The 115,343-nt window shown below is 65.8% G+C and carries 101 protein-coding genes and 1 riboswitch (2 of these 102 cut by a window edge); of the genes, 47 read left to right on the top strand and 54 right to left on the bottom strand.

Translation table 11 applies throughout. The features are described 5' to 3' along the window. The 3 genes from boxC to QW863_RS11995 form a co-directional block, all read right to left on the bottom strand. Positions 1-604, bottom strand: the start of a protein-coding gene (gene boxC / locus QW863_RS12005) for a 2,3-epoxybenzoyl-CoA dihydrolase (RefSeq protein WP_315717134.1). It extends 1,085 nt beyond the left edge of the window; the window shows 604 of its 1,689 coding nt (coding positions 1-604); the start codon lies at positions 602-604; its stop codon lies off the left edge, out of view. Between the two features lie 95 nt (positions 605-699). Beyond that, positions 700-1,503 carry an alpha/beta hydrolase gene (locus QW863_RS12000; RefSeq protein WP_315717133.1) on the bottom strand — a complete coding sequence of 268 codons (804 nt, stop codon included), beginning with the start codon at positions 1,501-1,503 and terminating at the stop codon, positions 700-702. A 136-nt stretch (positions 1,504-1,639) separates the two neighbouring features. Then, on the bottom strand, positions 1,640-3,178 hold the full coding sequence (locus tag QW863_RS11995; RefSeq protein WP_315717132.1) for a benzoate-CoA ligase family protein: 1,539 nt from the start codon (positions 3,176-3,178) through the stop codon (positions 1,640-1,642). Positions 3,179-3,287: 109 nt separating this feature from the next. Here QW863_RS11995 and QW863_RS11990 point away from each other — a divergent pair, with 109 nt between their 5' ends. The 3 genes from QW863_RS11990 (at position 3,288) to QW863_RS11980 (ending at position 4,952) form a co-directional block, all read left to right on the top strand. Continuing rightward, positions 3,288-4,208: a helix-turn-helix transcriptional regulator gene (locus QW863_RS11990; protein ID WP_315717131.1), complete on the top strand. Its 921-nt coding sequence runs from the start codon at positions 3,288-3,290 to the stop codon at positions 4,206-4,208. A 132-nt stretch (positions 4,209-4,340) separates the two neighbouring features. After that, positions 4,341-4,694 carry a PilZ domain-containing protein gene (locus tag QW863_RS11985; protein ID WP_315717130.1) on the top strand — a complete coding sequence of 118 codons (354 nt, stop codon included), beginning with the start codon at positions 4,341-4,343 and terminating at the stop codon, positions 4,692-4,694. Positions 4,695-4,697: 3 nt separating this feature from the next. Further along, positions 4,698-4,952: a hypothetical protein gene (locus tag QW863_RS11980; protein ID WP_315717129.1), complete on the top strand. Its 255-nt coding sequence runs from the start codon at positions 4,698-4,700 to the stop codon at positions 4,950-4,952. 12 nt (positions 4,953-4,964) lie between these two features. On the opposite strand, the gene QW863_RS11975 is transcribed toward QW863_RS11980, so the two are convergent. From QW863_RS11975 to QW863_RS11955, 5 genes are all read right to left on the bottom strand, one after another. After that, the gene (locus QW863_RS11975; RefSeq protein WP_315717174.1) at positions 4,965-5,333 is read right to left on the bottom strand and encodes a hypothetical protein; all 369 of its coding nucleotides are present in this window, start codon (positions 5,331-5,333) and stop codon (positions 4,965-4,967) included. 134 nt (positions 5,334-5,467) lie between these two features. Continuing rightward, complete coding sequence (locus tag QW863_RS11970) at positions 5,468-6,673, bottom strand: agmatinase family protein (protein ID WP_315717128.1); 1,206 nt, start codon at positions 6,671-6,673, stop codon at positions 5,468-5,470. Positions 6,674-6,714: 41 nt separating this feature from the next. Then, positions 6,715-7,488, bottom strand: a complete 774-nt coding sequence (locus tag QW863_RS11965) for an ABC transporter ATP-binding protein (protein ID WP_315717127.1) — start codon at positions 7,486-7,488, stop codon at positions 6,715-6,717. After that, the gene (locus QW863_RS11960; protein WP_315717126.1) at positions 7,488-8,309 is read right to left on the bottom strand and encodes an ABC transporter permease; all 822 of its coding nucleotides are present in this window, start codon (positions 8,307-8,309) and stop codon (positions 7,488-7,490) included. Before QW863_RS11960 ends, QW863_RS11965 begins: the two co-directional genes overlap by 1 nt. Before the next feature lie 150 nt (positions 8,310-8,459). After that, complete coding sequence (locus tag QW863_RS11955; RefSeq protein WP_315717125.1) at positions 8,460-9,530, bottom strand: putative urea ABC transporter substrate-binding protein; 1,071 nt, start codon at positions 9,528-9,530, stop codon at positions 8,460-8,462. Between the two features lie 74 nt (positions 9,531-9,604). Beyond that, positions 9,605-9,706, bottom strand: a riboswitch (guanidine-I (ykkC/yxkD leader). A 221-nt stretch (positions 9,707-9,927) separates the two neighbouring features. Here QW863_RS11955 and QW863_RS11950 point away from each other — a divergent pair. Further along, positions 9,928-10,263: a hypothetical protein gene (locus QW863_RS11950; protein ID WP_315717124.1), complete on the top strand. Its 336-nt coding sequence runs from the start codon at positions 9,928-9,930 to the stop codon at positions 10,261-10,263. Between the two features lie 342 nt (positions 10,264-10,605). Here QW863_RS11950 and QW863_RS11945 read toward each other — a convergent pair whose 3' ends face one another. From QW863_RS11945 to QW863_RS11910, 8 genes are all read right to left on the bottom strand, one after another. Further along, complete coding sequence (locus QW863_RS11945) at positions 10,606-11,310, bottom strand: ABC transporter ATP-binding protein (RefSeq protein WP_315717173.1); 705 nt, start codon at positions 11,308-11,310, stop codon at positions 10,606-10,608. Positions 11,311-11,326: 16 nt separating this feature from the next. Then, positions 11,327-12,097 carry an ABC transporter ATP-binding protein gene (locus QW863_RS11940; RefSeq protein ID WP_315717123.1) on the bottom strand — a complete coding sequence of 257 codons (771 nt, stop codon included), beginning with the start codon at positions 12,095-12,097 and terminating at the stop codon, positions 11,327-11,329. Then, a complete protein-coding gene (locus QW863_RS11935) occupies positions 12,090-13,037 on the bottom strand; it encodes a branched-chain amino acid ABC transporter permease (protein ID WP_315717122.1) in 948 nt (315 codons plus the stop codon). Before QW863_RS11935 ends, QW863_RS11940 begins: the two co-directional genes overlap by 8 nt. After that, positions 13,034-13,951 carry a branched-chain amino acid ABC transporter permease gene (locus QW863_RS11930; protein ID WP_315717121.1) on the bottom strand — a complete coding sequence of 306 codons (918 nt, stop codon included), beginning with the start codon at positions 13,949-13,951 and terminating at the stop codon, positions 13,034-13,036. Before QW863_RS11930 ends, QW863_RS11935 begins: the two co-directional genes overlap by 4 nt. Before the next feature lie 145 nt (positions 13,952-14,096). Beyond that, positions 14,097-15,266 (bottom strand): ABC transporter substrate-binding protein, encoded by a 1,170-nt coding sequence (locus tag QW863_RS11925; RefSeq protein ID WP_315717120.1) that lies wholly within the window; start codon positions 15,264-15,266, stop codon positions 14,097-14,099. 418 nt (positions 15,267-15,684) lie between these two features. Beyond that, positions 15,685-16,905 carry an ABC transporter substrate-binding protein gene (locus tag QW863_RS11920; RefSeq protein WP_315717119.1) on the bottom strand — a complete coding sequence of 407 codons (1,221 nt, stop codon included), beginning with the start codon at positions 16,903-16,905 and terminating at the stop codon, positions 15,685-15,687. A gap of 70 nt (positions 16,906-16,975) precedes the next feature. Further along, positions 16,976-17,299 carry a 2Fe-2S iron-sulfur cluster-binding protein gene (locus tag QW863_RS11915; protein ID WP_315717118.1) on the bottom strand — a complete coding sequence of 108 codons (324 nt, stop codon included), beginning with the start codon at positions 17,297-17,299 and terminating at the stop codon, positions 16,976-16,978. Positions 17,300-17,307: 8 nt separating this feature from the next. Continuing rightward, a complete protein-coding gene (locus tag QW863_RS11910; RefSeq protein ID WP_315717117.1) occupies positions 17,308-18,531 on the bottom strand; it encodes a cytochrome P450 in 1,224 nt (407 codons plus the stop codon). Positions 18,532-18,608: 77 nt separating this feature from the next. Between QW863_RS11910 and QW863_RS11905 the strand changes: the two genes are divergently transcribed. The 3 genes from QW863_RS11905 to atzF all read left to right on the top strand — a co-directional run bounded on the left by QW863_RS11905 (position 18,609) and on the right by atzF (position 22,039). After that, positions 18,609-19,115 carry a MarR family winged helix-turn-helix transcriptional regulator gene (locus QW863_RS11905; protein WP_315717116.1) on the top strand — a complete coding sequence of 169 codons (507 nt, stop codon included), beginning with the start codon at positions 18,609-18,611 and terminating at the stop codon, positions 19,113-19,115. Between the two features lie 349 nt (positions 19,116-19,464). Then, on the top strand, positions 19,465-20,004 hold the full coding sequence (locus tag QW863_RS11900; RefSeq protein ID WP_409977918.1) for a DUF805 domain-containing protein: 540 nt from the start codon (positions 19,465-19,467) through the stop codon (positions 20,002-20,004). Between the two features lie 247 nt (positions 20,005-20,251). Then, positions 20,252-22,039: an allophanate hydrolase gene (atzF, locus tag QW863_RS11895; protein WP_315717112.1), complete on the top strand. Its 1,788-nt coding sequence runs from the start codon at positions 20,252-20,254 to the stop codon at positions 22,037-22,039. A gap of 111 nt (positions 22,040-22,150) precedes the next feature. On the opposite strand, the gene QW863_RS11890 is transcribed toward atzF, so the two are convergent. The 10 genes from QW863_RS11890 to ugpB form a co-directional block, all read right to left on the bottom strand. Continuing rightward, positions 22,151-22,882, bottom strand: coding sequence for a GntR family transcriptional regulator (locus QW863_RS11890; protein WP_315717111.1), 732 nt, complete (start codon positions 22,880-22,882; stop codon positions 22,151-22,153). A gap of 2 nt (positions 22,883-22,884) precedes the next feature. Beyond that, positions 22,885-23,277 (bottom strand): oxalurate catabolism protein HpxZ, encoded by a 393-nt coding sequence (gene hpxZ / locus QW863_RS11885; protein ID WP_315717110.1) that lies wholly within the window; start codon positions 23,275-23,277, stop codon positions 22,885-22,887. Continuing rightward, on the bottom strand, positions 23,258-24,658 hold the full coding sequence (locus QW863_RS11880; protein WP_315717109.1) for an AtzE family amidohydrolase: 1,401 nt from the start codon (positions 24,656-24,658) through the stop codon (positions 23,258-23,260). Before QW863_RS11880 ends, hpxZ begins: the two co-directional genes overlap by 20 nt. 10 nt (positions 24,659-24,668) lie before the next feature. After that, positions 24,669-24,848, bottom strand: coding sequence for a DUF4089 domain-containing protein (locus tag QW863_RS11875; RefSeq protein ID WP_315717108.1), 180 nt, complete (start codon positions 24,846-24,848; stop codon positions 24,669-24,671). A 26-nt stretch (positions 24,849-24,874) separates the two neighbouring features. Further along, positions 24,875-26,689, bottom strand: coding sequence for an ABC transporter ATP-binding protein (locus tag QW863_RS11870; RefSeq protein ID WP_315717107.1), 1,815 nt, complete (start codon positions 26,687-26,689; stop codon positions 24,875-24,877). Positions 26,690-26,866: 177 nt separating this feature from the next. Continuing rightward, on the bottom strand, positions 26,867-27,769 hold the full coding sequence (locus tag QW863_RS11865; RefSeq protein ID WP_315717106.1) for an ABC transporter permease: 903 nt from the start codon (positions 27,767-27,769) through the stop codon (positions 26,867-26,869). Next, complete coding sequence (locus QW863_RS11860; RefSeq protein ID WP_315717105.1) at positions 27,766-28,779, bottom strand: ABC transporter permease; 1,014 nt, start codon at positions 28,777-28,779, stop codon at positions 27,766-27,768. The genes QW863_RS11865 and QW863_RS11860 overlap by 4 nt, the downstream gene beginning before the upstream one ends. Before the next feature lie 195 nt (positions 28,780-28,974). Beyond that, positions 28,975-30,597, bottom strand: a complete 1,623-nt coding sequence (locus QW863_RS11855) for an ABC transporter substrate-binding protein (RefSeq protein ID WP_315717104.1) — start codon at positions 30,595-30,597, stop codon at positions 28,975-28,977. Positions 30,598-30,820: 223 nt separating this feature from the next. Next, a complete protein-coding gene (locus QW863_RS11850; RefSeq protein ID WP_315717103.1) occupies positions 30,821-31,771 on the bottom strand; it encodes an aminoglycoside 3'-phosphotransferase/choline kinase family protein in 951 nt (316 codons plus the stop codon). Between the two features lie 2 nt (positions 31,772-31,773). After that, on the bottom strand, positions 31,774-33,099 hold the full coding sequence (gene ugpB / locus QW863_RS11845; RefSeq protein WP_315717102.1) for a sn-glycerol-3-phosphate ABC transporter substrate-binding protein UgpB: 1,326 nt from the start codon (positions 33,097-33,099) through the stop codon (positions 31,774-31,776). Positions 33,100-33,619: 520 nt separating this feature from the next. Between ugpB and QW863_RS11840 the strand changes: the two genes are divergently transcribed. From QW863_RS11840 to QW863_RS11795, 10 genes are all read left to right on the top strand, one after another. Then, positions 33,620-35,605: an ATP-binding protein gene (locus QW863_RS11840; RefSeq protein ID WP_409977917.1), complete on the top strand. Its 1,986-nt coding sequence runs from the start codon at positions 33,620-33,622 to the stop codon at positions 35,603-35,605. Then, positions 35,575-37,320 carry a DUF3369 domain-containing protein gene (locus QW863_RS11835; protein ID WP_315717101.1) on the top strand — a complete coding sequence of 582 codons (1,746 nt, stop codon included), beginning with the start codon at positions 35,575-35,577 and terminating at the stop codon, positions 37,318-37,320. Before QW863_RS11840 ends, QW863_RS11835 begins: the two co-directional genes overlap by 31 nt. Further along, positions 37,317-38,060 (top strand): response regulator, encoded by a 744-nt coding sequence (locus QW863_RS11830; protein WP_315717100.1) that lies wholly within the window; start codon positions 37,317-37,319, stop codon positions 38,058-38,060. Before QW863_RS11835 ends, QW863_RS11830 begins: the two co-directional genes overlap by 4 nt. Before the next feature lie 231 nt (positions 38,061-38,291). Further along, positions 38,292-38,903 (top strand): sigma-70 family RNA polymerase sigma factor, encoded by a 612-nt coding sequence (locus QW863_RS11825; protein ID WP_315717099.1) that lies wholly within the window; start codon positions 38,292-38,294, stop codon positions 38,901-38,903. Between the two features lie 368 nt (positions 38,904-39,271). Next, positions 39,272-40,678, top strand: coding sequence for a cytochrome ubiquinol oxidase subunit I (locus QW863_RS11820; protein WP_315717098.1), 1,407 nt, complete (start codon positions 39,272-39,274; stop codon positions 40,676-40,678). After that, positions 40,675-41,685, top strand: a complete 1,011-nt coding sequence (gene cydB, locus QW863_RS11815; RefSeq protein ID WP_315717097.1) for a cytochrome d ubiquinol oxidase subunit II — start codon at positions 40,675-40,677, stop codon at positions 41,683-41,685. Before QW863_RS11820 ends, cydB begins: the two co-directional genes overlap by 4 nt. Continuing rightward, positions 41,685-41,810 carry a DUF2474 family protein gene (locus QW863_RS11810; RefSeq protein ID WP_315717096.1) on the top strand — a complete coding sequence of 42 codons (126 nt, stop codon included), beginning with the start codon at positions 41,685-41,687 and terminating at the stop codon, positions 41,808-41,810. The genes cydB and QW863_RS11810 overlap by 1 nt, the downstream gene beginning before the upstream one ends. 111 nt (positions 41,811-41,921) lie before the next feature. Continuing rightward, a complete protein-coding gene (locus tag QW863_RS11805; RefSeq protein WP_315717095.1) occupies positions 41,922-42,515 on the top strand; it encodes a L,D-transpeptidase in 594 nt (197 codons plus the stop codon). 66 nt (positions 42,516-42,581) lie between these two features. Continuing rightward, a complete protein-coding gene (locus QW863_RS11800) occupies positions 42,582-43,619 on the top strand; it encodes an amino acid ABC transporter substrate-binding protein (RefSeq protein WP_315767758.1) in 1,038 nt (345 codons plus the stop codon). Between the two features lie 1,064 nt (positions 43,620-44,683). Then, on the top strand, positions 44,684-45,139 hold the full coding sequence (locus QW863_RS11795; RefSeq protein WP_315717171.1) for a fasciclin domain-containing protein: 456 nt from the start codon (positions 44,684-44,686) through the stop codon (positions 45,137-45,139). Between the two features lie 217 nt (positions 45,140-45,356). Here QW863_RS11795 and QW863_RS11790 read toward each other — a convergent pair whose 3' ends face one another. Both QW863_RS11790 and QW863_RS11785 read right to left on the bottom strand, forming a co-directional pair. After that, positions 45,357-46,496: an acyl-CoA dehydrogenase family protein gene (locus QW863_RS11790; RefSeq protein ID WP_315717092.1), complete on the bottom strand. Its 1,140-nt coding sequence runs from the start codon at positions 46,494-46,496 to the stop codon at positions 45,357-45,359. Positions 46,497-46,648: 152 nt separating this feature from the next. Beyond that, positions 46,649-47,833 carry an acyl-CoA dehydrogenase family protein gene (locus tag QW863_RS11785; protein ID WP_315717091.1) on the bottom strand — a complete coding sequence of 395 codons (1,185 nt, stop codon included), beginning with the start codon at positions 47,831-47,833 and terminating at the stop codon, positions 46,649-46,651. 153 nt (positions 47,834-47,986) lie between these two features. On the opposite strand from QW863_RS11785, the gene QW863_RS11780 reads away from it, so the two are divergent. Beyond that, the gene (locus QW863_RS11780) at positions 47,987-48,532 is read left to right on the top strand and encodes a carboxymuconolactone decarboxylase family protein (protein ID WP_315717090.1); all 546 of its coding nucleotides are present in this window, start codon (positions 47,987-47,989) and stop codon (positions 48,530-48,532) included. Between the two features lie 306 nt (positions 48,533-48,838). On the opposite strand, the gene QW863_RS11775 is transcribed toward QW863_RS11780, so the two are convergent. Next, positions 48,839-50,056, bottom strand: a complete 1,218-nt coding sequence (locus QW863_RS11775) for an MFS transporter (RefSeq protein ID WP_315717089.1) — start codon at positions 50,054-50,056, stop codon at positions 48,839-48,841. Between the two features lie 210 nt (positions 50,057-50,266). Here QW863_RS11775 and QW863_RS11770 point away from each other — a divergent pair, with 210 nt between their 5' ends. After that, a complete protein-coding gene (locus QW863_RS11770) occupies positions 50,267-52,333 on the top strand; it encodes a prolyl oligopeptidase family serine peptidase (RefSeq protein ID WP_315717088.1) in 2,067 nt (688 codons plus the stop codon). Between the two features lie 120 nt (positions 52,334-52,453). Here the strand turns inward: QW863_RS11770 and QW863_RS11765 are convergent, their stop codons facing one another. Beyond that, on the bottom strand, positions 52,454-53,131 hold the full coding sequence (locus QW863_RS11765) for a DUF938 domain-containing protein (RefSeq protein ID WP_315717087.1): 678 nt from the start codon (positions 53,129-53,131) through the stop codon (positions 52,454-52,456). Between the two features lie 189 nt (positions 53,132-53,320). On the opposite strand from QW863_RS11765, the gene soxX reads away from it, so the two are divergent. From soxX to QW863_RS11720, 9 genes are all read left to right on the top strand, one after another. After that, positions 53,321-53,614, top strand: a complete 294-nt coding sequence (soxX, locus tag QW863_RS11760; RefSeq protein WP_315717170.1) for a sulfur oxidation c-type cytochrome SoxX — start codon at positions 53,321-53,323, stop codon at positions 53,612-53,614. A gap of 18 nt (positions 53,615-53,632) precedes the next feature. Continuing rightward, positions 53,633-54,127: a thiosulfate oxidation carrier protein SoxY gene (soxY, locus tag QW863_RS11755; RefSeq protein WP_315717085.1), complete on the top strand. Its 495-nt coding sequence runs from the start codon at positions 53,633-53,635 to the stop codon at positions 54,125-54,127. A gap of 15 nt (positions 54,128-54,142) precedes the next feature. Then, entirely contained in the window at positions 54,143-54,454 is a 312-nt protein-coding gene (gene soxZ / locus QW863_RS11750; RefSeq protein ID WP_315717084.1) for a thiosulfate oxidation carrier complex protein SoxZ, read from the top strand. After that, on the top strand, positions 54,451-55,299 hold the full coding sequence (gene soxA, locus QW863_RS11745; RefSeq protein ID WP_315717083.1) for a sulfur oxidation c-type cytochrome SoxA: 849 nt from the start codon (positions 54,451-54,453) through the stop codon (positions 55,297-55,299). The genes soxZ and soxA overlap by 4 nt, the downstream gene beginning before the upstream one ends. 23 nt (positions 55,300-55,322) lie before the next feature. Further along, the gene (locus QW863_RS11740) at positions 55,323-55,625 is read left to right on the top strand and encodes a hypothetical protein (protein ID WP_409977916.1); all 303 of its coding nucleotides are present in this window, start codon (positions 55,323-55,325) and stop codon (positions 55,623-55,625) included. Positions 55,626-55,762: 137 nt separating this feature from the next. Then, positions 55,763-57,511 carry a thiosulfohydrolase SoxB gene (gene soxB, locus QW863_RS11735; RefSeq protein WP_315717081.1) on the top strand — a complete coding sequence of 583 codons (1,749 nt, stop codon included), beginning with the start codon at positions 55,763-55,765 and terminating at the stop codon, positions 57,509-57,511. Between the two features lie 105 nt (positions 57,512-57,616). Next, complete coding sequence (locus tag QW863_RS11730) at positions 57,617-58,654, top strand: MBL fold metallo-hydrolase (protein WP_315717080.1); 1,038 nt, start codon at positions 57,617-57,619, stop codon at positions 58,652-58,654. A gap of 462 nt (positions 58,655-59,116) precedes the next feature. Further along, positions 59,117-60,334: an MFS transporter gene (locus tag QW863_RS11725; protein ID WP_315717079.1), complete on the top strand. Its 1,218-nt coding sequence runs from the start codon at positions 59,117-59,119 to the stop codon at positions 60,332-60,334. A gap of 206 nt (positions 60,335-60,540) precedes the next feature. After that, on the top strand, positions 60,541-62,256 hold the full coding sequence (locus QW863_RS11720) for an N-acyl-D-amino-acid deacylase family protein (protein WP_315717078.1): 1,716 nt from the start codon (positions 60,541-60,543) through the stop codon (positions 62,254-62,256). Positions 62,257-62,260: 4 nt separating this feature from the next. Here QW863_RS11720 and QW863_RS11715 read toward each other — a convergent pair whose 3' ends face one another. Next, entirely contained in the window at positions 62,261-63,136 is an 876-nt protein-coding gene (locus QW863_RS11715) for a tetratricopeptide repeat protein (protein WP_315717077.1), read from the bottom strand. A gap of 60 nt (positions 63,137-63,196) precedes the next feature. After that, positions 63,197-64,501 (bottom strand): MFS transporter, encoded by a 1,305-nt coding sequence (locus QW863_RS11710; RefSeq protein ID WP_315717076.1) that lies wholly within the window; start codon positions 64,499-64,501, stop codon positions 63,197-63,199. Positions 64,502-64,757: 256 nt separating this feature from the next. Here QW863_RS11710 and QW863_RS11705 point away from each other — a divergent pair, with 256 nt between their 5' ends. Genes QW863_RS11705 through QW863_RS11690 form a run of 4 tightly spaced genes read left to right on the top strand, consistent with a single transcriptional unit; the run spans position 64,758 to position 69,367 of the window. Beyond that, a complete protein-coding gene (locus QW863_RS11705; protein ID WP_315717075.1) occupies positions 64,758-65,417 on the top strand; it encodes an ABC transporter ATP-binding protein in 660 nt (219 codons plus the stop codon). Beyond that, a complete protein-coding gene (locus QW863_RS11700) occupies positions 65,414-67,876 on the top strand; it encodes an ABC transporter permease (protein ID WP_315717074.1) in 2,463 nt (820 codons plus the stop codon). The genes QW863_RS11705 and QW863_RS11700 overlap by 4 nt, the downstream gene beginning before the upstream one ends. Further along, positions 67,866-68,948: a lipocalin-like domain-containing protein gene (locus QW863_RS11695; protein WP_315717073.1), complete on the top strand. Its 1,083-nt coding sequence runs from the start codon at positions 67,866-67,868 to the stop codon at positions 68,946-68,948. Before QW863_RS11700 ends, QW863_RS11695 begins: the two co-directional genes overlap by 11 nt. A gap of 26 nt (positions 68,949-68,974) precedes the next feature. Beyond that, positions 68,975-69,367, top strand: a complete 393-nt coding sequence (locus tag QW863_RS11690; protein WP_315717072.1) for an MAPEG family protein — start codon at positions 68,975-68,977, stop codon at positions 69,365-69,367. A 59-nt stretch (positions 69,368-69,426) separates the two neighbouring features. Here the strand turns inward: QW863_RS11690 and QW863_RS11685 are convergent, their stop codons facing one another. Next, positions 69,427-70,614, bottom strand: a complete 1,188-nt coding sequence (locus tag QW863_RS11685; RefSeq protein WP_315717071.1) for an ABC transporter substrate-binding protein — start codon at positions 70,612-70,614, stop codon at positions 69,427-69,429. A 323-nt stretch (positions 70,615-70,937) separates the two neighbouring features. Between QW863_RS11685 and QW863_RS11680 the strand changes: the two genes are divergently transcribed. From QW863_RS11680 to QW863_RS11660, 5 genes are all read left to right on the top strand, one after another. Continuing rightward, on the top strand, positions 70,938-72,500 hold the full coding sequence (locus QW863_RS11680) for an AMP-binding protein (RefSeq protein ID WP_315767754.1): 1,563 nt from the start codon (positions 70,938-70,940) through the stop codon (positions 72,498-72,500). 91 nt (positions 72,501-72,591) lie between these two features. Continuing rightward, a complete protein-coding gene (locus QW863_RS11675) occupies positions 72,592-73,341 on the top strand; it encodes a CBS domain-containing protein (protein WP_315751155.1) in 750 nt (249 codons plus the stop codon). A 12-nt stretch (positions 73,342-73,353) separates the two neighbouring features. Next, positions 73,354-73,659: a cytochrome c gene (locus QW863_RS11670; protein WP_315717067.1), complete on the top strand. Its 306-nt coding sequence runs from the start codon at positions 73,354-73,356 to the stop codon at positions 73,657-73,659. A 329-nt stretch (positions 73,660-73,988) separates the two neighbouring features. Beyond that, entirely contained in the window at positions 73,989-75,371 is a 1,383-nt protein-coding gene (locus tag QW863_RS11665) for a PAS domain S-box protein (protein WP_315767752.1), read from the top strand. Further along, positions 75,358-75,720 (top strand): response regulator, encoded by a 363-nt coding sequence (locus QW863_RS11660; RefSeq protein WP_315717065.1) that lies wholly within the window; start codon positions 75,358-75,360, stop codon positions 75,718-75,720. Before QW863_RS11665 ends, QW863_RS11660 begins: the two co-directional genes overlap by 14 nt. A 227-nt stretch (positions 75,721-75,947) precedes the next feature. On the opposite strand, the gene QW863_RS11655 is transcribed toward QW863_RS11660, so the two are convergent. From QW863_RS11655 to QW863_RS11640, 4 genes are all read right to left on the bottom strand, one after another. Next, entirely contained in the window at positions 75,948-77,903 is a 1,956-nt protein-coding gene (locus QW863_RS11655) for an acetyl-CoA carboxylase biotin carboxylase subunit (protein ID WP_315767770.1), read from the bottom strand. Positions 77,904-77,920: 17 nt separating this feature from the next. Next, positions 77,921-79,537, bottom strand: a complete 1,617-nt coding sequence (locus tag QW863_RS11650) for an acyl-CoA carboxylase subunit beta (RefSeq protein ID WP_315767750.1) — start codon at positions 79,535-79,537, stop codon at positions 77,921-77,923. Between the two features lie 140 nt (positions 79,538-79,677). Beyond that, positions 79,678-81,273 (bottom strand): AMP-binding protein, encoded by a 1,596-nt coding sequence (locus QW863_RS11645; protein WP_315767748.1) that lies wholly within the window; start codon positions 81,271-81,273, stop codon positions 79,678-79,680. Between the two features lie 120 nt (positions 81,274-81,393). Continuing rightward, on the bottom strand, positions 81,394-82,260 hold the full coding sequence (locus QW863_RS11640; protein ID WP_315767746.1) for a 3-keto-5-aminohexanoate cleavage protein: 867 nt from the start codon (positions 82,258-82,260) through the stop codon (positions 81,394-81,396). A gap of 186 nt (positions 82,261-82,446) precedes the next feature. Between QW863_RS11640 and QW863_RS11635 the strand changes: the two genes are divergently transcribed. Next, a complete protein-coding gene (locus QW863_RS11635; protein ID WP_315767744.1) occupies positions 82,447-85,029 on the top strand; it encodes a cation-translocating P-type ATPase in 2,583 nt (860 codons plus the stop codon). On the opposite strand, the gene QW863_RS11630 is transcribed toward QW863_RS11635, so the two are convergent. The 4 genes from QW863_RS11630 to QW863_RS11615 form a co-directional block, all read right to left on the bottom strand. Further along, positions 84,999-85,790, bottom strand: coding sequence for a helix-turn-helix domain-containing protein (locus QW863_RS11630; protein WP_315717060.1), 792 nt, complete (start codon positions 85,788-85,790; stop codon positions 84,999-85,001). The genes QW863_RS11635 and QW863_RS11630 overlap by 31 nt on opposite strands. A 177-nt stretch (positions 85,791-85,967) precedes the next feature. Further along, positions 85,968-86,624 carry a glutathione S-transferase family protein gene (locus QW863_RS11625; RefSeq protein WP_315717059.1) on the bottom strand — a complete coding sequence of 219 codons (657 nt, stop codon included), beginning with the start codon at positions 86,622-86,624 and terminating at the stop codon, positions 85,968-85,970. After that, the gene (locus tag QW863_RS11620) at positions 86,624-87,793 is read right to left on the bottom strand and encodes an acyl-CoA dehydrogenase family protein (RefSeq protein ID WP_315717058.1); all 1,170 of its coding nucleotides are present in this window, start codon (positions 87,791-87,793) and stop codon (positions 86,624-86,626) included. The genes QW863_RS11625 and QW863_RS11620 overlap by 1 nt, the downstream gene beginning before the upstream one ends. 217 nt (positions 87,794-88,010) lie before the next feature. Then, positions 88,011-89,150, bottom strand: a complete 1,140-nt coding sequence (locus QW863_RS11615) for an acyl-CoA dehydrogenase family protein (RefSeq protein WP_315717057.1) — start codon at positions 89,148-89,150, stop codon at positions 88,011-88,013. A gap of 269 nt (positions 89,151-89,419) precedes the next feature. On the opposite strand from QW863_RS11615, the gene QW863_RS11610 reads away from it, so the two are divergent. Further along, positions 89,420-90,652: an ABC transporter substrate-binding protein gene (locus QW863_RS11610; RefSeq protein WP_315717056.1), complete on the top strand. Its 1,233-nt coding sequence runs from the start codon at positions 89,420-89,422 to the stop codon at positions 90,650-90,652. 1,153 nt (positions 90,653-91,805) lie between these two features. On the opposite strand, the gene QW863_RS11605 is transcribed toward QW863_RS11610, so the two are convergent. Next, the gene (locus QW863_RS11605) at positions 91,806-92,579 is read right to left on the bottom strand and encodes a helix-turn-helix transcriptional regulator (protein WP_315717055.1); all 774 of its coding nucleotides are present in this window, start codon (positions 92,577-92,579) and stop codon (positions 91,806-91,808) included. Between the two features lie 200 nt (positions 92,580-92,779). On the opposite strand from QW863_RS11605, the gene QW863_RS11600 reads away from it, so the two are divergent. From QW863_RS11600 to QW863_RS11585, 4 genes are all read left to right on the top strand, one after another. Next, positions 92,780-95,047, top strand: coding sequence for a marine proteobacterial sortase target protein (locus QW863_RS11600; protein ID WP_315717054.1), 2,268 nt, complete (start codon positions 92,780-92,782; stop codon positions 95,045-95,047). Positions 95,048-95,147: 100 nt separating this feature from the next. Beyond that, complete coding sequence (locus QW863_RS11595; protein WP_315717053.1) at positions 95,148-95,717, top strand: class GN sortase; 570 nt, start codon at positions 95,148-95,150, stop codon at positions 95,715-95,717. 113 nt (positions 95,718-95,830) lie between these two features. Continuing rightward, the gene (locus tag QW863_RS11590) at positions 95,831-96,547 is read left to right on the top strand and encodes a DUF1614 domain-containing protein (protein ID WP_315717052.1); all 717 of its coding nucleotides are present in this window, start codon (positions 95,831-95,833) and stop codon (positions 96,545-96,547) included. 56 nt (positions 96,548-96,603) lie between these two features. Next, positions 96,604-97,428, top strand: a complete 825-nt coding sequence (locus QW863_RS11585) for an MlaD family protein (protein ID WP_315717051.1) — start codon at positions 96,604-96,606, stop codon at positions 97,426-97,428. 29 nt (positions 97,429-97,457) lie between these two features. On the opposite strand, the gene QW863_RS11580 is transcribed toward QW863_RS11585, so the two are convergent. The 7 genes from QW863_RS11580 to urtA all read right to left on the bottom strand — a co-directional run bounded on the left by QW863_RS11580 (position 97,458) and on the right by urtA (position 104,431). Further along, positions 97,458-97,799, bottom strand: coding sequence for a zinc ribbon domain-containing protein (locus QW863_RS11580; RefSeq protein WP_315717050.1), 342 nt, complete (start codon positions 97,797-97,799; stop codon positions 97,458-97,460). A 96-nt stretch (positions 97,800-97,895) separates the two neighbouring features. Beyond that, positions 97,896-99,125 carry a formamidase gene (gene fmdA, locus QW863_RS11575; protein ID WP_315717049.1) on the bottom strand — a complete coding sequence of 410 codons (1,230 nt, stop codon included), beginning with the start codon at positions 99,123-99,125 and terminating at the stop codon, positions 97,896-97,898. A 36-nt stretch (positions 99,126-99,161) separates the two neighbouring features. Continuing rightward, entirely contained in the window at positions 99,162-99,851 is a 690-nt protein-coding gene (urtE, locus tag QW863_RS11570) for an urea ABC transporter ATP-binding subunit UrtE (RefSeq protein ID WP_315717048.1), read from the bottom strand. 204 nt (positions 99,852-100,055) lie between these two features. Then, on the bottom strand, positions 100,056-100,811 hold the full coding sequence (gene urtD / locus QW863_RS11565; protein ID WP_315717047.1) for an urea ABC transporter ATP-binding protein UrtD: 756 nt from the start codon (positions 100,809-100,811) through the stop codon (positions 100,056-100,058). A 10-nt stretch (positions 100,812-100,821) separates the two neighbouring features. Then, positions 100,822-101,961: an urea ABC transporter permease subunit UrtC gene (gene urtC / locus QW863_RS11560; protein ID WP_315717046.1), complete on the bottom strand. Its 1,140-nt coding sequence runs from the start codon at positions 101,959-101,961 to the stop codon at positions 100,822-100,824. 39 nt (positions 101,962-102,000) lie between these two features. Beyond that, entirely contained in the window at positions 102,001-102,927 is a 927-nt protein-coding gene (gene urtB / locus QW863_RS11555) for an urea ABC transporter permease subunit UrtB (RefSeq protein WP_315717045.1), read from the bottom strand. A 241-nt stretch (positions 102,928-103,168) separates the two neighbouring features. After that, positions 103,169-104,431 (bottom strand): urea ABC transporter substrate-binding protein, encoded by a 1,263-nt coding sequence (urtA, locus tag QW863_RS11550; protein WP_315717044.1) that lies wholly within the window; start codon positions 104,429-104,431, stop codon positions 103,169-103,171. A gap of 185 nt (positions 104,432-104,616) precedes the next feature. Between urtA and QW863_RS11545 the strand changes: the two genes are divergently transcribed. Continuing rightward, positions 104,617-107,991 carry an ATP-binding protein gene (locus tag QW863_RS11545; RefSeq protein ID WP_315717043.1) on the top strand — a complete coding sequence of 1,125 codons (3,375 nt, stop codon included), beginning with the start codon at positions 104,617-104,619 and terminating at the stop codon, positions 107,989-107,991. After that, positions 107,981-108,898, top strand: coding sequence for a response regulator transcription factor (locus QW863_RS11540; RefSeq protein ID WP_315717168.1), 918 nt, complete (start codon positions 107,981-107,983; stop codon positions 108,896-108,898). Before QW863_RS11545 ends, QW863_RS11540 begins: the two co-directional genes overlap by 11 nt. A gap of 244 nt (positions 108,899-109,142) precedes the next feature. On the opposite strand, the gene QW863_RS11535 is transcribed toward QW863_RS11540, so the two are convergent. Both QW863_RS11535 and QW863_RS11530 read right to left on the bottom strand, forming a co-directional pair. Then, positions 109,143-110,645, bottom strand: coding sequence for an NAD(P)/FAD-dependent oxidoreductase (locus tag QW863_RS11535; protein WP_315717042.1), 1,503 nt, complete (start codon positions 110,643-110,645; stop codon positions 109,143-109,145). Between the two features lie 110 nt (positions 110,646-110,755). After that, positions 110,756-111,526: a S1 family peptidase gene (locus QW863_RS11530; protein WP_409977915.1), complete on the bottom strand. Its 771-nt coding sequence runs from the start codon at positions 111,524-111,526 to the stop codon at positions 110,756-110,758. A gap of 91 nt (positions 111,527-111,617) precedes the next feature. Between QW863_RS11530 and QW863_RS11525 the strand changes: the two genes are divergently transcribed. Continuing rightward, entirely contained in the window at positions 111,618-112,253 is a 636-nt protein-coding gene (locus QW863_RS11525; protein ID WP_315717040.1) for an HAD-IA family hydrolase, read from the top strand. Positions 112,254-112,342: 89 nt separating this feature from the next. Here QW863_RS11525 and mtnA read toward each other — a convergent pair whose 3' ends face one another. The 3 genes from mtnA to QW863_RS11510 form a co-directional block, all read right to left on the bottom strand. Next, the gene (gene mtnA, locus QW863_RS11520; RefSeq protein ID WP_315717039.1) at positions 112,343-113,449 is read right to left on the bottom strand and encodes an S-methyl-5-thioribose-1-phosphate isomerase; all 1,107 of its coding nucleotides are present in this window, start codon (positions 113,447-113,449) and stop codon (positions 112,343-112,345) included. 12 nt (positions 113,450-113,461) lie between these two features. Beyond that, complete coding sequence (locus QW863_RS11515) at positions 113,462-114,337, bottom strand: S-methyl-5'-thioadenosine phosphorylase (RefSeq protein ID WP_315717038.1); 876 nt, start codon at positions 114,335-114,337, stop codon at positions 113,462-113,464. Between the two features lie 90 nt (positions 114,338-114,427). Further along, positions 114,428-114,700, bottom strand: coding sequence for a phosphopantetheine-binding protein (locus QW863_RS11510; RefSeq protein ID WP_315717167.1), 273 nt, complete (start codon positions 114,698-114,700; stop codon positions 114,428-114,430). Between the two features lie 417 nt (positions 114,701-115,117). Here QW863_RS11510 and QW863_RS11505 point away from each other — a divergent pair, with 417 nt between their 5' ends. Then, positions 115,118-115,343, top strand: partial view of an acyl-CoA dehydrogenase family protein gene (locus tag QW863_RS11505; protein ID WP_409977914.1) — the beginning only. 926 nt of this gene lie beyond the right edge of the window; only the first 226 of its 1,152 coding nucleotides appear in the window; the start codon lies at positions 115,118-115,120; its stop codon lies off the right edge, out of view.

Here is a 115,343-nt window from a genome sequence, read left to right as displayed (position 1 = left end):
ACGCGTCCGCACGGTCGCGGCGCACCTTGCGCTTGTCGACGACGCGCGTCAGGCCGCCGGTGCCGGGCAGCACCGCGAGCAGAGGCACCTCCGGCAGCGACACCGAGGAGGAGCCGTCGTCGGCGAGGATGATGTGATCGGTGGCGAGCGCGAGCTCATAGCCACCGCCGGCCGCGGTACCGTTCACCACGGTGATGAAGCGCTGGCCGGAATTCTCGGATGAATCCTCGAAGCCATTGCGGGTCTCGTTGGTGAACTTGCAGAAGTTCACCTTGTGGGCGTGGGTCGCGCCTGCAAGCATGCGGATGTTGGCGCCGGCGCAGAACACGCGCGGCTTGGCCGAGCGCAGCACCACGACCTTCACTTGCGGGTGCTCGAAACGCAGCCGCTGCACGGCATCGGCGAGCTCGATGTCGACGCCGAGATCATAGGAATTGAGCTTGAGCTGGTAGCCCTCGAACAGGCCGCCATTCTCGTCGACGTCCATGGCGAGCGTCGCCACCTCGCCGTCGATCGAGAGCTTCCAATGTTTGTAGCGGGAGGGATCGGTCTGAAAATCGATGAACGTCTTGCCTCCCGCGAGCACGCGGTCTTCCCCGGCCATGTGTCACCCTTCGTTGGAGTGCTTATCGTTGAGATGCACAATAATTCATGTTATGGCTGGCGTCTACGACAAAAAGCCGAAACATGCACTTTGTTTCATGTTCGTGATGCCGGGGCCGGCAAGGTCGCGGCCGCGAACTCGGCAATGACCCGCAAGGTGGCGTCCGGCGCCTCGCGATGCGGGGAATGGCCGGTGTTGGGCAGCATCGTCACTTCGACCGGGCAGTAGCACTCCTCCTGGATGATCTCGACCTGGCGGATGGTGCCGTACTGGTCGTCGACGCCCTGGATCACGGCCACGGGAACGCGGATGTAGGCGAGGTCGCCGGTGATATCCCAGGCCCGGAATGCCGGATCGAGCCAGGCGTCGTTCCAGCCGTAAAACGCGTTGTCGACGTCCTTGTGCCAGCGCGACAGCTTGGTGCGCAGCTCCGTGGTTTCGTAAGTGGTCTTGATCGCGGCGATCGACGACACAGAGATGTCCTCAACGACCACATGCGGCGCGATCAGCACGATGCCGTCGAGGCGATGGTCGGCGTGGCTGCCCCCGTAGATCGCCGCGATCGACGCACCATCGGAATGGCCGACGAGAAGACCGCGCTGAAAGCCGATTTGATCGAGCAGCTTCGGCAGCACATCGCGCGCCTCGCGCTGCATGTAGTCGAGCGGCCGCGGCAGAGACACCGGGCTGGAGGCGCCGTAGCCCGCGCGCGAATAGACGAACACGGAAACGCCGGTGGCTTGCTGGAGCTTGTCGGGAAAGTCGCCCCACAACCCGACCGAGCCGAGCCCTTCATGCAGCAGCACGATGCACGGAGCGTCAGAGGGCTGCGGACCGATCAGGCGATATTCGAGATCGGCGGAATCGATGGTGAGGAAGCCGTTCGATGAAAGCTGCACGGGCCACTCTCTCCTTCGTCATGCCCGGGCTTGACCCGGGCATCCACGTCTTTCTTGTCGAGGCGGAATGGATGGCCAGGTCAAGCCCGGCCATGACGACAACCAAGAGCAGGACCACTCCGAGAGTGGGGGCCAACTACTGACCCGCTCCCTCACGCAGCTTGAAGCGCTGGATCTTGCCGGTCGCGGTTTTCGGCAAGGACTCCACCACCTCGATCCAGCGCGGATATTTCCACGGGCCGATCTTCTGCTTGACGTGTTCCTTCAGTGCCTCGTGCAGGGTCGAGCGATCGACGCTCGGGCGCAGCACGACATAGGCCTTCGGCTTCAACAGCCCCTCCGGATCGGCTTCCGGCACCACGGCAGCCTCGAGCACCGAGGGATGCGTGATCAGCGCGCTCTCGACCTCGAACGGCGACACCCAGATGCCAGAGACCTTGAACATGTCGTCGGAGCGGCCGCAGAAGGTGTAGCGCCCGTCAGCGTCGCGGACATATTTGTCGCCGGTGCGCGTCCAATAGCCCTCGAACGTCGAGCGGGTCTTGTGGCGCTGATTCCAGTAGCCCTCGCCGGCGGACGGTGCATGCACCAGCATCTCGCCGACCTCGCCGTCCGGCACGTCCTGGCCGGCCTCGTTGACAAGACGAACCTGATAGCCCGGCACGGGGCGCCCCGATGAGCCGTATTTGATGTCCCCGGGCACGTTGGACAGGAAGATGTGCAGCAGCTCGGTCGAGCCGACACCATCGAGAATGTCGACGCCGAACCGCGCCTTCCAGGCATTGCCGACCGATTCCGGCAGCGCCTCGCCGGCCGAGGTGCAGATGCGCAGAGCGCTGCCGGCCTTCTCATGGCGCAGCGACTCATCGTGCAGCATCGCGGCGAACAAGGTCGGCACGCCGTAGAAGATGGTCGGATTGTAGCGGTTGAGGAGCTTGAACATCAGCGCCGGCGTCGGGCGCTCGGAGTTGAGGATCGTGGTTGCGCCGACCGACAGCGGGAAGGTCAGCGCATTGCCGAGGCCATAGGCGAAGAACAGCTTTGCGGCTGACAGACAGACATCGCTCTCGCGGATGCCGAGCACTTGGCTGGCATAGGTCTCGGCCGTCGCGGCGAGATTGCCGTGCAGATGGCGCACGCCCTTGGGCATGCCGGTCGAACCGGATGAATACAGCCAAAACGCAGGCTCATCCTCGTGGGTCGCGACCGTGTCGAACTGATCGCTCTCGCGCGCGAGCTCCTCGGTGAGCAGCTTGTGGCCGAAGGCATTGGCGCCGGACACGACGACGCAATCGAGATCCGGCATCCGGCCGACAATGTCCTTCACCACCGGATACAGCGCCTCGGACACGAACAGCACGCGGGCGCGGCAGTCGGCGAGCACATACGCGTATTGGTCAGAGGTCAGCAGCGTGTTGAGCGGCACCGGGACGACGCCCGCGCGCATGGCGCCAAGAAACACCGCGGGGAAATCCACCGTATCGAGCATGATCATCGCCACGCGCTCCTCGCGGCGGACGCCAAGGCGGCGCAGCATGTTGGCGACGCGGCAGGTCTGCTGTTGCAGACCGCGATAGGTCAGCTCCGAGACCGTGTCCGTGTAGGCGAGCTTGTCGCCGCGCCCCGCCTCGACATTGCGGTCAAGCAGCCACGATACCGCATTGTACGACTTCACGGCATTCTCCCCGGATTTTTGAATTATAATTCATACAAGGCCACCAACATCGCTTGCTGTCAATCCTCCCCGGCATTATGTTTCCTACTCAAAAGAGTGCCTCAGGGATATGACGCCACACAGCGATGCCCCGCGCGACGACGGCCAGTCCGCGGCCGAGACCGATTTCCTCGACCAGCTGGGCCAGCGGGTGCGGCGGATGCGCGGCCTCGCCGGCATGTCGCGCAAGGTGCTGGCCGAGGTCTCCGGGATTTCCGAGCGCTACATCGCCCAGCTCGAGAGCGGCAAGGGCAATGTCTCGATCGTGCTGCTGCGCCGCATCGCCAACGCGATCAACGCGCCGCTCGACGACATCATCCCCGGCGGCGAGCCATCGCCGGACTGGCCGGTCATTCGCGATCTCCTGAAGAAGGCGAGCCCGAGCCAGATCGCCGAGGTCAAGGAGCTGCTTGCCGGGGGCGCATCGGCGCCGCTGCGGCGTTCGTTCTCAGGCATTGCGCTGATCGGCCTGCGCGGTGCCGGCAAATCGACGCTCGGCAAGATGCTGGCGGAGCGGATCGGCTGGAGCTTCGTCGAGCTGAACAAGGAGATCGAGCGGCAGAACGGGCTTTCGGTTGCCGAGATCATCGCGCTCTACGGCCAGGAAGGCTTTCGCCGCATGGAGCAGGCCGCCCTGGTGCAACTGCTCGCGCGCAAGGAGCCGATGGTGCTGGCGACCGGCGGCGGCATCGTCTCCGAGCCGGTCACCTTCGACCTGATCCTGACCTCGTTCTACACGATCTGGCTCAAGGCGGAGCCGGAGGAGCACATGGGGCGCGTGCGTAAGCAGGGCGACCTCCGCCCGATGGCCGACGACCGCTCGGCGATGGCCGAGCTGCGCAACATCCTGGCGAGCCGCGAGCCGCTGTACGCGAGGGCCAATGCGGTGGTCGATACGGCGGGACTGTCGGTCGAAGCGGCGGCCGCACGGCTGGGCGAAGCCGTGAAGCCGGTGCTGACTGGCGACGCCCGGATGTTCGCGCGGGCGTGAGACGTCGTGCGACTTCGATCGCGCCGCAAGCGTCCGGTACGCATTAACCACCACCCACATTTCAATACCGGCGAGACTCGCCACACACCCTCCGATTGATTAATCAATCGTTAAGTCACTGGAGGACGTGGGATGCAAAATCGTCGTCGCGAGGCTCGCCAGCGCGTCTACTATGGCGGCGTGCTGACCTTCAATTCAGGCTGCTCGACGCTGGCCTGCGTCGTGCGCAATTTCAACCACCGCGGCGTCAAGGTCGAGCTCGAGGGCAGCGTGCTGCTGCCGGACCGCGTCGAGATCAGCATCGAACGGCGCGGATGGTCACGACCGGCGCAGATGGTGTGGCGCGACGGCGCGGGCGCCGGCCTCGCCTTCCTTCACGACGATGGCGAGGTGATCGATCTCGAAACGGCGCGCGCCTTGCGCCTGCAGGAGCGCGCCAACAGGCAGCTCAAATCGCGCCTCGAGCAATTGCTCTCGGGGCACTGAGCAATGTCCGAATCCTCGCAAGAGCACGACGACTGGCTGATCGCCTCCGATGCGCCGCCGCCGGTCGCGGCGCGCGCCGCCGAGCGCCCGCGATCGCGCTGGCTCCGGCGCGTCACGCTGCTGCTCGCCGCCCAATATGTCATCGTGCTGGTGATCGGCGTCGCGGCGGCCTCGACCGTGCGCGCATTCGTGCTGCCGGAAGTCACCGGTCGCTTCGAGGCGCTTGCAGCGGCGCTCAAGCGAACGCCGCTGCCTTGAGTTCTGAGCTGGTCACTCGATCTCCCGCAGCTCCGCATAGGTCAGCGGCTTGAGGCTGGCGCCATCGAAATAGACGAAGCGCAGGCGGCGGCGGCGGGAGATGAAGTTCGACGGCAGCGGATCGTAGCGGAAGGTGACGCCACCGAGATGCGGCGTCAGGCTGCCGACGTCCGTCAGCGCGTCGATCTCGACGCGCAGCAGCTTGAGGCTCGTGCCGTCGCGCAGGATCTCGAACGGGACCCGCGCCAGCCGCAGGAAGCTGGTCGGATCCGGCGCGGCGATGAAGCCGTCGACGAAGGCGGCTTCGACCTTGTCGAGATCCGGCTCGACCACCGCGGCAGGCTTGGCGCCCTCAGGCTGATGCGGCGTCTGCCATTGCACCGGCGAACGGTGGCCGTGCGGATGGTTGTGGCCGGGGCCATGCGTCGGATGGTCGTGATGATGGTCGTGGCCATGATCGTGGTGATGATCATGATGATGGCCGTGATGGTGGTGATGATGACGCATCGCGGACCTCAGTAGCTGACCGGCTTGTTGATGATATGCTTGTGGCTGCCAAGCTTGCCGTGGGCGACCATCGAGCCGAGCGCCTCGACGACGACGCGGACGCCGATCAGCGCGGTAATGTCGGAGGTGTCGTAGGGCGGCGAGACCTCGACCACTTCGAGCCCGCACAGGCCCTCGGCGGCGACGAGACCCAACAGCTTGAGCGCCTCGCGCGGCAGGAAGCCGCCGGGCTCCGGCCAGCCGGTGCCGGGCACGAAGCCGCAATCGATGGAGTCGACGTCGAACGAGATGTAGACCGCGTCGGCATCCTTCCAGGCCAGCTCGAGCGCGATCTCGGCGGTCTTCTCAAGGCCGATCTTCTCGATGTCGGCGATGGTCAGCACGTTGGTGTTGCGCTTGCGCGCGACCTCGACGCCCTCGCGCGGCACCTGCCAGCCGCCGATGCCGAGCTGCACCAGATTGGTCGGCGACACGTTCGGCAGGTTGGTCGCCCAATACCATGGCGTGGTGTGCATGCGCTCGTCGAGATCCTTCTCCTGGATGTCGATGTGGCGGTCGAAATGGATGATGCCGATCCTCTTGTCGGTACACTCAGCGATGCCGCGCACGCACGGAAAGCCGATCGAGTGATCGCCGCCGAGCATGATCGGCAGCGCGCCGGACGAGAACACATGCGCGACGCCGCGGCTGATCTGGTCAAAGCTCTTTTCCAGATTGGCGGGAATCGTGAAGACGTCGCCGGCATCGCACAAGGTCATCTGCTCGCGCAGGTCGACGCCCAGCTCGTAGTTGTAGGGCGTGTAGAGCGCGGAGATGCGGCGGATGCCCTGCGGCCCGAAGCGGGTGCCGGGCCGATAGGTGGTGCCGGAATCGAAGGGGATGCCGATCACCGCAGCGTCGTATTTGCCGACGTCGCGGACGTTCTCGACATACGGCGCCTTCATGAAGGTGTTGATGCCGGCGAAATGCGGCAGCTCGCCGCGGGCGAAGGTCGGGATGTCGCGGTCCGTCAGCGTGTCGGCGCCGGGCAGGCCCATGTCGAGCGCCCATTGTCGCTCCTTGCGCCAGCCGTTGGTCGGCAGCTTGCCCTCGGCCTCCAGCGCCTGCCAGCCTTGCGTGGCCATCTTGTCGAAGTCCGGATGGTGACGGCGCATGCACCGGCGCTGCGAGTGCAATCCGGCGCGGCGCGACCGGCGCATGAATGGGAATGACATGGGAGACTCTCCTTCGTTTCTTTCGACGTTTCTTGAACTGACTATTGCGTCGCCTGCAGGCTGGCGCGGATGAATCCGAGCACGGGCACGGCGCTGTCGCGGGTGAGATCGAGATCGTAGGTGATGCGCGCGCCGAACCGCTCCGGCGCCTGCGGATCCTTGCGCGGACGGTCGAGCGCGATCAGCCGCGTTGCGAGCCCGAACGCCTCCTTGATGTCGTGGGTGACCATCACGATGGTCATGTTGTGCTGGCGCCACAGCGGCTTGATCAGCGCATGCATCTGGGCGCGGGTGCCGGGATCGAGCGCGCCGAAGGGCTCATCGAGCAGCAGCACGCGCGGCTGCTTCGCCAGGGCCTGCGCGATAGCCAGGCGCTGCTGCATGCCGCCGGACAACGCGCTTGGGTATTTGTCGCGATGCTCGGCCAGGCCGACGGCCTCGATCAGCGCGAGGCTCTTCTCCATCGCCGCCTTGCGCGCCGATCCGAACAGCCGCGCCGTGAACGGGCTGCCGGCAAGCTCGTAGCCGAGCAGCACATTGCCGAGCACGGTCAGATGCGGGAACACCGAGTAGCGCTGGAACACGATGCCGCGGTCCGGTCCGGGCTCGGCCGGAAACGGCCGGCCGTCGAGCAGCACCGCGCCCTGGCTCGGCCTCTCCTGGCCGAGGACCAGGCGCAGGAAGGTGCTCTTGCCTGCGCCGGACGGGCCGACGATCGACAGGAACGTGCCGGAGGCGATCTCGAGATTGATGCGCTCGAGCACGACCTGGTTGCCGTATTCGACCCAGACGTTGCGGAAGGAGAGCGTGCTCATCAGCGGCTCCCTCGCGCATATGCCCACGGAAAGGCGTGCCGTCCGAACCAGACCAGCGCGTAGTCGAGGATGTAGGCAAGCAACGTGATCCAGACGACGTAGGGCAGGATCACATCCATCGAGAGATAGCGGCGGACCAGGAAGATGCGGTAGCCGAGTCCGACATCGGAGGCGATCGCCTCGGCCGAGATCAGGAACAGGAAGGCGGGCCCGATCATGAGCCGCAGCCCCTGGATCAGGCGTGGCATGATTTGCGGCAGCACCACCCGGATCGCGACCTGCCAGGTCGAGGCGCCCAGGGTCTGCGCCTTGATCAGCTGCTCGCGCGGCATGTTCTGCACCTCGAGCGAGAGGTCGCGCACCAGGGTCGGCGTGACGCCGATGATGATCAGCACCACCTTGGACAGCTCACCGAGGCCGAACACGATGAACAGAACCGGCAGCACCGCCATCGGCGGGATCATCGACAGAACCGCAATCAGCGTGCCGAAGCCGGCGCCGGCCACCGGCAGCAATCCGATGGCGAGTCCGAGCACGAGACCGATGGCGGCGGAAATGCCGAGGCCGAGCGCGAGGCGCTGCAGGCTCGCCGACGTGTCGGACCACAGCACGTAGTCGCCGGAGCGGCGATCCGGCTCGGTCGCGAGCCGCTTGGAGGTCGCGACCATCTCGGAGACCGGCGGCAGCAGCTTGTCGTCGGGATTGTCCGCGCGCCGCTGCGCCGATCCGACCACGTAGATCAGCGCGATCAGCAGGAACGGCAACAGGGCCAGCAACAGCCGGCTGCCCCGGTTCGGAACGACGTTCATGGCACGCGGCATCAACAGGCTCCCTCAATCCTCATGGTGAGGGGCGCGTCAGCGCCGTCTCGAACCATGAGGCCCCGATGTGGGCCTCATCCTTCGAGATGCTTGCGCTCGCGCAAGCTCTTCAGGATGAGGGGTGGCACCGGCGGCGGTCCAGGAAGCGGATCAGAGCTTCCCTTCGGCCGCCATCTTCATGAAGGTCGGATCGAAGCGCAGCTTGACATTGCTGGCCGCGCCCAGCGCCTTCGTCGGCGTGGAGATGCCGACCGCGTCCTTCGACTTCACGTTCTCGCCGAGCAGGTTGTGATCGAAGCAGAAGGTGCGCACGAGATCCATGATCTTGGGCAATTCCGGTCCGGTCACGAAGGCGAGCGCGTCCTTCGGCTCGTAGTACATGAACGTCGTCTTGAGCTGGGTCTCGAAGCCGGCGAGATCGGTGCCCGACAGCTTGGCCATCGCCTCGCGCGCGGCCTTGCCCTTCTCGCTCTGGTCCTTCATCAGCGCGATGGTCTCGTACCAGATGCCGACCAGCGCCTTGCCGAGCTCCGGATTGTCCTTGAGCGTCGCGCTGTTGACGACCAGGAGATCCTCGATCTCGCCTGGGATCTTGCTGGAATCGAACACCAGCGTTGCCCCCGGCTCGGCCTTCACCTCCAGCAGTTGCGGATTCCAGGTGACCACGGCCGTCGTGTCCGGCGACTTCGCGGCGGCGACGATGTCGGCGTCCGAGGTGTTGACGGTCTTGATGTTCTTCTCGGACAGTTTCGCGGTCTCGAGGCCGCGCGCCAGCAGATAGTGCGACACCGAGAGCTCGACGAGGTTGACCTTCTGGCCCTTGATGTCGGCCATGGTCTTGCCCTTCTTCAGCACGACACCGTCATTGCCGTTGGAGTAGTCGCCCATGATGATGGCCGACGTGTCGACGCCGCCGGCAGCGGGGATGGTCAGCGCATCCATGTTGGTGACGGTGACGCCGTCGAACTTGCCGGCGGTGTACTGGTTGATCGACTCGACGTAGTCGTTGATCTGCGTGATCTTGATCGAGATGCCGTATTTGTCCGCCCACTTCTTGACGATGCCGGACTCGGCCGCATAGGGCCACGGCATCCAGCCGACATAGATCGTCCAGGCGATGTTGAATTCCTTCTTCTTCTCAGCTGACGCGGATGACAGCGATGCGGTCGCCAGCGTCGATGCAGCGAGCAGTGCAACAAACAGATTTCGCGCTTTTCCCATGTCCAGTCCCTCATCGGTTTTCTGACCGCGGACTGGCATGAAGAACCTCGTGCCTGCCAAGCGCGGCCACTGAGGTCTCCCGGGTTTTTATCCCGCCGTGCACCAGGGCTCTCCCCTGGCGGCTGCTCTCGGACCAGCATTCTCGATGGAGAACCGGAACCCTAGCTGCCAACTCTGAGCAACGAGGGGAGCAATCCGCGTGCCAGGGAAAAATGCTTGCGATTCAACGGAACCAGCGGCACGCTGTGCTCAAAAATTCGGCACACAGAATTCTTCTTGGGCGAGGTGGCGCGTCAGCCGACGCCGGCCATGCAACGACAGCATGAACCGTCCGGTGCACGGGGGGCGACATCATCAGGCAGGCCCGTCAGTCGCAGTGGCTTGGAGTCTCGTTGATATGATCAGGTCTTCCGGGATCGCATTGGCAACCATTCTGGCTCTCAGCCTCGCCGCCGAGGCAGCCTTCGCGCAGAGCGCGCCCGCTCCCGATGCGCCGGCGCAACCTGCTCCCGCCGCGAGCCCCACCCCGACAGCCACTCCGGCACCAGCCGCCTCGGCCGAGAAACCTGGCGACGCCAAGCCGGCCAGCGAGGCGGCCGCGCCGAAGAAGAAGCGGACGAGGACCAGCACGCGCAAGGAAGTCGAGGACTCCCTGCGCAGCGGCACGGTGCCGTCGCGCTATCGCAGCCGGGTGCCGAAGGAGTACCAGAAGTACATCCCGTTCCGTCGCTGAGGTCTAGAGTGGCGGTGTCATTTTCACGATGACTCCGACGATCAGCATGAAGGCGAGACACAGCCCCGTCTCAAGGTCGGAATGAACAGACCAGAAGCCGCGCAGGCCGGCCACGGCTTTCTGCGGTGATTCGATTCGGATACGAGGTGCACGCATTTGTTCAACCTCTGATAAAAGGAAAAACAAACTACTACCCTGGAAAAATAGTCCCGTCCAAGCCGCGCCTCAATGCGAAAAATCAGCGCATGTCGGGGCAGCTAGCAAAATCTACGCCCGACGCCCGACGCGATCTTGATTTGAGTCAATCCGCTTCCACGTCGGAATAGCCGGCAGCGCGCCGCCTCAAATACCCAGATAGCGGTGCTGCAGCTCCGGCTCGGCCATCAGTTGCTCCGACGTGCCATGCCACACGGTGCGGCCACGCTCGATGATGTAGTGGCGGTCGCAGATGCGGGTCAGATGCTCGACGTTCTTGTCGATCACCAGGATCGACTGCCCGCGCGATTTCAGCAGCGACAGGCAGTTCCAGATCTCCTCTCGGATCAACGGCGCCAGACCCTCGGTCGCCTCGTCGAGAATGAGGAGTTTCGGGTTGGTCATCAGCGCCCGGCCGATCGCCAGCATCTGCTGCTCGCCGCCGGAGAGCTGGTTGCCCATGTTGCTGCCGCGTTCGGCGAGCCGCGGAAACAAGGCGTGGATCTTGTCGAGCGTCCAGGGATCGGACGCGCCGAGCCGGTTGGCCGAGGCCGCCAGGAGATTCTCGGTGACGGTCAGATTCGGAAAGATCTGCCGTCCCTCCGGCACCAGGCCGATGCCGAGCTGAGCGATCCTGTAGGACGGCAGCTTTCGTGTCTCCTGACCGCTGAAGCGGATCAGGCCGGCGCGCGCCTGGGTCAGACCCATGATCGAGCGGATCGTGGTGGTCTTGCCCATGCCGTTGCGGCCCATCAGCGAGACCATCTCGCCGGGACGGATCGCCAACGACAGGCCGAACAAGACCTGGCTCAGGCCGTAACAGGTCTCGATGCCGTCGACCTCGAGCAGCATGGCGCTTGTCTCCAGATCAACCATGGCCGACCACCACATGCTGATCGCCGAGATAGGCGCGCTTGACCTCCTCGTTCTGCCGGATCTCGTCCGGTCTGCCCGAGGCGATGATGCGGCCATAGACGAGGACCGAGATGCGGTCGGCGAGCGCGAACACCGCCTCCATGTCGTGCTCGACCAGCACGATCGACACTTCCTTGCGCAGCTCGTTCAGCAGCTTCACCATGCGCTGCGACTCGGTCACCCCCAGGCCGGCCATCGGCTCGTCGAGCAGCAGCAGTTGCGGCTTGGTCGCGAGCGCGACGGCGAGCTCCAGCTCGCGCTGCTCGCCATGGCTGAGCTTCGACACCAGCACGTCGGCGCGATGGCCGAGACCGACGCGCTCCAGCGCGGCCTGCGCGGCGGCACGCAGCGGCTTGTCCTTGCGCGCGGCGGCGAAGAAACGGAACGAGTGCTTGCCGTCATGGGCTTGCGCCGCAAGCGCGACATTGTCGGCTGCGGTGAAGTCGGTCAGCAGCGAGGTGATCTGGAACGAACGTGCCAGCCCCAGCGCGCTGCGCTTATAGGCGGGGAAATGCGAGATGTCGCGGCCCCCTAGGAAAATGCGACCCGCATGCGGCGCCAGGTGGCCGGTGAGCTGGCTGATCAGCGTGGTCTTACCGGCGCCGTTCGGCCCGATGATGGCGTGGATCTCGCCCTTGGCAACGTCGAGACAGACGTGATCAGTCGCGACGATGCCGCCGAACCGGCGCACGAGATTGTCGACGCGAAGCAGAGGTTCAGCCACGGTTCAACCTCCCGAGCATGCCCATGATGCCGCCGCGGCCGAACAGCACGATCAGGAGCAGCAGCGGCCCCATGATCAATGCCCAATATTCGGTGATCTGCGACAGCACCTCTTCCAGCACCAGGAACACGACCGAGCCGACGACCGGCCCCATCAGGGTGCCCATGCCGCCGAGGATGACCATCACCATGAGGTCGCCGGAGCGGGTCCAGTACATCACGGCAGGGCTGACGAAATCGGTGTTGTTGGCAAGCAGCGCGCCGGACAGGCCACAGAGCATGCCGGCGATGACGAAGCACGCCAGCTTGTAGCGCTTCGAGGGGAAGCCGATCGCCTGCATGCGCTGCTCGTTGGAGCGCAGGCCCTGCAGCACGAGGCCGAAGCGCGAATTGACGATCCGCCAGATCAGCACCACGACGGCAAGCAGGCAGAACAGGCAGAGATAATAGAACTGCACGCGGTTGCCGAGATTGATCAGGCCGCCGAAATCGCTGCGCTTGTAGACGGTGAGCCCGTCATCCCCGCCGTAACGGGCGAGGCCGGACGCGACGTAGTAGGCCATCTGCGCAAAGGCCAGCGTGATCATGATGAAATAGACGCCGCGGGTACGCAAGGAGAGCGCGCCGATGACCAGCGCATAGAGCGCCGAAACCGCGATGGCGGCCGCGAACTGGGCATAGCCGGAGCCGATGCCCTCCTGCGCCAGGATGCCGACGGCGTAGCCGCCGATGCCGAGATAGGCGGCATGGCCGAAGCTCATCATGCCGCCATAGCCCATGATCAGGTTGAGGCTGACGGCCGCCAGCGCCAGGATCACGATGCGGGTGAACAGCGTGAGGATGAAGATGTTGCCGGAGAGGTTCGAATAGACCGGCAGCAGCACCAGGCCGGCCAGGACGATGATGGCCACGATGGTCGAAACGTTGAGCGAGGATTTCATCTGCGGTTGGCCGGAAACAGACCTTCAGGCCGCGCCACCAGCACGATCGCCATCAGGAGGTAGATCAGCATCGACGACATCGCCGGCGCCGCAGTGGAAGCTGCTGCCGAGTTCAGCACCTGGCGCAGCAGATTGGGCAGGAAGGCGCGGCCCATGGTATCGATCAGGCCGATCATGATCGCCGCGATAAAGGCGCCGCGGATCGAACCAATGCCGCCGATCACGATGACGACGAAGGCGAGGATCAGGATGTTCTCGCCCATGCCGATCTGCACCGTGAGGATCGGCGCCTGCATCAGCCCGGCCAGGCCGGCGAGCGCGGCGCCGAGGCCGAACACCAGCGTATAGAGCAGCTTGATGTTGATGCCGAGCGCACCGATCATCTCGCGGTTGGAGGCGCCGGCCCGGATCAGCATGCCGATCCGCGTCCGCATCACGCCGAGATAGAGCAGCAGCGCCACCAGCAGCGCCACGACGATGATCGCGAGCCGATAGGCGGGATATTGGATGCCGGGCAGGATCGTGACCGGGAAGGCGAGCCAGGACGGCAGCGGCAGCGCCAGTCCCGCCGGGCCCCAGATCAGCCGGACCGCCTCGTTGAAGAACAGGATCAGACCGAACGTCGCGAGCACGTGGTCGAGATGGTCGCGCCCATAGAGATGGCGCAGTGCCGTGAATTCGAGCACGATGCCGAGCAGAAGCGTGGCTCCCAGTGCCACGACGGCGCCGAGCACGAAGCTGCCGGTCCAGGCTACGAAGGTCGCCGCGAAATAGGCGCCCATCATGTAGAGCGAGCCGTGGGCCAGGTTCACGAAGTCCATGATGCCGAACACCAGCGTCAGGCCGGCGGCCAGCAGGAACAGCAGCAGTCCAAACTGCAGCCCGTTCAGGAATTGTTCGACGACGAGAAGCATGCCCCTCACTTCACGCTCAAAAAGACGGCGGCAGAACCCGTTCCAGGCGCTGCCGCCATGTCCGTCCCGATCTTAGGCCGGAGATGTTTTAAGCTTCAAGCAAATTCCAGGCCTGTTTCGTCCTCTGGCTCGGAATTCTTTTCGCTCACTTCATCGGGCACTTGTCGTGGAAGCGGTCCTGGTCGTTCTCGACGATGGTGGCGACCGTCTTCAGCGAGAGCTGGCCCTCGGTGTCCTTGACCACGTCCTGCAGGTAGAAGTTCTGGATCGGGATGTGATTGTTGCCGAACTTGAAGGAGCCGCGCAGCGACTTGAAGTTGGCCTTCTCCATCTCGGCCTTCATCGCGTCCTTCTTGGACGTGTCGCCCTTGACCGCAACCACGGCGCTGTTGATCAGCTGGGCCGCGTCGTAGGCCTGGGCGCCGTAATAGGTCGGACGCAGGCCGGTGTATTTCTTGCGGTAGTCGGCCACGAACTTCTTGTTCTGCTCGTTGGGCAGGTCGTTGACCCATTCCTGGGCGCCGGGCACGCCGATCGCATTGTCCTTCTGCAGCGGCAGCGACAATTCGTCGACGGTGAAGGCGGTGTAGAGCGGCATCTTCTCCTTGAGGCCGGCCTGCGAATATTGATTGAGGAATTGCACGCCGGCCGCGCCGGGATAGAACACGAAGATCGATTCGGCGCCCGAGGCGCGCGCCTTGGAGAGCTCGGCGGAGAAGTCGAGCTGGCTCGGCCATACCGTATATTCCTCGCCGACGACCTGGCCCTTGAAGGTGCTCTTCACGCCGGCCAGCATGTCCTTGCCGGCCGCATAGTTCGGCCCGATCAGGAACACCGACTTGACGCCCTTCTGGTTCATGTAGAGGCCCATCGCGGCGGGCGTCTGGTCGTTCTGCCAGGAGGTCGAGAACACGTAGGGCGAGCACAATTCGCCGGCGAGCTGCGACGGGCCGGCATTGGCCGAGATCAGGAAGGTCTGGGAATCCACCGCGGTCTTGAGCGAGGCCAGCAGCACGTTCGACCAGATGTAGCCGACGATGAAATCGACCTTGTCGGACTGCACCAGCTTCTCGGTCTTCTGCTTGCCGACGTCAGGCTTCTGCTGGTCGTCCTCGTAGATCACCTCGACCGGCTTGCCGTCGATCTTGCGGCCGAGATGGTCGAGCGCGAGCTCGAACGAGTTGCGCATGTCGTTGCCGATCACGGCGGTCGGACCGCTGAACGTCGAGACGAAGCCGATCTTGATGGTGTCGCCGGCAAAGGCGGTGCTCGAAAACAGCAGCGCTGCGGCGCTCGCCAGCCAGAAGCTCTTCATGGTCTTCCCTCCCCTCAAACAAATCGTTCTTATCGTTGTTTTGTCGCCGCCACGCAGCAGCACGACCAGCGGCGGCGTTTCGCCGCAGCATTCGTCGCGCGGTGCTGATCCTACGCGCCATCGATCCATGCACCATAATTCCCGGAAACGGGCAAAGGCAAGAACTATAGTGCGTGTTAAGGATACTGCAGCACAGCAGACGGCAGGGTCGGGAAGAAGGTCATGAGAGGAAGTCGCCTTCCCCGCGCCGTCATGGCCGGCCTGTCCCGGCCATCCACGCGGCTCGATAGTCGCCGCTCGACGTGGATGCCCGGGACAAGCCCGGGCATGACGGAGCAACTGAAGAGCAGCGGCTCTCGCGGCATCTACTTCTAGATGTCACTCGTGGATATCACTTGCTCGCTACCCCACGAACGCATCACTTCACCAGCGCACACCCGCCATCGGCGATCGGGCGGAACGCCTGCTCGGCCGGAATCGTCGAGACCAGACGATAGTAGTCGTACGGATATTTCGACTCCTCCGGCTTCTTCACCTCGAACAGATACATCGGGTGCACCACGCGGCCGTCGGCCCGGATCGTCACATCGCCGAATAGTTTGTCCTTGCCCTTCACCGTCTTCATCTGCGGCACGACGTCCTTGGCATCATCGCTGCCGGTGGCGGCGACCGCGTTGAGATAGGCAAGCGTCGAGGCATAGACGCCGGCCTGGTTGCCGCTCGGCATCTTGCCGTTCATGCCGGGGCGCGCTGCGAAGCGCTTGGCGAAGGCGCGGGTATCGTCGTCCATGTCCCAGTAGAACGCTTCGAGCAGTTGCAAGCCCTGCGCCGCCTTCAAGCCCATGCCGTGGATATCGTTGATGAACAGCAGGAACGCGACCAGCGACTGGCCGCCCTGCTGGATGCCGAACTCGGACGCCTGCTTGACCGCATTGATGGTGTCGCCGCCGGCATTCGCCAGGCCGATCACCTTGGCCTTCGAGCCCTGCGCCTGAAGCAGGAACGAGGCGAAGTCCGTCGTGCCGAGCGGATGCTTCGCCGAGCCCAGCACCTTGCCGCCGTGCTTCTCGATGTAGTTGGTGGCCTCCGCCTCGATGCCCTGGCCGAGCGCATAGTTGACCGTGATGAAGTACCAGTCCTTGCCGCCGCGGCCCATCATCGCAGCCGCCGTGGTGTTGCCGGTCGCCCAGGCGTCGTTGACCCACTGGATGGTGTTCGGCGAGCAGGCCTTGCCGGTGAGATCGGAGCTCGCGGTCGACGACGCCAGGAACGTCATCCGGCTGTTGCGCAAGAGCTCGTTGACGGTGAGGCCCACGGCCGAGTTGGGCACGTCGACGACGGCATCGACCTTGTCGACATCGAGCCATTTGCGCGTGATCGCCGAGCCGACATCGGCCTTGTTCTGGTGATCGGCATAGACGATCTCGACCTTGATGCCTTTACCGCCGCCGTTGAAATCCTCCGCCGCCATGCGCGCGGCCTCGACCGAGCCCATGCCGTTGGTGTCCTGGAAGATGCCGGAGATGTCGTTGAGCACGCCGACGCGTACGACATTGTCCGAGATCTCGCCGGCCCGCGCCGCGCCTGCAAGGCAGACTATTGCGACCAGCGCCAGCGCGCACGAATTCAGCTGCTTCATGATGTCCTTCCCCGTGTGTTGCTTGTTTGATTGTTGTCGTTGCGGCTGGAGGTCGTCTCCAGTTGCGAAATCAGCTCTGCCGATCCGGAATGCGCACCACCAGTCCGGCCAGCGCCGGCTGCACCTTGATCTGACAGGACAGCCGGCTGTTCGGCCGCCGTTCGGCTGCGGTGCCGTCCAGCAGCGCATCCTCATCGTCGGACACGGGATCGAGCTTCCCGGTCCAGGCGTCGTCGACATAGACGTGGCAGGTGGCGCAGACGGCGTTTCCGCCGCATTCGGCGACGATGCCGTCGATGCCGTGGGTCAGCGCCGCCAGCATGACGCTGGCGCCGTCCTCGGCCTCCACGCTTTCGCTGCGGTTGTCGGGATGGATGAAGGTGATCGTGGTCATGGTATAGCTCAGGCTGGAGTAAAGGTGACCGGCAGGCTCTCCAGCCCGCGCAGCGTGTTGTTGTAGCGGCGCTTCGGCTCGCCGCTCATCGTGACGCTCCCGACCTTGCGGGCGAGCGCCGTCAGCACCGCCTCGCCTTCGAGCCGCGCGACGAGCTGGCCGACGCACATGTGGATGCCCGAGCCGAAGCCGACATGGCCGGATACTTTTCGGGTGATGTCGTAGCTGTCCGGCTGCTCCCAGCGGCGCGGGTCGCGATTGGCGCTACCTAAGAACATCAGCACCTTCTCGCCCTCGGGAATCGTGACGCCGCCGAGTTCGACGTCACGCGTGGTGGTTCGGAAGAAGGTCTGCACCGGGCTTTCGAACCGCACGGCCTCCTCGAACGCGTTGCGCGCCAGCGACGGATCGGCGCGCAGCCGCGCCCATTGATCGGGGAAGCGCGCCAGGCAATACACCGCGGCGCCGATGCCGTAGACGGTGGTGTCGAGGCCGGCCGACAGCAGCGAGCGCACCAGCAACGGCGCCTCGGCCGGCGTGATCTCGCCGCTGTCGCTGAAGGCGTGGATGCAGGAACCGAAGCCGCCGGGCGTGAGATTGTCGCGCTGGCACTGCTCCGTGACATAGGCCTGGTGTGGCGCCGAGCGCTCGATCGCCTGCTGGCGCAGCTCATTCGGCGGACCGAACGCGTTGAACACCAGGCTCGCATAGGGAATGAGATGCTCGCGCCCCTCCGGCTTCAGCCCGAGCGCATCGGGAAACACCGACAGCGGATAGGCCTCGGCGAGATCGGGGATGGCATCGAACGAGCCCCGGCCTACAAGCTCGTCGATCTTGGCCTCGGCCGCCACCATGAAGCCGTCGCGCAGCCGCTTCATGACGGCGGGCGACAGCACCTTGCTCAGCACGGCGCGGGTGCGCGTATGCGCCGGCGGATCCGCCTCGAGGATCAGGCTCGGCGGCCGCCACGGCTTCTCCTTGGCGAAGTCGCTCAAGCCCACGCCGCGGCTGGAGCAGAACGTCTGGGGATCGTTGAGGACGGCATAGACCTCGGCGTAGCGGGCGACGCCGTAGACGTTCCATGCGTCCAGATGGATGACGGGGCCGGCCTCGCGCATCTCCTGATGCGCTGGATAGGGATCGTCGAAGAATTCATATGAGAACGGGTCGATGGCGAGGTGCGGGATGACCGGCGCCACGCCGGCAGCGGGGGAAAGACCTGTTGGGTTCATGCGGAGCTCCCGAAGTTTGGCCTTGTCATGCGGCTTTTCGTATCCGTATGAGTGGCGATGCATGGACGCTGGGGATCATGAGCGAGAAATCCGGGACGCCGCGCAAGGCGCAGCCGCGCGAAGCTGAGGGGCACGGCCTCACGCTCGATCTCGACCGCTATGTGCCGGCCTTCATCACCTTCATCGCCAACAAGCTGTCGAACAGCGCCACCGCGTTCTATCAGCGCAATTTCGGCGTCAACGTCACCGAATGGCGGATCATGTCGCTGCTGGCGATCGAGCCGGGCATCCCGGCCTCGCGCATCTGCAGCGTGATCGGCTTCGACAAGGGGCCGGTCAGCCGCACCCTGGCGCTGATGAAGAGCCGCGGCCTGATCGCGATCCGCAACGACCCGGAGGACGGCCGCAGCCATTCGATTTCGTTGACGGCCAAGGGCCGCGCGACCCACGACAAGGTCATCGTCGCCGCGCTGGAACGCGAGCGGCGTCTGCTCGCCTGTCTCGACAAGGATGAGCGGGAAGTCCTGATCACCCTGCTGCGCCGAATCCACGACAATCTCGACGCCGTCACGGGCGCGAGCTGAGCCACTCAGGCACGAGCCGCCGAACGGCTGACCCGTCCGCTGCGGCAATCTGTTGGCGCGCGCGCAAGCGGCCGCGCCTGCGGCGAGCAGGCTGCGCATGACGTTCCCGTCCCTTCTTCGAGACGCGGATCATCCCGCGCCTCCGTTGCTGATCGGGTCGATCGTTCCACAGATTAGTTGCTTTAGCAACGATATATTTTCGAATGCATGAGATCCCGCAGCGCGAAAGCGCCGCCGCACTCGGTCCTTCAAATTCTAACTACCGGCGAAGGCGCGCGGCAATTTCGCCCTGATATGCCGTGTCGGCTGCGCTCCCGATTGCGGCGCGGCCTGCGGGGAGAGGCGGATGTTGGGGTTCATTTTCGGTTTCAATGCGCGTCTCGGCCGTCTGCAATATTTTCTCGCCTCGCTCGGTCTTGCGCTGGTTTCGGTGGTCCTGATCGTGGTTGTGGCCGTCGGTCTTGCCGCCCTCGCCCCGCAGACGTCGGAGCTGACGGTGAGCCTGCCGATCGTGGTGCTGATCGGTCTGTGCCTGGTGGCGAACCTGATGCTGCAGGCGATGCGCTTTCGCGACATCGGCTGGGACCCGGTCTGTGTGATCCCGGCCTGGATCGCCGTCATGGTGCTGGACTACGTGATCGCCGGCCGATTTCCCGAATACGCGGCGACATCATCGCACCACGGCACGTGGGTGGGCGCCCTGGTCAATCTCGGCCTCAGCGTTGCGCTGCTGTTCTTCCCCAGCGGGGCTGACGACGCGCCATCGTCGGGAGCCACGGTGACCCGCCCGACGTCTGCATCGTTCCGGACAGCCCGTGGCGCCAGCTCGGCCACCGAGGCACGACTTGCGCGCATCACGGGCGGGGATGCCGATCGGCGCGGGTACTAGGCGGCTGCGGCGCCCGGCCTGCTCACCAATTAGGCAAATCGCCTTCGGCAACCACATCCGACCGCCCGACGGCCTGTCGGATGGCACAGCAACCCACTGACTCTCAAGATTTTTCCTTATCAGGCCCGCATCCTCGCCGTGTACACAATGGCACATGGCTTGCTACGTTCGCAGCCGGATTGGGCGAAGCGGAGCGCAAGGAAATGGCAGGCCAGAGTTTGGGCTCGGACGAGACGCGGAGCGCCGCGTGACCGAGACCATTGCCGAGATCGTCGCCGCCCATCGCGCCGGCCTGACAACGCCAAGCGACACGATCGCGCGCTGCTACGCCGGGATCCGCGCGCACAACGACCCCGCCATCTTCATCAGCCTGCGCGGCGAGAAGGACGCGCTCGCGGAGGCCGAAACCCTCGCCGACCGGGACAGATCGCTGCCGCTCTACGGCGTGCCCGTCGCGGTGAAGGACAATATCGACGTGGCGGGCCTGCCGACCACCGCCGCCTGCCCCGCCTTCGCCTACACGCCATCTCGCGATTCCACCGCGGTGGCGCGGCTGCGCGCGGCCGGCGCGATCATCATCGGCAAGACCAATCTCGACCAGTTCGCCACCGGCCTCGTCGGCGTGCGCTCGCCCTACGGCATTCCGAAAAATCCGGTGCGCGCCGATCTCGTTCCGGGCGGATCGAGCTCGGGCTCGGCGGTCGCCGTCTCCGCGGGTCTCGTGCCGCTCGCACTCGGGACGGATACTGCGGGCTCCGGCCGCGTGCCGGCAATGCTCAACAACATCGTCGGCCTGAAGCCGAGCCTCGGCATGATCTCGACGTCCGGCCTGGTGCCGGCCTGCCGCACGCTCGACTGCATTTCGGTGTTCTCGCTGACGGTCGACGACGCCGTCGCGGCGCTCTCGGTGCTGGCGGCGCCGGATCCGCTCGATCCGTTCTCGCGCGACCGGCCGCTTGGGGCCGTGACGGCATTTCCCGAGGGCGTGAAGCTCGGCATTCCCCGCCCCGGGCAGTTGATCTTCTTCGGCGACAAGGCGGCGGACGCCGCCTATGGCGCTGCCGCCGCGCGCTTCGTCAAGCTTGGCGCCGAGCTGGTCGAGTTCGACCTCGAGCCGTTCTACGAGACCGCGCGGCTGCTCTATGAAGGCCCCTGGGTCGCCGAGCGCTATCTCGTGATCCGCGATCTGCTCGCCTCCGATCCCGATGCGATCCACCCCGTGACGCGCGAGATCACCATCGGCGGCGCGCGCGGCAGCGCGGCCGACACCTTTGCCGCGCTTTATCGTCTGCAGGCGCTGCGCAAGGTGGCCGAGCGTACCTTCGCCGATATCGACGCGCTGGTGCTGCCGACGGCGCCGACCGCCTACACCACCGCGGATGTGCTCGCCAATCCGATCGAGCTCAACAGCCGGCTCGGCACCTACACCAACTTCGTCAACCTGCTCGATCTCTGCGGGCTTGCGGTGCCGGCTGCGATGCGCAGCGACGGCGTCCCGTTCGGCATCACCCTACTGGCGCCAGCCGGCCGCGATGCGGCGCTCGCCAGTCTCGGGCGCGCCTTCCATGCCGACACGGCGCTGCCGGTCGGCGCCAAGCCGGTCCCGCTGCCGCCGCTCGCTCCCGTGTCTCCGGCACTGCATGGCGACGAGATCGCCGTCGTCGTCGTCGGCGCGCATCTCTCAGGGATGGCATTGAACCACGAGCTGACGAGCCTCGGCGGACGTATGCTCGAGGCGACGACCACCGCGCCTGACTACAAGCTCTACGCGCTGTCGACCACGCCGCCCAAGCCCGGCATGCTGCGGATCGACGACGGCCAGGGCACGGCAATGGCCGTCGAGCTCTGGGCGCTGTCGGCCGCGAGCTTCGGCAAATTCGTCAACCTCATCCCGCCGCCATTGTCGATCGGCACCATCCGGCTCGCCAACGGCCGCAGCGCCAAGGGCTTCCTTGTCGAGCCTGCCGCCCTCGATGGCGCGCGCGACATCTCGGAGTTCGGCGGCTGGCGCGCGTATATGGCGCAGAAAAGCTGATCGCCTCGCGACTTCGTCACTGCGAGCGCAGCGAAGCAATCCCAGAGCTGCGGTCAGGCCTCTGGATTGCTGCGCGGGCAATGACGGCAACCCGGAAGACGGCGAGCTTAGCTATACCGACACCGCGTAGATCTCGTATTCGCCGCGCACCAGCTCGATGTGCGCCTTCATGGCACTCGCCGCGCCGGCCTTGTCGCCGCGCAGGATGGCCACGACGACGCGGTCGTGCTCGGCATGCGACTTGGCGAGGCGGCCGAGATTGCGGAACTGGGCGCGGCGGAACGGCTGCACGCGCACCCGCGTCGCCAAGGTGATCTCGGCGATGTAGGCATTGTGCGCGCCGGCATAGATCGCGTTGTGGAAGCGCTCGTTCACCTCGTGGAAGCGCTCGGGGTTGCCGGCGTGGCTGAGATTGCGCAGCTCCTCGTGGATGGCTTCCAGCCGCTGCCGCTCGACCGGCGTCATGCGCTGCGCCGCGAGACCAGCGCACAGGCCCTCGAGCTCGGCCATCGCCTCGAACATGCCGGTGAGACGGTCGGCCGACGGCCGCGCCACGACAGCGCCGCGATGTGCACGCGCCTCGATCAGCCCGGAAGTCGCCAATTGACGCAGCGCTTCGCGCACCGGCGTGCGCGAGACGTTGAAGCGCTTGGCGATCTCGGTCTCGTCCAGCGGCGCGCCCGGCGCCAGCGCGCCGCGCACGATCTCATCGGCCAGCTGCAGGCGCAGCTCCTCGGCGCGCGTGATTTTCGCGACGGCAGGCGGCGCGCGGTCGATGCGCTTGATCTCCGAGTCGCGGGCGGACCGCTGGCGCGTTCGCGGCGGTAGATCGTCCAGGCTCATCCTTAGCCGCCCTTTGCTTCATCGATGATGCTGACATGGGCAGCAACGATTCTCCAGCCTTCAGGAAACCGGACCCAGGTCTGCATCTGGCGTCCGACCTTGCCGGGCGCGGTGTCGCGATAGAACAGCGTCGAGGCGACCGCGGCGTCACGGCCGTAAGTGGTGATCACGGTGCGCGCGGTCCGCCGCATCAGTCCAGCCGGCGAGCGCGCGGCGCGAAATGCAGCGATCTCGCCGTAGCCATAGAGGTTCTCGCCGATGCCGTAGCGCAGCGTACGGGAGTCCTGCTTGAACAGCTCGTCGAGCACGGCAACGTCGTTGCCGACCAGCGCCTGTTCGTAGCGCTGGAACTGCGCGGTGACTTCCGCGACGACGTCAGGCAGATCGACTTCCATTCTCCAGAACTCCTCGCGGGGCCGGCGCAGCGGCGACGCCAAGCTGTTGCAAGGCGTGGGCCACACGCAATGCGACATGTTCGCACCAGGGCGCCGCGATGATCTGCACGCCGATGGGCATCGGCGCGAGCGGAATCGGGACGGCGACGACGGGAAGCCCGATGAACGAGATCGGCTGGGTATGAATGCCGATATTGGCACGCACCGGCAGCTCGACGCCGTCGAGCACGAAGGTCGCCTGCCCGAGCTTGGGTGCAACGCAGGGCGTTGCGGGCGCGATCAGCACGTCGACGGACTTGAACAGCTCCAGCACCCGGGCGCGGTACCAGCGGCGAAACTTCTGCGCGCGGTCGACCATCGGTGCCGGAATCATCGCCCCCGCAATCAGCCGATCGCGCACCGCCGGATCGAAATCCTGCGGCTGCTTGCGCAAGCGGTCGAGATGCAGCGAGGCGCCTTCGGTCGTGCTGATGACATAGGCCGCGGCGCGAGCACGCGCGGCTTCGGGCACCTCGACGACGTCGGTCGCCTTGAGCGCGGTCGCCACGCGGCTGACCGCCTCGGCGGCCTCCGGAAACAGGTTCTTCTGAAAGTGGCCGCCGGCAATGGCGATGCGCAGGCCATCGAGCCCTTGCGACAGCGAAGCTGAGACCGGCTCCGGCGCACGCGTGGTGCACGCGGCATCGTCGGCATCGGGCCCCTGCATCACGTCGTAGGCAAGCGCGAGATCCTCGACCGAGCGTGCGAACGGACCGAGATGATCCAGGCTCATGACGAACGGAAACGAGCGCGCCCGCGACAGCCGGCCATAGGTCGGCTTGAGGCCGAAGATGCCGCAGAACGACGACGGCACACGGATCGAGCCGTTGGTGTCGGAGCCCAGCGCGATCGGCACTAGGCCGCCGCCGACGGCGCTGCCCGAGCCGCCCGACGAGCCGCCGCTCATCCGCGTCGGATCATGCGGATTGCGCGACGGGCCGTCGTGCACGTTCTCGCCGGTGAAGTCGTAGGCGTATTCGCCCATGTTGAGCGCACCGACGAGGACGGCGCCGGCCGCCTCCATGCGCTCGATCAGCGTCGCGTCGCGCGTCGCGGGCGCTCGATCACGGTTGATCTTGGAGCCGGCGCGGGTCGACAGCCCCGCGACGTCGAACAGGTTCTTCACCGCGAACGGCACGCCGGCGAGCGGACCGACGGGCTTGCCCGCCGCGATGTCGGCATCCACCGCACGCGCCTTCGCACGCGCCCGCTCGGCGGTCACATCCGTGAACGAGTTGAGCACGCCATCGCGGGCCACGATCCGCGCCAGCGCGGCGTCGGTAGCCTCGACGGCCGAGAGCTTGCCGGTGGCGACCGCGGCGGCGACGGCGCTCGCGGTCATCTCGGGAGAACTAAGCGGTGAAGACACTGGCAGGCTCGGCTTCATCAGGCAGGGAGAATTCGTCGACCAGCTTCGCCATCTTCAGCGAGACCTCGAGATTGGCGCGGATGGCCGGGCGCCACGCGTCCTCGATCGGCAAAGCCAATGCACGCCCGACGGCGTCGATGTAATCGTCCAATGGCTCCGCCATCAGCTTTTCTCCTCAAGCTTTCACGCTCAATGCGCCGGCAATGGCGGGTGCGGAATCGCCGTCAGCAACTCCCGCGTATAGTCATCCTGCGGATGACCTAGCACACGTTCGGAGGTGCCTTCCTCGACGATTCGACCCGACCGCATCACGATCACACGATCGCACAACAGCCGCACGACATTCAAATCATGGGAGACGAACAGATAGCTCATACCTAACTGCCGCTTGAGGTCCTGCAGCAGATTGAGCACGACCGCCTGCACGGAGACGTCGAGCGCCGCCGTGGGCTCGTCGAGGATGACGAGCTTCGGGTGCAGTGCGATCGCGCGCGCGATGCCGACGCGCGCCTTCTGGCCGCCCGACAATTGGTGCGGAAAACGGTCGAGCAGATTGAGCGGCAGGCCGACCATGGTGGCGAGCTCCTCGCAGCGCGCACGAAGCGCGTCGCGGCCCTTGATGTCGCCGAGCTGCAGGATCGGGTCGGCGATGGCACGCGCCGCGGTGAAGCGCGGATTGAGGCTGTCGGTCGGATCCTGGAACACCATCTGGATGCGGCTGCGCAGCGGAAGCCGGGCAAAGGCCTGCGGCAGGATGTTGCCGATCTCCTCGCCATCGAAGCTGATGCGCCCCGAGGTCTGGTCGAGCAGCCGCATCACCATCATCGACGTCGTCGACTTGCCGCAGCCGGATTCGCCGACCAGGCCAACGCTCTCGCCATGACCGACCGTGAAGCTGATGCCGTCGACGGCGCGGAACATCTCCGGCTCGACCGCCGGCCTCCGTCCGAACAGTTTCGACAATGTCGCCGAGGCGCCCTGGCGCGGATATTCCTTGACCAGCTTGTCGACGAGGAGAAGCGGCTTGGCGCTGCTCGCACTCCGCTCGCCCTCCGCACTCCGCTCGTCACCCCCGGGCTTGACCCGGGGGTCCATCACCTGGAGCGACTCTTGCGAAGATGGATGGATGGCCGGGTCAAGCCCGGCCATGACGGAGGCTGTGTGTGGTGGGGCTGCCACATCCTCCTCCGGCAGCAGATCGCGCAAGGACACGCCGAGGCGCGGCGTCGCGCGCATCAGCTTGCGTGTATAGGGATGCTGCGGGTTGGCGAAGATGTCGGCGGCCCTGGCGGTCTCGACCACCCGGCCCTTCTCCATCACCACGACGCGATCGCAATAGGCAGCGGCGAGACCCAGATCATGCGTGATCAGGATCGTCGACATGCCCCGGCTCTTGGTCAGCTCGACGACGAGGTCCATCACCGCCTTCTGCGTGGTGACGTCGAGACCGGTGGTCGGCTCGTCGGCGATCAGGAGCTGCGGGTTGCAGGCCAGCGCCAGCGCGATGACGACGCGCTGGCACATGCCGCCGGACAATTCGAACGGATAGGCGTGGTAGCGCTCGCGCGGGCGGGCGATCTTGACCTGCTCGAGCGCGGCGATCGCCTTCTCGGCGCGATCGGTCGCGGCCGCCTGGACGTGCTGCTTCAGCACATCCTCGATCTGCTGGCCCACTTTCCGGATCGGATTGAGGGCCGCGCGCGGGTTCTGGAAGATCATCGAGATCTCGCGGCCGCGCAGATCGCGCATCGCGCTTTCCTCGGCCGCCCTGACGTCCACGCCGGAGAACATCACCGATCCCTCGGCGATGCGCCCGGCGCGGTCGAGGATGCGCATCACCGCATAGGACGTCACCGACTTGCCCGAGCCGGATTCGCCGACGATCGCGAGCGTCTCGCCCTTGGCGACGGAGATATCGATATGCTGCACCGCCTTGACGATACCGCGGCGGGTGGAGAATTCGACCGTGAGATCGCGGACGTCGAGCAGCGGCTGGGCGGTCATCCGTGGCTCCGCTTGTTACGACCGTCATGCGCGGGCTTGACCCGCCTGCGGGGCCGAAGCCCCTTCGGCGCGGCGAAGGCCCGCGCATCCATCACACTGACGAAGGTGTTCTTGAAGGGATGGATTGCCGGGTCAAGCCCGGCAATGACGGAGTCTCTTTGTTGTGCGCTCATCGCCTTACGTCCTGCGCTGCGGGTCGACGATGTCGCGCAGGCCATCGCCGAGCAGGTTGAAGCAGAACACCGCGATCATCAGCGCGAGACCCGGGAACAGCGCGATCCACCATTCGCCCGACACCATGAAGGAGGCTCCCTCGGCGACCATGATGCCCCATTCCGCCGTCGGCGGCCGCACGCCGAGGCCGATGAACGACAGGCCTGCGGCATTGAGGATGGCGTAGCCCATGGTCAGCGACATCTGCACGATCATGATCGGCATGATGTTCGGCAGGATGTGGCCGAGCAGGATGCGCAGCTCGCTGTTGCCCGACAGCCGTGCCGCCTGCACGAAGCCGGCGTTGCGGCGGACATTGGCCTCGGCGCGTGCCACGCGCGCATAGAGCGGGAAATTCACGATCGCGGTGGCGATAATGATGTTCTGCACGGTGTTGCCGAGCGCGGCGACGATGCCCATCGCCAGTACGAACAGCGGGAACGCCATGATCGTGTCGGCGATGCGGCCGACGATGCGATCGGTCCAGCCGCCGAAGAAGCCGGCGGCGACGCCGGCGAGACCGCCCAGGAAGAACACCAGCGCGACCGAGGCGATCGCGATGAAGGTGTCGAGCCGGGTCGCGACCACAACGCGGCTGAAGATGTCGCGGCCGAGCTGATCGGTGCCGAACCAATGCGCCGCCGACGGCGGCTTTAGCGCGGACGCGGTGTCGCTGGCCAGCGGATCATAGGGCACGATCCACGGGCCGAAGATGGCTGCAAACAGGATCACGACCAGGAGGCCGAAGGCGAAGCCCGTCACCTTGTTCTCGGCCAGGACATAGCGCGTGTGGCCGATCAGGGCTGTCAGTCCCGACGTCCGCGAGGGAACGGCGGCAGGCTCGACGGTCGGCGCGACAGTGCTCATCCTTCCAGCCTCACGCGGGGATCGATGACGCCATAGAGAATGTCGATGACGAGGTTGAGGACGACGTACATGATCGCCATCGTCAGCACGAAGCCCTGCACCGGCGCGAAGTCGGAGGCGATCAGCGCCTCGACCGCATAGGAGCCGATGCCGGGCCAGGCGAACACCTTCTCCACCAGCACGTTGGCGCCGAGCAGGAAGGAGAACACCATCGATAGCGTGGTGATGACCGGCAGCATGGCGTTGCGGAACGCATAGGTCACGGTGACAGTCGCGGGCGACAGGCCCGAGGCGCGCGCCGTGCGGACGAATTCCGACGACAGCACCGACAGCATCGAGGCCCGCGTCATGCGCGCGATCGGAGCCAGCGAGAAGATCGCCAGCGTCGCGGCGGGCAGGATCAACTGGCTCAGCGCCGAGCGGAACGCCTCGCCGTCACGCGCGATCAGCGTATCGATGAGGTAGAAGCCGGTCACGGGGTTCGGCGCGCTATAAAACACGTCGAGCCGGCCGAGCGGCGCCGGTGACCAGCCGAGCCGGAAGTAGAACACATACACCAGCACCACCCCGGTGAAGAACACCGGCAGCGAGACGCCCGCGGTCGTGACGATACGGCAGGTATGGTCGATCCACGACCCCGGCCGCGTCGCCGCGAGCACACCGAGCGGCAGCGCGATCGCGACGGATACCAACAGACCGAGCAAGGTCAGCTCGGCCGAGGCCGGCAGGCGGTTGCGAATCTCGCTGGCGACCGGCTGGCCTGTGGTCAGCGAACTGCCGAGATCGCCATGGGCGAGATCGACGGTGTAGCGGAAGAACTGCTCGACCAGCGGCTTGTCGAAGCCGAGCTTCTTGCGGATCTGCTCCACCGCCTCCTTGGTGGCGGCGGGGCCGGCAAAATACGCCGCGGGATCGCCGGGCAAGGCGCGCGTGAGCAGGAAGGTGACGATCACGACGCCGATCAGCGACGGGATCGCGAACGCGAGGCGCTTGGCGATGAGGCTCAGCATGAGCAGCCCCCTGCCCGAATTGGCCCAGACCTGTCCGCGCGGCGCACTCGGCTCCCTCCCCCCTTGTGGGGGAGGGCTGGGGAGGGGGGTGGACCCAGACGGCAGTGGGTGTGGCTACCCCCCTCCCTGCCCCTCCCCCACAAGGGGGGAGGGAATGAGAGAGCTCGGCCCATATTACATCCCCCCATCACTGTCTCACCCCTTCACCAGAGCCCGATAGTCGAGCCTACGGTGGAACCAGTACTGATAGCCGGAGATGTTCTTCTGCATCGCGACGTTGACGAACGGCTGATACAGCGGAATGCGTGGCACCTCGGCGAAGGCGAGATCGACGAAGCCCTTCACGTCGGCATCGTACGTCGCCTTGTCCCCGGCCGCGGCGGCGTCACGCGCGCCGTTGATGAGCTTGTCCATCTCGGGCGACTTGTAGCTCATCGTGTTGAACACGGAATTGTTGCCGTGATAGCACCAGTAGAAGAAGTATTCGGGGTAATCGAGCCAGCCCGAGAAGATGTTGGTGAAGAGCGGCATCTCCTTCTTGTTCAGCTCGGTGCGCCAGTTGGCGCCGGGCACCTTGTTGATGGTGGTCTTGATGCCGAGCTGGGCGAGGCTCTCCTGCAACAACACGCACAAGGGCTCGTTGACCTGTGCGAAATTGAGGTCGAAGGAGATCGTGGTTTCGAAGCCGTTGGGGTAGCCGGCTTCCGCCAGCAGCGCTTTTGCCTTCTCCATGTCGGTGAAGTACTTGGTCGGCTGCGGCCACGCCACCTCGGTCGCCTTATCCGCCGGCGCGCCGAACATCGGATTGGCAAGGCCGAACATCACGGCATCGATGATCTTCTGATAGGGCATTGCATAGGCGAGCGCCTGCCGGACCTTGGGATTGTCGAACGGCGGCTTGGTCACGTTCATGCCGATATACTGGATGCCGTTCGAGATCGGCAGCGAGATCACGGTATGCTTGCCGTTCGACTTCATCTCCTGGAAGTCCTTGTTCGGCAGCTCATAGGAGATGTCGGCATCCCCGCGCTCGAGCAGCGCGCGCCGGTTGCCGGCCTGCGGCACCATGCGCCAGATCACACGCTTGATCTTCGGCAGCGGACCGCACACCCAGTCGTCGTTGCGCTCCATGATCACTTCGGTACCGGCGGTCCACTTCGTCACCTTGTAGGCGCCGGAACCCGCGGTCTGCTGCTTGGTATATTCGAGCCCCCATGGGTCTTTGTCGGTCGCGTTCTTCTTCACGAGCTCCGAGTTGACCACGCAGGGTACAATGACGGCGAGATCGGGGATCGTCAGGCGGTCCTTCTTCAGAAAGTCGACGCGCACGGTGTGGTCATCGACGATGACGAACTGCTCGGTCTTGGTCAGCGAGCCGGCGCTCATCTGGAAGGTCGGGAAGCCACCGACGCTGACGGCGCGATCGAGCGACCACTTCACGTCCTTGGCCGTGACCGGCGTGCCGTCGTGGAATTTGGCGTTCTTGCGCAGCTTGAAGGTGGCGGACATGTCGCCGATGGTCATGTCCTCGGCGAGTTCGGGCTTGAACTTGTCGCGGTCGTAGTACGGCACCCCGCCCGGGCCGATCTTCATCTCGTGGCTGATCAGGCGGTCATAGCAGTTCCAGGACACCTCGTAGCCCGGCACGTTGGTGCCGACGCCGTGGATGTCGAGGTTGTTGGGACCGCCTTCGGACACGATCAGCAGCGTCTCGGACCGCGCGTCGGCCTTGGCGGAAGACATGATGGCCGGCGCCATTGGCAGCGCGGCTCCCGCAGCCAGACCGGACACGGATTTCAGAAAATCGCGACGCTTCATCAAATGCTCCCGAGGATAACGACTGTCGGGAACAGTGGTCGCAAGCTTTGTGCCAAGCCCGGCTGAAAACTAAGCTATTGAAATATCGAGGGGTCTTCACCGAGCGGCACAGCTCAGCGCCCCCAATTGCATACAAAGCTGCATATTTGCTGAGTTTATAATCACCTCAGCTAGCCTGCGACAGATTTACGCAACACCTGTTGGACCGCCGCCCCGGTTGGGATCACTCCGGCCAGATCAGCGCCTGCAGCTCGTCGAAGTCGCGGACCTTGGCCGGCCAATCCGGAATGCAGATGTGGCGGAGCGGATCGCTGTACTGGTGCAGCAACAGCAGGACCAGCAGCCGTCGCTTCAGCTGCCGATCGATGTCCTCCAGCGCAAATCCGTAGCCGTCGAACAAGGCACGCACGCGCCCGGGATGACCCGCTGCCATGAAGGCGCTCGGCCCGAGCAGATCATACTCGCCAAAACCGGTCATGACGTCGCCGAAGTCGAACAGCCCGCTCAGCTGCCAGCCATCACCGCTGCGCGTGACGAGTAAGTTCTCCGGAATGTATTCACCGGTCAGGATGACCGGCGGCGGACCCTGCGGCAGCAGTGCTGCGGCCTCGCGCAGGAGATCGTCCAGCCCGGCGAGAAGCGTCGGCGGCAAGCCGAGCCGCTGATGGCGTGCATGACATCCGGCCATCTGCATCCGCAAAAAATCCGACCAGCGCGGACCGAGCGCCAGCAGCTCGCCAGGCGGGACCCGCTGCACGGCGGCGATCAGACGACCGACCTGCCTGAGCAAGAGCTGCTTGTCCCGCTCCGGGAGTTGCCGCCACACATCCGAAGCAGGCATGCCGCCGAGCCTGGTCATGATCAGATAGCACCAGCCGTCGCGCTCCCCTTCGTGTCGCAGGTCGGGGGTACGGACGTCGCCGACGCCACCGGCGAGCACGCGCAAGGCCGCCCGCTCGGACTGAAACTTGCCGCGATGAAACGGCGGGAAGACCTTCAGGATCAGTCCGTCGTTCAGCGCGAGGACCAGATTGGTGCCCGCCGCGAACGGAACCAGCCGCGCGTCGTCGTAGCCATGGCCGCGCGCAATATCGCGTGCAGCCGGCAGCCAGCGCGTCACGTCGGCACGGAGGCGCCGGAGCTGCGCGCCATCGGCGACCGGTGGCAACGTCATTTTCAGCGATCCGGGCTCGCGCGCTCGAACTGGCGCAGCAGACGATTGCCGCGGTCGACGGCGGCATCGAGCGCCGCCTGCGCCGGTTTGCGGCCGCTGAAGGCCTGCTCCATCTCGTCCTCGATGGCATCACGGATCAGCACGAACGAGCCGAGCCGCAGTCCGCGCGAATTCTCCGTGGGCGGGTTGAGCGTCACCTGCTCGATCGAGATCGCGGCTCCTGGATTGCGGTCGTAGAAGCCCTGCGCGCGCGTCAGATCGAAGGCCGCCTGGGTGATCGGCAAATAGCCCGTATTCTGGTGCCAAGCGGCCTGAACATCGGGCCGCGACAGATAGGCGAAGAACTTGGCCACGCCCTTGTACTCGGCCGCGGGACGGTCGCGGAGCACCCACAACGTCGCGCCGCCGATGATCGAATTCTGCGGCGCGGCCGCAACGTCAGGCCAGTACGGCATCATGCCGTAGCCGACCTCGAACTTCGAATTCGCCTTGATGTCGGCGCGCGTTGCCGAGGAGCCGATGAAGATGCCGCACTCGCCCTTCTGGAAACGCGGCTCGGCAGCCTGACCGCGGCCGCCATAGTCGAAGACCTTGCTCTTCTGCCATTCCGCGAGCTGGGCGATGTGCCGCGTGACCTGCGGATTGTTGAACGTCAGCACGGCGTCCAGTCCGGCAAAGCCGTTGGCTCGCGTGGCGATCGGCAGATTGTGGAAGGCCGAGAAATTCTCCACGTTGATCCAGGCCGGCCACGACGTCGTGAAGCCGCAGGCGACACCGTTGTCGCGCAGCCGCCGGGCAGCCTTGCCGAGCTCGGACCAGGTCTTCGGCGCCACGCCCGGATCGAGCCCGGCCGCGCGAAACTGATCCTTGTTGTAGTAGAGGATGGGCGTGGAGGCGTTGAACGGAAACGACAGCATGTTGCCGTCGGCGTCGGCATAGGTGCCGGCGATCGCGGGCAGATAGGCCGACGGCGAAAAGCTCTCCTGCTCGTCGCGCATCAACTCGTAAACGGGATAGATCGCGCCCTTGGCCGCCGTCATCGTCGCGGTCGCGATCTCATTGACCTGCACGATCGCCGGCTGGCTGCGCGAGCGGAACGCGAAGATGGCCGCCGTCACGGTCTCCGTATAGCTGCCCTTGTAGCTCGGCACGATGCGGTAGTCGGACTGCGACGCGTTGAAGTCGGCCGCCAGCCTGTCGACCTGCCTGCCGAGCTCGCCCGACATCGCATGCCACCACACGATCTCGGTCGCGGCCTTGGCCGTGCTTGCGCCAACAACCGTCCAGAGCAGGATTGCAAACGAAACAGAACGCAGAAGGACCGTCACCAGGAGGCAACTCCAATTCGATGAATGAATAGGCTCGGGCTGAGATCGCAATCGGACCGAAAAATCAGGTCCAGCAACCCAAGGCTGCAACAAACTATCAGCAAACCATTGACGTGTATCGCTTTGACGTCAGAATGGCCTTATAGCACCTGTTCGGGAGTGCATTGAACCTTTTCATGTCCGGGCCGACCTCATCATCAGGGGGAAAAGTGTTGCCTGTGTACCGCGCCCATCTTTCGTCGATCTCGAGAGTGGACGTCACGCCGGTGCTGATGCGCGCTGAGGCGGGCGCGCGGTACCGCTCGTCCCTTTCACGCCCATCATGCTCGGCGGCGCGACTGGCTGCGCCGCAGCATACAGGCCCGGCTGCGCGCGGCAGAGCGGACGCAGGCAGGCTCCGCACGCCCGGCCCGAGGTAGCGATCGTGGCGCGATCCGAGCAGCGGAAATCCGTCGCGCGGCCGCTCGGTCTGGCGGTCCTGGGGCGGGCACGGATCGTTCGCGCGCTGCGGGCGGTTCCGATCCGCTGGCGCATCCTCTCGATCGCCGCGCTCAACTCGGCTGTCGTGATCGTGCTGGCGGCGCTGATCTGGAACGGCGCGACGGTGCTGGGCACGGCCTGGGACGACGTTCGCCAGGTCCGGGAATCCGACAAGGTGCTGGCCCTGCTCGAAAGCGAGACGAGCCGGCTGCAGAACCTCATTCATCGCTACATCAATCAGCCGAGCCCGGAGCTGTTCGCCGAGATCCTGCTGCTGCGCGAGGCCGTGCTCGGGACGCTGACGACGCGCGCCTCGACCGACCCGATGCTGTCGGGGTCGGTCGAGGAGCTGGAGCGCGTCACCGTGCGTTTCCTGGACGGCTTCGGCGAGCTGCGAAGTCTGCAGGCGACGATCTCCAAGACCTATGAGGAAGAGGTTCTCGGCCCCGCCCGCGACATCGCCGGGCTCTATTCGGTGATCGAAGGCGCGACCGGCCATCGCGACGCGCAGATCTGGCCCTCGCTCGGCAAGTCGCGCGAGGCCTTCACCGCCATGCTGGTCGCGGCCAATTCCTACTACCTGTCGCTCGCGCCCGCCTCCGCCGAGGACGCGCGCCGCAACACGGAGACGATCGAGAAGACCATTCCGGTGATGTCGAGCCTTGCGGACAATGATCTGCAGCGGCTGGCGCTGCAGCGGCTGTCGGCCCGGACCGCGGCGCTGCGCGCGGGATTCTCCAAGCTCACCGATCAGCTCACCAACCGCACCGAACTGCTGCGCAACACCATCGATGCGAGCCAGGCCGAAACCATCGGCGCCATCGACGGCCTGTCGGTGAAGATGCGCCAGCACGAGCAGAAGGCGCAGGCGACGTTCGATCGGACGTTGAAGGACATCTCCCGCCGCGTCCTCTCGATCGCGGTGATCTTCCTGGGAGTCATCCTGTCCGCAGGCGTGCTGATCGCCTTGTCGATCCGGCTGCCGCTGCAGCAGATCATGGCCTCGATGCGCGCAATCATGCTGGGCGACTACGACCGCGAGGTCCAGGGCACCGAGGCGCGCGACGAGGTCGGCGCGATGGCCCGCGCCGTCGAGACCTTCCGCGAGAACGCGATCGCCAAGCGCAAGACCGAGGACGAGTTGCGCACCGCGAAGGAAAAGGCCGAGAGCGCGCTGCTCGAGCTCAATGCCGCGCAACGGAATCTCATCGATGCCGAGCGGCTGGCGGCGCTGGGCGGGCTGGTCGCCGGCGTCGCCCACGAGGTGAACAACCCGATCGGCATCAGCCTGACGGTGGCCTCCAGCTTCGCGCGCCGCGTCGAGATGTTCGAGGCGGCGCTGCGGTCGCCCGAAGGCGGCCTGCGCCGGTCGCAACTGGAGGAGTTCGTGCGTTCGTCGCGCGATGCGTCCGAGCAGTTGGTCGCCAACCTGCAGCGCGCCGGCGAGTTGATCCAGTCGTTCAAGCAGGTCGCGGTCGACCGCTCCCATGCGGAGCGACGGGCCTTCGTCCTGAGCGAGGCGACCGATCAGATCATCACCAGCCTCAAGCCGGTGCTCAAGCGCGCGCCGATCACGCTGGCGGTCGATGTCCCCGAGGGGCTTTTCATCGACGGCTATCCCGGGTTCTACGGTCAGATTCTCACCAACCTGTTCCTCAACGCCGTCAACCACGCCTTTGCCGACGGCCGCGCGGGCACCATCTCGATCACGGCGCGGCCGCGCGGCACGGATGACATCGAGATCATTTTCGCCGATAACGGGGCCGGCATGCCCCCCGACGTGCAGCGCCAGGCCTTCGATCCGTTCTTCACGACACGCCGCAACGAAGGGGGAACGGGGCTCGGGCTGCATATCGTCTACAATCTGGTGACGCAGCAGCTCGGTGGCCGCATGATGCTGGAATCCCGCGAGGGACAAGGCACCACCTTTCGGATTATCATGCCGCGGGTCGCCAAGGGCGGCGCCGAGACAGCAATGGGTGACGGAACGACGCAATGGCCGAACAGGACGATGTCCTCCAACTGATCGAGGATACCGGTTTCGACGAGGACGACGGTTCGGCCCGGAAATGGAAGATCGCCGTCATCGACGACGACCATGCCGTGCACGAGGGCACCCGCTTTGCGCTGTCGGATTACAGCCTGAACGGCCAGGGGCTCGAAATCCTGTCCGCCTATTCGGCGGCCGAAGGCCGCGCGCTGATGCGGGAGCACACCGACATCGCGGCCGTGCTGCTCGACGTCATCATGGAGACCGACGTCGCCGGGCTCGAGCTCGTCGAATACATCCGCAACGAGATCAAGAACGAGACCGTCCGCATCATCCTGCGGACCGGGCAGCCGGGCCAGGCGCCGGAGCGGCGCGTCATCGTCCAGTACGACATCAACGACTACAAGGCCAAGACCGAGCTCACCGCCGACAAGCTGTTCACCTCGCTGACGGCAGCGCTGCGCAGCTACCAGCAGCTCGAGCGCATGGTGCAGACCCGCCGCGGCCTCGAGATCATCATCGACGCCGCGTCGACGCTGTATGATTTCAAGTCGATGCAGCGGCTGGCCGAGGGCGTGCTGACCCAGATCGCGTCGCTGCTGAACGTGGATTGCGCGGGGATCCTGGTGCTGCGCGACGACGGCAGCCAGACCGACGATTTTTCGGTGCTGGCCGGCTCCGGCTGCTACAGCCGCTTCTCCGGCGCCGTCACCTCGCGCTCGCTCGATCCGGATCTGCGCGACATGGTCGAGGCCGCCTTCAGGCAGCGCAGCAACGAATTCGCAGACCACCGCACCGTGCTCTATGTCCGCACCGGCTCGGGGCGCGAAGTCGTGGTGCTGCTGCAGGCGGAGCGGCCGCTGTCCGAGACCGACCGTTCGCTGGTAGAGATCTTCTCCAGCCGGCTGTCGATCGCCTTCGACAACGTGATCCTGTATCAGCAGCTGCATGAGGCCAACACCCAGCTCGAGGACCGCGTCGCCCAGCGCACCCGCGCGCTGATGCAGGCCAACCGGCGGCTGTCGGCGCAATGGCTGCGGCTGCAGCGCGCCAACGGCTTCAAGAACGAGATTTTGGGCACCGTCGCCCACGACCTGAAGAATCCGCTCGGCGTCATCCTCGGCCGCACGGAGATGCTGACCGAGCTGATCGCGACCGGCGCCTCCGCCGACGGCATCACCAGCCAGGTCGGACATATCCGAGATGCTGCCAGGCGGCTGACGTCGATGGTCGACCACCTGATCTCGGATGCGATGGCCGACGCCTTCGACATCACCATCCGCCGTGAGCCGGTCGACATCGCTGCCCTGGTCCACGAGGTGGTCGAAGCCAACCAGCCGCTCGCGCTCAACAAGCAGCAGGTCATTGCCGTGTCGGCGCCGCCGCATCTGTCGACCATGTGCGACATCGACCGGATCCGCGAGGCGATCGACAACCTCCTGAGCAACGCGATCAAGTACAGCCCGATCGGTGGCAGGATCACCGTGAACGCCGCCGATGACGGCGACAACACCATCATCGCCGTCACCGACCAGGGCGCCGGGCTGTCGCCGGAGGATCTCGGCCGCCTGTTCGGCCGGTTCCAGCGGCTGTCGGCCAAACCGACCGCGGGCGAGAGCTCGACCGGGCTCGGCCTGTCGATTGTCAAACGCATCGTCGACATGCATGGTGGCGAGGTGACGGCCAGGAGCGAAGGGCCGGGATCCGGATCGACCTTCACCATCACACTGCCGGCGGCCGAATTGTCATGAGTCAGAGCCAGCACATCATCATCGTCGACGACGAGGCCCCTGCCCGCGAAATGGTGGGTGATTACCTCAAGATGCACGGCTTCAGCGTGACGCTGTGCGATGGCGGCAAGAGCCTGCGCAGCGCCATCGAGACCGGCCCCGCAGATCTCGTCGTGCTCGACCTCAACATGCCCGAAGAAGACGGCCTGTCGATCATTCGCGATCTCAAGGGCCGCACCAACATCCCGGTGATCATGCTGACGGCCACCGCCAGCCCGATCGACCGCGTGGTCGGGCTTGAGCTTGGCGCCGACGATTACGTCGCCAAGCCGTGCGAATTGCGCGAATTGATGGCCCGGATCCGCTCCGTGCTGCGCCGCAGCGGACCGGCCAAGGCTGCGGCGGCCGTCACGGAGACCGCTCCGGCCCAGGCCAAGGACCCGCAATTGGTGCGGTTCGGCACCAAATGGCTGGATCTCGATGCCCAGGCGCTGCGCGATGACGAAGGCAACGAGCACCCGCTGACGGCGTCCGAGTTCGGCCTGCTCAAAGTCTTCGCCGCCAACCCGAAGCGGGTGCTGTCGCGCGAGCGGCTGCTGGAGCTCGCCAATGCCCGCGATGCGGAGGCGTTCGATCGCGCCGTGGATCTTAGAATCATGCGCATCCGTCGCAAAATCGAGCCCGATCCGACCAAACCGGCCGTGATCCGGACCATTCGCGGCGGCGGCTACCTGTTCTCCCCGGCCGGCGAGAAGGCCTGAGGACAGCCGGCCGGCGGCGGCGAAAGCAGCCTCTGTACCCGCATTCCGTTCCGTTTCTTGGAATTGGGCACAATTCCGCCACGACTGTTTCGCGATGTGCGGCGCGACGAAACATTTCCGCAGGCGCACGAAACCATTTTCCTGTTTTCGTGCAGACGTCCCGAAACGGGCACTCCTTAACAATCCATCCCGTCGAAACGCCGCAAGGGGGCGGCGGAACGGGAGAGTGCCATGCAGAACGTCGTTGCCATCAATTCCGCAGCCAGCCAGGGCATCATCGCCGCCCAGGCGACCACGGACGGCATGCTCCTGGAGAGCATTGCCGATGGCGATCGCACCGCGATGCACACGCTTTATGCGCGTCACAATGTGCGGGTCTATCGCTTCATCCTGCGCATCGTCCGCGACACCACGATCGCCGAGGACCTCGTCAGCCAGGTGTTCCTGGACGTCTGGCGCACCGCCAAGCAGTTCGAGGGCCGCTCGCAGGTCTCGACCTGGCTGCTGTCGATCGCCCGCTTCAAGGCGCTGACCGCGCTGCGCCAGCGCCGCTTCGAGGACATCGACCAGGACGAGGTGCGCGAGATCGCCGACGACTCCGACACCCCGGAGACCTCGCTCGAGCGCTCCACCACCAGCGCCATCCTGCGCGCCTGCGTCGCCAAGCTGTCGCCGGCGCATCGCGAGATCATCACCCTGATCTACTACCATGAGAAGTCGGTGGAGGAGGTCGGGCAGATCATCGGCATTCCGCAGAGCACGGTGAAGACGCGCATGTTCTATGCCCGCAAGCACCTGGCCGAGCTGCTGCGCGGTGCCGGCGTCCACAGCCTCGCCGCCTGACCAAGCTTCATTCTCGTCGGGGCTGCGGTCCCGGCGGGTTCCAAAGACGACGACGCACGAAAATCGCCGAACGAAACAATTGAAACAATCGGCGAAATCACCTGGAAAATTTCCGCCGCTAGAACATTATCCATCAGCCGAGCCTCAGTCCCCCAGCTGATCTCGGTTTGGAGCGAGCAAATTCAAGGTTACCTCCACCTTCCAAGGTTGCTCCGAAGACCCGGCGGATGCCCCCGCCGGGTCTTCGTCGTTTGGGACCGCTCACGCCGCCAATAGGGCGATTTGACCATTTGATATCGCGCGTTGCCGGTGCAATCTTCCGTCATGGGGCGGTGCTACAAGCCCCACGGCAATGACGGGCGGTGCTGATGTTCGGTTTGGATGCGGTTGAGCTGGCGCGCGCGCAGTTCGCCTTCACGGTCACCTTCCACATCATCTTCCCCGCCTTTTCGATCGGGCTCGCGTCCTACCTCGCCGTGCTCGAGGCGCTGTGGCTGTGGACCGGCCGCGACGTCTATCTCAACGTCTTCAATTACTGGCTCAAGATCTTCGCCATCGCGTTTGCCATGGGTGTCGTCTCCGGCATCGTGATGTCCTACCAGTTCGGCACCAACTGGTCGGTCTATTCCGACAAGGTCGGACCGGTGATCGGACCACTGATGGCCTATGAGGTGCTGACGGCGTTCTTCCTCGAAGCCGGCTTCCTCGGCGTCATGCTGTTCGGCCTGAAGCGCGTCGGCCCGAAGCTGCATTTCCTGGCCACCTTGATGGTCGCCGTGGGCACGCTGATCTCGGCATTCTGGATTCTCTCGGCCAATTCCTGGATGCAGACGCCGGCGGGCTATGCCGTCAACGCCGACGGCCAGTTCGTCTCGGTCGACTGGCTCGCAGTCATCTTCAATCCGTCGTTCCCCTACCGCCTCGTGCACATGGTGCTGGCAGCGTATCTCACCACCTCGCTGGTGGTCGGCGCAGTCGGCGCCTGGCATCTGCTGCGCAATCCGCATCTGCCGGGCCCGCGCGTGATGTTCTCGATGGCGATGCGGATGGTGGCGCTGGTGGCGCCGCTGCAGATCCTGGTCGGCGATCAGCACGGCCTCAACACGCTCGAACACCAGCCGGTGAAGATCATGGCCATGGAAGGCCATTTCGAGAGCCACAAGGACGGCGCGCCGCTGTACCTGTTCGGCTGGCCGGACCAGGCCAAGGGCGAACTGAAATGGGCGCTCGGCATTCCTAAGTTTGGCTCGCTGATCCTGAAACACCAGATCGACGCACCGATGGCCGGCCTCGACACCGTGCCGCGGCAGGACTGGCCGCCGGTGCCGATCACCTTCTGGTCGTTCCGCATCATGGTCGGCCTGGGCCTGCTGATGCTGGCGCTCGGCCTGTTCAGCCTGTGGGAGCGCTGGCGCGGGCGGCTGTACATCAATCGCGGCCTGCACCGCTTCGCGATTGCGATGGGACCTGCGGGATTCATGGCCGTCATGGCCGGCTGGATCACCACCGAGACCGGCCGGCAGCCGTTCACCGTATACGGGCTGCTGCGCACGACCGATTCCGTTTCGCCGCTCGCGGCCCCGGCCGTGGGTGCCTCGCTGATCGCCTTCATCATCGTGTATTTCATCATCTTCGCTGCCGGCGTGCTGTACATCCTGCGCCTGATGGCCGAGCCGCCGCATCCCGGCGAGCCGGGCCCGAGCAGCGAGCAGCCGGTCCGCACCGCCGGCATCACGCCGGCCGCCGGCGTCGTGCAGGGAGTGGTCGGATCATGAGCGTCGCCATCGATCTCGCCACCCTCTGGGCCTTCATCATCGCGCTCGCCGTGTTCATCTACGTCGTGATGGACGGCTTCGATCTCGGCCTCGGCATCCTCTTCCCGCTGTTTCCAGGCAAGCAGGACCGCGACGTCATCACCAACACCGTGGCGCCGGTGTGGGACGGCAACGAGACCTGGCTGGTGCTCGGCGGCGGTGGCCTGATGGCCGCGTTCCCGCTCGCTTATGCGATCCTGATGCCGGCGCTGTATGCGCCGCTGATCGCGATGCTGGTCGGCCTGATCTTCCGCGGCGTCGCCTTCGAATTCCGCTGGCGCACCCGCGCCACACGCAATCTGTGGGACATCGCCTTTGCCGGCGGGTCATGGGTCGCGGCGCTGGCGCAGGGCATCGCGCTCGGCGCCATCCTGCAGGGCGTGCATGTCGAGGGCCGGCACTATGCCGGCGGCTGGTGGGACTGGCTGACGCCGTTCAGCCTCCTCACCGGCGTCTCGCTCGTGGTCGGCTACGCGCTGCTCGGCGCAACCTGGCTGATCCTGAAGACAGAGGGCGACCTGCGCGACAAGGCCTATCGCATCAGCTGGGTCCTGCTGTTCGCGATGCTGCTCGCCATTGCCGCCGTCAGTCTGTGGACGCCGCTGCTCACGATCCAATATTCGGACCGCTGGTTCAGGTGGCCGGCGATCATTCTCACAGCGCCGGTGCCGCTCGCCGTCGTCGGCGTCACCGTGCTGATGATGAAGAACCTCGCCCAGAGGCACGATAGCTGGCCGTTCTTTCTCGCGCTCGCGCTGTTCTTCCTCTCCTACGCGGGTCTCGGCATCAGCATGTATCCCTACGTCGTGCCGCAGAGCATCACGATCTGGCAGGCGGCAGCACCCGAACGCAGCCAACTGATCATGCTGCCCGGCGTGCTGGTGCTGGTGCCGCTGATCCTCGGCTACACCGGCTGGGCCTATTGGGTGTTTCGCGGCAAGGTCGGGCACGACAGCGGCTATCACTGATGCGCGCTCCCGAGCCCGCGTCCCTCGCGAAGCGCCTCGCCTGGTTCGTTGCGCTCTGGCTCGCCGGCGTGGCGACCGTCGGCGCGGTGGCCTTCCTGCTGCGGCTCTGGATGAAGCTCGGATGACAACGGGTGCGCCCTGCGCTCACCTTGACTTTGCTGCGAATATGCTCCTGAAATTTGACGGGTGGATTTGATCGGGCAAGCTTCGCAGGGGTCCGTTGAGGAGAGCTTTGAATGCCGAGTTTCCGTCGCCTGCTTTGTGCGGCCAGCGCCATCATCGCGCTGGCGCTGTCCACATCGCATAGTTTTGCCCAGTCCGAGGACCCCGGCGATCAGCCCGGTCTCGTCGCCGATGACGGCTACGAGCTCGATCCCGAATGGCGCAAGCAGGTGGTCTATTTCCGCACCACCGAGCCGCCGGGCACCATCATCGTGTCCACCGCCGAACGCCACCTCTATCTGGTGCAGCCGGGCGGACGTGCCATCCGCTACGGCATCGGCGTCGGCCGTGACGGCTTCCAGTGGCAGGGGCTGCTGTCGATCACCAAGAAGGCCGAGTGGCCGGATTGGACGCCGCCGCCGGAGATGATCCAGCGCCAGCCCTATCTGCCGCGCTTCATGGCCGGCGGCCCCGGCAATCCCTTGGGCGCGCGCGCGATGTATCTGGGCACCACCGTGTACCGCATCCACGGCACCAACCAGCCCTGGACGATCGGCAGCAAGATTTCCTCCGGCTGCTTCCGGCTGGTGAATGCCGATGTCGCCGACCTGTTCGACCGCGTGCCGGTCGGCACCAAGGTCGTGGTGCGGCAGAAGCCGGAACTGTGACGCCGGCGCCCGCCGCCGGACATTCAGCCATCGCTTTGTCCTGACATTTTCTGAAAGAGATTCACCATGCGCACTTTCCGAGGCGGCCTGCTGATCGGGCTCGCCGTCGCCGTCCTCGTCGCGGCGCTCGCCGTCACCTATGAGATGTACGACACCCGCACCTTGAAGCGGACCATCCGCCGCGGCGAGGTGTTGTGCGGCGTCAATGCCGGGCTGCCCGGCTTCTCGATTCCCGACGACAAGGGCAATTGGAGCGGTTTCGACGTCGACTTCTGCCGCGCCGTCGCGGCCGCGATCTTCGACGATCCGAAGAAGGCGAAGTTCGTGCCGCTCGACGCCAACGAGCGCTTCAAGGAGCTGCAGAGCCGCAAGGTCGACATCCTGTCGCGCAACACCACCTGGTCGATGGCGCGCGAGCAGAACTACGACCTGTATTTCCCGGCGGTCGCCTATTACGACGGCCAGGGCTTCATGGTGCCGCGGTCGCGCAAGCTGGAGACCGCGCTCGACCTCAACGGCAGCAAGGTCTGCGTGCAGGATTCCACCACCAACGCGCTCAACCTCGGCGACTATTTCCGCACCAACAACATGAAGTACGAGGAGGTGAAGTTTCCCAAGCTCGACGACGTCATCAAGGCGTATGACAGTGGCAAGTGCGACACCTTCACCGCCGACGTCTCGCAGCTCTACGCGCTGCGTCTGACGCTGTCGAAGCCCGGCGATCACGACATCCTGCCCGACCTGATCTCCAAGGAGCCGCTCGCGCCCGTGGTGCGCCAGCGCGACGACGACTGGATGATGATCGTGAAGTGGACGCTGTACGCGATGATCAATGCCGAGGAGCTCGGCGTCACCTCCAAGAACATCGACGAGGCGCTGAAGTCGAAGAAGCCGGACGTGATGCGGCTGGTCGGCAACGAGGGCAGCTACGGCCAGGACCTCGGCCTGACCAAGGACTGGGCCGCGCGCGTGATCCGCCACGTCGGCAATTACGGCGAGGTCTATGAGCGCAACGTCGGCAGCGAGTCGAAGCTGAAGATCCCGCGCGGCATGAACCAGCTCTGGAACGCCGGCGGCGTCCAGTACGCGCCGCCGATCAGGTAGGACGCCGGTCGGAATTGTCGGCTTCGCTTCGACTGGTCTCACACCTCTCGCGACACGAACGGTGCACCCTCTCCCCTTGTGGGAGAGGGTGCTTTCGATGCGCAGCATCGAAACCGGGTGAGGGGTTGCCACGAACTCAGACCTGCATTTGCCGCACCAGGCCCTTACCCAAGCAAGCTTGGAGTTGGCTTCTGTGTAGCCCTCTCCCACAAGGGGAGAGGCGCATTCATATGCACCGCGAGGGCTGATTTTCCGGTGCTTAGAGCAGAACAAACATCATCATCCCCGCGACGTCTTCCGCGCCCGAGCTCTGCAAATTCTCCACCCTCCGAAAATCGAGGGCGCAGGGAAGGCCAGGTGCCGACTGGCACCTGCGGCCCGCCTGCGTAAAAAAATGCAGGCGGCAGAACCACAGGCTCAGCCGGGACAACCCGGCCTTCCCTGCGCGATGGTGTTAACGCTTATGGCGCGCTCTCCTCGGTGTCCGGCTTGTTAGCCACCGTCGCCGCCCGGGATCATCCCCCGTCGACTTGACGCCAGCATCGGGGCGCCAGGACCACGCGCTTTCACGTCCGCATCGCTATCGTTCGTCGGCGCGATCACTCGCGCTGCGATCCGATGCGTCCATCGCGTCACTGGCCCACGTTTCGTAACGATCGCGAAGCGTCCCTCTTGCGGGCCGTGACGGCGGGGAATGTGCGGCTGATTTGCCCGACGAGACAACGCCCGTCGGGTTGCGACAAAATGGCCCGACGGGCACTGCGGATGCTCCCGCAAAGCAATTAGTCCCGCGGATTCATGGCTCTCGCGCGATCTGCCCGGGAGGCTCGGGGAGCCGCTCACGAGTTCGTGAACTCATTCTCAAATCCAGCCAATCGCAGCGATCGTAACGAGCCTGACCAATCCGGTCGGGTGATGCGCCTCTGCACAACAGGGAGAACAAGGGGGACCAAAATCCCTTTGCGCATCAGCCAACTCATCAGTTCAGTTCACAGGGAAAAACTCGAATGACGCTGGGATTCCGTTCGTTCGTGGCCGGCGCGTTGATGCTGGGCGCGCTCTCCATGTCAGCAGCCGCGGCACGTGCCGCCGATATCGTCGACACCGCCGTCGGCGCCGGTCAGTTCAAGACGCTCGTCGCCGCCGCCAAGGCCGCAGGTGTCGTGCCGGTGCTGAAGAGCAAGGGTCCCTTCACCGTATTCGCACCGACCGACGCGGCGTTCGCCGCGCTGCCGCCGGGCACCGTCGAGGATCTGCTCAAGCCGAAGAACAAGGGCAAGCTCGCCGCGATCCTGAAGTATCACGTGATCCCCGGCGCGGTGAAGGCCGGCGACGTCGCCGGCAAGAAGCTGAGCGTGAAGACGGCGCAAGGCCAGCCGGTGGCCGTCGACGGCACCTTCTTCGGCGTGCAGGTCAACGACGCGCATGTGGTGCAGGCCGACGTCATGGCCTCGAACGGCGTCATCCACGTCATCGACAAGGTGCTGCTGCCACCGGCCAAGACCGCGATGCATCATTGATCGAATGAGAGCGCGCCATCGGTGATGGCGCGCTCTTTTTTTTTGCAAACTCTGCTGTCGCCGTCGATAGTCACTGTCGTACGCCGCGAAGGCGGGGTACCCAGTACGCTGCGGCTTGTCGGTCAATCACAACTCTCTCTGCGTACTGGATCGTCCACCTTCGCGGACGATGACAGCTGAGCGTGGGGAGTCGGCGGGGGCCGACAAGCGGCCTTGCTTAGTACCCCCTGAGCTGAGCCAGCTGCGCTGCGTGATAGTTCGCATCGCCGAGCAGCTCCTCACAGACGCGGGCGCGCTTCATGAAGAAGCCGATGTCGAACTGGTCGGTCATGCCCATGCCGCCATGCATCTGCACGCCCTCCTGCACCGCGCGGGTCGCGGTCGCGCCCGCGCGGGCCTTGGCGACGGCCACGGCGGCCGTCGCGCCGGCGGAATCGGCGTCGAGCGTCTGCAGCGCCTTCAGCACCGCGGCGCGGGTGATCTCGATCTCGATATAGAGCTGCGCGGCACGGTGCTGCAGCGCCTGGAATTCGCCGATCGCCTTGCCGAACTGCTTGCGCTCCTTGAGATAGGCAACGGTGCGGCCGAACACCTCCTCGCTCAGTCCCACCATCTCGGAGGCCACCGCGCCCCGGCCGAGATCGAGTACGACGCTGAGCGTGGCAGCGCCGCCATCGACCTCGCCGAGCACGTGATCCGCGGTGACCTCGACGTTGTCGAGCATGACCCGCGCGGCGTTGTGCGCGTCGACCATGATGGTGCGTTCGATCGCCACGCCCTTGGCCTTGGGATCGACCAGGAACAGCGTGAGGCCATCGCGATCGCCAGGCGAGCCCGCACTGCGCGCGACGACGAGCAGGAGATCAGCGACGTGGCCGTCGACCACCATCGCCTTGGCGCCGTTCAGTTTGAAGCCGTTGCCGGAGCGCACGGCCTGCAGGGCGGTGTGCAAAGGACGATGCTTGGCGCCTTCGTCGAGCGCCAGCGCGGCGAGCAGCGCGCCGCTGGCGATCTTCGGCAGATACTCGGACTTCTGCGCCGCCGAGCCGGCGCGGGCCAGCGCCGAGGCTGACAGCACCGACGTCGCCAGAAACGGCGACGGCATCAAGGTACGGCCGATCTCCTCCATCACGACGCCGGCCTCGACCGCGCCGAGGCCGGAGCCGCCGTGCTCCTCCGGCACGAGCAGTCCGGCAAAGCCCATCTCGGCGAAGGTGGCCCAGAGCTGGCGCGAGAAGCCGGTCGCGTCGCGATCATCGCGCAGCTTGCGTAGGTGCGCGATCGGTGCGTGATCGCTGATGAGGCCGCGCGCGCTGTCGCGCAGCATGGATTGTTCTTCGGTGAGGAGGAGAGGCATGGGAGATCCCGTTGCAACGATGGCAATCAATTTTGGTCTTGTCATTCCGGGATGGCCCGAAGGGCCAGGCCCGGAATCCATACTCACGATCGTGGTTATGGATTCCGGGCTCGCCGCGTCGCGGCGCCCCGGAATGACGGCGTGGGTGCGAACTACGCCCCCGGCAGATCGAGGATGCGCTTGGCGACGATGCCGAGCATGACCTCGGAGGTGCCGCCTTCGATCGAGTTGGCCTTGGTGCGCAGCCAGGCGCGGGGACGCGCGCCTTCGTGGGAGCGCTCACTCTCCCATTCGAGCGCGTCGATGCCGCCGGCCGCCATCAGCAGCTCGTGGCGACGCTTGTTGAGCTCGGTGCCGTAGTACTTCATCGCCGACGAGAACGCCGGATGCCCCTGTCCCGCCTTGGCGAGATCGACCATGCGCTCGGCGGCGGCGGCAAGCGCGGCCTCGTCGACGTCGAAGGTCGCGATGTCCGCACGTAAGAGCGCGTCGTCGAGCCGCCCCTGCGCATCGCTGCCGACGGAATCCGCCGCGACCTGGCCGAGCGGCCGGCTGCCGCCGCGCTCGCCCATGCCGGAAATCATCGCGCGCTCGTGCTGCAGCAGGTACTTCGCAACGTCCCAACCACGGTTGACGGTACCCAGCACGTTCGCCTTGGGCACGCGGACATTGTCGAAGAAGGTCTCGCAGAATGGCGAGCGGCCGGAGATCAGGAGGATCGGCTTGGTCGACACACCCTTCGACGTCATGTCGAACAGGATGAAGCTGATGCCGTCATGCTTCTTCGCCGCCGGATCGGTGCGCACCAGGCAGAAGATCCAGTCGGCGTAGTTGGCATAGGAGGTCCAGATCTTCTGGCCGTTGATGATGTAGTCGTCGCCGTCGCTTTCGGCCCGCGTCTGCAAGGAGGCGAGATCGGAGCCGGCGTTCGGCTCGGAATAGCCCTGGCACCAGCGGATTAGACCGGCGGTGATCTTCGGCAGGTGCTCGCGCTTCTGGTCGTCCGTGCCGTATTTCAGCAGCGCCGGCCCGAGCATTGAGATGCCGAACGAGGTGATCGGCGCGCGCGCCCCGATCGCCGCCATTTCCTGGCGCACGATCTTGGCCTCCTCGCCGTCGAGACCGCCGCCGCCATATTCCCTGGGCCAGTGCGGTACGGTCCAGCCCTTGTCGCGCATGCGCTCGAACCAGACGCGCTGCGGCTCAGAGGAGAATTTTGCATTGCGGCCGCCCCAGAACGTGTCCTCCTCGGAGGTCATCGGCCGGCGCATTTCCGGCGGGCAATTGGCCTCCAGCCAGGCCCTGGTTTCGCGGCGGAATGTGTCGAGATCGGCCATGCCAAGTCCTCACGCGTTTCCATGATTGCTGTCTTTGGAACGACCTAACCTCAGCGCGTCAGGGAATTCAACATCGATGTCGCCGCGGGCGCCCTCGCCTTGCCAGGCGTTCTATGGTCATGATGCCGCCGCGTGAAATACGAGGAAACGAACATGCGCCTGAAACTTCTTTCGCCTGGCGAAATGAGCGCCGACCAGCGCCAGACCTATGACGAGTCGATCACCAGCAAGCGCGGCTCGCCGCCGCCGCCGATGATGGCCTGGCTGAACAGCCCGGAGATGGCGCGGCACGCGACGCGGCTCGGCGCCTTCCTGCGCTACGACACGGTGTTTCCGGCAGCACTCTCGGAGATCGCGATCCTGGTGACGGCGCGGCATTGGACCGCGCATTACGAATGGTACGCGCATAAGCGTCTGGCGCTGGCCGGCGGGCTCGACATCAAGATCATCGAGGACATCCGCGACCGTCGCACGCCGGAATTCTCCGATCCCAAGGCACAGATGATCTACGACGTCGCCAAGTCGCTGCATGAGGGCCATGGACTGACGGATGCGCTCTACAAGGAGGCGATCGCGCTGCTCGGCGAACGCGGCCTGGTCGAGATCATCGGCCTGTGCGGCTACTACACGATGGTGTCGATGACACTGAACGCGTTCGAGTTCGACCTGCCGGAGGGCGAGGTGTCGGAGTTGAAGTGAGAAGCGCGTGAGCTGCGATGCGCCGCTGTCGCCACGATGCCGGTGCACTCCCCTTCCCCTTGCGGGGAGGGGTCGGGGGTGGGGGTCTCCGGGCGCTGCGCGAAGTGAGGTGCGACCTTATCAATCTGCACTGCTATCGGCTCTCAAGGCTGGGCATCCACCGCTCGGCCGAGCGAGAGACTTTGATCCTTGTAATCTGAGAGAGCACGGTTCGTGGACCCCCACCCCCGCCCCCTCCCCGCAAGGGAGAGGGGAGCGCACCGTGGGTGCGGCGCGACCTCGTTACTACTACTACGCCCGTTTTAGTCAGCCCGCCGCTGCCTCGCGCCGCTTCGACGACCACACCAGCGCCAGCACGCACAATCCCAGCAGCACCGGCGGGAACACCACGAGGTTCACCGCCGACCAGCCGAAATTGGCGAGCAGTTGGCCCGAGGAGAACGAGCCCAGCGCCATCAGGCCGAAGATCAGGAAATCGTTGAACGCCTGCACCTTGTTGCGCTCGGCTTGCGTATGCGTCTCCAGCACCAGCGCGGAGGCGCCGACGAAGCTGAAATTCCACCCCACCCCGAGCGCCACCAGCGTGGCCCAGAAATGCATCGCGGTGAGGCCGGACAGACCGATCACCGCTGCGACCGCTTCCAGCGCGAGGCCGACCGCGACGATGACGGGCGCGCCGAAGCGCGCGATCAGCGATCCCGTGAAGAAGCTCGGGCCGTACATCGCGACGATGTGCCATTGCAGGCCGAAATTGGAATCCGACACGGTGAGCCCGCACATCTGCATCGCCAAAGGTGCCGAGGTCATCACCAGGTTCATCACCGGATAGGCGATGGTGCCACACAGGGCAGCTGCGATGAAGCGCGGCTGGCGCACGATCTCGGACAGCGGCCGGCCGCCATGGAGATCGGCAGCTTCAGGCTTCGGCAGATCGACGCCGGCGACGATCCCCATCGCGACCAGCGCGACCGCCGCCTGGACCAGATAGCTGAACGCGAACAGATAGGGTTGCCAGACGTCCATGGTCCATTGCACGAGCTGTGGACCGAGCAGACCGGCGAAGATGCCGCCCGCCATCACCCACGACACCGCCTTGGGCCGGAACGTCGCGCTGGCGCCGTCGGCCGCCGCGAAGCGATAGGATTGCGCGACGGCGCCATAGACGCCGCCGAGGAACGTCGCCAGGCAGAACAGTGCGAACGAGCCGCGCAGAATCGCGAGGCAGCCGAGCACGCCGGTGACGGCGCCGCAGCCGGTACCGATCAGGAAGGCCGCGCGGCGGCCATAGCGGCGCGAGATCGCGCCGGTCGGCAAGGTGCCGGCGGCGAGGCCAACGACGTACATCGAGATCGGCACCGTCGCGAGCCCGATGCTCGGCGCGATGGTAACGCCGACGATCGCACCGGTCGCGAAGATCACGGCCGAGTTCGCGCCGGTCAGCGCCTGGGCGGCCGCGAGCCGCGCCACGTTGCGGCGAGCGCGGGCATCATCGGAGGTGTCTTCGCTCACGGTCAGATCGATCATCTCAGGTATCCGGAGGCGTGGCGCGCACGCTCCCGCCTTGCTGGTTCAGCCGCACTATTGCGGGAAGCGCGCGCCCGAGGCAACGGGCGCGAACGGAGACAAGCCATGCGGCAGCGAACGCGCCACGGAGCGTGATTCGACACTCCCGACCGGCCCGGCTAATCAAGCCGGCGGTATTCTCGCGTCAACGGCGCCCGCGGAGCTTGAGCCATGTCAATCGACGATCGTCCGACCATCGCGGCGCCCGATGACGATCCGTATCTGTGGCTCGAGGAGATCGACGGCGAGCGCGCGCTCGCGTTCGTCGCGGCGCAGAACCAGCGCACGCTCGCCGCGTTCGGCGATGCGGCCTTCGAACGAGACCGCGACACGCTGGCCGCCATCCTGGATCGGCCGGACAACATCCCGTTCGTCAGCCGCCGCGGCGGGCTGCTGTACAATCAATGGAAGGACGCGGCGCATCCGCGCGGCTTGTGGCGGCGCACGACGATGGCGGAGTTCCGCAAGGCGCAACCGCAATGGGAGGACCTGCTCGACATTGACCGACTCGCTGCCGACGAAGGCGAGGACTGGGCGCTGAACGGGGTCTCGAGCCTGCCGCCGGCGCATGAGCGCGCCATCCTGAGCCTGTCGCGGGGCGGCAGCGACGCCGTGGTGCTGCGCGAGTTCGACCTCGCGACGAAGCGCTTCGTGACGGGCGGCTTCACGCTCTCGGAGGCCAAGGGCGGCGCCGCCTGGCTCGATACCGACACCCTGCTGCTGGCGAGCGCGTTCGGCGCGGGCATGGCGACGCCGTCGGGCTACGCGCGGACGGTGCGGCGCTGGCGGCGCGGCCAGCCGGTCGAGCAGGCGGAGGTGATCTTCGCCGCCGAAGGCAGCCAGTCGACATGGGTGCATGTCGGTGTCGATCGCAGCGTCGCGCCGGCGCGGGTGTGGTTTGCCGAGGGCATCGACTTCTTCAACCAATATCTATGGCTCGGTGACGGCGGCGGGGCGCGGACCAGGCTCGACCTGCCGACCGACTGCTGGATGTCAGCGCATGGCGACTGGATGGCCATCAAGCTGCGCCAGCCCTGGACCGTCGGCGAGGTCACCCATCCCGCGGATGTGGTGCTCGGTCTCCGGCTCTCGGCATTCCTTGCCGGGCGCCGCGATTTCATCCGCGTGTTCGAGCCCGCGCCGCGACGCGCGCTGCAGGGCCTGTCCTGGGCCGGCGACCGGCTGGTGCTGTCGATCCTCGACGAGCTCAGGGCAAGGTTCGAGGTGTGGACGCCGTCACCGGGGGAGTGGAGCTGCGAGCGGCTTCCCAGCCTGCCGGAGATCGCGACGGTGGACGTCTGGCGTCTCGACACCGACGAGGCCGAAAGCAACGGCGACCTGCTCGCCAACATCCAGGATCCGCTGACGCCGCCGTCGCTGCTACTGATCGAGGGCTTGGCCGCGCCGATCGTGCTGAAGCAGGCGCCTCGCACCTTCAGCGCCGAGGGGCACGTCGTCACGCGACACGAGGCGATCTCGGTGGATGGCGAGCGTATTCCCTACACCCAGACCGGGCCGGCCGAGCTGACAGGCGACGCGCCGGTGCACATGAGCGCCTATGGCGGCTTCGGTCACACGCTCCGTCCGGCCTACAATGCGGCGCTGGGCAAGCTGTGGCTCGAGCGTGGCGGCACGCTCGTGGAGGCCAACATCCGCGGCGGCGGCGAGTTCGGCACCGCCTGGCACGATGCCGGCCGCTATGCGGGCAAGCGGCTCGCGCATGATGATTTCGCAGCGGTCGCCGCCGACCTCGTCCGCCGCGGCGTCACGGTGCCGAAGCGCATCGCGGCGCAAGGCGGCTCCAATGGCGGCATCCTGATCACCAACATGCTGGTGCGCTACCCCGAGCGCTTCGGCGCATTGTTCTGCACCATCCCGCTGATCGACATGCGCCGCTACACCAAGCTGCTCGCCGGCGCGAGCTGGATCGCCGAATATGGCGATCCCGACAGCGACCAGGATTGGAGCTGGTTGTCGACCTACTCGGCCTATCACACCGCAACGCCCGGCCAGCCCTATCCGCCGGTCCTGATCGCGACCACGCGGCGCGACGACCGCGTCCATCCCGGTCACGCGCGCAAGATGACCGCCAAGCTGCAGGCCATGGGCTACGACGCCTGGTTCTACGAACCCGCCGCCGGTGGCCATGGCTACGGCACCGACAACCGCGAGCGCGCCAGCTTCATCACGTTGGGCACGCGGTTTCTGGCGCGGCATGTCGGACTGGAGGCGAAGTGAGCGACCCATCTTCCGTCATTGCGAGGAGCGAAGCGACGAAGCAATCCAGAGTCCCAACGCGGCCCTGGATTGCTTCGCTTCGCTCGCAATGACGGAGATCGGCGAGGCGCCGTCGCAAACCTACGAAGTCCGACCGAACACCAGGATCATGTTGTTGGCCGGCATCTGCACCCTCTCGCGCAAGGCGAGCCCGTGGCGCGCGGCGAGCGCCTCGAGGTCGGTGATGTCGCGCACGCCCCACTCCGGATTGCGCTCGCGCAGCGACGTATCGAACACGGCGTTACTCATCGCCGTGTGCTTGCCGTCGCGCTTGAACGGGCCGTAGAGCACCAGTGCGCCGTCCGCCGACAGCGCCTGCCCGGCGCCGGCGAACAGTCCCTCCGCCACCGACCACGGCGCGATGTGAATCACGTTGGCGCAGAAGATCGCGGCGAGCTGCGACGGCCCGCCCGCGGCGCGGAACGCCGCCGGCCAGCCGGGATCTGACAGGTCGATGCGCTGGGCATCACGGATGTTGGACAACCCGGCATGGCTGCGCCACGCCGCAATGCTGGCGAGGTGGTTGGCGTTGAGATCGCTCGGCCACCACGTCAGGTCCGGCCGCTGGGAAGCGAAATGCACGACGTGCTGGCCGGTGCCGCTGCCGGCCTCCAGCACATCGCCGGTCTTGCCCGCCAGCAACCGTTCCAGCACCGCCCAGATCGCCTGATGGTTGCGGTGGAACGCGGCCGCGTCCAGCCGTCCGTCCGGTTCCACCGGCCGACCGTCCCGGCCGAACTCCACGACATATTCCGCCATGACCATTCTCCCGGCCGCCCCATGAACGGCCCTCGTTAACCGCGTTGCGGCGGCCACCATAGCTGCATTGTCAGCCGATGGTCTTTATGCTTTGCAGCTCCTATATTGCCGAGATCACCGAGACGTCGGAACTCCACCTTGATCACACCTGTCCTGCGTACCGCCCTGGCGATGGGGCTCTCGCTCGCCATGTCCATGGCCGCTCACGCCCAGTCCGGTGCCGTCGACGGCCAGAAGCTCGCCTTCGACCGCGGCAAGGGCAATTGCCTGACCTGCCACGAGATCAAGGGCGGCGACCTGCCGGGCTCGATCGGCCCGAAGCTGGAGAACCTCAAGGCGAGATACGACCGCGCCGAGCTGATCGCGATTCTCAACGACGAGACCAGGCGCAATCCGCTGACGGTGATGCCGCCGTTCGGCCGCAACCGCATCCTGACCGAGCAGGAAATCAGCGCCATCGTCGACTTCCTGCAGACCCTCTGATTCCGTTTGGAGACCGCCATGACTGCCTCGTTCGGCCCGTTGGCCCACCGCCGCCTGTTCCTGAAGGGCGCCGGCCTCGTCGCGCTGATCGGCCTCGGCAACGCCGTGCTGCACGCGACCCCCGTGTTTGCCGCGACCAATGACAACAAATATCCGGAAGACGCCTTCAAGCAGAAGAATGCGGGCGACGCGGTCAAGGCGCTGTACGGCCGCGACCACGAAGCGTCCGACAAGATCAAGCTGGACGCGCCGGAGATCGCCGAGAACGGCGGCGTGGTGCCGATCGCGGTGACGACGTCGCTGCCGAACGTCACCTCGATCGCCTTCATCGTCAGCGAGAATCCGTTCGCGCTGGCGGCGTCGTACCACATCCCCGAGGGCACCGTGCCCGCGGTGGCGAACCGGCTCAAGATGGCCAAGACCTCCAACGTGATCGCGCTCGTCGAATCCGGCGGCAAGCTCTATAGCGCGACCAAGGAGGTCAAGGTCACCGTCGGCGGCTGCGGCGGCTAAGGTCAGGAGATCATCATGGCATCGAGCATCCGCGTCCGCGCCGTCCTGAATGGCGACATCGCCGAGGTCCAGACACTGATCCAGCACCCGATGGATACGGGCCTGGTCAAGGACGCCAAGGGCGAAGTGATCCCGGCGCACTACATCCAGCAGGTCACCTTCGTGCACAAGGACAAGACGGTGTTCCTGGCCGATTGGGGCACCGCGGTGTCGAAGGACCCCTATGTCAAGTTCGCCTTCAAGGGCGCGGCCAAGGGCGACGAGCTCAAGGTGAGCTGGGTCGACAGCAAGGGCGCGACCGACAGCCTGACGGCGACGATCCAATGAGGGCGCCGCGCTTCGCGCTGACCGTGGCGGCCGCGCTCGCTCTCGGCGCCTCCGGCGCCGCGGCCGCGGACAAGCCGAACCCGGCCGCCGACGCCAAGGCGTTCCAGGATTACTTCGTCAAGAAGTTTCCGAAGGTGGCGTTCGACGATTTCGTCAACGGGCCGTATTCGATGAACGCCGACATGCGCAAGCAATGGGAGGAGAAGGAGCAGTTTCCGCCCTACGAGTTCGCGCTCGATGCCGGCAAGGAGATGTTCGCCAAGCCGTTCAAGAACGGCAAGACCTATGCCGACTGCTTCCCGAACGGCGGCATCGGCATCCGCCAGAACTATCCCACTTTCGACGACAAGGAAGGCAAGGTCATCACCCTCGAGCTGGCGCTGAACCGCTGCCGCGAGGCCAATGGCGAGCAGCCCTACTCCTACGTCAAGGACGAGATGGCATCGCTGACCGCCTACATGGCGTACACGTCGCGCGGCAAGCGCTTCGACATCAAGATCCCCGACGACCCGCGTGCGCTCGAGGCCTTCGAAAAGGGCAAGGAGTATTTCTACACCCGCCGCGGCCAGTTGAACTTCTCCTGCGCGAGCTGCCACGTGCAGAGCCCGGGGGAGCGGATCCGCGCCGAGATCCTGGCGCCGGCGCTCGGCATCCTCAACGCGATGCCGATCTACCGCTCGGAATGGAGCGGCATGGGCACGATCAGCCGGCGCTTCGTCACCTGCAACAGCCAGACACGCGCCGTGCCGCTGGAGCCGCAATCGGACGAATACCGCAACCTCGAATATTACCTGTCCTACGTGTCGAACGGCCTGCCGGTTTCAGGACCTGGAGCACGGCCATGAAAAACGTCACGACAGCAAGCGTCATGAAAAAGATCGTGTTCGCCATGATGGTATCAGCGGTCGGCGCCGGCTCCGCGCGGGCCGCGTCGGAGGCCGACTATCTCGCGGCTGTCGCGGCGGCCGAGAGCGCCAACAAGGAAGCCGGACGTCTGCGCAACCAATGGACCGTGACCCAGGCCGCACTCACCGCTGCGAAGAAGGCAGCGGATTCCGGCAATTTCGATTCTGCGCTGAAGTCGGCGCAGGAGGCCGAGGCGCTCGCCAAGGCCTCGGTCGTCCAGGCCACCAGCGAGAAGCAGCGCTGGAAGGACATGGAGATCCGCTAGAGCATGATCCGGAGAAGTGGCAACCGGTTTTCCCTCGCGACGAACGCCGAAGGCGTTTGTGCGGAGATCATGCTCAAACAAGGGGATGGATCATGATGCGATTCCGTGGAATCGCATCATGATCTAGGACGCGAGCCATGATTCGGCGCCGGGACTTTCTGAAGGCATCAGTTGTCGCCACGCTCGCCGCGCCGGCGTTGCTGCGCAGCGCCTGCGCCGCCGACACCGTCAGCCTCTACGACATCGAGAAGTTCGGCAACGCGCGCATCCTGCACATCACGGACACGCACGCGCAACTTCGCCCGCTGTTGTTCCGCGAGCCCAGCGTCAATCTCGGCATCGGCGAGATGTGGGGACGACCGCCGCATCTGGTCGAGCGCGCCTTCCTCGACCGCTACGGCATCCGACCCGACAGCGCCGAGGCCTATGCGTTCACCTCGTTCGAGTTCGAGAAGTACGCCGTCCGCTTCGGCCGGATGGGTGGATTCGCGCATCTGAAGACCCTGGTCGACAAGCTGCGCGCCGATGCCGGCGACCATCGCTCGGTGCTGCTCGATGGCGGCGACCTCTGGCAGGGCACCGGGCTCGCCAATGCGATGCGCGGCGCCGACATGGTGAGCGCCGCCAACCTGCTCGGCATCGACGCCATGACCGGGCATTGGGAGTTCACCTATGGCGAGGAGGCGCTGCGCACCAACCTCGCCCGCTTCAAGGGCGAATTCCTGGCGCAGAACGTGTTCCTGACGGAGGAGGCGGCGTTCAACGACGCCAAGGCGTACGATCCCGGATCGGGCCGCGTGTTCAAGCCGGCCACCATCAAGGAGATCGGCGGCGCCCGTATTGCCGTGATCGGCCAGGCCTTTCCCTACGTGCCGATCGCGCATCCGCGCCGCTTCACGCCGGACTGGACGTTCGGCATCCGCGAGGAGGAACTGCAGAAGCTGGTCGATGGCCTCCGCGGCGCCGACAAGGTCGATGCCGTGATCCTGCTGTCGCACAACGGCATGGATGTCGACCTCAAGCTGGCGAGCCGCGTCACCGGCATCGACGTCATCCTCGGCGGCCATACCCATGACGCGGTTCCGCAGCCGGTCGCGGTCAGCAATTCCAAGGGCGCAACGCTCGTCACCAATGCCGGCTCCAACGGCAAATTCCTCGCCGTGCTCGATCTCGACGTCGGCAAGGGCCGCGTCGCCGATGCGCGCTACCGGCTGCTGCCCGTCTACTCGGAGCTGCTGAAGCCGGACCCGGCGATGCAGGCGCTGATCGATCAGACGCAGCAGCCGCAGGTCGCGGCCTGGAGCGAGAAGCTCGCGACGTCCGACCGGCTGCTTTACCGGCGCGGCAATTTCGAAGGCGCGACCGACGACCTGATCTGCGCGGCGCTGCGCCGCGAGCTCGATGCCGAGATTGCGCTGTCTCCCGGATTCCGCTGGGGCCCGACCTTGCTCGCGAACCAGTCCATCCTGCTCGAGGACGTGCTGGCGCAGACCGCCATCACCTATCCCGAGACCTATGTGCAGCGGATGTCCGGCGCAGAAATCAAGGACGTGCTCGAGGACGTCTGCGACAACCTGTTCAACGCCGACCCCTATCTGCAGCAGGGCGGCGACATGGTGCGAACCGGAGGGCTATCCTACCGCTGCGCGCCCGCCGAGCCGATCGGCCGCCGCATCTCCGATCTCACGCTCGACGATGGCCGGCCGCTGGACGCCCGCAAGAGCTACAAGGTCGCCGGCTGGGCCTCGATGAACGCGCAGGACGGCAAGCCGGTGTGGGACGTGGTGGCCAACCACCTGCGCAACGGCCAACTGGTGCTGGTCGGAACGAACAAGGTCACGCTCTCGGGTGTCGACGGCAATCCCGGATTTGCATCGCAATCGTGACAGCGGATTGCGCGATGCAATCCGACCTGCCGAGCGTTCGCCGCATTGGTGACATCGGGCCGGTCGTGCTAATGCCACGATGATCCAGATCGGAAGGAGGCGCTGATGATCTTCCGCCAATTGTTCGACAGCGTCTCCGGCACCTACAGCTACATCCTCGCCAGCCGCAGCGGCGGCGAGGCCGTCATCATCGATCCGGTGCTGGAGAAGGTCGAGCGCTACTGCCAGCTTTTGCGCGAACTCGATTTGCGCCTGGTGAAGGCCGTCGACACCCACCTGCATGCGGATCACGTCACCGGCCTCGGCGCTTTGCGCGACCGAACCCATTGCGTCACCATCATGGGCGAGCAGACCAAGGCCGACGTGGTGGCGATGCGCGTCAGCGAGGGCGACCGGATCGCCATCGAGGGCATCAGCCTGGACGTGATGTACACGCCCGGGCACACCGACGATTCCTATAGTTTCTCGCTGGGCGACCGCGTCTTCACCGGCGACACGCTGCTGATCCGAGGGACCGGCCGCACCGATTTCCAGAACGGCGATGCGCGGCAGCAGTACGACTCCATCTTCAACAAGCTGCTGCGGCTGCCCGACGACACGCTGGTCTATCCCGCACACGACTACAAGGGCGACACCGTCTCCACGATCGGCGAGGAGCGCCGCTACAATCCGCGCCTGCAGGTCAAGTCGGTCGACGACTACGTCGCGCTGATGGCGAATCTGAAGTTGCCGAACCCGAAGATGATGGATGTCGCGGTGCCCGCCAACATGCGCGTCGGGCTGCATCAGGAGGAGTTGGCGAAGCGGGGCCTGTCGCTGCCGGCACGCGAGGCGATCGAGTGCCTGGGACGCCCCGACGTGCTGCTGGTCGATTTGCGCGAGGCCGCGGAGCGCGCCAAGCATGGCACGCTGTCCGGCGCACTGCACGCGCCCTATCCTGCGATCGAGGACAATCTCAAGCCGGGCGGCATGCTGCGCGAGGTCGCCGCCGCCACCGGCCGCCGCATTGTGTTCTTCTGCGCCTATGGCGAGCGCTCGGCGATGGCGGTGCAGACGGCACAGGCGGCGGGGCTGGCGAATACGGCGCATATTGAAGGCGGGTTGGACGCGTGGAAAAAGGCCGGCGGGCCGGTGGTGCCGTAGGAGGTCACGCTCTCCCACCTTTCGGCAGCCCTTGGCGGCGCCCTCACACTCCGCTGTCGTCCCGGGCAAGCCCGCGGACGCGAAGCGTCGGTGGACGCCGACCCGGGACCGATACCGCGTGATCTGTCTTGAGGCAGGCTGCACGTTGAACCTGCGTCGCAACAAACATCCGCCGGTGGTTATGGATCCCCGTGTGCGGGGATGACACCGAGGTTGACGATGCGGAGTGGCTCCCTCAGCGCGGATGCATGCAAAGCCGACACCCTGCCGTGTTTCCTCTACCCCAGCCCGCAAACGCCGGCCGCGGCGCGCAGGTGCCATGCGCGGGCGTTCATGGACAATGAACCGCATTCCGATAGTGTGGCGTTGTGTCGCGCGCGCCCCTGATTTCGGGAGCATCGGCGGTTTGCCGGCAACGCGCCCTCCTTTCCATCGCTGACGCCGGGGGCCAACGGATCGACCATGGCTGACGTTCTCGCCGCACCGCAACATGCTCCGGTCCGGGCCGCCTCGCCGCTGCGCACATTGGCGCTGATCTCGCTGGCGCACTGGGTCAGCCATCTGCACATGCTGGTGCTGCCGATGCTGTTTCCCTACCTGAAGGAGAAGCTCGGCGTCGGCTACATCGAGCTCGGCTTTCCGCTCACCGTGTTCGCGGTCGTCTCGGCCCTGACCCAGGCGCCCGTCGGCTACCTGGTCGACCGCGCCGGTGCCCGTCGCATCCTGCTGATCGGCCTGACGCTCGGTGGCCTGTCGCTGGCGATGCTCGGCGTCTACCTGAGCTATGCCAGCCTTGTCGTCTCGGCGGTGCTGCTCGGCCTCGCCAACGCGGTCTACCATCCTTCCGACTACGCGCTGCTGGCCGCACACATGGAAGAGAAGCGCATGGGCCGCGCGTTCGGTGTGCATACCTTCGCCGGCTATCTCGGCGGCGCCGTCGCGCCCGCCGTGATGGCGGCGCTGGTCACCACCGTCGGCGGCTCCGGCGCGCTGATCGCGGCCGGCCTGGTCGGACCGCTCGCCGCGCTGCTGCTGCTCGTCGGCAACGTGCCCGAGGTGCCGCCGCATCCGCATCACACCAGCGCCGACGGCAGCAAGGTCAAACAGCCCAGCCTGCTGACGCCGATGCTGATGCTGCTGACCGTGTTCTTCATGCTGCTCAGCCTGTCCAACGCCGGCATCGCCAGCTTCGGCGTTGTCGCGCTCATGAACGGCTACGGCATCTCGTTCTCGACCGCCAACATCGCACTGACCGCGTTCCTCGGCGCCAGCGCCGTCGGCGTGCTCGCCGGCGGCCAGCTCGCCGACCGCATCCGCCATCACAACCTGGTCGCGGCCGTCGCCTATGCGATCAACGCCGTGCTGGTGCTGATGATCACTTTCATCAACCTGCCGACCGTGCTGCTCACGGCGATCATGCTGGTCGCGGGCTTCATGAGCGGCGTGATCGCGCCGTCGCGCGACATGCTGGTGCGCAACGCCGCCCCTCCGGGCGCCGCCGGCCGCGCCTTCGGCATCGTGTCGACCGGCTTCAACTTCGCCGGCGTGGTCAGCCCGCTGCTGTTCGGCTGGATCATGGACATGAACGCGCCGCGCTGGGTGTTCGGCGCCTCCGTCGTGTTCATGCTGCTGACGATCGTGCTCGCGTTCTTCACCGAGCCGAAGAAGGCCAAGGCGTAGCAGTCTTCGTAGGGTGGGCAACGTGAAGCATGCCCACCGTCCGCCAGAAATCACCGCTGAGAATGGTGGGCGCGCGCCGCCTTGCCCACCCTACGGCGCTCGCGTCACCTGCGCCGGCGCAACGCTGCTGCCTGATCCCCGCGTGTTGACATCATCGCCTTCCCGCCGATGATGCGGCCAACAACAACACCCGGGGAAGACACGCCATGACGCAGCCAGATCTCGTGATCCGCGGCGGAACCATTGCCGATGGCTCGGGCGGCGAACTCTACGAAGCTGATGTGGCGATTGCGGACGGCCGCATCGTCGAGGTCGGCAAGGTCAACGCATCCGGCCGCGAGGAGATCGACGCACGCGGCAAACTCGTGACACCAGGCTTCGTCGACGTCCACACCCATTACGACGGCCAGGTGACCTGGAGCCATGACATCTCGCCGTCGTCGCAGAACGGCGTCACCACCGCGATCATGGGCAATTGCGGCGTCGGCTTCGCGCCGTGCCGGCCGGCCGATCATCAGCGGCTGATCCAGTTGATGGAGGGCGTCGAGGACATCCCCGAACCGGTGCTCGAAGCCGGCATTCCCTGGGAATGGGAGAGCTTTCCGGATTACATGGAGTGGCTCGGCAAGCGTGAATTCGATCTCGACATCGGCGCGCAGCTGCCGCATGCAGCGCTGCGCGTCTATGTCATGGGCGAGCGCGGCGCGCGCCGCGATCCGGCCACCGCCGACGACAACCGCGCCATGGCGGCGCTGGCACGCGATGCGGTCAAGGCCGGCGCGCTCGGCTTCTCGACCTCGCGCACGCTCAACCATCGGACATCGACCGGTGACTACACGCCGACGCTCAAGGCCGGCGAGGACGAGTTGACGACGATCGCGCAGGCCATGCACGGCGCCGGCCGCAGCGTGCTGCAATTCGTGCTCGACATCTCCACCATCCACGAAGACCTGCCGATGATGCTGCGCATCGCCGACACGACGAAATGCCCGATCTCGTTCTCGGTGACGCAGAACGACCGCGCGCCGCAACGCTGGCGGCAGACGCTGGCCGAAATCAACGCCGCCGCCGCGCGCGGCCTGTCGGTGACGGCGCAGATCGCGGCGCGCCCGGTTGGACTCCTGCTTGGGCTGGAGTTGTCGCGCAACCCTCTGCAGACGCATCCGAGCTACCAGGCGATCGCGCATCTGCCGCTGGATGAGCGAGTCGCGCGGATGCGCGATCCGGAGCTGCGCGCGGCCATCCTGGGCGAGCAGGCCAGCGCGACCGACGACCCGCTGTTCTTCAAGCCGAACTACGACAAGATGTATCTGCTCGGCGATCCGCCGGACTATGAGCAGCCGCCGGAGCGGTCACTCGGCGCCCAGGCCCGCGCGCGCGGCTGTCGTCCCGAGGAACTGGCCTATGACGCGATGCTCACGGACAGCGGCCGCGGCATGCTCTACGTGCCGTTCCTCAACTATTCCGACGGCAATCTCGATGCCACCTACGAGATGCTGCGCGACCCGCGCAGCGTGCCCGGCCTCAGCGACGGCGGCGCGCATTGCGGCATCATCTGCGATGCCAGCTTCCCGACCTATCTGCTGACGCACTGGACCCGCGACCGCAAGCGGGGCGACAGACTGTCGATTCCCTTCGTCGTCGCCGCGCAGTCGCGCAAGACCGCACTCTCCGTCGGCCTCGGCGATCGCGGCCTGCTCGCGCCGGGCTACAAGGCGGACGTCAACGTGATCGACTACGGACGGCTGCACCTGCATCCGCCCAAGGTACATTACGACCTGCCGGTCGGAGGGCGCAGGCTGATGCAGGAGGTCGACGGCTATGAGGCGACGATCGTGTCGGGCGTGGTGACGCGCCGCCACGGCGAGGCCACCGGCGCACGCCCGGGACGGCTGGTCAGGGGGGCGCGCCAGCTGAGCTGAGACGTCAACTGGCCGCGGCGACTGTCTCGGCAAGCCTTGCAAGCTCGGCTTGCGCGGCGGGATGCTCGTTGAACCAGGGTGGCAACGAGCGCAGCGCGATCTCGAGTGCCCTGCCGGCCTCGTCTTTGCGGCCGTGCAGGAGATACCACTCACCGATGTAGAAATAGGCTTCAGCCTGTTCTGGAGCCGTTGCCGCCGCGTTCAACAGCTGCTGCGCCGTCGAACGCTCCATGAGAAGATCGAACACAGGCCAGGGCCACTGCCCCGCCGCCCAGTACGCCGCGAAAGAAGCGATATCTGGCTTGGCGCGCCCCGGCAACCGAGCCAGCGACAGGTAACGAAACAGGGCCGCATAGGGCTCGAACTGGAGCGCGAGCGATCGTTCCATGTCAGCTGCCGCGGCTTCGAACCTGCCGCGGCAGAACTGAATATAGCCACGTCCCCGATGCATGACCGGGTCTTTGGGCGCGAGGCCGACTGCTGTCGTGCTCTGGGCGATCGCGCGATCCAGATCGCCCTTCACATGATGAAGGTACGCGAGCTCGCCATGAGCCGCCGCGAGCCTGGGCTCGAGCGCGAGAGCGCGCGTCTGGTCGTCAATGGCGCCGTCGAAGTCGCCGAGGAATTTGCGTGACACGCCGCGGGCGCCGTAGGTCTGCGCGTTGGGCTTGAGCTTGAGCGCGAGACCAAGATCCTCGATCGAGCTGGCGTAGCTGCCCATGCCCTGGAGCGCCACGCCGCGATTGTGGTAAGCGCAATGGTTGCGCGGATTGAGCTGAACCACCTTGCTGAAGTGGAAGATGGCGCCCGAGAAGTCCTCGATCGTCAGGCATCGCACGCCGCGCCAGTACTGCAGCATATGAGAGAACAGGCGCATCATGCGGGACCTCACGCGGGTGAATGCGAGGCCGCCTCCTGATGACCCCGGGCGGGGGTTGTATCACGCAAATTCCGGCGCCACACCCTGCTGCGCCTGCAGGCGCGCACGCTCGCTGTTGGGCCAGAGCAGCGCCAGACCCAGCAGGCCGGAGATCACCATGATGACAGCATTGATGGTGAAGCCGGACATGTAGCCTTCGAGCAGGCTGCCAGAGGCCTGGATCATCTTGCCCATCACGAGGGGCGCAACGATGCCGGCGAGCGTATAGAGCGCGCCGTAGATCGCCATGGCGGCGCCGCGCTGCGTGACCGGGGTGAACTCGCCGATCATCGGCGGGCAGACGACGTAGATCGAGCCGCACAATCCTGATCCGACCACGAGCAGTGCGATCTTTGCCGAAGCGGCGTCGACATGCGGCATCATCGCCATCAGGCCGCCGCCGATCACGAGCGGCGTCGCGCCGACCACGCCACGGGCCATGCGCGTGGAGACGCCACGCGCCATCAGCGTCTGCGACACAAAGCCCGTGGTCAGCACCACGCACGCGCCGAAGATCCAGGGCAGGATCGAGATGAAGCCGGCCTGCTGCTGCGAGAAGCCGAGGCCTTTCACCAGGAACGGCGTGAACCAGGTCAGCCCGAGCGACAGCGCCCAATAGGCGCCGAAGGTCGCGGCGACGCAGCCGACGAAGGTCCGCGACGTCAGCAGTTGCAGATAGGGAACGCGCCGCTCGCGCAAGCCGGCGAGCTCGACCTCCGCCAGCGGCCCTTCCTTGCCCAGCCACAGCCACGCCACGCTCCACATCAGCCCGACCACGCCGAGTGCGCCGAAGGCATAGTGCCAGCCGTGATTCACGATGATCCAGTTCAGCGCGGGCACGGCGAGGATGACGCCGAAGGCGGATCCCTGTGACAGGATCGCGGTCGGCATCGCCCGCTTCTCATCGGGGAACCATTTGTAGACCGCGTGAACGGCGACGGACGCCGCGGGACCTTCGCCGGCGCCGAGAATGATGCGGCAGATCAGCAGCGTGGTGAAGCCGACGGTGCCCACCATCGGGAATTGCGCGAGCGCCCAGATCAGCGCCAGCACCAGCAGCACCCAGCGCGTCGGCACCTTGTTGACGACGAAGCCGACGACGATCGCCGAGATCGAGAACAGGAAGAAGAAGGATGATCCAAGCAGGCCGAACTGCTCGGCGTTCAGATTGAGCTCGGTCATGATCGGCACGCCGGCGAGCCCGACCACGATCTTGTCGGCGAAGTTCACCAGCATGAACAGGAACAGCAGGAAGGTGATCTTCCAGGCGCCTTTCGGTGTCGCGCTTGCGCGGGATGTGCCCTTCAGCGTCGTTGGCGCGGCCATGGTCCTTCCCCATTCTGTCATGATCCGCCCCTGTCGTCCGGGCGTTTTGACGATGCTACCCACGAAGCGGCTTCGCAGGCAACCGGCTGGCGCGCTAAGTTATTGCTGCAACGCGGGAATCCGCCCTCTTGGGCTGCATCGCGATACCCTCGCAACCTGATTGCGCGCGGCCGGCATCACATCGGGGGCGTCACGAAGAACGAGCGCGTGATGTTCGCGTTGGCCCTTGTTATGTTGTGACGCAACAACCCCGATCATGCTCGTGCTCAGCGTCCGTCATCTCACCAAGTCCTATCGATCCGGCGGCGAGCCGATCCACGTCCTGCGTGGCGTCGACCTCGACGTCTCCTCCGGCGAGCGCGTCGCGCTGACCGGCGAATCCGGCTCCGGCAAGAGCACGCTGCTGCATCTCATCGCCGGGCTCGATGCCGCCGACGGCGGCGACATCCTGCTCGACGGCGTTTCGGTCGGGGCGCTCGACGATTCGGCACGCGCGGCGGTCCGGCGCGAGCGGCTCGGCCTCGTGTTCCAGCAGTTCAATCTGGTGCCGAGCCTGTCGGTTCAGGACAATCTCAGTTTCCAGGCGCGGCTGGCCGGTCGGCATGATCCGGCGTGGCACACCGAGCTTGTCGAGCGGCTCGGGCTGAAGTCGCTGCTCAAGCGCTATCCGGAGCAACTGTCGGGCGGACAGCAGCAGCGCGTCGCGATCGGCCGAGCGCTGGCGGTCAAGCCGGCCCTGCTGCTCGCGGACGAACCGACCGGCAATCTCGACGAGGACACCGCCGACGAGGTGATGGCGCTGACGCGCGACCTCGTCGCGCGCACCGGCTGCGGCTTCCTGATGGTGACGCACAGCGCGCGGCTCGCGGCGATGCTCGACCGCCGCGTCCACCTGCATGGTGGGCGCATCGCATGAGGCGCGCGCTGTGGATTCTCGCCGTGCTGCTCAGCCACTGGCGCCGGCATCCGATGCAGCTCGCGACCTTGCTGATCGGGCTGATCTCGGCGACCGCGCTGTGGAGCGGCGTGCAGGCGCTGAACCAGCAGGCGCGCAGCTCCTATGATCGCGCCGCGGCGATCTTCGGCGGCGCGCGCACGCCGATGCTGGTCGCGACCGACGGCAAGATGCTGCCGCAGAGCGTGTTCGCGGAATTGCGCCGCGCCGGCTGGCCGGTGTCGCCGGTGCTCGAGGGCCGCGTGCAGATCGACGGCCATTCGGTGCGGCTGCTCGGCATCGAGCCGTTCAGCATCCCCCGGGAGGTCGGCAATGCGCCGATGGTCGGGCGCAGCGAGCTCGAGGCCTTTCTCACACCGCCACATCGCACGCTGATCTCGCCGGAGACGCTGGCCGATCTCGGACTGAAAGACGGCACGGCGCCGCGGCTCAGCAACGACGCCCTGCTGCCACCCTTGATGGCGCAGCAGCAGCTCGCGCCCGGCGTGCTCGTGGTCGATATCAGCGACGCGCAGCGGCTTCTCGACAGGCCCGGCCAGATTTCGCGGCTGCTGGTCGGCAAGACGGCGGTCCAACGACCGCCGTTGCAGTCGTTCGCGGGCGGCCGGCTACAGCTCGTGCAGCCGGAGGCCGAGACCGACCTGGAGCGACTGACCGACAGCTTCCACCTCAACCTCACCGCCTTCGGCCTGCTGTCCTTCGTCGTCGGCCTGTTCATCGTCAATTCCGCCATCGGCCTCGCCTTCGAGCAGCGCCTGCCGGTGCTGCGCACCTTGCGCGCCTGCGGCGTGTCGGCGCGCCAGCTCAACGGCGTGCTGATCGGCGAGCTCATCGCCTTTGCCTTGGTGGCAGGGCTCTTCGGGCTGGTGTGCGGCTACGTCATCGCCGCCGCGCTGCTGCCGAACGTGGCGGCATCGCTGCGCGGGCTGTATGGCGCGCAGGTGCCGGGCGAGCTCAGCCTGCAGCCGGAATGGTGGTTTGCGGGCCTCGTCATCAGCATCGCCGGCGCGCTCGCAGCCGCGACGACCAGCCTGATCAAATCGATGCGGCTGCCGATCCTCTCCACCGCGCAGCCCTATGCGTGGCAGGAGGCGCAGCGGCGCTGGCTGCGCTTGCAGAGCGCGGTCGCGCTCGCCTTCTTCGTCGCCGCCGGCCTGCTGCTGTGGCTCGGGCAGTCGCTGCTGGCCGGCTTCGGCGTGCTCGCGGCGATGATGCTCGGCGCGGCGCTGCTGCTGCCCGCGATCCTGGAGCTGGTGCTGCGGCTCGGCGAGCGCGGCGCGCGGACGGCGCTGGCGCAATGGTTCTGGGCCGACAGCCGCCAGCAGATCTCGGGCCTGTCGCTGGCGCTGATGGCGCTGCTGCTCGCGCTCGCCGTCAATGTCGGCGTCGCCACGATGGTCGAGACCTTCAGCCGCACCTTCCTGGTCTGGCTCGATGGCCGGCTCGCCGCCGACGTCTACATCAGCGCCGCGGATGAAGCGCAGGCGCGCGACATCCAGACCTGGCTGCGCGCGCGGCCCGACGTGCAGGCCGTGCTGCCGGGCGGACGCGCCGAAACGCAGCTGGCGGGCGCGCCGATCGACATTCTCGGCCTGCCCGATCACGACACCTATCGCGACCATTGGCCGCTGCTGCAGGCCGGCGACAGCGCCTGGAAGCAGCTGGTGCGTGGCGACGCCGGCTTCGTCAGCGAGCAGTTGGCGCGCCGGCTCCATCTGTCTGTCGGTGACAGCATCGACCTCCCCGCATCCGGCGGCGACTGGCGCGTCACGATCGCCGGGATCTATGCCGACTACGGCAATCCCAAGGGCCAGGTCACGGTCAACGTCGCCGCGCTGACGCGCCGCTTCCCGGCGACGCCCATCACGCGCATGGCCGTGCGCGCAGCGCCGGCCGACGTGCCGGGACTGATCAGCGCGCTGACCGACAAATTCGGCCTGGACGGCCGCAACGTCATCGACCAGGCCACCGTGAAGCAGGAGTCGAAGCAGATCTTCAACCGCACTTTCGCGGTCACCGGCGCGCTCAACACCTTCACGCTGGGCGTCGCCGCGATCGCGCTGCTGACCAGCCTGCTGACCTTGGCGAACTCGCGGCTGCCGCAGCTCGCACCCTTATGGGCCATCGGGCTGACGCGGCGGCGGCTCGCCGAAGTCGAACTGTTGAAGACGCTGTCGCTCGCCGGCCTGACCGCGCTGCTCGCGCTGCCGCTCGGGCTCGTCGTGGCGTGGTGCCTGATCGCGATCGTCAATGTCAAAGCGTTCGGCTGGCGGCTGCCGTTCGACGTGTTCCCGCTGCAGCTCATCCGGCTGCTGATCGTCACGCTGGTCGCGGCGGTGATCGCCTCGTTGCTGCCGGTGCTGCGGCTGGCCCGGATGCAGCCGGCCGATCTGGTCAGGACCTTCACCATTGAGCGCTAGAACGACGATCACGCGGCGCGGCCTGATCGGCGGGCTCGGCCTGCTGGCACTGCCGCGCCTCGCACATGCACAGGGCTTTGCGGGCCTGAGCGACAGCGCCGACGGCTTTGCACCGGTGACGCCCGAACGAGCGTTCGGCTTCCCTGCGGATCACGGGCCGCACGACGATTTCCGCATCGAGTGGTGGTACGTCACCGCAAACCTCAGCGATAGCAGCGGCAAGGCCTATGGCCTGCAATGGACCCTGTTCCGCTCGGCGGCGCGGCCCGGACCGCAAGCTGAGGGGTTCGACAATCAGCAGCTCTGGATGGCGCATGCCGCGGTGACGCGCGCGGACAGCCATCGCTCCGCCGAGAAATTCGCGCGCGGCGGCGTCGGCCAGGCCGGCGTCGAGGCCAAGCCGTTCCAGGCCTGGATCGATGACTGGCAGCTGCGCGGCACCGCCGCGACCGACGATCGATCGCTGGCGCCGCTCGACATGACGGCCGCCGGGCCGGACTTCTCCTACGCGCTGCATCTGGAGGCGGACCGTCCGGTGGTGCTGCAGGGCATCGGCGGCTACAGCCGCAAATCCGAGCGCGGCCAGGCGTCTTACTATTACAGCCAGCCGTTCTACCGCGCCCGCGGCCAGATCAATTTCGACGACACGCCGGTCGAGGTGACAGGCGTGGCCTGGCTCGACCGCGAATGGAGCAGCCAGCCGCTGGCGGCCGACCAGAGCGGCTGGGACTGGTTCGCGCTGCATTTCTCCGGCGGCGAGAAGCTGATGCTGTACCGGATGCGGCAGGGCAATGGCGACTACACGTCCGGCACCTGGATCACGGCCGACGGCGTCTCGCGCGCGCTCGGCCCCGGGGGCATCGTGATGACGCCAAAGGATATCGTTGCGATCGGTGAGCGCAGGCTTCCGGTCGGCTGGCGCGTCGAGATATCAGCGCTCGGCATCGCCATCGATACCGCGCCACTCAACTCGAGGGCCTGGATGGGCACCCGCGTGCCGTATTGGGAGGGACCGATCAGCTTCAAGGGCAGCCACACCGGGGTGGGCTATCTCGAGCTGACCGGGTATTGAGAAGCCGTCATCAGGGGGAACCGCGCATGTATCACTTCACCGCACTCGTCACCGTGCTCGCGCTCATGCTGTATTTCTACATGGGGGTCCGCGTCGCGCAGGCGCGCGCCAGGTTCGGCGTCAAGGCGCCGGCCGTCACCGGCAATCTCGATTTCGAGCGCACCTATCGCGTGCAGGTGAACACGCTGGAATGGATGCCGATCTTCCTGCCGGCGCTGTGGCTGTTCGCGATCTATGTCAGCGACCCGATCGCGGCCCTGATCGGCCTCGTCTGGATCGCGGGTCGCGCGATGTACATGGTGTCCTATGCGAAGGCCGCGGAGAAGCGCGGCCCCGGTTTCGGCGTGCAGGCGCTCGCCGCATCCGTACTCCTCGCCGGCGCGCTGATCGCCATCCTGTGGCGGATGCTGCACGGCTGATTGCTGCACCCATCGCCGTAGTCCCGGCTTTCGCCGCGACGACGGCGATGGTGTGACGATCACTTCGTCAGCGGACAGCCGCTCTCCTTGGCGGTGAAGAACGCCTTGTCGCCGGGCACCGTGGCGAGCTGCTTGTAGTAGTCCCACGGCTTCTTCGATTCCGACGGCTTTTTGACCTCGAACAGGTACATGTCGTGGACCATGCGACCGTTGGCGAGCACCTTGCCCTGCGCGAAGGCGTCGTCGACCGGCAGCTCCTTCAGCTTCGCCGCCACCGCGTCGGAGTCCTTGGTTCCGGCGGCCTTCACCGCCTTCAGATAGGACAATGTCGCGGAATAGGTGCCGGCGTGGATCATGCTCGGCATCCGGCCGGTGCGCTTCATGAAGCGCTCGCTGAAGGCGCGGGACTTGTCGTCGCGATCCCAGTAGAAGCCTTCGGTGAGGATCAGGCCCTGCGCCGCCTCCAACCCGAGACCATGCACCTCGGACAGGGTCATCAGCAGGCCGGCGAGCTTCTGCCCGCCCTTGACGATGCCGAACTCGGCCGCCTGCTTGATCGAGTTGGTGGTGTCGAGGCCGGCATTGGCAAGCCCGATGATCTTGGCCTTCGAGCTCTGCGCCTGCAGCAGGAAGGAGGAGAAGTCCGACGAGTTGAGCGGGATGCGCACCGAGCCCAGCACCTTGCCGCCCTTCGACGTCACGATGTCGCTGGTGTCCTTCTCCAGCGCATAGCCGAAGGCGTAGTCGGCGGTCATGAAGAACCAGGTATCGCCGCCGGATTCGACCAGCGCGCCGCCGGTGCCGACCGCGAGCGCGCGGGTGTCATAGGCCCAGTGGAAGCCGTAGGGCGTGCAGGCATCGCCCGATATGCGCGAGGTCGCGGCACCGACGACGATGTCGATCTTCTTCTTTTCCTTCGACAGATCCTGGATCGCGAGCGCGACCGAGGAGGTCGTCAGCTCGGTGATCATGTCGACACCCTCGGTGTCGTACCAGCGCCGCGCGATGGACGAGGCGAGATCGGGCTTGTTCTGATGGTCGGCGGTGACCAGCTCGACCTTCTGCCCCAGCACCTCGCCGCCGAAATCCTCGATCGCCATCTTGGCCGCTTCGACGGAATATTTGCCGCCATAGTCGGCATAGACGCCCGACTGGTCATTGAGGATGCCGATCTTGACCTGTGCCGACGCCGGCGCCGCCGCCAGCAGCGCACCGACGGCCGCAAAAGCCAGCAAACCCGATTTCATATGGTCTCTCCCCGCATTTCTTGGTCTTGAGATGTCATTCGTTGGAATGCGCGCTCATGTTATGCCAGAACCCCGGCCACGCCCATCCCTTCCCGCCTCAGCCAATCGGCTGACAGCCATGTTGAGAGACGCAGGCTCCTCCGCTACATTCGCGCCCAAACAACGAGCCGTCCCGCCGGGATGGTGCGCAGGGATGGAAACCGCCTGGACGCGTGAGGCAGCACCGTCTGCATCGCGTCGCCATGCCGAGGTGCCGCGGCAGACGCCTTCCTCCCGCCTGCGCGCCGCGCCGCGGCGAGCTGCGCGCATCGGCAGGAGGACACATGTACACCGGCAAGCACGCCCGGCTGCGCCCATTGCAGCCTGCCTTCATCATGGCCTCGACCGGCGAGGCGGTGACCTATCGCGAGTTGGAAGCGCGCAGCAACCGGCTGGCGCATCTGTTCCGCCAACGCGGCCTGAAGCGGCTCGACCACTATTCGATCTTCATGGAGAACAACAGCCGCTATCTGGAGGCGTGCGGCGCCGGCGAGCGCTCCGGGCTGTATTTCACCTGCGTGAACTCCTACCTCACGCCCGGCGAGCTGGCCTACATCCTCAATAACAGCCGGTCGCGGCTTCTGATCACCTCCCTCGCCAAGCTCGACGTCGCGCGCGAGGCGCTGAAGCAGGCGCCCGACATCGAGCTCTGCATCGTCGCCGATGGCCGGCGGGACGAACTTGGCGAGAGCGAGCGGATCGTCGGCCTCGCCGAGGCCACGGCCGGCCTGCCAGCGACGCCGATCGCCGACGAATGCGTCGGCACCGCGATGCTGTACTCCTCCGGCACCACGGGCCGGCCGAAGGGCATCCTGCGGCCGCTGCCCGAGCAGCCGCCGGTTCAGCAGCTTCCGATCTTCGACTTCCTGGAAAGGCTGTGGCGCTACCGCGAAGGCATGATCTACCTGTCGCCGGCGCCGCTCTATCACTCCGCGCCGCAGGCCGCGGTCAACCTCACCATCCGCGTCGGCGGCACCGCCATCATCATGGAGACGTTCGACCCCGAGCGCTACCTGCAACTGGTCGAGCAATGGGGCATCACGCATACGCAATTGGTCCCGACGATGTTCTCGCGCATGTTGAAACTGCCGGAAGAGATCCGCACGCGCTATGATCTCTCCTCGCTCGAGGTCGCGATCCATGCCGCCGCGCCCTGCCCGGCACAGGTCAAGGAGGACATGATCAGATGGTGGGGGCCGATCATCCACGAATATTACGGCGCCACCGAAGGCCTTGGCTTCACCGCCTGCGACAGCGCGGAATGGCTCGCGCATCGCGGCACCGTCGGCAAGGTGCTGTTCGGCGACCTGCACATTCTCGATGAGACCATGCAGCCGTGCCCGACAGGAACGGCCGGCACGGTGTGGTTCAAGACGGGATCGCCGTTCGAGTACTTCAACGACCCCGAGCGCACCAAGGAGGCCCGTTCGGCCGACGGCAGCATGAGCACCGTGGGCGACGTCGGCTATGTCGATGCCGACGGCTATCTCTATCTCACCGACCGCGCCACCTTCATGATCATCTCCGGCGGCGTGAACATCTACCCGCAGGAATGCGAGAACCTGCTGATCACGCATCCGAAGGTCGCCGATGCCGCCGTGTTCGGCGTGCCCAACCCCGATCTCGGCGAGGAGGTGAAGGCGGTGGTCCAGCCGATGTCGGGCATCATGCCTGGGTCCGAGCTGGAAGAGGAGCTGATCGCGTTCTGCCGGCAGTCGCTGTCGCGGCAGAAGGTGCCGCGCTCGATCGATTTCGAGAAGGAGCTGCCGCGGCTGCCGACCGGCAAGCTCTACAAGCGCCTGCTGCGCGACCGCTATTGGGGCAACAAGACGTCAAGGATCGTGTAGGGCGGCACGACCTCGGATTGATCCTGGTCAAGCGCGCGCGGTGCCGCGCAGCTATTCTCCGTCAATTGCGATCGCAGCACGAGACGACGACATGCGCGCTCATCAAATCATGACCAGATCCGTGATCGCGGTGACGCCCGGAACCCCGGTGGCCGAGGCGGCGCGGATCATGCTGCGCAACCACATCGGCGGGCTGCCTGTGGTCGACGCGTCCGGCACGCTCGTCGGCATGGTCACGGACGGTGATTTCCTGCGCCGCGCCGAGCTCGGCACCGAACGCAGGCAAGGCCGCTGGCTCGACCTCCTGGTCGGCCGCGGCCGCATCGGCGCCGACTTCGTCCATTCCCACGGCCGTACGGTTGGCGACATCATGAGCCAGCCTCCTGTCACGGTCAGCGTCGATGCCAGCCTGGCGGAGATCGCCGAGATCATGGAGAAGCGCAACATCAAGCGTCTCCCTGTGATGAGTGGCGACCGGCTGGCCGGCGTGGTGACCCATACGGATTTCCTGCAAACCGTGGCCGACCTCGCCACTGCCGTTCCAGGCCCCACCCCTGACGATGACGGGATCCGCAGCGCCATCCTCGATTCACTCGACCAGGCCGCCTGCAAGCATTGCCGCTTCAACGTCGTCGTCCGCAACGGCATCGCGCATCTCACGGGCGCGGTGCGCAGCGAGAAGGAGCGAGCCACGGCGATCGTGGCGGCCAAGAGCGTCCAGGGCGTCAGGAACGTGCGCGACCACATGTGGGTCTATCCGCCGCCAGAGGACGAGTTCGGCGGCGGTGACATCGCCTCGCTGCAGGACCAGCCGTCGACCGACGACGACCAGCCGCTGTGAGGAGAGCCGGGCGTGCGACGTGCCTCCGTACCATCGCTGCTGCTGCTGGTCCTGCTGTCCGCCCCGGCGGCAGCCGAGGATCTCGATCACGGCCGCCAGCTCGCCGAGCGCTGGTGCGCCGCCTGCCACGCCGTGGCCACAGAGCCGACCAAGTTCCGGCGCGCCCGGCCGTTCGTCGCCATCGCGGCCAGGGACGACGTGACGAAGGAGATGCTGGCCAAGTTCCTCCTGCTTCCCCACGCGACGATGGCCAACAATCCGCTCAGTGCGAATGATGCGGCCGATCTGGCAGGCTACATTCTCAGCCTGAGGAAGTAGTTGATACGACATTCGCCAATGGGTTGAGCCCCCCCCCGGTCGGCGGCGTCCGGATGCAAGCGGACCCTGGCGCCGAACGTTCGGCGGCAATTTAGAAGGATCTCCTGGAACAAAACGCCCATGCCTGCGTTCTCTGTGTTCGCCGTCGTGAGCTGGAGCACGTCGCACGGCCCCAAGGGGGTCTGCCGACGGCAAATCGTCCTGTCCTCGTTGCCGGAAAAACCAACAACAAGCAGCGATCGAGATAGCCCTTGCATTTGTATACAAACAAGTTGGTAATCCGGTGCACGGCGTCTTCTCTGCCGACCTGTTAGCAAGGAGCCTGCGACGTGCACGGAATGCCCGGCGCCTCCCCCGTCCCACGCGTAACCGACGACGATACGGCCTATCTGGCGGCGATCGTGGAGTCCTCGGCCGACGCCATTGTCGGCACCACCGCCGACGGCGTCATCCGCAGTTGGAACGCGGCCAGCGAACGGATGCTGGGGTTCACCGCGGCTGAAATGATCGGCAGATCCGTCTCCGAGATCATCCCCCCCGAGCTGGCGGAAGAAGCGAGCGCCTTGCGCGCCAGGGTCAACGCGGGCGAAGCGATCGAGAGCTTCGAGACCGTCCGGCTGACCAAGCAGGGACGCCCGATCGAGGTCTCCATCACGTTTTCACCGATCCGCAGCAGCACCGGCGTGATTGTCGGCATCTCCAAAGTCATCCGCGATGTCACGCTGTCGAAGAAGACCGAGCGTGCGGCGGCGATGCTCGCGGCCATCGTCGCCTCGTCCTCGGACGGCGTCGTCAGCAAGACGCTGGACGGCACGATCACCAGCTGGAACAAGAGCGCCGAACGCATCTTCGGCTTCTCGGAAGGCGAGATGATCAACCGCTCGATCCGCACGATCATCCCGCAGGAGCGCCAGGCCGAGGAGGACCGGATCCTCGCCACCGTCCTATCCGGCGCGATCATCGACAATTTCGAGACCGTCCGCCTGCGCAAGGATGGGGCGCTCATCGACGTGTCGGTCACGGTCTCGCCGGTCCGGGACTCCAGCGGCCGCATCATCGGCGCCTCCAAGATCGTGCGCGACATCACCGACAAGCGCCAGACAAGGGAGCAGTTGCGCACCTTGCTGGCCGAGGTGAACCACCGCAGCAAGAACCTGCTGTCGCTGGTGCAGGCGATCGCCCGGCAGATGACCCGTCACGGCCGCCAGCTCGACCTCAACCGCTTTCTGGAGCGCCTGCAGGCGATCGCGAGCAATCAGGATCTCCTGATCCAGAACGATTGGCGTTTCATTCCACTCGGCGGCCTGGTCCGCTCGCAGCTCGGGGCGTTCAGCGACTTGATCGGCGACCGCATCGCGATCGACGGGCCGCCGATCGAGCTGACGCCGGAGGCCGCGCAGTCGATCGGCATGGCAGTCCACGAGCTCGCCACCAACGCCGCCAAATATGGTGCACTGTCGAACGACGACGGACGGATCGCGGTCCGCTGGACGCGCATCGACGACAGCTTCGACATGACCTGGGTCGAAAGCGGCGGACCTGAGGTCGCGCCGCCGGAGCACACTGGCTTCGGCAGCCGGGTGATTTCCGATCTGGTACGCGCCGGCCTGGATGGAACGGTCGAGGTCGAGTTCCTGCCGACCGGACTACGCTGGCACCTGAGGTGCCCCCTGCAACGCCTCTGCCGCGACCGTCATCATGCGCGACAGTGAGAAGACTCATCTCCTGATCGTCGAGGACGATCCCATGATCGGCTTCGACCTCGCGGTCGAGCTCGAAGCCGCCGGATTCACGGTCGTCGGCGTGGCGGCGACCGTGCACAAAGCCCTCCATCTGCTGGAGCGGAATCACTGCGATCTCGCCGTGCTCGACGTCAATCTCGGGCAGGAAACATCGGCGCCGATCGCGCGCGCTTTGGTCGCGGCCGGCGTGCCCTTCGTCGCCGTCACCGGCTATTCCGTCGATCAATGCCCGGAAGAATTCGCCACGGCACCGCTGCTGTCGAAGCCGTTCCAGACGTCACGGCTGGTAGCCGCACTGAAGCGGCAATTGCATCAGTGAAGTCTGTTGCAGCGGGAGACGAGCTTCCGCGTAACGTGGCTGCAGCGGTTGCATCTTCGAGACAAGCCGACCTCTCCCCGCAACTGCCAGCGCAATCGCTTGTGGCGGTCTCCGTCTTTCGACCGTCTGTTTCCACGTCGTCATGGCTGGGCTTGTCCCGGCCATCCACATCGACGTTGTGTCCTGAAAGGACGCACGCAGGCAACTCACGCCCACCTGTCCGACGGTCAGGCCGCAATCTCCGCCACGATCCGCCCCGTCGTCACCTGGTCGCCCTCGGCGACCTCGATCGCGGTCACCGTTCCGGCGATGCCGGCGGTGTGGACGTGCTCCATCTTCATCGCCTCGAGCGTCACCACCGGCTGTCCCACGGCCACGCTGTCGCCCGGCTTCACCAGCACCGCGACCACACGACCATTCAACGCCGCGCGAACCCTGCCATCACCGCCGCCAGCGGCTGAGGATTGCGGCCTCGCCAACGTCACGTCGCGCAGCGCCAGCGTCTGGTCGCGATGCTGGACGAACAGCCGATCGTTGTCGCGGACGAAGCGCGCGCTCTCGACGATCTCGGCGTGACGAACGCGGATCGCATCATCCGTGAGCGACACGATCTCGAAGCGATGCTCTGCATCGCCACGCGTCACGCGATAGATTCCGTCACGCTCGCGCAGCAGCTCGCACTCGGCCACCTCACCGGCGATCTCGAACCGGAGCGGCGTCGCGAAGGCTGCCGCGAGCGAGCGGCCGCGGCGGACGGGATGCGCGAGCGGATGGCTGACGGAGAGCAGCAACGCACCCAGCGCGAGGTCTGCCGCTTCGACCGCCGGCGCACGCAGCTCGTCACGATGCGCCGCGATGAATGCGGTGGTCGCCTTGCCCGCGGAGAAGGCCGGATGCCGCAGGCAGGACATGAGGAAGGCCCGGTTGGTCGGGACGCCCAAGGCAACGGCCTGCTCCAATCCGGCGATCAGTCTTGCGCGCGCCTCCTCACGAGTCGCAGCATGGCTGATCAGCTTGGCGATCATCGAATCGTAGTGGGGGGGGATCTCCGCACCGGACTCCAGCGCATGCTCGACCCGGATCGTCTCGGGCATCTGCCACAGCGTCATTCGCCCGGACTGCGGCATGAAGTCGTGCGCCGCATCCTCGGAGCACAGTCGCACCTCGATCGCGTGACCCGAGAAGCTGATCTGCTCCTGGCGCAACGGCAGGGGCTCGCCGGCGGCGATGCGCAATTGCCATTCGACAAGATCGAGTCCCGTCAGTGCCTCTGTCACGGGATGCTCGACCTGCAACCGCGTGTTCATCTCCATGAAGTAGAATTGGCCGTCGCCGTCGAGCAGGAATTCCAGGGTGCCTGCGCCCTCATAGCCGAGCGCCTTCACCGCCTGCACCGCCACGGCGCCCATGCGCGCGCGCAGCTCCGGCCCGACCGCGGGCGACGGCGCCTCCTCGATCAGCTTCTGGTGTCGGCGCTGCACCGAACAGTCGCGCTCGCCGAGATGGATGGCATTGCCGTGCCGATCGCCGAACACCTGGATCTCGATGTGGCGCGGATTGGCGATCGCCTTCTCCAGGATGACAGTGCCGTCACCAAACGCGGCGGCCGCTTCGGAGCGCGCACTGCGCAGCAAATCGGGGAACGCGCCGGCGTCTGCCACGAGCCGCATGCCGCGGCCGCCGCCACCGGCGACGGCCTTGATCATTACCGGGAAACCAATGCGGCGCGCCTCGCGCAGCATCGCGTCGTCGCCCTGGTCCTCCCCCTGATAGCCGGGTACGCAGGGCACACCGGCGCAACTCATGATCACCTTGGCGCCGGCCTTGTTGCCCATCGCCTTGATCGCCTCGGGCGATGGCCCGATGAACACCAGACCGGCCTCCTTGCACGCTTGCGCAAAATCCTCGTTCTCGGCGAGGAAGCCATAACCGGGATGCACGGCATCCGCGCCCGTCGCCTTTGCCGCGGCGATGATCGCTGCGATGTTGAGATAGGACTGTGCCGGCGGCGGCGCGCCGATGCGGACCGCCTGATCGGCGAGCCGAACATGCGGCGCCTCAGAATCTGCATCGGAATAGACTGCGACCACGCCGTAGCCGAGCCGGCGCGCGGTGCGCATGATCCGCAAGCCGATCTCGCCGCGGTTGGCGATCAGCACCTTGCGGAACGGCCTGCGTTGCATTCCCGTCATCTCTCCGCTCATGGCCTGGACACCGAGAACTGCATGCGCTGCGGCTGCCGCGCCTCCGCCTCGCGGCAGATCGCCAGCACCTCCGACAGCACCGCGCGGGTGTCGCGCGGATCGATCACGCCGTCGTCGAGCACGCGCGCCGAAGTCGCAAACACGTCCATCTGGCTGTCGAACACGCCGATGATCTGCGCCTTCATGGCGTCGAGCTTCTCGCGTTCCACCGGCTTGCCGCGGCGCGCTGCGGCCGCTTCGGTCACGATCGCCATCGTCTCCGCCGCCTGCTCACCACCCATCACGGCGGTCTTGGCGTTGGGCCAGGAGAAGCAGAAGCGCGGGTGGAAGCCGCGGCCGCACATGCCGTAATTGCCCGCCCCGAACGAGGCCCCGCAATAGATCGTGATCTGCGGCACGGTCGCCGACGTCACCGCCTGGATCATCTTGGAGCCGTGCTTGATCATGCCGGCCTCCTCATAGGCGCGGCCGACCATGTAGCCGGTGGTGTTGTTGAGATACAGGATCGGTGTGCGCGTCTGGCAGCAGGCCTGGATGAAGTGCGTCGCCTTGTTGGCGCCCGCCGGATCGAGCGGGCCATTGTTGGTGACGATGCCGATCGCCTGGCCCTCGATGCGGGCATGGCCGCACACCGTCGCAGGCCCGTAGTTCGGCGCCATCTCGACGAAGTCACTGTCGTCGACGATGCGCGCAATGACCTGGCGCATGTCGACGGGGCGCTTGTGGTCGAGCGGCATGATGCCGAGCAGCTCCTCCTGATCGTAACGCGGCGGCTGTACCGGCGACGACTCCTGCGACGGCCGGTCCCAGTTGAGCTTGCCCATGATCTCGCGCGCGATGCGCAGCGCGTCGCGATCGTCCTCGGCGAGATAGTCGCCGAGCCCGGAGATCGAGGTGTGCATCTCGGCGCCGCCGAGCTCCTCCTCGGTGGCGATCTCGCCGGTCGCGGCCTTCAACAGCGGCGGCCCGGCGAGGAAGGCACGGGTGCGTCCGCGCACCATCACGATGTAGTCGGACAATCCGGTCTGATAGGCGCCGCCGGCGGTCGACGAACCATGCGTCACGGTGACGACCGGAAGGCCCGCCGCCGATAGCCGCGCCAGGTTGCGAAAGATGTTGCCGCCGCGGACGAAATCCTCGACGCGGTAGCGCAGCAGGTTGGCACCGGCACTCTCGACCAGTTGCACGTAGGGCAGCTTGTTCTCCAGCGCCAGCTCCTGCACGCGCAGGGTCTTGTCGAGGCCGTAAGGCTGCAGCGCGCCGGCATCGATGCCGGCGTCGTTCGCCGAGACCATGCAGCGCACGCCGGACACGAAGCCGATGCCGGCGACGACGCCGCCGCCCGGCACACTCTTGGCCGGGTCCGGCGTATCGAACATGTAGCCGGCAAGCGTCGATAGCTCCAGGAACGGCGCGCCGGGATCGAGCACCAGGGCGACGCGCTCGCGCGGCAACAATTGGCCGCGCTGATGGAAGCGCTCCTTTGCCGCCGCCGAGGCATTGCGCGTGCGCGCCTCGAGATCGCGCATCCGCGCGATCAGGTCGAGCATGCCGTCACGGTTGGCCTGGAAGGCCGCGCCGGCGGGAGAGATGGTGTTGTCGATCACTGCCACGAACGAGGTTCTCTCTTTTGGCCGTCATTCCGGGGCGCGCGGAGCGCGAGCCCGGTATCCATGCTCCCGATGGTGGTCATGGATTCCGGGCCTGGCCCTTCGGGCCATCCCGGAATGACGGCGGAAGTCGTTGATACGGCTCACGCGCTCTTCGCGAAATGCTCGCCATAGGCCTGGCGCAGCTCGACCTTGCGCAGCTTGCCGGTGGCCGTCATCGGCATCTCCTCGAGCACCCGCACCAGCTTCGGCACCTGGAAGCCGCCAAGCGACTTGCGGCAGTGCTCGAGCAGCTCGGTCTCACTGGCCTGCGCGCCCGGCTTGAGCTTGACGAAGGCCGAGACGGCCTCGCCCCATTGCGGATGCGGCAGGCCGACGACGGCGGCATTCTGCACCGCCGGATGCGCCAGCAGGGTCTCCTCGATCTTGACCGAGGCGACGTTCTCACCGCCGGACTTGATCATGTCCTTCTTGCGATCGAGGAACAGCACCTCGCCCTTGTCGATGACCGCGAGGTCGCCGGTGTGGTGCCAGCCGAACTTGCGGGCGTCCTCGGTCGATTTCGGATCCTTGTAGTAGCCCAACATCACGTTGGGCCCGCGATGCACCAGCTCGCCGATCTCGCCGGGCGGCAGCAGATTTCCGGCATCGTCCATGATGGCGGTCTCGTTGACGAACAGCGACTCGCCCCAGTAGTTGCCGAAGCGGTCGAGCTGGACCTCGGGCCGCGACATCGTCGTCGCCGGATACATCTCGGTCTGACCGCTGGTCAGCGCGAAGTTCGGACACAGCTCCTTGATCGCGCGCTCCAGCAGCGGCCGGCCCATCGGCGCCATGGTGTAGAGGCAGGTGCGCAGATGCGAAAGATCGAACTCCTTCCGCCGCGGATGATCGAGGATGGCTTGGTACATCAGCGGCAGACCGACGAACACGGTCAGCCGATCGCGTACGATCGCCTCCATGCAGGCGACCGGGTCGAAGCCGCGCATCAGCGCCATGCGGCCGCCGACCGAGAGATAGCTGAGCAGCAGCACGTGACCGGCACAGTGGAACAGCGGGAACTGCCCGGTGATCCCGTCGTCGCGCGAGAGCTGCATCTCGATGCAGTTGCTCATGACGGCCATCACCACGGCGAGGTGACAGTGCATCGCGCCCTTCGGCCGCGACGTCGTGCCCGACGTGTAGATGATCATCGCGAGATCGCGATCGTTGATCTCGATCCCGGGCTCGACGTCCGAATGCCCCTGGATGAGGTCGGTGAAGCTGGCAAGCCCCGCGGTCCTCGCCGTCCCGGTGAGATCGACGGCGACCAGCTCGACGCCGCGCTGTTCCAGCGCCGCCCGCCGCTCCGGCTGCGCAAACAGATTGTCATCTATGAGCGCGAAGCGGACCTCGGCATGGCCGAGGATGTAATCCATGTCGGCGGCCCCGAGCATCGTATTGATCGGCACCCAGACGAGACCGGCGCGATGGATGCCGAACAGCGCTTTGACGAACTCGATCGAGTTGTTGCAGACGGTCGAGATCTTCTCGCCCGGCTTCAGCCCCTTGGCGACGAGATGGTTCGCAAACCGATTGGCATCGCGCTCGAGCTCGGTGAACGTCACCTGACGGGCGCCATCGGTGATCGCCACCCGCTCGGGAAAGCGGCGCGCCGCGCGCTTCAGGAGGTCGCCGATCGCAACCCGGCCGATGCGGCCGGGACCGGACACGCCGCCGGTGGCGTCGAGATTGGTCATTGGTCTGTTCCCTCCCCATTCACGTCATTGCGAGGAGCCGAAGGCGACGAAGCAATCCAGGGGCGTCATGCAGAACTCTGGATTGCGTCGCTGCGCTCGCAATGACGGCGTCTGCCTGCGTCAGTTCACCGTGCCGAACATCTGCCGCGCCTCGGCCGGGCTTGCGATCTCGCGGCCGGCGCGCCGCGCGCACGCCGCGATGGCCTCGATCAGCTGGCCGTTCGAGGTCACCTTGGTGCCGTCGGCGAGATAGAACGTGTCCTCCAGCCCGGTGCGGAGATGGCCGCCGAGCTCGGCGCAGCGCTGGTGCAGCGGCCAGATCTCCGCCCGGCCAATTGCCGTGACTTGCCAGTGCGCTTCCGGCAGCTTCAGCTTGAGCAGGATCGGCAGCAGCTCGGGATCGGCCGGCATGCCGGAGGCGACGCCCATCACGAAGTTGTATTCGAGCGGGCCGTCATACATGCCGGCCTGGCGATACATGCCGACGCAGCGGACGATGCCGACATCGAAGCATTCGAATTCCGGGATCGTGTGCGCGTCCTTCATCGCGGCAAGATAGTCCTGGATCTTCTCGACCGAGTTGTCGAACATCATCGGCGGCCAGGCCCAATTGTTGTCGGCCTTGACCTTCAGATAGTTCAGCGAGCCGGCATTGCAGGCCGCGATCTCCGGCCGGGTCTGCCGGATGCAGTCGAGCGCGCCTTGATAGTTCGGTCCGGACACGCCCGAGGTGTGATTGATGATCACGCCGGGACAGGCCTCCCGGATCGCCTGCTGGATCTCGCGGGAGACGTCGACGTCCCAGGACGGCAGATGCCCCTTGCCCGGCGCTTGCTGGCGCAGATGGATGTGCATGATCGCAGCACCAGCGTCATAGGCGCGCCGCGCCTCGCGCGCCATCTCCTCGGGCGTGACCGGCACATGATGCTGCCTGGGATCGGTGAGCACGCCGTTCAGCGCGCAGGTGATGACGGCTTTGTCGCTCATGGCACTCGTTCGATGGGCTGCGCGCAGGCGGCGCTGTGCTGACAGGGTCCGTATATGACGGCCGCACGCCGGGATCTGCTTGCGTTGACTCGCTGGTGACATGCGGCGCAACCGGATATTGCTTTGCATCAAGTCCGCGGCCGGAAACGGCGCTAAGCGGTTCCGGCTTCTCCTCACGGGCGTGCAATGTCGATCGACCCACAACCTGCGCCGATGTTTCCCAATGGCTTGAGCGCGGCGGAGGCAGCGCGCCGGCTGCGGACGGAAGGCTTCAACGAGCTGCCGCAACCGGGCTCGCGCTCTATCCTGCGCCTCGTCGCCGACGTGCTGAAGGAACCGATGCTTCTCCTGCTGCTGGGCGGCGCCGGCATTTATCTCGCGCTGGGCGACGCGGCGGAAGCGATGCTGCTCGGCGTGTTCGCCTCGGCCTCCGTCTTCATCACCATCGTGCAGGAGGCGCGGACCGAGCGCGTGCTGGAATCGCTGCGCGACCTGTCAAGCCCGCGCGCCCTGGTGATCCGCGACGGCGAGCGCATCCGCATCGCCGGCCGCGAGGTGGTGCGCGGCGATCTCATCGTGCTGGGGGAAGGTGATCGCGTCGCAGCCGATGCGGTGCTGCGGCAATGCGACGATCTGCTCACGGATGAATCGCTGTTGACAGGCGAATCCGTGCCGGTGCGCAAGCGACCGGCCGCCGGCGAAGCGATGGACGCGGCAACCGTGGCCGGCGGCGACGACCAGCCCTTCGTGTTCTCCGGCAGTCTCGTCGTCCGCGGCGGCGGCATTGCCGAGGTGATGGCGACCGGGCCGCACACGGCGATCGGCAGGATCGGCCAGTCGGTGACCGCCCTGGAGACCGAGACGCCGCGGTTGCGGCAGCAGACCCGGCGCCTGGTGGTGGCGTTCGCGATCGGCGGCGCCATCGTGGTTGCGATCACGGTCGTGCTCTATGCGGTGTATCGCGGCGGCTGGCTGGAGGGAATCCTCGCCGGCATCGCGCTGGGCATGTCGATGCTCCCGGAGGAATTCCCGGTCGTGCTGACGGTGTTCCTGGCGATGGGCGCCTGGCGCATCTCGCAGGCGCGGGTGCTGACGCGGCGCGCTTCGGCGATCGAATCGCTCGGCGCCGCCACCGTGCTGTGCACCGACAAGACCGGCACGCTGACGCAGAACCGCATGATGGTGGCCCGGCTGGTGCTGCCGGACGGCGGCGCGCTGCAGCCTGCGACGGCGACGCCGGATGCCATCGCACCGCCCTTCCGCGATCTCGTCGCCACCGCCGTGCTCGCCTGCGACCCGCAGTCGCATGATCCGATGGAGAAGGCGCTGCACGCGCTCGGCGCCGACGCCACCGCGGGCGCCACGTTGCAGCGGCGCTACGGTCTGCGCCCCGACCTGCTGGCGATGACCAACGTCTGGTCGCGCGACGGCGCCGGTGTCGTGGCGGCCAAGGGCGCGCCGGAAGCGATCGCATCGCTCTGCGGCGTCGATGGCGGCGAGCTGGCGGCGCTGCAGGCGCGCGTCGAGACGCTCGCCGCCGAGGGCCTGCGCGTGCTCGGCGTCGCCCAGGCGAGCTGGAGCGGCGAGGCGCTCCCCGACACACAGCAGGACTTCGCGTTCTCGTTCCGCGGTCTCGTCGGCTTCGCCGACCCGCTGCGTCCGGAGGTGAAGGATGCCGTCGCCGAGTGCCGCTCCGCCGGCGTCCGCGTCATCATGATCACCGGCGACTATCCCGCGACGGCCACCGCCATTGCGCGGCAGGCCGGGATCGATCCCGAGCGCGTCATCGCGGGCCCCGAGCTTGCCGATCTCGACGACGACGCCCTGGCGCTTGCGGCGCGCGCGCCGACGGCGTTCGCGCGCATCATGCCGGAGCAGAAGCTGCGCATCGTCACCGCGCTCAAGGCCGACGGCGAGATCGTCGCGATGACCGGCGACGGCGTCAACGACGCGCCGTCGCTCAAGGCCGCGCATATCGGCATCGCGATGGGCGGCCGCGGCACCGACGTCGCGCGCGAGGCCTCGGCGATCGTGCTGCTCGACGATGATTTCGGCTCGATCGTCAAGGCGATCCGGCTCGGCCGGCGCATCTACGACAATCTGCGCAAGGCGATGAGCTTCATCCTCGCCGTGCACTTTCCCATCGCCGGGCTGGCGCTGCTGCCGCTCGTCACGGGCCTGCCGCTGCTGCTCGGACCCGTGCACATCGCCTTTCTCGAAATGATCATCGATCCCGTCTGCTCGCTGGTGTTCGAGGCCGAGACCGAGGAAAGCGACATCATGCGGCGGCCGCCGCGCGATCCGCAGGAGCCATTGCTGCCGCGGCCGCTGGTGCTGTGGGGGGCGCTGCAGGGCATCCTGGCTATGCTCACCACCGGCGGCGTCCTGCTGCTGGCACACCGCAACGGCATGCCGGACGACGAGCTCCGCGCGCTGGTGTTCTTCACCCTGGTGTCGGTGATCGTCAGCCTGATCTTCGTCAACCGCTCGTTCTCGAGCTCGCTGCGCGAGGCGCTGCTGCGGCCGAACCGCATGCTGCTGGCGGTGATCGGCTTCGTCGTCGCCGTGCTCGCGACCAGCCTGACGCTGCCCGCCGCCGCGACGCTGTTCCGGTTCGGACCGCTGCACGCCGACGATCTCGCGCTGACCGCGGCAGCCGCGATCACGACGCTGATCATGCTCGAACTGTCGAAGTTCCCACTGCGCGCCGCGCTGGCGCGGCACGCAGCCAGGAAAGGTCAGGTCAAGGCGACCTCGCCGGCGCGGTAGATCGCGAGATCGCGCGAGCCGGAGAAGATCGCGCGCGGCTTCAGCCCGTAGAAGCGCCGGATCGAGTGGCTGAAATGCGTGGAATCCGGATAACCGATGTCCTGCGCGAGATGCGCCAGGTTGAGGTCCTGGTTGGCGTAGTTGAGCAGATGCCGCGCGCGCTTCCAGGCGCGGAACGAGCGGAAGGAGATGTCGGTCTCCTCCTTGAACAGATGCAGGAAGCGCGACGTCGAGAGCCCGACGGCGGCGGCGCAGCTCTCGGCCGTCGCCGGCTCGCCGGAGAAGCGGCTGATCAGCGCGATCGCCTTGACCACGCGCGGATCGAGCGTCCGCTGCGGCAGCACCTCGCCGAAGCACAGCCGGTCGAACACGGCGCTGGTGACGTCGCCGCTCAGCGGCCGCTGCACCAGCTCCTCATAGGCGGCGCGGATGCGGCCAGCATAGGCCTCCGCCTCGCGGGTGACCTTGCTCGCGAAGCGATCCAAGGTGCCGATCGGCACGCTCTCCGGCTCGATCGTTACGACGATGACGGTCCGATAGTCACTCTCGATCGTGTGCGGCCTGTTGGGCGGCACGACCAGCAGCTCGCCGCGACGCTCCTCGCCGCCGTCGGGAATCAGCCGCAGGCTGCCGGTGAGCGCGACGTAGATATGGCACGCGCCCGAGCAGCGCTGGCGCGGACGGCCGAGCAGCCCGGCGTAGAAGACGCGCTCGGGCGTGATCAGCATGAGATGGCCGGAGTCCCGGCGGGTCACATCCATGGTCTTCCTCCTGAGGCGCGGCTCTGTCGGCCGCTTCTTTGGAGAAGAACCATAGCGCAATTCGCGGCCCTGTCATCGGCGACGATTGCCGATTTTTGTCGCGGTTAACTCACCGATCCGAGATGATCGTCATTCCGGGGCGCGCGTGAGCATCGCCCCGGAATGACGTGCCTAAAGCTACGGCCTTACCCGCGGCTCGATGCCCTGCTCCACGCCCGCACGCTGCTCGGCGGCGCGTGCCCGCTGATAGCCCTCGCGCTGCTGCAATCGCACCCAATAGGCAGCCACATTCGGCCCAAAATCCTTGGCGAGCCCAAGCGTGTCTGCGAGACGCAATGCATAGCCGATCACGATGTCGGCCGCGGTGAAACGACCCGCGCACAAGAACTCGGCATTCGCGGTTGCTGCCTCCACGGCGCGCAGCCGTCCCAGGAACCACTTGGCATAATCGGTGGCGACCTGCGGCGAGCGACGCTCCTCCGGCTCGAGCTGAGTGTATCGCAATACCAGCGTCTGCGGGAACGTCAGCGTCGCGTCGGAGAAATACATCCAGTTCAGGAACGCGCCGTAGTCCTTTTCCTCAGGCCCGACCATCAGCGGCGTCGGGCCGTGCTTGATGCCGAGATAATGGCAGATGCCCGAGGACTCCGTCATTTTCGTCTCGCCGTCGATCATGAACGGGATCGTGCCGAGCGGATTGATCGCCAGATACTCCTTCGCCAGCACCCGCGGCGGGAACGGCAGCATCTTCAACTCGTAGTTAAGTCGAAGCTCTTCCAGCATCCACAACGGGCGAAACGAGCGGGCGCCGTCGCAATGATACAGCGTGATCATCAGGCGCTCCCAGCTTTGCCGGTGCCGGGCAAAGTCCCCATCATCTTGCACAGGATGGTCAACATGACCTCGTCGGCGCCGCCGCCGATCGAGCTCAGGCGCGAATCGCGATAGGCGCGGCTGACCGGGGTCTCGTTCATGAAGCCCATGCCGCCCCAATATTGCAGGCAGGCGTCGGTGAGCTCGCGGCCGAGCCGGCCGGTCTTGAGCTTCACCATGGTCGCGAGCCGCGTCACGTCCTCGCCGGCGATCAGCGCCTCCGCGGCCTGGTAGGTCAGCGCGCGCAGCAGCTCGACCTCGGTCTGCATTTCCGCGAGCTTGAAATGGACGACCTGGTTGTCGAGGATCGAGCGACCGAAGGCCTTGCGGTTGCGCGTGTACTCGATGGTCGCGTTGATGATGGACTCATGCGCCTTCAGGCAGGCGGCGCCCGCCCACAGTCGCTCCTCCTGGAACTGCATCATCTGATAGGTAAAACCCTGCCCCTCCTCGCCGATGCGGTTGCGCTTGGGCACCCGGACGTTGTCGAAGAAGATCTGCGCGGTATCCGACGAGCGCATGCCCATCTTGTCGAGCTTGCGCGCGACCTGCACGCCCTTGCTCTTCATCGGCACGCAGATCAGCGACTTGTTGCGATGGACAGGTCCGTCGCTGGTGTTGGCGAGCAGGCAGATAAAATCGGCCTGGGTGCCGTTGGTGATCCACATCTTGCCGCCATTGATGACGTAGTCGTCGCCATCGCCGCGCGCCTGGGTCTTGATCGAGGCGACATCGGAGCCCGCGCCGGGCTCGGAGACGCCGATGCAGGCGACGTAGTCGCCTGAGATCGCGGGCGCCAGGAACTCCTTACGCACCTCGTCGGAGCCGAACCGCGCCAGCGCCGGCGTCGCCATGTCGGTCTGCACGCCGATCGCCATCGGGATCGCGCCGCAATTGATGGCGCCGAGCTCTTCCGCCATCATCAGCGCGTAGGAATAGTCCAGCCCCTGGCCGCCGAACTCGACCGGCTTGTTGAGGCCGAGAAAGCCGAGGTCACCGAGCTTCTTGAACAGCTCATGCGCGGGGAAGATGCCGGCTTCCTCCCATTCGTCGACGTGAGGATTGATCTCGGCGGCGATGAACTTCTGCAGGATGCGGCGCGGTTCGTCGTGGTCGGCGGAGAAGAGCATGTTTCATTCCCTGTCATTCCGGAGCGATCGCGAGCGACCGAACCGGGAATCTCGATATGGTCTCATTTGACTGAGTCACGCTCGTCATTCCGGGGCAAGGCCGCAGGCCTTGAACCCGGAATCCAGAGATTGCTTTGCGTTCGTTCCAACAACCTCGAGATTCCGGGTTCAGCCCTGCGGCCCTGCCCCGGAATGACGTGCGCTGAGAAGGCGCGCGTCACAATCCCATCTGCCGGCTCGCCAGGTCCTTCATGATCTCCTCGGTGCCGCCGCCGATGGCGTTGACCTTGACCTCGCGATAGATCCGTTCCACGCGGACACCCCGCATGAAACCGGCGCCGCCGAAGATCTGCACGGCTTCGGAGGCGCAGTAGGCCATCGTCTGCGTCGCCTGGTTCTTCATCATGCAGATCTCGGCGACCGGATTGTCACCCTGTTCGAGCCGCCACGCCAGCATTTCCAGCATCGCCTGCGATGCCGCCACGCGCTGCGCCATGTCGACCAGCTTGTGGCGGATGACCTGGTGCTGCGCGAGCGGCTTGCCGAAGGTCTGGCGCTCCTTGGCGTAGGCAATCGCATCGTCGAGGCAGACACGGGCGTAGGCCGTGCAGCTCGCCGCCATGCCCATCCGCTCGCTGTTGAAATTGTGCATGATCAGCTTGAAGCCCTGCCCCTCCTCTCCGATCAGGTTCTCGACGGGCACGCGGCAGCCGTCGAAATGCAGGGTCGCGGTGTCCGACGCCCACCAGCCCATCTTGTCGAGCTTGGTGCGCGTCAGCCCCGGCGTGTCGCCCGGCACGAGCAGCAGACTGACGCCAGCCGGCCCCGGTCCGCCGGTGCGCACCGCGACCGTGATGTAGTCGGCCCGCATCCCGGAGGTGATGAATGTCTTCTCGCCGCTGACGACATAGTGATCGCCGTCGCGGACGGCCCTGGTCCTGAGATTGGCAACGTCTGAGCCACCGCTCGGCTCGGTGATCGCCAGCGCCGAGATCTTGCGCCCAGCCAGAATCTCCGGCAGCACGCGCGCCCTCACCTGCGGCTGCGCGGCGCGCGCGATCGGCGGCGCGCCGATCGTATGGCTCATCAGGCTGGCGCTGATGCCTCCGGCACCCGCACGCGCCAGTTCCTGCGACGACACGATCTTCATGAACTGGTCGGCCGGCACGCCGCCGAATTCCTCCGGGAAGCCGAGCCCAAGCAGGCCGATCTCCGCCGCCTTCAGATATAGCGCGCGCGGAAATTCTCCGGCCTCGTCCCACGCGCTCGCGAACGGCGCGATCTCCTTGTCGACGAAGCGCTTGATGACGTCGCGGAAGGCCTCGTGCTCGGCCGTGTAGAACGGGCTTTTCGTCATGGCGGTGCCGGGAGCATCCTGCTTCGTGCGCTTCCGAAGATGCGCCGGAAACGCCCGCATCAACTTGCGTGGAGTGGCTGACCGGCAAAATCACCTGCGGCGCGCCCGGTCGGCCCGGCCGGCCTCCCGGGGCCAGCGCCTGGACGCAAGACAGTGCATTGCACACATCTGCCCACTCGTTGCCGTGAGCGGCCTTCCATGGTCGCCATCGCCGCAAGCCAAGAACAAGAACGACAATCACGAAAATTCAACCAGAGGAAGCCCAGGGAATGTTGCCGATGACGACCAGGACACTGCTCTCATTCGCGGCCGCGGCCGCCTTTTCCGTACTGGCGAGCCAGAGCGCGCTTGCGCAAAAGAAATACGACACTGGCGCCACCGACACCGAGATCAGGATCGGCAACGTCGAGGCCTATAGCGGCCCGGCCTCGGCCTACGGCATCATCGGCAAGACCGAGGAGGCCTATTTCAAGATGATCAACGATCAGGGCGGCATCAACGGCCGCCGGATCAACTTCATTTCCTATGACGACGGCTACAGCCCGCCGAAGACGGTCGAGCAGGTGCGCAAGCTGATCGAGAGCGACGAGGTGTTCCTGGTGTTCAACGCGCTGGGCACGCCGACCCAGACCGCCGTGCAGAAATATCACAACGCCAAGAAGGTGCCGCAGCTGTTCCTGGCCACCGGCGCCAGCAAATGGAACGACCCGAAGGAATTCCCCTGGACCATGGGCTTCCAGCCGAGCTACCGCGTCGAGGCGCGGATCTTCGCCAAGTACATCCTCAAGGAGAAGCCGAACGCGAAGATCGCGATCTTCTATGCCAATGACGATTTCGGCAAGGACTACGTCCTCGGCATCAAGGAGGTGCTCGGCGACAAGGCCAAGACCATGATCGTCGCCGAGGAGAGCTACGAGACCACCGAGCCGTCGATCGACTCCCACATCGTCAAGCTCAAGGGCACCGGCGCCGACGTGTTCGTCAACATCTCGACGCCGAAATTCGCGGCGCAGGCGATCAAGAAGATCGCCGAATTGGAATGGAAGCCGATGCATCTGATGACCGACGTCTCGATCTCGATCGGCGCGGTGATGAAGCCGGCCGGCCTCGAGGCGTCCGAGGGCGTGCTGTCCGCCGGCTATCTCAAGGATCCGTCGGACCCCCAGTGGAAGGACGACGAGGGCATGAAGAAGTTCATGGCCTTCATCGACAAGTACATGCCGGGCGCCAACATCTCCGACGCCAACCTCGCCTATGGCTATGCCGCGGCCCAGACCATGGTGCAGACCCTGAAACAGTGCGGCGACACTCTCACCCGCGACAACGTCATGAAGCAGGCCGCCAGCCTCAAGGACTTCGCGCCGGATACCCTGATCCCGGGCATCAAGGTCAACACCGGCCCCAACGACTTCGCCCCGATCGAGCAGCTCAAGATGATGCAGTTCAAGGGCGGCAAATGGGACCTGTTCGGCGACATCATCAGCGCGGACGTCGGGGGATAGCAGCGTCGCTGCGGCGCCTCACTCGGAATCGTCCAACGACGCGCCGCATCGCTTGAGCCCCCCTCTCTCTACGCCGACGATCGGCTCCCCTCCCCCTTGCGGGGAGGGGTTGGGGGTGGGGGTCTCCGCACTCCAAAGGCCGTGAAGGGCACAGCGCATTTCGGCGCCGCAACCACCCCCCCAGAACAATTCCTTCTCATCACCCCAATACTTCGAGCGGTCTTCGTGGACCCCCACCCCCGACCCCTCCCCGCAAGGGGGAGGGGAGCAGACTGCCCGTGACGCAACATTCTGCCATCCAAAAACTTATTGCTATTTTTCCGAATCCATGATCATCTCTCGACATCCCGCCTCACCGCAGAGGGGCGTTGCGCGCGATCGTCACGACACGCGAGGCGGGGATGCGGTGGCCGCGAGAGATCGCAGCGTCTTCTCACGAGGGCGCGGACGAACGATCGCTCGCGGACGTGAAGTCGCAGCGTCCTGACACCCCGAAGCTGGTGTCCAGCGCAATGCGCGCAAGCGCATTGTCGCCATGGTGGCCAACAAGCCGGCGCACCAGGGAGACTGCGTATAAGCGTTCAACCCATCGCGCAGGGAATGCCGGCGTGCTCGGCTTTGCCTGTGGTACCTGCCGCCTGCATTCTTTTCGCAGGCGGGCCATGGGTGAGGCCTTCACCCGGCATTCCCTGCGCCCTCTGCACTTTCAGGAGGGACGAACCGGTCGCATAGCTCGGGCGTCACCCGCCGCGAGACTGTATCTTTATGCCCCTCTTTCACAATTTCCGAGCGTTGCTGAGACCCGAATTGCTCGCAACGTTCGCGCTGTTTGAGATGTGAATCCGATCTCCCCTCCCGTCGTCCCGGACAAGCCGTGACGTGCGCCAGCACGCCGCGGCGCCGATCCGGGACCTATACGCCGCAGCAGACATGAGGGGCGAGATGCTCATGACTATCCTGCCTCAACCCACGCCCTATGGTTATGGATCACGGCGGTCGCCGGGATGACGGGGGTGCGTTGAGGCGATGCCGCCCCCCCAACATGCTCCGTCATTGCGAGTGAAGCGAAGCAATCCAGGCTGAGTGCGAGACTCTGGATTGCTTCGTCGCTTCGCTCCTCGCAATGACGGTGGTGAGTTTTGCGCCCAACACGTCACGGCACGCCCTGCACGAACAGCGCGAACGGCTCCTCGACCGTCTTGCGCAGGTGCTCGCGATACAGCGGGTAGTGCCGGTCATCCGCGCCGAGCCGGCCGAAGCTCGGCTCATCGACATTGCGCAGCGGCAGCAGCGCGATCGGCGCGGCGATCGGTGTCAGCAGCGAGCCGCGGCCGGCGAGCAAGGTCGTGATGATGCCGTACATCTCGCCGGTAATGGTGGGACGCGACACCGTGATCAGCCGGTGCTGGCCGTGGCGGTTGGTGACGAGGTAGACGAAGCCGGACTGGTTGGGCACGGCGACCTCGCCGAACTGCGTGAACGCCGCATCGAGCCGCGCGCCCTCGCGAAACACCAGCGACGACGCCGCATCGTCCCAGACGATGTCGGTGCGGTACGCATAGACGGCGTCCTTGTCGCCGAATGACGGCCGCAAGGTGACGTAGGTGCCCTCGATCCACTCCACAGCCCGCCGCGAATAGGAGCCGAGGCTGTCGGGCGCAATGCCGCCGCTTGCGGCAGGTGCGGCGAGAGGTGCACTCGGCGGCTTGCGCAGGGACATGCCGAGCGCCTGCTCGAGCCGGACGATGGTAGCGAGCGTGAACGGGCGGCGGCCGCCGAGGGCCTTCTCCAGGGTCGAGAGGCTCAGCTTGGCCTGCTCCGCCAGCGCCTGCCGCGACATCCGGCGCCGCGCAATCTCCTCGCGGATGGTCTCCGCGACCTGCCGGCTCTGTTCGTCGGAAAGCTCGCTGTTGTCCGGTATCGACATCCTGTCCCCTGCCGCGTGGTGCGCACCTCTTCTAGCAGACGGACAAATCAGCACAAACCCGGACAGATCAGCCGCGCTCTCGACCACCACCGGACATGCGCGGGCGGGCGGCGGCCGAACAAGACCGACCATTCCGCTCGCGGCGCTGGCGGGCTGCGCTCAGTGTCGGCATGCCGAAATTGTTCGTTGCGGAGCCAATGATGAGCGAGACGATGGACCACGATATCAGAAGCAGCACCCATCCGGTCCGGTCGTGGATCGTGACCATGCTGCTATTCCTGCTGCTGCAGGCCGCCGCCGTGCTGCTGGTCGGCTTCACGGCGCTGTTTCTCAGCGTCACCCCTGGCTGGTCCGCCGAAGGGCCGCTGGCGCCCCTGACCAGGCCGGGCGATGCCCGCTCCGGGGCGCTGCTGTTCAAGAGCGACGCCGGTTACGCCGAGGCGCCGCGGCTCGGCATCGACGTCGATATCGTCGTGTCGGGGCCGACGGCGCGGGCGCGCGTGACGCAACTGTTCAAGAACACGAGTTCGCAATGGATGGAGGCGGTCTATGTCTATCCGCTGCCGCCGGACAGCGCGGTGGACACGCTGAAGATGATCGTCGGCGACCGCGTCGTGGTCGGCGACATCAAGCCGCGCGAACAGGCCAAGGTGATCTACGAGCAGGCCAAGCGCGACGGCAAGACCGCGGCGCTGACCGAGCAGGAGCGGCCGAACATCTTCACCAACTCGCTCGCCAATATCGGCCCCGGCGAAACCGTGCTGGTGCAGATCGAATATCAGCAGCCGGTGGCGCAGGCGGCCGGCGAATTCTCGCTGCGGGTGCCGCTGGTCGTCGCGCCGCGCTACAATCCGGCGCCGATCGTGCAGAGCGTCGATTTGCGCCCTGATAGCAACGGCTGGGGCGCCGCTGCGAACGATCCGGTACCGGACCGCAAACGCATCTCCCCGGAGGTGCTCGATCCGGCCAAGAATGATCCGGTCAATCCAACCAGGATCGCGGTGCGGCTGCAGGCCGGCTTTGCGCTCAGCGAGGTCAAGAGCCACCATCACCAAGTGACGATCGACAGCCCCGATGCGAAGACGCGAGTCGTCACCCTGGCCGAGGGCGTGGTGCCGGCCGACCGCGACTTCGAGCTGACCTGGAAGCCGGCCGCTGCGACGATGCCGTCGGTCGGGCTGTTTCACGAGCAGGTCGGCGACGCCGACTATCTGCTCGCCTTCGTCACGCCGCCGGCGGTGGCTGCAACGGCGCAGCGCCCGCAGCCGCGCGACGTCATCTTCGTGATCGACAATTCCGGCTCGATGGGCGGCACCTCGATCCGCCAGGCCAAGGCCAGCCTGCTCTATGCGCTGGGACGGCTGCAGCCGAACGATCGCTTCAACGTGATCCGCTTCGACGACACCATGACGGTGCTCTTCCCCGCCTCGGTGCCGGCCGATGCCGAGCATGTCGGCAGCGCCACCAGCTTCGTGAGTTCGCTGGACGCGCGCGGCGGCACCGAGATGGTGCCGGCGATGCGCGCGGCGCTGACCGATGATGGCAGCGACAGCGACCGCGTGCGACAGGTGGTATTCCTCACCGATGGCGCCATCGGCAACGAGCAGCAGCTATTCGAGACCATTACCGCAATGCGCGGCCGCTCGCGCATCTTCATGGTCGGCATCGGCTCGGCGCCGAACACCTATCTGATGACCCGCGCCTCAGAGCTTGGCCGCGGCGCCTTCACCCATATCGGCTCGGTCGAGCAGGTCGAGGGGCGCATGCGCGATCTCTTCGCCAAGCTCGAGAACCCGATCGTGACCGGGCTCAGCGCGAGCTTCTCGGAAGCCTCCGCCGATCTCACGCCAGCCGTGCTGCCGGACGTCTATCGCAACGAGCCGCTCGTGCTCGCCGCCAAGATCGACCGTCTCGCCGGATCGCTGCAGCTCAAGGGCCGCATCGGCGACCAGCCATGGACCATCACGTTGCCGCTGTCCGGCGCCGCCGAGGGCAAGGGCCTCTCAAAGCTGTGGGCGCGGCGCAAGATCGGCGACGCCGAGGTGGCCAGGACCATGCGGCAGATGACGCCGGAGGAAGCCGACGGCGCCATTCTCAAGCTGGCGCTGGAGCATCAGTTGGTGACGCGCCTGACCAGCCTCGTCGCCGTCGACAAGACGCCGCGCCGTCCCGACGGCGAGCCGCTGAGGCTCGCCGAGTTGCCGATCAACCTGCCGGCCGGCTGGGACTTCGAGAAGGTGTTCGGCGAGCACGGCCGGGTGCCGGCAATGCAGAACGAGCGCCGCGCTGAGGCCAACGGCGACGTCCAGCTCGCCGCGGTGAAGCGACCGGTGGTGCCAGCGTCGCCCGCGACGATCACCCTGCCGAAGACGGCGACCGATGCCGAGCTGAGCATGCTGCTCGGGTTGGGCGTGCTGATGCTCGAACTGATCTGGCTGGTCGCGATCAGGCGGCGAGTTGCCAACTAAGGAGCACGTCATTGCGAGCGAAACGAAGCAATCCAGGGCTCAGGACCCGACTCTCGATTGCTCCGTCGCTTCGCTCCTCGCAATGACGGGAGGAGAGACAATGCCCCGCTTCGTCACCCCGCTCGCCGTCGCGCTCGTCGGTCTCATCCTGTTCGGCCACGGCGCCTTCATCCACGCCAAGGCCGTTCTCGCGCAAGTGCTGCTCGACCGCGCGTTCAGCCAGACCGTTGCGACCGGCCATGCCGCCAAGCCCTGGTCCTGGGCCGACACGGTCCCGGTGGCGCTCATCGAGGTGAAGCGCCTCGGCGTCTCCACCATCGCGCTGGCCGGCTCCAGCGGCCAGGCGCTCGCCTTCGGTGCCGGCCATGTCGAAGGCAGCGCCGAGCCGGGCGAGCCGGGCGTCGCGGTGTACTCCGCGCACCGCGACACGCATTTCCGCTTCCTGCGCGACATCAAAATCGGCGACGAGATCGACATCGTCAGGCGCGACGGCAAGACGTTCCGCTATCGCGCCGACGCCGCCCGTGTGGTGCGCTTCGATGCCTCGGGGATCGATCCAGGGACCGAGAGCGCCGAACTGGTGCTGTCGACCTGCTGGCCATTCGACGCCCTGACACAGGGGCCGGAGCGTTATGTGCTGCACGCCACAATGATCGCTGCGGGCAAATGAACACGAGCATGGCCGTTCTTGGGAACCAGGCGACGAATGCCCATTTGTCACCCTGCCGCTCCCGTGGGATGATCCCACGGGCTCAGCAAGGCTCACATCCAAGCGCTTCCGACATGCATTCCCAGGTCCAATATCTGCCAATCACGCCGGTCTTCTTCGCCATCCTGGTGCTGGCGTTCGGCGTCCTGATCGTCCTGATCCAGCTCGGCATCCTGCGCTACGCCTACATGAAGCTCGGCGTCAGCTCGGGCACCGCGATGCTGCTGCTGTTCGGCTCGCTGGTCGGCAGCTATTTCAACATTCCGATCACCATGCTGCCCGGGCAGGTCGCGCGCTCCGGCGAGATCATCGACTTTTTCGGCATGCAATATGTCGTGCCGCTGGTGCATCAATGGCCCGGCACGCTGCTCGCTGTGAATGTCGGCGGCGCCGTGATCCCGACGATCATGTCGACCTATCTCATGCTGCGCTACCAGCTCTGGCTGCGCGCCGCGATCGCGGTGCTGGTGATCGCCGTGATCATCCACGCGATGGCGACGCCGGTGCAGGGCGTCGGCATCGCCGTGCCGGTGTTCGCGCCGGTTGTCGTGACCGCGATCCTGGCGTTCCTGCTGTCGCGCGAATATGCCGCGCCGCTGGCCTATATCGGCGGCTCGATGGGCACGCTGGTCGGCGCCGACCTGATGAACCTCGACAAGATCGGCAGCCTCGGCGCGCCCGTGGCCTCGATCGGCGGTGCCGGGACGTTCGATGGCATTTTTCTCACCGGTATCCTGGCGGTGCTGCTGGCCGGCCTCGCCGCGCCCTCCCGGCCGGGCCTTGCGCGCTGAGCTTTCAACCGGGAGACATAGCGGCTAAAATCGAGCGAGACAGCAGTGGGCACGGAATGCGCGCGATCAATCTCATCGTGGGAACCCTGACGATCGCGGCCGTCGCGGCCGGGATCAGCGGCGTCCTGATCAAGCAGAAGCATCGCCTTGCCGAGCAGCGCAGCATGATGCGCGTCGTGTTCGACGGCGGCTCGGCGGCGGGCCTGCGCAAGGGCGGGCCGGTGAATTTCGACGGCGTGCAGGCCGGGCAGATCCTGTCGATCAATCTGGAAAGCCCGCGCAAGATCGTTGCCATGATCACGCTCGACAAGTCCGCGCCGATCCGCAAGGACACCACCGCCGGCATCGAGTTCCAGGGCCTGACCGGCATCGCCGCGATCTCGCTGGTCGGCGGCGCGCCGACGGCGCCGCCGGTGCCGCTCGATCGCGACGGCGTGCCGGTGCTGACGGCCGATCTCAAGGACCAGGAGACGATGGTCGAGACGGTGCACAACATCGACAAATACGTCGTCAGCAATGCGCCGGCCATCAAGGAGGCGCTACAGAGCTTCGAGAGCGAGACCGCCTCGCTGCAGGCCAAGACCGCGGCGTTCGATTCCGCGATCGACAAGGCCGAGGACATCTTCAAGGGCTTCGACACGCTCGTGACCAAGATCGACGGCGCCATTCCCGGATTTGCCGACGGCAATCCCGGCCAGCTGTTCGACCAGATCAAGTCGATGCGCGAGCTGGTCGACGGCTTCAAGCGCAAATCTGCCAAGGTGATCGACGACAGCCGCAAGACGCTGGTCGACATCAGCGACGGCGCCAATGCGATGACCGTCAAGTTCGGCGGCCAGCCGGCGGGTCCGGGTCCGCGCCGCGTGCCGGCGTCACGCTGAGGGGCGGACGCGCCGCCCCTCGCGTTCGTTCAGTGGCTGATCATCCAGGGCCGCGCCGTCGGAAAGCCCTTGGCGCCGCTCCTGGTCTTGGTCATCAGCCGCGGCGATTTCTTAGGCCCGCAGCAGCCGCAGCCTGCACCGTGTTTGGCCTTGTACTCGGCCACCGTCTGCGGCGCGTGACGGCTGCGCTCGTTGGTGGCATGCGCCGTGCGCCGCTCCGCCGGCATGCAGGCGAAGGCGGGCGCGGTGAGGATCACGCGCGGCGCCATGTCCTGGCATTGCGGACAGGCCTGCGGCTCATCACATTCCGCCATCGGACGCATGTCCGTGAACGGACCGCATGCATCACAGAGATATTCATAGACCGGCATCGTCTCTTCTCCTGCGCAACAATCATCTCCATCTCACGCGGCGGATGCGGGGCGGCCGATACGCTGCCGTCCCGCACCCATCGCGCAGGGAGACCGCTATTTGTCCGGCGAGATCGGCATCTGGATGTCGCCCTTGATGTGCTTGATCGGACCCGCCGACGACGGCATCACGTCGAAGTCGAAGATCTCGGTCGGCAGCCACAAGGTGGCGCAGGCGTTGGGCACGTCGACCACGCCGGAGATGTGGCCCTGCACCGGCGCGGTGCCGAGGATCGAATAGGCCTGGGCGCCGGAGTAGCCGAACTTCTTCAGGTACTCGATGGCGTTGAGACACGCCTGGCGATAGGCGATGTGGACGTCCAGATAGTGCTGCTTGCCGGTCTCATCGACCGAGATGCCCTCGAAGATCAGGTAGTCGCGATAATTGGGCGTGATCGGCGACGGCTTGAAGATCGGGTTCTTGATGCCGTACTTCGCCACACCATCCTTGATGACGTCGACCTTGATGTGCAGCCAGCCCGCCATCTCGATGGCGCCGCAGAAGGTGATCTCGCCGTCGCCCTGGCTGAAGTGCAGGTCGCCCATCGAGAGGCCGCCGCCGGGCACGTAGACCGGGAAGTAGATCTTCGAGCCGCGCGACAGGTCCTTGATGTCGCAATTGCCGCCATGCTCGCGCGGCGGCACGGTGCGGGCGCCCTCGGCGCCGATCTTGGCCTTGACGTCGCCCTTGGCCTGGCCGGCATGCGCGGTCGGCGCGAACGGCGGGTTGGCGAGACCGGGCACGCGGGTCGGGTTGGTCGCGATCAGCGCGGTCTCGCGCTCGTTCCAGGTCGCGAGCAGCTTCGGATCGGGCAGACAGCCGATCAGGCCGGGATGGATGAGGCCAGCGAAGTTCACGCCGGGCACGTGGCGCGACGAGGTATAGAGGCCCTTGATGTCCCAGATCGACTTCTGCGCCAGCGGGAAATGGTCGGTCAGGAAGCCGCCGCCGTTTTGCTTGGAGAAGAAGCCGTTGAAGCCCCACAGGCTCTCCTTCAGCGGACCGACGTCGAGCAGGTCGACGACCAGGAGATCGCCAGGCTCGGCGCCCTTGACGCCGATCGGGCCGGACAGGAAGTGCACGATCGACAGGTCGATGTCGCGCACGTCGTCGGCGGAGTCGTTGTTCTTGATGAAGCCGCCGGTCCAGTCATAGGTCTCGATGATGAAGTCGTCACCCGGATTGACCCACTCCACCATCGGAATGTCAGGGTGCCAGCGATTGTGCACCTTGTCGTTCTCGTAGGCCGATTTGGTCAGATCGACCTTGATCAGTGTGTCAGGCATCAGAAGCTCCCCTTGTTACTTGCTTGCACGGAGTGGTTAGACGGACAGATATTTCGAGACCTGCGCAGCATCGACCTGGTCGCGCGGATCGTCGCGGACGATCTCGCCGTTCTCGATCACCAGCACGCGGTCGGCGATGTCGAGGGCGAAGCTCAGCACCTGCTCGGAGACGACGATCGACAGCCCCTTCTCGTCGCGGATGCGCTTCAGGGTGCGCGCCATCTCCTTGATGATCGACGGCTGGATGCCCTCGGTCGGCTCATCGAGCAGCAGCACCTTCGGCTTGGTGGCGAGCGCGCGCGCGATCGCGAGCTGCTGCTGCTGGCCGCCGGAGAGATTGCCGCCGCGGCGGCCCTTCATCTCCAGCAGCACCGGAAACAGCTCGTAGATGTCGCCGGGCACCTCGGATTCGCCGGAGACGACGAGGCCGGTCTCGATGTTCTCCTTCACCGTCATGGTCGAGAAGATCATGCGGCCCTGCGGCACGTAAGCGAGGCCCTTGGCGACACGCTCATAGCTCTTCAGGCTTGCGAGCTCGGCGCCGTCCATCGCGATCGAACCGCTCTTGGCCGGCAGGATGCCCATCAGCGACTTCATCAGCGTGGTCTTGCCCATGCCGTTGCGCCCCATGATCGCAACGATCTCGTTGGGCGCGACCTTGACGTTCAGGCCATGCAGCACCTCGCTCTGGCCATAGGCGACATGGAGATCGGAGATTGCGAGCATCGGATATCTTCCTATGCAAGAGGGAGTGAGACGGCCGATCGAGCGGCATTGGCACTAAGCTCCCTCCCCCCTTGTGGGGGAGGGTTGGGGAGGGGGGTGGCTCAGGGCGAGACTGCCCGTGTGGACCCCCACCCCCGACCCCTCCCCGCAAGGGGGAGGGGGGCGCAGCGAGGGTGTGGATCGAGCGATTTCCCGAGCATCGGCTCAGTGCCCCAGATAGACTTCGACGACCTTGGGGTCGTTCTTGACCCGCTCCATCGTGCCCTCGGACAGGATCTGGCCCTGGTGCAGCACGGTGACCTTGTGAGCGATGTCCTCGACGAACTTCATGTCGTGCTCGATCACCAGCACGGAGCGGTCCTTGATGATGCGATTCAGCAGTTCGGCGGTCTTGGCGCGCTCGCTGACGCTCATGCCGGCGACGGGCTCGTCGAGCATCAGAAGGTCCGGGTTCTGGATCAGCAGCATCCCGATCTCGAGCCACTGCTTCTGGCCGTGGCTGAGCACGGCCGCCGAGGTGTTGAGACGATCCTTGAGGAAGATCATCTCGGCGACCTCCTCGACGCGATCCTTGACTGCGGCGTCACGCTGGAAGGTCAGCGAGCCGAACACGGTGCGGCCGCGCGGAAACGAGATCTCGAGATTCTCGAACACGGTGAGATCCTCGAACACCGACGGCGTCTGGAACTTGCGGCCGACGCCGGCCTGGACGATCTCGTTCTCGCGCAGCCTGGTCAGCTCCTTGCCGCGAAACTGGATCGAGCCGGAGGTCGCCTTGGTCTTGCCGCAGATCAGGTCGAGCACCGTGGTCTTGCCGGCGCCGTTGGGGCCGATGATGACGCGGATCTCGTTCTCCTCGACGTAGAAGGAGAGATCGTTGACCGCCTTGAAGCCGTCGAACGAGACGGTGAGCGCTTCGACCGCGAGCAGGAATTCCTTGGGCTGATGACCGATGAGCATCGCTGTGTCCTCACTCTGCGGGGGCGCCGTTGGCGACGAGGCCGCCATTGCCGGATTTCTTGGTGCGGGAGGCCAGCAGCTTGTCGATGCGCGGCTGCACGTAGTCGCCCCAGATGCCGGCGAGGCCGTTCGGGAAAGCGAGGACGACAGCGATGAACAGCGCACCCAGGCCGAACAGCCAGAGCTGCGGGAAGGTCTCCGACAGGCTGGTCTTGGCGAAGTTGACGAGCAGCGAGCCATAGACCGCGCCGAAGATCGACAGCCGGCCGCCGACCGCGGTGTAGATCACCATCTCGATCGACGGCACGATGCCGACGAAGGACGGCGACATGAAGCCGACTTCCAAGGTGAACAGCGCGCCGCCGACTGCGGCGAACACGGCGGCCGCGCAGAAAGCAAAGATCTTGAAATTGGCGACGCTGTAGCCGGAGAAGCGGACCCGGTCCTCCTGCTCACGCATAGCCACCAGGATGCGGCCGAGCTTGGTCAGCCGGATGAACTGGGCGACGAAGATCGCTGCGAACAGGAAGAACACCTCGACGAAGTAGAGGATGTACTTGGCGTGGTCGGTGCGGATGTCCCAGCCGTGCAGCGTGCGCAGGTCGGTGATGCCGTTGATGCCGCCGGTGTAGCCCTGCTGTCCCACGATCAGGATCGTCATGATCGCCGCGATCGCCTGGGTGATGATTGCGAAGTACACGCCGCCGACCCGCCGCTTGAACATCGCAGCGCCGATGATGAAGGCGAAGATCGCCGGCACCAGGATGATCGCGGCGAGCGCGAACGGGAAGCTCTGGAACGGCTTCCAGAAGAACGGCAGCTGCGTCAGCTGGTTCCAGTCCATGAAGTCGGGAATGCCCGGCGTCGACTGGATCTTCGTGTTGGCGACGCTGGAGGCTTCCAGCTTGAGGAACATCGCCATGCAGTAGCCGCCAAGGCCGAAGAACACGCCCTGCCCGAGGCTGAGAATGCCGCCATAGCCCCAGCACAGCACCAGGCCGATCGCGACGAAGGAATACGTCAGATACTTCGCGACGAGGTTGAGGCGGAAGATGTCGAGTGCCAGCGGCAGGATGACGACGAGCAGCAGCAGCAGCGAAGCGAAGCCGATGAGCTCGGAGCGGTTGAAGAAGCGCGTGTTGATGATCATGACCGTGCCTTCTGATTCCCTATTCCCTGCGCGTTTCGGCTATTTGCGGACCTTCAGGGCAAACAGCCCCTGGGGGCGCAGCATCAGGATTGCGACGATCGCCAACAGCGTGAGCACCTTGGCCATCGAGCCGGACATGAAGAACTCCATGGTCGACTGCGCCTGGGAGATGGTGAAGGCCGATGCGATGGTGCCGAGCAGGCTGGCGGCGCCGCCGAACACGACGACCAGGAAGGTGTCGACGATGTAGAGCTGTCCGGCGGTCGGACCGGTCGAGCCGATCATGGTGAAGGCGGAGCCGGCGACCCCGGCGATGCCGCAGCCGAGGCCGAAGGTGTAGCGGTCGACTTTCTCGGTGTTGATGCCGACGGCGCCCGCCATGACGCGGTTTTGCACCACAGCGCGCACCTGCTTGCCCCAGCGCGACAGGAACAGCACGTAGGCCACGACGATCGTGATCAGGATGGTCAAGCACATCACGAACATGCCGTTGATTGGGATCTGGATGGCGTCGGTCGCCTGCCAAGAGCCCATCATCCAATCCGGCAGCTCGACGCCGACCTCGCGCGCGCCGAACACGGAACGATAGGCCTGCTGCAGGATCAGGCTGAGACCCCAGGTGGCGAGCAGCGTGTCGAGTGGCCGCTTGTAGAGACGGCGGATCATCGCCCACTCGACCAGCATGCCGAGGGATCCGGAGGCGATGAAGGCGAAGATCATCGCGACAAAGAAGTAGCCGGGGAACAACGAGGGCAGGAAATGCTGGAAGGCGTTCGACGTCATCCAGGTGACGTAGGCGCCGAGGATCATGAATTCGCCATGCGCCATGTTGATGACGCCCATCTGGCCGAAGATGATGGCAAGCCCCAGCGCCATCAGCACATAGACCGAAAACAGGATGAGGCCCGCGAAGCCCTGCATCGCGAAGATGGCCCCGAGGTCGCCGATGGAATAGTCACCGAACATGATCCGTCCTCTCGTGATGCCCTGCTGGAAAATGGATCGGCGCCGGCACAGTGTGTCCGCAGCCAGGATCGTTCCCTCCCCCCCTTGTGGGGGAGGGCTAGGGAGGGGGGCCTCCACGACGAGCTGCGGGTGGGGTACCCTCCTCCCCACCCCTCCCCCACAAGGGGGGGGAGGGAGCGCACCTGTCGTGTGGCAAGGACGTCGCTTCATCGGCCTATGGCAACGAAGCGCGCCAGTCGGCTTACTGGTAGCCCTTCGGGAACGGATCGGGCTCGACCAGGTCGGCGGTCTCGTAGATCAGCTCATACTGACCATCTGCCTTGGCGCGGCCGACGCGGGTCTTGGACCAGAGATGGTGGTTCTCGTGGATCCGAACATAGCCTTCCGGCGCGCCCTTGAACTCGATGCCAGGCGAGGCGGCGGCGACCTTGTCGATGTCGAAGCTGCCGGCCTTTTCCACCGTCAGCTTCCACAGCCACGGACCGAGGTAAGCGGCTTGCGTCACGTCGCCAATGACGGTCTTCTCGCCCCACATCTTCTTGAATTCGGCGACGAAAGCCTTGTTGTTCGGATTTTCGAGCGACTGGAAGTACTTCATACAGGCGTAGGCGCCCGCGATGTTCTCGCCGCCGATGCCGTCGATTTCGTCCTCGGTCACGGAGATGGTGAGCAGCGTCTGCTTCGACATGTCGATGCCCGCCGCCTTGAGCTGCTTGTAGAACGCGACGTTGGAGCCGCCGACGATGATCGCGTAGATCACGTCCGGCTTGGTCAGCTTGATCTTGTTGATGACCGAATTGAACTGGGTGTGGCCGAGCGGGAAGTATTCCTCGCCGACGACCTTGCAGCCCTGCAGATGGCCCTCGATGTGCTTGCGCGCGATCTTGTTCGAGGTGCGCGGCCAGATGTAGTCGGAGCCGAGCAGATAGAAGGTCTTCGCGCCCTTGGTCTTGTTGACCCAGTCAAGGCCGGCGATGATCTGCTGGGTGGCTTCCTGGCCGGTGTAGATGACGTTCTTGGACTGCTCGAGGCCTTCATAGAAGGTCGGGTAGTACAGCATGCCGTTGTACTGCTCGAACACCGGCAGCACCGCCTTGCGCGAGGCCGAGGTCCAGCAGCCCATCACGGCGGCGCATTTGTCGTTGACCAGCAGCTTCTTCGCCTTCTCGGCGAAGGTCGGCCAGTCGGACGCGCCGTCCTCCTGGATGTACTTGATCTTGCGGCCGAGCACACCGCCCGCGGCATTGATCTGCTCGATCGCGAGCTTCTCGGCCTGCACTGACCCGGTCTCGGAGATCGCCATGGTGCCTGTGACCGAATGCAGAATACCGACGGTGACTTCGCTATCCGTGACTGCAAGGCCGGTGGTGTTGACAGCGGAGGTTGCGGGGCCGGCGCCGAAGGACGGCCGCGGCATCATGGCCAGCGCCGGGATCGCGGCCATTCCCATCAGCAACTGCCGCCGAAGCGGCGACTTGAGGCCCTTTTTCGTTTCGTCTGACATGAGCACCCCATTCATTGGTTCGAGGACACGCGTTGGGTCAGACGAAGGATGGCGCGGTTTGTGCAACGCACGGATACGCAAGATTGCGTATACTGCACCGCAAAAGCGCGACGTAGGCTCTGCGTAGGTCTTGCGAGGGGCAGGACGAGCATGCGGACAAGCGCTCGCGGGTGAGGAGTTCGAGAGTGGCAGGGCGGCAGCGGATCGACCGCGTCAGGCGCCAATACAACCAGTGGGTCGCCAACCAGACGTTGGAGGACTATGCGCTCCGTTTCACGGCCAAGAGCGCACGGCGCTGGTCGGCCGCCCGCGTCGCCAACACCGCGCTGGGCGCGATCTCGTTCCTCGCACTCGAGGCCATCGGCGGCACCATTACGCTGAACTATGGTGTCACCAACGCCACCGCCGCGATCCTGGTCGCGAGCGTGATCATCTTCTGCTGTGGCCTGCCGATCGCCTATCATGCGGCCAAATGCGGCATCGACATCGACCTGCTGACGCGCGGCGCCGGCTTCGGCTATATCGGCTCGACCGTCACCTCGCTGATCTACGCGTCGTTCACCTTCATCTTCTTCGCCATCGAGGCGGTCATCCTGGCTTCGGCGCTGGAGATGTGCTTCGGCATTCCCCGGCCGATCGGCTATCTCATCAGCGCCGTCGTCATCATCCCGCTCGTCACCTATGGCATCACCCTGATCAGTCGCTTCCAGCTATGGACGCAACCGCTGTGGGTCGTGCTGCACATCCTGCCCTTTGCCGCAATCGCCTATGCCAGCCCGCACTCCTTTGTCGAATGGCAGCAGTTTCCCGGCGAGCACGGCGATCCCATGGGCCATCTCGATCTGGCGCTGTTCGGGACCGCGGCAGCGGTCGTGTTCTCGCTGGTCGCCCAGATCGGCGAGCAGGTCGACTTCCTGCGCTTCCTGCCGCGCGACAGCCGCACATCGAAGCGTTCGTGGTGGATCGCGCTGCTGTCGGCCGGACCTGGCTGGATCGTGCTCGGGGCACTGAAGCTGCTGGCAGGCTCGTTCCTCGCCTTCTTCGCGCTGAGCCACGGCGTCTCCGCCGACCACGCCGCCGAACCCGCGCACATGTATCTGGAGGCGTTCCGCTACGTCTTGGCCCGGCCGGACCTGGCGCTTGCATTGACCGGCACCTTCGTGATCGTCTCCCAGATCAAGATCAACGTCACCAACGCCTATGCCGGCTCGATCGCCTGGTCGAACTTCTTCTCGCGTCTGACGCACAGCCATCCGGGGCGCGTCGTGTGGCTGGTGTTCAACGTCGTCGTCGCGCTGCTGCTGATGGAGATCGGCGTCTACAAGGCGCTGGAGCAGACGCTGGCGCTGTACTCCAACATCGCGATCTCCTGGGTCGGCGCGCTGGTCGCCGACCTCGTGATCAACAAGCCGCTGGGCCTGCGCCCGCCGCAGATGGAGTTCAAGCGAGCCCATCTCTACGACATCAACCCGGTCGGTGTCGGCGCGATGACGATCGCGACGATCGTCTCGATCAGCGCCTTCTATGGCCTGTTCGGGCCGACCGGAAAGGCGCTGTCGACCTTCGTCGCGCTCGGCGTCGCGCTCGTCACCGCGCCTGCGATCGCCTATCTGACCGACGGCAAATACTATCTGGCACGCAAGCCAAAGCGGAGCTGGCAGAACATCGAGCGGATCCAATGCTGCATCTGTGAGCATCAGTTCGAGCCGGAGGACACCGCCTCTTGCCCGGCCTATGCGGGTCCGATCTGCTCGCTGTGCTGCTCGCTCGACGCCCGCTGCCACGACCTGTGCAAGCCGCACGCGCGGGCACAGGCGCAGGTCGCAGCGGCGCTCAGCGGCATGCTGCCAGAGTCGTTGCTGGCCAAGATCAACTCGCAGCTCGGTCATTATGTCGGTGTATTTCTGACATCGGCCGGGCTCGTCGCACTGACGCTCGGCATGATCTATCTGGAGACCTCGGCGGCTCTCCCGGGCTTCAAGGGCATCATCTCCGACGTGCTGTGGAAGGTGTTCTTCGCCCTGTCCATCATCATCGGCGTGGTGACCTGGCTGTTCGTGCTGGCGCAGCAGAGCCGTCGCGCCGCCGAGGCCGAGACGCGCCGGCAGACGCAGCTTTTGATTCAGGAGATCGAGGCGCACAAGCGCACTGACGCCGAGCTGCAACGCGCCAAGGAGGTGGCGGAGTCGGCCAATCTCGCCAAGAGCCGCTATGTCGTCGGCCTCAGCCATGAGCTGCGCTCGCCGCTGAACGCGATCTCCGGCTATGCGCAACTGCTCGAGCAGGACACGAGCCTCGCACCGAAGCCGCGGGACCAGGTCCGCGTCGTCCGCCGCAGCGCCGATCATCTGTCCGGCCTGATCGATGGCATTCTCGATATTTCCAAGATCGAGGCCGGGCGACTTTATCTGTCGCGCGACGAGGTCCGCCTGAGCGAATTCCTCGATCAGCTCGTGGGCATGTTCCGATTGCAGGCTGCGGCGAAGGGCGTCGACTTCGTGTTCAAGCGGCCTGCCGTGCTGCCGCTGGTCGTCTATGCCGACGAGAAGCGGCTGCGCCAGATCCTGATCAACCTGCTGTCGAATGCCATCAAATTCACTGGGGAAGGCAGCGTCCAGTTCGTCGTGCATTATCGGAGCCCGGTGGCCGAATTCGAGGTGATCGACACCGGTCCGGGCATCCAGCCTGACGATCTGGAGCGCATCTTCGCGCCCTTCGAGCGCGGCGCGCTCGGGGTTGCGCAGCCGCAGACAGGTACGGGGCTCGGCCTGACGATCAGCCGTCTGCTCGCCGGCGTCATGGGCGGCGACATCAAGGTCGTGAGCAAAGTCGGCGCGGGCAGCACATTCAAGGTCAAGATCCTGCTGTCGGAGGTCACCAACCCGACACGGCATCCACCGGTGAAGGCGCCGGTGGCCGGCTATCTCGGGCCGCGCAGGACGATTCTGATCACCGACGATGATCCTGTGCATCGCGACCTCCTGCGCGAGGTGCTGACGCCGCTCGGCTTCATCCTGCTGAGCGCGCCCGACGGTCCCGCCTGCCTCGCGCTTGCACAACACTGCCAGCCGGATCTGTTCGTTCTGGACATCTCGATGCCCGGCATGGACGGCTGGACAGTGGCCGAGACCTTGCGCAACAGCGGTCATCATCAGGCCCGGATCCTGATGACATCTGCGAGCGCGCTCGAAGCGCACGGCCGGCCGTTGGCGCAACCCTTTCACGACAGCTACCTGATGAAGCCGATCGACATCCCAAGGCTGCTGGAGGCGATACGTCAATTGCTGAAGCTCGAATGGAGCTACCAGACCGATATCCCCGTGGCTCCGCCACGCTGGCGGCCGGACACCGGATCCCGACCCCCGCTCAACTATGTCGAGGAGTTGATGAGCCTCGGCCAGATCGGCTACATCAGGGCCATTCAGCTCAAGCTCGACGAGATCCGCAACGCGCATCCGGAGCATGCCGACTTCGTCGCCCATATGCGCACGCTTGTTGACCGCTTCGATCTCGATCAGTACATGGCAACTCTGAAGACCTTGCATGCCTATGAGCACTGACAGCAGGAAGCGTGACGTCGCGCTGGTGGTCGACGACTCGCCAGAAACGCTTCGGCTGCTCACCGACGCGCTGGATGGCGCCGGCATGACCGTGATGGTGGCGCTCGACGGCGCGGCCGCGATGCGCATCGTCGACCAGATCACGCCGGACATCATCCTGCTCGACGCGGTCATGCCGGGCATGGACGGCTTCGAAACGTGCCGCAAGCTGAAGCGCGAGGCCGGCCTCTCCAACGTCCCCGTGATCTTCATGACCGGGCTCGCCGATACCGAGCATATCGTGAAAGGACTGGAGGCCGGCGGCGTCGATTACGTCACCAAGCCCATCGCGGTCTCGGAAATGCTGGCGCGCATCCGCGTGCATCTCGCGAACGCCCGGATGACGCAGAGTGCGCGCGCCGCGCTCGACGTCTCCGGTCGCTTCCTGCTCGCCGTCAACCGCGAGGGACGGCTGATGTGGGCAACGCCGCAGGCGCAGAAGCTGCTGTCGGACAGTCTTGGCACCGCCGACGACCTCGTGCTGCCGGAGGCGCTGCGGCTGTGGCTGGATCAGGCGCAGAACGGCAAGGGCGGTGCGAAGGCCGCCGCTTCGATCCCGGATCATCCCGAACTGCGCCTCTACTACATGGGCGGAGCCGAGCCCAACGAGTTCCTGCTGCGGCTCGCCAAGGAGTCCTCCGGTGAGCTGCCCAAGGAGTTCTCCAGCGAGTTCGGTCTCACCACGCGCGAGGGCGAGGTGCTGTCATGGCTCTCCAAGGGCAAGACCAACCGCGACATCGCGCAGATTCTGGGACTGAGTCCGCGCACGGTCGACAAGCACCTCGAGCAGATCTACGCCAAGCTCGGCGTCGAGAACCGCACCGCCGCCGCGGCGGTCGCGACGGGGGTGACGCGGCGGGAGGGATGAGGCGGGAGGGATGAGGCGGGAGGAGGAGGCGGGCCGACCAGCGTGCCCCAACCATCACTGCCGTCCCGCGCAAGCCCTGCGGCGCGAAGCGCCGGCGGGCGCCGACCCGGGACCGATACCGCGTGATGCTGCTTGAGGCGGGACGAAAGTTGACGTTGTGCCCAACACACCTGCCGGTGGCTATGGATCCCCGCTTTCGCGGGGACGACGCCGTCTTTGGAGCGGCACACCGGCCGTCAAAAGCTCACCCATACACGAACGCCGGATCATCCAGATCGATTGCCGGGATCTGGTCCTTCTCGCTCCAATAGTCCTGGCTGTGCTGCCACTCCGGCTTATCGCCGCGCTTGGGCAGCAGGTGCATGTTGCGCATCATGTAGCCGGGGTTGAAGTTCTCCGGGTCGATCCATGGCAGCAGCGGCATGTTGTGATCCTCCGGGCGCAGCGCCGGCACGACCTTGCTCACGCCTTTTTCCTTCATGTGCGCGAGCAGGCGGCACACGAAATCCGCGACGAGGTCCGTGCGCAACGTCCAACTGGCGCGGAAATAGCCGAACACCCAGGCTAGGTTCGGCACGCCGGTGAACATCATGCCGCGATAGGTCACGGTGTCGGCGAAGTCGAGCGGCTTGCCGTCGATCGAGAATGCGATATCGCCGAGCACGCAAAGATCGAAGCCGGTCGCGGTGACGATGATGTCGGCCTTGAGCTCGTCGCCGGACTTCAGCTTGATGCCGTCTTGCGTGAACCGCTCGATCTCGTCGGTCACGACCGAAGCCTTTCCGCTCTTGATGCCTTCGAACAGGTCGGCGTCCGGTACGAAGGCGATGCGCTGCCGCCACGGACGGTAGCTCGGCGTGAAGTGCTTGGCGGTGTAGTCGGGTCCGAGGATGGCGCTGATCTGGCCGATCAGCTCCTTCTTCACCTGGTCGGGCTCGGTCAGGCAGCGCTTGGTGAACCAATCCTGTTCGAACAGGATCTTGCGCCTGACGATCTCATGGATCCATTCCTCCTTCACCTGCAGTCTCCGCAGCTCCTCGGCCAGCTCGATCGCATTGCGGCCGATGCGAAAGTAGGTCGGCGAGCGCTGCAGCATGGTCACGTGTGCGCATTGGCCCGCGATCGATGGCAGGATGGTCGCGGCGGTCGCACCGGAGCCGATGACCACGACCTGCTTGCCCGTGAGATCGAGATCCTCGGGCCACACCTGCGGATGCACGATGCGGCCCTTGAACTCCGCCATGTCCGGCCACTCCGGCGTGTAGCCCTTGGAGTGGCGGTAGTAGCCCTGGCACATCCAGAGGAAATTCGTTGTAAAGGTGGCGGGCTGCTGATCCCTGCCCTTCACCGCCTGCACCGTCCAGAGACCGGTCGCGCTCGACCAGCTCGCCGACACGATGCGGTGGCCGTAGCGAATGTGCCGGCCGAGACCGTTCTCCTCGATCACGTCGCCCATGTATTTGAGGATCTCTTCCGCGGTCGCGATCGGCGGGCCGACCCATGGCTTGAAGCTGTAGCCGAACGTATGCAGGTCGCTGTCGGAGCGGATGCCGGGATAGCGGTGCGTCCGCCAGGTGCCGCCGAAGCTGTCCTGGCTCTCCAGGATCACGAAACGCTTTTCGGGCATCTGCCTGCTCAGCTGATAGGCGCTGCCGATGCCGGAGATGCCGGCGCCGACGATCAGCACGTCGAAATGTTCGGTCGCGTGCGAGGACGCGGCCTCCCGGATGGGCGCGATGACGTTCATGTGAGTCCCTGGGCTTTGGTCTTGATGGTGTTTCCTCGCGTGACAGGCTGAACCCGATCACGACGATGGTCAACCCGCGACGGCGAGCCGCAACCCAGCCCTGAACGATCTCAATTTCCGCTGAGCGGCATGCCCCATTGCCGCGCGGTTTGTGCGACCCAATCGCGATATAGCGTGAGCGGCGTGACGCCGGTCATGCCGCCGCAGCCGGCGCCGAGATTCGGTCCGGTCGACCATGAGATGACGCCGATCAGCACCTGACCCCGCGGCTGCGTCTCGAACGCAGGGCCGCCGGAGTCGCCGGTGCATCCGCCCAGTCCGGACCGCGCGCCTTGCGTCGCCGGATCGACCAGCCGGATCTGCAACGTGCCTGGCTTGCCCGTCGCAACCAACGCAGCCCCACGCACCACGCCGCCGCTCTTGCCGTCGCCGGGAATCGCGACGCCGATCCCTGCGACCGTGAACGCGTTGCCGGCGGCAAGCGGCGGCTGCGGCACGCCGAGCGCCACCGGCACGCGCGCCTCCGCGGGCGCCTCCAATTCCAGCAGCGCGACATCGGCGGTGGCGCGATGTGCCAGGATGGCCTGCACGCTGAAGCTCGGATGCACCGCCACCCGCCGGACCGTCTTGAGAACCGGCTTGCGGTCACGATCGTATTCCACGATGCGGTAATCGAGCCCCGGCTGCACGCAATGTCCGGCGGTCAGCACCAGCCTCGGAGCAATCAGCGCGCCGCTGCAAAAATTGCCGCGCGAGCCGACGATCGTGACCACGGACCGGCCGATGCCGTCATTCAGCGTCGGCGCGTTGCCGACGATGGCAAGGATTGGCGATGGCGCCAGCAGGACGGCGGCTGCAATGATTGCGTGAGACGGCTTCATCGCGGCAGCAATAGCGGCTGCCGCCGAGGTCGCCAAGTGCGGCGTCCCGTGCTAGCGATCATCCAGGGATCGAGGGAGGACGGGGACTGACATGGTCGAGGCGGTGATCTTTGATTTCGGTGGCGTGATGACGACATCGCCGTTCGAGGCATTCGCGCGGTTCGAGAAGGAGCGCGGCTATCCCGTCGACATCATCCGCAACACCAATGCCGCCAACCATCTCGAGAACGCCTGGGCGAAATTCGAGCGCGCCGAAATCGACCTCGAGACGTTTGACAGGTTGTTTGCCGAGGAGTCGCTGGCACTCGGTGGCGCAGCGGTCAGCGGGCGCGAGGTGCTGCCGCTGCTCGCCGGCGATCTCCGGCCCGACATGGTCGAGGCGCTCCGACGCATCAAGGCGGAATGCAAGACCGGCTGCATCACCAACAATCTCCCGGCGAACGCAACCGGCAGCCAGGGCGGCCGCTCGTTGTACGTCGCGGAGGTGATGGTGCTGTTCGATCACGTGATCGAATCGGCCAAGATCGGGCTGCGCAAGCCCGATCCCCGGATCTACCAGATGATGACCGAGACGCTCGGAGTCAGCCCCGCGGACTGCCTCTACCTCGACGATCTCGGCATCAACCTGAAGCCGGCGCGCGAGATGGGCATGACCACGATCAAGGTCGTCAGCGCATCGCAGGCGATCGCGGAGCTGGAAGCGGCGACGGGATTGAGCCTGCGCTGATCGTCATTGCGCGGCGAACTTGCGCCGAAGCAATCCGGAGGCTTCGTGGGATTCTTGATTGCGTCGCTGCGCTCGCAACGACGCTGATCTCAATAGTTCGTCTGTTTGGCCCGCTCCGGAAAGGCCGCCGCCAGTGCTGCGCCGTCGGCCCGCAGCACGCCACGCTCGGTGATCAACCCGCTCACCAGCCGGGCCGGGGTGACGTCGAAGCCGTAGTTCGCAACTGGCGATCCCGGCGGCACGATGCGCACGGTCTCGATGCGGCCGTCGGCGGTGCGGCCGGTCATCTCGGTCACTTCCTGCGCACTGCGCTGTTCGATCGGGATCTGCCGTCCCTCGGCAACGGCAAAGTCGATCGTGGGCGACGGCAGCGCGACATAGAACGGCACACCATTGTCATGCGCGGCCAGCGCCTTCAGATAGGTGCCGATCTTGTTGCAGACGTCGCCATTGGCGGCGACGCGGTCGGTGCCGACGATGGCGAGATCGACCATCCCATGCTGCATGAGATGGCCGCCGGTGTTGTCCGGGATGACGGTATGCGCCACGCCGTGATGCCCGAGTTCCCAGGCAGTCAGCGAGGCGCCCTGATTGCGCGGCCGGGTCTCGTCGACCCAGACATGGATCGGAATGTCGCGATCGTGCGCGAGATAGATCGGCGCGGTCGCCGTGCCCCAATCAACGGTCGCAAGCCAGCCGGCATTGCAGTGGGTCAGCACGTTCACGACTTCGCCCGGCTTCTTGCGCGCCGCGGCCGCCTCGATCAGCGCGAAGCCGTGCGCGGCGATGCCCTGGTTGATCGTGACGTCCTCGCCGGCAATGTCGACGGCGCGGGAATAGGCCGCATCGCGACGCTCCGACGGCGCCAGCCGGCGCAGCATGGTGCTCATCGTGTCGAGCGCCCATTTCAGGTTGATCGCCGTCGGCCGCGTCGCGATCAGCATCTCGTAGGCGCGGTCGATGCCGGGATCGGAGCGGTCGTCGCGCATCGCCAGCGCCATGCCGAACGCGGCGGTAGCGCCGATGAGCGGCGCACCGCGGACCAGCATGCCGCGGATCGCGTCAGCGGCCTCCTCGCATGTCGTGATCTTCGCCACCACGAACTCGTGCGGCAATCGGCGCTGATCGATCGCGCAGACCGACCAGCCATCGGAGTCGAGCCAGATGCTGCGATAGTGCCGGCCGTCCACCTTCATGTTCGATCCCCCTCAGCCGCGCAAGATACGGCTTGCGACCGCATCGAGCTTCTTCAGAAGCTCGGGATCGCGCGCCTCCGGCGCAGTGATCAAGGCTGTATCGAGCGCACGGTCGGAGCCGATCGGGCACGGTTCGTGCTCGCGCGGAAACTCGCGGGCGAGCCGCGAGACCAGTGATTTGGCCTTGTCGGCGTTGGTGGTGAGCACGCGAATGATGTCCTGCACGGTAACGGCGTCATGATCCGGATGCCAGCAGTCGAAGTCGGTCACCATTGCGACCGTCGCGTAGCAGATCTCGGCCTCGCGGGCGAGCTTCGCCTCCGGCATGTTGGTCATGCCGATCACCGAATAGCCTGACGCCTTGTAGGTCATGCTCTCGGCATAGGTCGAGAATTGCGGCCCCTCCATGCAGACATAGGTGCCGCCGCGCACGACCGCGATGCCTTCCGCCTCGGCCGCCGCCGCCAGATGAATGCGCAACCGCGGCGAAACCGGATGCGCCATCGACACGTGGGCGACGCACCCCTTGCCGAAAAACGAGCTCTCGCGCTTGTAGGTGCGATCGACGAACTGATCGACCAGCACGAAGGTACCCGGCGGGAGCTCTTCCTTGAACGAGCCGCAGGCCGACAGCGACACCAGGTCGGTGACGCCAGCGCGCTTCAGCACGTCGATGTTGGCGCGATAATTGATATCGGAGGGAGACAGCCGGTGTCCCTTGTCATGGCGCGGCAGGAACACGATCGGCAGGCCCGCGATCGTCCCCCGGCGTACCGGCGCCGACGGCTCACCCCAGGGGCTCGCGATCACCTCTTCGCGGGCATCTTCCAGTCCCGGCAGATCATAGATGCCTGAGCCGCCGATAATGCCAAGCACAGCCTTCGTCATGACGTCCCCATCTCCAACCGAGACGAGAATGCCAGCTTTGCGACGAATTGAAAACAGCGACGCGGTGATCCGTGGGGCGTGGCAACTGGATCAGGCAGCCTTGGCTGCCGCCAGCTGACCGCTCACCAGACGCTCCAGCGTGGCGACAGACTGGAAGTTCTCCGGCGTGATCAGCTCCTGCGGAATGGTGAAATCGAACTCCGCCTCAAGCGCCAGCATCAGGTTGACCATGTCCATGGACGTCAGCCCGATGTCGACGAGCTTTGCATCCGCCGTCACGTCGGCGGCCGTGGCGTTCTGCGCGAGGATATCGCGCACGAGCGCCACGATCCTGTGACTGACATCGACATCGAAACTCGGCATGGGGACCTCTTCACTCGCGGCTTGTTCGGGCACGTCGGATCTGATCGACGCTCGCGCAGGGAGATAATGCAATTCGGCGTCGAAAGAGTTACGCCGCAGCCCGTTCCAAGTCTGAACTCGTCTTAACGCTAACGGCTTGGTCCAGAATTCTCGGACCAAAACAACCAGGAATTAACCCCCACCCGTCGATGGCGCGGCGTTTACCCTGAATTTCGTCGACGTATTTGAATCAAATCCATACCCTGCGTGCAGCCCAAAGAAGGCGCAGTGCATCTGTCCTGATCTTGCGAGGACGCACGTGCCGATCTCTCAACGAGACAAAATCCGGAGTATCGATCGGTCATGACTCTCCAGGGAACCGCGCTTCGAAACCCGATCCCCGACGATGGCGAGAGCCTCCTGCTCGATCGCAGCGACATGTTCCTGCAGCGGACCGCCGCTGTTGCCGCGCAGGCCGCCGCGGAAGCCGACGAGGTCGACCGTGACGGCCGCTTCCCGAAGGCAGCAATCGAAGCGTCACGCGAGCACAAGCTGCTCGGGATGCAGATTCCTGTCGAGTTCGGTGGCTTCGGTGCCTCGATTCACGACATTGCCGATGCCTGCTATGCGCTCGGCCGCGCCTGCGCCTCCAGCGCCATGATCT

The sequence above is a fragment of the Bradyrhizobium sp. SZCCHNR1017 genome (assembly GCF_032381375.1).
In the GTDB taxonomy this organism is placed as follows: Bacteria; Pseudomonadota; Alphaproteobacteria; order Rhizobiales; family Xanthobacteraceae; genus Bradyrhizobium.
This window is presented reverse-complemented; position numbering and strand designations above follow the sequence as displayed.

Excerpts from the sequence above, each read along its gene's own strand:
- QW863_RS11795 (WP_315717171.1), top strand. The coding sequence starts at position 44,684 with ATGTCAGCAGCCGCGGCACGTGCCGCCGATATCGTCGACACCGCCGTC.
- QW863_RS11855 (WP_315717104.1), bottom strand. The coding sequence starts at position 30,597 with ATGAAGCGTCGCGATTTTCTGAAATCCGTGTCCGGTCTGGCTGCGGGA.
- QW863_RS11850 (WP_315717103.1), bottom strand. The coding sequence starts at position 31,771 with ATGACGTTGCCACCGGTCGCCGATGGCGCGCAGCTCCGGCGCCTCCGT.
- urtD (WP_315717047.1), bottom strand. The coding sequence starts at position 100,811 with ATGCTCATCGGTCATCAGCCCAAGGAATTCCTGCTCGCGGTCGAAGCG.
- QW863_RS11910 (WP_315717117.1), bottom strand. The coding sequence starts at position 18,531 with ATGAACCCAACAGGTCTTTCCCCCGCTGCCGGCGTGGCGCCGGTCATC.
- QW863_RS11935 (WP_315717122.1), bottom strand. The coding sequence starts at position 13,037 with ATGAAATCCTCGCTCAACGTTTCGACCATCGTGGCCATCATCGTCCTG.
- hpxZ (WP_315717110.1), bottom strand. The coding sequence starts at position 23,277 with ATGGAAGTCGATCTGCCTGACGTCGTCGCGGAAGTCACCGCGCAGTTC.
- QW863_RS11640 (WP_315767746.1), bottom strand. The coding sequence starts at position 82,260 with ATGAGCGACAAAGCCGTCATCACCTGCGCGCTGAACGGCGTGCTCACC.
- QW863_RS11875 (WP_315717108.1), bottom strand. The coding sequence starts at position 24,848 with ATGGCGGAGCCATTGGACGATTACATCGACGCCGTCGGGCGTGCATTG.
- QW863_RS11925 (WP_315717120.1), bottom strand. The coding sequence starts at position 15,266 with ATGAAGAGCTTCTGGCTGGCGAGCGCCGCAGCGCTGCTGTTTTCGAGC.
- QW863_RS11990 (WP_315717131.1), top strand. The coding sequence starts at position 3,288 with ATGACGCCACACAGCGATGCCCCGCGCGACGACGGCCAGTCCGCGGCC.
- QW863_RS11890 (WP_315717111.1), bottom strand. The coding sequence starts at position 22,882 with ATGAGCCTGGACGATCTACCGCCGCGAACGCGCCAGCGGTCCGCCCGC.
- QW863_RS11620 (WP_315717058.1), bottom strand. The coding sequence starts at position 87,793 with ATGCTCTTCTCCGCCGACCACGACGAACCGCGCCGCATCCTGCAGAAG.
- QW863_RS11710 (WP_315717076.1), bottom strand. The coding sequence starts at position 64,501 with ATGGCCGCGCCAACGACGCTGAAGGGCACATCCCGCGCAAGCGCGACA.
- QW863_RS11660 (WP_315717065.1), top strand. The coding sequence starts at position 75,358 with ATGCGCGACAGTGAGAAGACTCATCTCCTGATCGTCGAGGACGATCCC.
- QW863_RS11715 (WP_315717077.1), bottom strand. The coding sequence starts at position 63,136 with ATGATGCGCCTGTTCTCTCATATGCTGCAGTACTGGCGCGGCGTGCGA.
- QW863_RS11825 (WP_315717099.1), top strand. The coding sequence starts at position 38,292 with ATGCAGAACGTCGTTGCCATCAATTCCGCAGCCAGCCAGGGCATCATC.
- QW863_RS11930 (WP_315717121.1), bottom strand. The coding sequence starts at position 13,951 with ATGCTTCTCGTCGTCGAACAATTCCTGAACGGGCTGCAGTTTGGACTG.
- QW863_RS11595 (WP_315717053.1), top strand. The coding sequence starts at position 95,148 with ATGCCCCGCTTCGTCACCCCGCTCGCCGTCGCGCTCGTCGGTCTCATC.
- QW863_RS11530 (WP_409977915.1), bottom strand. The coding sequence starts at position 111,526 with ATGAAGCCGTCTCACGCAATCATTGCAGCCGCCGTCCTGCTGGCGCCA.
- QW863_RS11980 (WP_315717129.1), top strand. The coding sequence starts at position 4,698 with ATGTCCGAATCCTCGCAAGAGCACGACGACTGGCTGATCGCCTCCGAT.
- QW863_RS11680 (WP_315767754.1), top strand. The coding sequence starts at position 70,938 with ATGTACACCGGCAAGCACGCCCGGCTGCGCCCATTGCAGCCTGCCTTC.
- QW863_RS11535 (WP_315717042.1), bottom strand. The coding sequence starts at position 110,645 with ATGAACGTCATCGCGCCCATCCGGGAGGCCGCGTCCTCGCACGCGACC.
- QW863_RS11510 (WP_315717167.1), bottom strand. The coding sequence starts at position 114,700 with ATGCCGAGTTTCGATGTCGATGTCAGTCACAGGATCGTGGCGCTCGTG.
- QW863_RS11725 (WP_315717079.1), top strand. The coding sequence starts at position 59,117 with ATGGCTGACGTTCTCGCCGCACCGCAACATGCTCCGGTCCGGGCCGCC.
- fmdA (WP_315717049.1), bottom strand. The coding sequence starts at position 99,125 with ATGCCTGACACACTGATCAAGGTCGATCTGACCAAATCGGCCTACGAG.
- soxX (WP_315717170.1), top strand. The coding sequence starts at position 53,321 with ATGTCCATGGCCGCTCACGCCCAGTCCGGTGCCGTCGACGGCCAGAAG.
- QW863_RS11655 (WP_315767770.1), bottom strand. The coding sequence starts at position 77,903 with ATGCAACGCAGGCCGTTCCGCAAGGTGCTGATCGCCAACCGCGGCGAG.
- QW863_RS11590 (WP_315717052.1), top strand. The coding sequence starts at position 95,831 with ATGCATTCCCAGGTCCAATATCTGCCAATCACGCCGGTCTTCTTCGCC.
- QW863_RS11675 (WP_315751155.1), top strand. The coding sequence starts at position 72,592 with ATGCGCGCTCATCAAATCATGACCAGATCCGTGATCGCGGTGACGCCC.
- QW863_RS11610 (WP_315717056.1), top strand. The coding sequence starts at position 89,420 with ATGTTGCCGATGACGACCAGGACACTGCTCTCATTCGCGGCCGCGGCC.
- QW863_RS11920 (WP_315717119.1), bottom strand. The coding sequence starts at position 16,905 with ATGAAGCAGCTGAATTCGTGCGCGCTGGCGCTGGTCGCAATAGTCTGC.
- QW863_RS11580 (WP_315717050.1), bottom strand. The coding sequence starts at position 97,799 with ATGCCGGTCTATGAATATCTCTGTGATGCATGCGGTCCGTTCACGGAC.
- QW863_RS11515 (WP_315717038.1), bottom strand. The coding sequence starts at position 114,337 with ATGACGAAGGCTGTGCTTGGCATTATCGGCGGCTCAGGCATCTATGAT.
- QW863_RS11775 (WP_315717089.1), bottom strand. The coding sequence starts at position 50,056 with ATGATCGATCTGACCGTGAGCGAAGACACCTCCGATGATGCCCGCGCT.
- QW863_RS11905 (WP_315717116.1), top strand. The coding sequence starts at position 18,609 with ATGAGCGAGAAATCCGGGACGCCGCGCAAGGCGCAGCCGCGCGAAGCT.
- QW863_RS11860 (WP_315717105.1), bottom strand. The coding sequence starts at position 28,779 with ATGCTGAGCCTCATCGCCAAGCGCCTCGCGTTCGCGATCCCGTCGCTG.
- QW863_RS11810 (WP_315717096.1), top strand. The coding sequence starts at position 41,685 with ATGCGCGCTCCCGAGCCCGCGTCCCTCGCGAAGCGCCTCGCCTGGTTC.
- QW863_RS11700 (WP_315717074.1), top strand. The coding sequence starts at position 65,414 with ATGAGGCGCGCGCTGTGGATTCTCGCCGTGCTGCTCAGCCACTGGCGC.
- QW863_RS11880 (WP_315717109.1), bottom strand. The coding sequence starts at position 24,658 with ATGACCGCGAGCGCCGTCGCCGCCGCGGTCGCCACCGGCAAGCTCTCG.
- QW863_RS11705 (WP_315717075.1), top strand. The coding sequence starts at position 64,758 with ATGCTCGTGCTCAGCGTCCGTCATCTCACCAAGTCCTATCGATCCGGC.
- QW863_RS11785 (WP_315717091.1), bottom strand. The coding sequence starts at position 47,833 with ATGGCCGATCTCGACACATTCCGCCGCGAAACCAGGGCCTGGCTGGAG.
- QW863_RS11950 (WP_315717124.1), top strand. The coding sequence starts at position 9,928 with ATGATCAGGTCTTCCGGGATCGCATTGGCAACCATTCTGGCTCTCAGC.
- QW863_RS11985 (WP_315717130.1), top strand. The coding sequence starts at position 4,341 with ATGCAAAATCGTCGTCGCGAGGCTCGCCAGCGCGTCTACTATGGCGGC.
- cydB (WP_315717097.1), top strand. The coding sequence starts at position 40,675 with ATGAGCGTCGCCATCGATCTCGCCACCCTCTGGGCCTTCATCATCGCG.
- QW863_RS11965 (WP_315717127.1), bottom strand. The coding sequence starts at position 7,488 with ATGAGCACGCTCTCCTTCCGCAACGTCTGGGTCGAATACGGCAACCAG.
- soxA (WP_315717083.1), top strand. The coding sequence starts at position 54,451 with ATGAGGGCGCCGCGCTTCGCGCTGACCGTGGCGGCCGCGCTCGCTCTC.
- mtnA (WP_315717039.1), bottom strand. The coding sequence starts at position 113,449 with ATGAAGGTGGACGGCCGGCACTATCGCAGCATCTGGCTCGACTCCGAT.
- QW863_RS11790 (WP_315717092.1), bottom strand. The coding sequence starts at position 46,496 with ATGCCTCTCCTCCTCACCGAAGAACAATCCATGCTGCGCGACAGCGCG.
- QW863_RS11800 (WP_315767758.1), top strand. The coding sequence starts at position 42,582 with ATGCGCACTTTCCGAGGCGGCCTGCTGATCGGGCTCGCCGTCGCCGTC.
- soxZ (WP_315717084.1), top strand. The coding sequence starts at position 54,143 with ATGGCATCGAGCATCCGCGTCCGCGCCGTCCTGAATGGCGACATCGCC.
- QW863_RS11540 (WP_315717168.1), top strand. The coding sequence starts at position 107,981 with ATGAGCACTGACAGCAGGAAGCGTGACGTCGCGCTGGTGGTCGACGAC.
- QW863_RS11625 (WP_315717059.1), bottom strand. The coding sequence starts at position 86,624 with ATGATCACGCTGTATCATTGCGACGGCGCCCGCTCGTTTCGCCCGTTG.
- QW863_RS11945 (WP_315717173.1), bottom strand. The coding sequence starts at position 11,310 with ATGCTGCTCGAGGTCGACGGCATCGAGACCTGTTACGGCCTGAGCCAG.
- QW863_RS11955 (WP_315717125.1), bottom strand. The coding sequence starts at position 9,530 with ATGGGAAAAGCGCGAAATCTGTTTGTTGCACTGCTCGCTGCATCGACG.
- QW863_RS11960 (WP_315717126.1), bottom strand. The coding sequence starts at position 8,309 with ATGCCGCGTGCCATGAACGTCGTTCCGAACCGGGGCAGCCGGCTGTTG.
- QW863_RS11685 (WP_315717071.1), bottom strand. The coding sequence starts at position 70,614 with ATGAAATCGGGTTTGCTGGCTTTTGCGGCCGTCGGTGCGCTGCTGGCG.
- QW863_RS11525 (WP_315717040.1), top strand. The coding sequence starts at position 111,618 with ATGGTCGAGGCGGTGATCTTTGATTTCGGTGGCGTGATGACGACATCG.
- QW863_RS11770 (WP_315717088.1), top strand. The coding sequence starts at position 50,267 with ATGTCAATCGACGATCGTCCGACCATCGCGGCGCCCGATGACGATCCG.
- soxY (WP_315717085.1), top strand. The coding sequence starts at position 53,633 with ATGACTGCCTCGTTCGGCCCGTTGGCCCACCGCCGCCTGTTCCTGAAG.
- QW863_RS11720 (WP_315717078.1), top strand. The coding sequence starts at position 60,541 with ATGACGCAGCCAGATCTCGTGATCCGCGGCGGAACCATTGCCGATGGC.
- QW863_RS11600 (WP_315717054.1), top strand. The coding sequence starts at position 92,780 with ATGAGCGAGACGATGGACCACGATATCAGAAGCAGCACCCATCCGGTC.
- QW863_RS11870 (WP_315717107.1), bottom strand. The coding sequence starts at position 26,689 with ATGACCGCCCAGCCGCTGCTCGACGTCCGCGATCTCACGGTCGAATTC.
- QW863_RS11630 (WP_315717060.1), bottom strand. The coding sequence starts at position 85,790 with ATGGATGTGACCCGCCGGGACTCCGGCCATCTCATGCTGATCACGCCC.
- QW863_RS11605 (WP_315717055.1), bottom strand. The coding sequence starts at position 92,579 with ATGTCGATACCGGACAACAGCGAGCTTTCCGACGAACAGAGCCGGCAG.
- urtA (WP_315717044.1), bottom strand. The coding sequence starts at position 104,431 with ATGTCAGACGAAACGAAAAAGGGCCTCAAGTCGCCGCTTCGGCGGCAG.
- QW863_RS11915 (WP_315717118.1), bottom strand. The coding sequence starts at position 17,299 with ATGACCACGATCACCTTCATCCATCCCGACAACCGCAGCGAAAGCGTG.
- soxB (WP_315717081.1), top strand. The coding sequence starts at position 55,763 with ATGATTCGGCGCCGGGACTTTCTGAAGGCATCAGTTGTCGCCACGCTC.
- QW863_RS11615 (WP_315717057.1), bottom strand. The coding sequence starts at position 89,150 with ATGACGAAAAGCCCGTTCTACACGGCCGAGCACGAGGCCTTCCGCGAC.
- QW863_RS11835 (WP_315717101.1), top strand. The coding sequence starts at position 35,575 with ATGGCCGAACAGGACGATGTCCTCCAACTGATCGAGGATACCGGTTTC.
- QW863_RS11585 (WP_315717051.1), top strand. The coding sequence starts at position 96,604 with ATGCGCGCGATCAATCTCATCGTGGGAACCCTGACGATCGCGGCCGTC.
- urtB (WP_315717045.1), bottom strand. The coding sequence starts at position 102,927 with ATGTTCGGTGACTATTCCATCGGCGACCTCGGGGCCATCTTCGCGATG.
- QW863_RS11820 (WP_315717098.1), top strand. The coding sequence starts at position 39,272 with ATGTTCGGTTTGGATGCGGTTGAGCTGGCGCGCGCGCAGTTCGCCTTC.
- QW863_RS11780 (WP_315717090.1), top strand. The coding sequence starts at position 47,987 with ATGCGCCTGAAACTTCTTTCGCCTGGCGAAATGAGCGCCGACCAGCGC.
- QW863_RS11865 (WP_315717106.1), bottom strand. The coding sequence starts at position 27,769 with ATGAGCACTGTCGCGCCGACCGTCGAGCCTGCCGCCGTTCCCTCGCGG.
- QW863_RS11730 (WP_315717080.1), top strand. The coding sequence starts at position 57,617 with ATGATCTTCCGCCAATTGTTCGACAGCGTCTCCGGCACCTACAGCTAC.
- QW863_RS11805 (WP_315717095.1), top strand. The coding sequence starts at position 41,922 with ATGCCGAGTTTCCGTCGCCTGCTTTGTGCGGCCAGCGCCATCATCGCG.
- QW863_RS11830 (WP_315717100.1), top strand. The coding sequence starts at position 37,317 with ATGAGTCAGAGCCAGCACATCATCATCGTCGACGACGAGGCCCCTGCC.
- QW863_RS11765 (WP_315717087.1), bottom strand. The coding sequence starts at position 53,131 with ATGGCGGAATATGTCGTGGAGTTCGGCCGGGACGGTCGGCCGGTGGAA.
- QW863_RS11690 (WP_315717072.1), top strand. The coding sequence starts at position 68,975 with ATGTATCACTTCACCGCACTCGTCACCGTGCTCGCGCTCATGCTGTAT.
- urtE (WP_315717048.1), bottom strand. The coding sequence starts at position 99,851 with ATGCTCGCAATCTCCGATCTCCATGTCGCCTATGGCCAGAGCGAGGTG.
- urtC (WP_315717046.1), bottom strand. The coding sequence starts at position 101,961 with ATGATCATCAACACGCGCTTCTTCAACCGCTCCGAGCTCATCGGCTTC.
- QW863_RS11970 (WP_315717128.1), bottom strand. The coding sequence starts at position 6,673 with ATGTCATTCCCATTCATGCGCCGGTCGCGCCGCGCCGGATTGCACTCG.
- QW863_RS11740 (WP_409977916.1), top strand. The coding sequence starts at position 55,323 with ATGAAAAAGATCGTGTTCGCCATGATGGTATCAGCGGTCGGCGCCGGC.
- QW863_RS11645 (WP_315767748.1), bottom strand. The coding sequence starts at position 81,273 with ATGACCAATCTCGACGCCACCGGCGGCGTGTCCGGTCCCGGCCGCATC.
- QW863_RS11635 (WP_315767744.1), top strand. The coding sequence starts at position 82,447 with ATGTCGATCGACCCACAACCTGCGCCGATGTTTCCCAATGGCTTGAGC.